The organism is Rhodococcus sp. TAF43 (assembly GCF_052113525.1).
GTDB lineage: Bacteria > Actinomycetota > Actinomycetes > Mycobacteriales > Mycobacteriaceae > Prescottella.
Map to the genome: position 1 here is coordinate 1 of NZ_JBFRDL010000017.1, position 83,090 is coordinate 83,090.

The 83,090-nt window shown below is 67.4% G+C and carries 79 protein-coding genes, 4 pseudogenes and 2 riboswitches; of the genes and pseudogenes, 39 read left to right on the forward strand and 44 right to left on the reverse strand.

Going from position 1 to position 83,090, the window contains the following annotated elements; genetic code table 11:
- The first annotated feature begins 16 nt into the window (after positions 1-16).
- Complete coding sequence (locus tag AB4Z09_RS13150; RefSeq protein ID WP_442239907.1) at positions 17-1,081, forward strand: hypothetical protein; 1,065 nt, start codon at positions 17-19, stop codon at positions 1,079-1,081.
- Between the two features lie 85 nt (positions 1,082-1,166).
- Positions 1,167-1,766, forward strand: coding sequence for an alternate-type signal peptide domain-containing protein (locus AB4Z09_RS13155; protein WP_442239908.1), 600 nt, complete (start codon positions 1,167-1,169; stop codon positions 1,764-1,766).
- 311 nt (positions 1,767-2,077) lie between these two features.
- Here AB4Z09_RS13155 and AB4Z09_RS13160 read toward each other — a convergent pair whose 3' ends face one another.
- Positions 2,078-2,674: a hypothetical protein gene (locus AB4Z09_RS13160; RefSeq protein WP_442239909.1), complete on the reverse strand. Its 597-nt coding sequence runs from the start codon at positions 2,672-2,674 to the stop codon at positions 2,078-2,080.
- Positions 2,675-2,789: 115 nt separating this feature from the next.
- On the opposite strand from AB4Z09_RS13160, the gene AB4Z09_RS13165 reads away from it, so the two are divergent.
- From AB4Z09_RS13165 to AB4Z09_RS13175, 3 genes are all read left to right on the forward strand, one after another.
- Positions 2,790-3,029, forward strand: coding sequence for a hypothetical protein (locus tag AB4Z09_RS13165; RefSeq protein WP_174908459.1), 240 nt, complete (start codon positions 2,790-2,792; stop codon positions 3,027-3,029).
- Positions 3,030-3,063: 34 nt separating this feature from the next.
- The gene (locus tag AB4Z09_RS13170; protein ID WP_114722907.1) at positions 3,064-3,468 is read left to right on the forward strand and encodes a YccF domain-containing protein; all 405 of its coding nucleotides are present in this window, start codon (positions 3,064-3,066) and stop codon (positions 3,466-3,468) included.
- Positions 3,469-3,792: 324 nt separating this feature from the next.
- Positions 3,793-3,949, forward strand: a riboswitch (cyclic di-AMP (ydaO/yuaA leader).
- Between the two features lie 7 nt (positions 3,950-3,956).
- Positions 3,957-4,574: a resuscitation-promoting factor Rpf1 domain-containing protein gene (locus AB4Z09_RS13175; protein WP_114722906.1), complete on the forward strand. Its 618-nt coding sequence runs from the start codon at positions 3,957-3,959 to the stop codon at positions 4,572-4,574.
- A 71-nt stretch (positions 4,575-4,645) separates the two neighbouring features.
- Here AB4Z09_RS13175 and AB4Z09_RS13180 read toward each other — a convergent pair whose 3' ends face one another.
- Positions 4,646-4,834 (reverse strand): hypothetical protein, encoded by a 189-nt coding sequence (locus tag AB4Z09_RS13180; protein WP_114722905.1) that lies wholly within the window; start codon positions 4,832-4,834, stop codon positions 4,646-4,648.
- Between the two features lie 60 nt (positions 4,835-4,894).
- Here AB4Z09_RS13180 and AB4Z09_RS13185 point away from each other — a divergent pair, with 60 nt between their 5' ends.
- The 6 genes from AB4Z09_RS13185 to AB4Z09_RS13210 all read left to right on the forward strand — a co-directional run bounded on the left by AB4Z09_RS13185 (position 4,895) and on the right by AB4Z09_RS13210 (position 10,300).
- Positions 4,895-7,198, forward strand: coding sequence for a helicase-associated domain-containing protein (locus AB4Z09_RS13185; protein WP_442239910.1), 2,304 nt, complete (start codon positions 4,895-4,897; stop codon positions 7,196-7,198).
- 104 nt (positions 7,199-7,302) lie between these two features.
- The gene (locus tag AB4Z09_RS13190) at positions 7,303-7,428 is read left to right on the forward strand and encodes a hypothetical protein (protein ID WP_258557998.1); all 126 of its coding nucleotides are present in this window, start codon (positions 7,303-7,305) and stop codon (positions 7,426-7,428) included.
- A gap of 12 nt (positions 7,429-7,440) precedes the next feature.
- The gene (locus AB4Z09_RS13195) at positions 7,441-7,647 is read left to right on the forward strand and encodes a hypothetical protein (protein WP_114722903.1); all 207 of its coding nucleotides are present in this window, start codon (positions 7,441-7,443) and stop codon (positions 7,645-7,647) included.
- A 13-nt stretch (positions 7,648-7,660) separates the two neighbouring features.
- The gene (locus tag AB4Z09_RS13200) at positions 7,661-7,825 is read left to right on the forward strand and encodes a hypothetical protein (protein ID WP_174908455.1); all 165 of its coding nucleotides are present in this window, start codon (positions 7,661-7,663) and stop codon (positions 7,823-7,825) included.
- 132 nt (positions 7,826-7,957) lie between these two features.
- Entirely contained in the window at positions 7,958-9,616 is a 1,659-nt protein-coding gene (locus AB4Z09_RS13205) for a DNA repair helicase XPB (protein WP_114722902.1), read from the forward strand.
- Positions 9,617-9,628: 12 nt separating this feature from the next.
- A complete protein-coding gene (locus tag AB4Z09_RS13210) occupies positions 9,629-10,300 on the forward strand; it encodes a DUF3239 domain-containing protein (RefSeq protein ID WP_114722901.1) in 672 nt (223 codons plus the stop codon).
- A 69-nt stretch (positions 10,301-10,369) separates the two neighbouring features.
- Here the strand turns inward: AB4Z09_RS13210 and AB4Z09_RS13215 are convergent, their stop codons facing one another.
- Genes AB4Z09_RS13215 through AB4Z09_RS13250 form a run of 8 tightly spaced genes read right to left on the reverse strand, consistent with a single transcriptional unit; the run spans position 10,370 to position 20,379 of the window.
- Positions 10,370-11,605, reverse strand: coding sequence for a lipase family protein (locus AB4Z09_RS13215; protein ID WP_174908453.1), 1,236 nt, complete (start codon positions 11,603-11,605; stop codon positions 10,370-10,372).
- Positions 11,606-11,625: 20 nt separating this feature from the next.
- On the reverse strand, positions 11,626-12,795 hold the full coding sequence (locus AB4Z09_RS13220; RefSeq protein WP_217487188.1) for an acyl-CoA dehydrogenase family protein: 1,170 nt from the start codon (positions 12,793-12,795) through the stop codon (positions 11,626-11,628).
- A 7-nt stretch (positions 12,796-12,802) separates the two neighbouring features.
- The gene (locus AB4Z09_RS13225; protein WP_442239937.1) at positions 12,803-13,687 is read right to left on the reverse strand and encodes an amidohydrolase family protein; all 885 of its coding nucleotides are present in this window, start codon (positions 13,685-13,687) and stop codon (positions 12,803-12,805) included.
- A 46-nt stretch (positions 13,688-13,733) separates the two neighbouring features.
- The gene (locus AB4Z09_RS13230; protein WP_442239911.1) at positions 13,734-14,690 is read right to left on the reverse strand and encodes a 3-hydroxyacyl-CoA dehydrogenase NAD-binding domain-containing protein; all 957 of its coding nucleotides are present in this window, start codon (positions 14,688-14,690) and stop codon (positions 13,734-13,736) included.
- Positions 14,687-16,660: an acetoacetate--CoA ligase gene (locus AB4Z09_RS13235; protein ID WP_442239912.1), complete on the reverse strand. Its 1,974-nt coding sequence runs from the start codon at positions 16,658-16,660 to the stop codon at positions 14,687-14,689. The genes AB4Z09_RS13230 and AB4Z09_RS13235 overlap by 4 nt, the downstream gene beginning before the upstream one ends.
- Positions 16,660-17,457, reverse strand: coding sequence for a crotonase/enoyl-CoA hydratase family protein (locus tag AB4Z09_RS13240; protein ID WP_442239913.1), 798 nt, complete (start codon positions 17,455-17,457; stop codon positions 16,660-16,662). The genes AB4Z09_RS13235 and AB4Z09_RS13240 overlap by 1 nt, the downstream gene beginning before the upstream one ends.
- A gap of 1 nt (position 17,458) precedes the next feature.
- Positions 17,459-19,015, reverse strand: a complete 1,557-nt coding sequence (locus AB4Z09_RS13245) for an acyl-CoA synthetase (protein WP_174908444.1) — start codon at positions 19,013-19,015, stop codon at positions 17,459-17,461.
- The gene (locus tag AB4Z09_RS13250) at positions 19,015-20,379 is read right to left on the reverse strand and encodes an MFS transporter (protein WP_174908442.1); all 1,365 of its coding nucleotides are present in this window, start codon (positions 20,377-20,379) and stop codon (positions 19,015-19,017) included. The genes AB4Z09_RS13245 and AB4Z09_RS13250 overlap by 1 nt, the downstream gene beginning before the upstream one ends.
- Positions 20,380-20,553: 174 nt before the next feature.
- Between AB4Z09_RS13250 and AB4Z09_RS13255 the strand changes: the two genes are divergently transcribed.
- Positions 20,554-21,390, forward strand: coding sequence for a PaaX family transcriptional regulator (locus tag AB4Z09_RS13255; protein WP_174908440.1), 837 nt, complete (start codon positions 20,554-20,556; stop codon positions 21,388-21,390).
- A 110-nt stretch (positions 21,391-21,500) separates the two neighbouring features.
- Here the strand turns inward: AB4Z09_RS13255 and AB4Z09_RS13260 are convergent, their stop codons facing one another.
- Positions 21,501-21,644 carry a hypothetical protein gene (locus tag AB4Z09_RS13260; protein ID WP_254622813.1) on the reverse strand — a complete coding sequence of 48 codons (144 nt, stop codon included), beginning with the start codon at positions 21,642-21,644 and terminating at the stop codon, positions 21,501-21,503.
- A 198-nt stretch (positions 21,645-21,842) separates the two neighbouring features.
- Positions 21,843-23,099, reverse strand: a complete 1,257-nt coding sequence (locus tag AB4Z09_RS13265; RefSeq protein ID WP_174908438.1) for an MCE family protein — start codon at positions 23,097-23,099, stop codon at positions 21,843-21,845.
- Between the two features lie 174 nt (positions 23,100-23,273).
- Between AB4Z09_RS13265 and AB4Z09_RS13270 the strand changes: the two are divergent.
- Positions 23,274-24,057: pseudogene (locus tag AB4Z09_RS13270) on the forward strand (sigma-70 family RNA polymerase sigma factor); the annotation flags it as partial.
- On the opposite strand, the gene AB4Z09_RS13275 reads toward AB4Z09_RS13270, so the two are convergent.
- The gene (locus tag AB4Z09_RS13275; protein WP_442239914.1) at positions 24,029-24,631 is read right to left on the reverse strand and encodes a carboxymuconolactone decarboxylase family protein; all 603 of its coding nucleotides are present in this window, start codon (positions 24,629-24,631) and stop codon (positions 24,029-24,031) included. The pseudogene AB4Z09_RS13270 and the gene AB4Z09_RS13275 overlap by 29 nt on opposite strands.
- 128 nt (positions 24,632-24,759) lie before the next feature.
- On the opposite strand from AB4Z09_RS13275, the gene AB4Z09_RS13280 reads away from it, so the two are divergent.
- From AB4Z09_RS13280 to AB4Z09_RS13290, 3 genes are read left to right on the forward strand one after another with little or no spacing between them, the layout of a single operon-like run.
- On the forward strand, positions 24,760-25,944 hold the full coding sequence (locus tag AB4Z09_RS13280) for a pyridoxal phosphate-dependent aminotransferase (protein WP_174908435.1): 1,185 nt from the start codon (positions 24,760-24,762) through the stop codon (positions 25,942-25,944).
- Complete coding sequence (locus AB4Z09_RS13285; protein WP_174908434.1) at positions 25,941-26,957, forward strand: AraC family transcriptional regulator; 1,017 nt, start codon at positions 25,941-25,943, stop codon at positions 26,955-26,957. The genes AB4Z09_RS13280 and AB4Z09_RS13285 overlap by 4 nt, the downstream gene beginning before the upstream one ends.
- Positions 26,958-26,985: 28 nt before the next feature.
- Entirely contained in the window at positions 26,986-27,762 is a 777-nt protein-coding gene (locus AB4Z09_RS13290) for a pentapeptide repeat-containing protein (RefSeq protein ID WP_442239915.1), read from the forward strand.
- Here the strand turns inward: AB4Z09_RS13290 and AB4Z09_RS13295 are convergent.
- The 4 genes from AB4Z09_RS13295 to AB4Z09_RS13310 form a co-directional block, all read right to left on the reverse strand.
- Complete coding sequence (locus tag AB4Z09_RS13295; protein ID WP_174908432.1) at positions 27,693-28,106, reverse strand: WhiB family transcriptional regulator; 414 nt, start codon at positions 28,104-28,106, stop codon at positions 27,693-27,695. The two genes, AB4Z09_RS13290 and AB4Z09_RS13295, sit on opposite strands and share 70 nt — an antisense overlap.
- A gap of 149 nt (positions 28,107-28,255) precedes the next feature.
- Positions 28,256-28,786 carry a GtrA family protein gene (locus tag AB4Z09_RS13300; protein ID WP_442239916.1) on the reverse strand — a complete coding sequence of 177 codons (531 nt, stop codon included), beginning with the start codon at positions 28,784-28,786 and terminating at the stop codon, positions 28,256-28,258.
- A 75-nt stretch (positions 28,787-28,861) separates the two neighbouring features.
- Entirely contained in the window at positions 28,862-29,797 is a 936-nt protein-coding gene (locus AB4Z09_RS13305; protein ID WP_442239917.1) for a LysR family transcriptional regulator, read from the reverse strand.
- A gap of 437 nt (positions 29,798-30,234) precedes the next feature.
- Positions 30,235-30,843 (reverse strand): TetR/AcrR family transcriptional regulator, encoded by a 609-nt coding sequence (locus AB4Z09_RS13310; RefSeq protein ID WP_174908428.1) that lies wholly within the window; start codon positions 30,841-30,843, stop codon positions 30,235-30,237.
- A 201-nt stretch (positions 30,844-31,044) separates the two neighbouring features.
- Here AB4Z09_RS13310 and AB4Z09_RS13315 point away from each other — a divergent pair, with 201 nt between their 5' ends.
- Entirely contained in the window at positions 31,045-32,121 is a 1,077-nt protein-coding gene (locus tag AB4Z09_RS13315) for an alpha/beta hydrolase (RefSeq protein WP_174908427.1), read from the forward strand.
- Positions 32,122-32,137: 16 nt separating this feature from the next.
- Here the strand turns inward: AB4Z09_RS13315 and AB4Z09_RS13320 are convergent, their stop codons facing one another.
- The 4 genes from AB4Z09_RS13320 to AB4Z09_RS13335 all read right to left on the reverse strand — a co-directional run bounded on the left by AB4Z09_RS13320 (position 32,138) and on the right by AB4Z09_RS13335 (position 36,951).
- The gene (locus AB4Z09_RS13320; RefSeq protein WP_114720949.1) at positions 32,138-32,563 is read right to left on the reverse strand and encodes a VOC family protein; all 426 of its coding nucleotides are present in this window, start codon (positions 32,561-32,563) and stop codon (positions 32,138-32,140) included.
- A gap of 52 nt (positions 32,564-32,615) precedes the next feature.
- Positions 32,616-33,647, reverse strand: a complete 1,032-nt coding sequence (locus tag AB4Z09_RS13325; protein WP_174914471.1) for a zinc-binding dehydrogenase — start codon at positions 33,645-33,647, stop codon at positions 32,616-32,618.
- A 136-nt stretch (positions 33,648-33,783) separates the two neighbouring features.
- Positions 33,784-35,601: a BCCT family transporter gene (locus AB4Z09_RS13330; RefSeq protein WP_442239918.1), complete on the reverse strand. Its 1,818-nt coding sequence runs from the start codon at positions 35,599-35,601 to the stop codon at positions 33,784-33,786.
- 276 nt (positions 35,602-35,877) lie between these two features.
- Complete coding sequence (locus tag AB4Z09_RS13335) at positions 35,878-36,951, reverse strand: 3-deoxy-7-phosphoheptulonate synthase (RefSeq protein WP_442239919.1); 1,074 nt, start codon at positions 36,949-36,951, stop codon at positions 35,878-35,880.
- Between the two features lie 363 nt (positions 36,952-37,314).
- Between AB4Z09_RS13335 and AB4Z09_RS13340 the strand changes: the two are divergent.
- Together AB4Z09_RS13340 and AB4Z09_RS13345 are read left to right on the forward strand one after the other, a co-directional pair.
- Positions 37,315-37,452 (forward strand): annotated as a pseudogene (locus AB4Z09_RS13340) (ATP-binding cassette domain-containing protein); the annotation flags it as partial.
- Between the two features lie 168 nt (positions 37,453-37,620).
- A complete protein-coding gene (locus AB4Z09_RS13345) occupies positions 37,621-38,031 on the forward strand; it encodes a response regulator transcription factor (RefSeq protein ID WP_442239938.1) in 411 nt (136 codons plus the stop codon).
- Here the strand turns inward: AB4Z09_RS13345 and AB4Z09_RS13350 are convergent.
- On the reverse strand, positions 38,028-38,633 hold the full coding sequence (locus AB4Z09_RS13350; protein WP_442239920.1) for a TetR/AcrR family transcriptional regulator: 606 nt from the start codon (positions 38,631-38,633) through the stop codon (positions 38,028-38,030). The two genes, AB4Z09_RS13345 and AB4Z09_RS13350, sit on opposite strands and share 4 nt — an antisense overlap.
- Before the next feature lie 201 nt (positions 38,634-38,834).
- Between AB4Z09_RS13350 and AB4Z09_RS13355 the strand changes: the two genes are divergently transcribed.
- From AB4Z09_RS13355 to AB4Z09_RS13385, 7 genes and pseudogenes are all read left to right on the forward strand, one after another.
- A complete protein-coding gene (locus tag AB4Z09_RS13355) occupies positions 38,835-40,088 on the forward strand; it encodes a cytochrome P450 (RefSeq protein ID WP_442239921.1) in 1,254 nt (417 codons plus the stop codon).
- Between the two features lie 19 nt (positions 40,089-40,107).
- Positions 40,108-40,917, forward strand: coding sequence for an SDR family oxidoreductase (locus tag AB4Z09_RS13360; protein WP_442239922.1), 810 nt, complete (start codon positions 40,108-40,110; stop codon positions 40,915-40,917).
- Positions 40,918-40,936: 19 nt separating this feature from the next.
- Positions 40,937-42,082 (forward strand): phosphotransferase family protein, encoded by a 1,146-nt coding sequence (locus AB4Z09_RS13365; protein ID WP_442239923.1) that lies wholly within the window; start codon positions 40,937-40,939, stop codon positions 42,080-42,082.
- On the forward strand, positions 42,079-43,179 hold the full coding sequence (locus tag AB4Z09_RS13370) for a hypothetical protein (protein WP_442239924.1): 1,101 nt from the start codon (positions 42,079-42,081) through the stop codon (positions 43,177-43,179). The genes AB4Z09_RS13365 and AB4Z09_RS13370 overlap by 4 nt, the downstream gene beginning before the upstream one ends.
- A 50-nt stretch (positions 43,180-43,229) precedes the next feature.
- The gene (locus tag AB4Z09_RS13375) at positions 43,230-44,840 is read left to right on the forward strand and encodes an ABC transporter substrate-binding protein (protein WP_442239925.1); all 1,611 of its coding nucleotides are present in this window, start codon (positions 43,230-43,232) and stop codon (positions 44,838-44,840) included.
- A 160-nt stretch (positions 44,841-45,000) separates the two neighbouring features.
- A riboswitch (cobalamin riboswitch) is annotated at positions 45,001-45,170 on the forward strand.
- 164 nt (positions 45,171-45,334) lie between these two features.
- Positions 45,335-47,596 (forward strand): 5-methyltetrahydropteroyltriglutamate--homocysteine S-methyltransferase, encoded by a 2,262-nt coding sequence (metE, locus tag AB4Z09_RS13380; protein ID WP_442239926.1) that lies wholly within the window; start codon positions 45,335-45,337, stop codon positions 47,594-47,596.
- A 115-nt stretch (positions 47,597-47,711) separates the two neighbouring features.
- Positions 47,712-47,957 (forward strand): annotated as a pseudogene (locus AB4Z09_RS13385) (siderophore-interacting protein); the annotation flags it as partial.
- Positions 47,958-47,966: 9 nt separating this feature from the next.
- Here AB4Z09_RS13385 and AB4Z09_RS13390 read toward each other — a convergent pair.
- Together AB4Z09_RS13390 and AB4Z09_RS13395 are read right to left on the reverse strand one after the other, a co-directional pair.
- The gene (locus tag AB4Z09_RS13390) at positions 47,967-48,848 is read right to left on the reverse strand and encodes an NAD(P)-dependent oxidoreductase (RefSeq protein ID WP_174908408.1); all 882 of its coding nucleotides are present in this window, start codon (positions 48,846-48,848) and stop codon (positions 47,967-47,969) included.
- Between the two features lie 97 nt (positions 48,849-48,945).
- Positions 48,946-49,311: an Rv2640c family ArsR-like transcriptional regulator gene (locus AB4Z09_RS13395; RefSeq protein WP_114720912.1), complete on the reverse strand. Its 366-nt coding sequence runs from the start codon at positions 49,309-49,311 to the stop codon at positions 48,946-48,948.
- A 94-nt stretch (positions 49,312-49,405) separates the two neighbouring features.
- Here AB4Z09_RS13395 and AB4Z09_RS13400 point away from each other — a divergent pair, with 94 nt between their 5' ends.
- Positions 49,406-49,873 carry an ArsI/CadI family heavy metal resistance metalloenzyme gene (locus AB4Z09_RS13400; protein WP_174908407.1) on the forward strand — a complete coding sequence of 156 codons (468 nt, stop codon included), beginning with the start codon at positions 49,406-49,408 and terminating at the stop codon, positions 49,871-49,873.
- Positions 49,874-49,916: 43 nt separating this feature from the next.
- Here the strand turns inward: AB4Z09_RS13400 and AB4Z09_RS13405 are convergent, their stop codons facing one another.
- The 4 genes from AB4Z09_RS13405 to AB4Z09_RS13420 all read right to left on the reverse strand — a co-directional run bounded on the left by AB4Z09_RS13405 (position 49,917) and on the right by AB4Z09_RS13420 (position 53,002).
- Positions 49,917-50,972 (reverse strand): NAD(P)H-dependent flavin oxidoreductase, encoded by a 1,056-nt coding sequence (locus AB4Z09_RS13405; RefSeq protein WP_217487186.1) that lies wholly within the window; start codon positions 50,970-50,972, stop codon positions 49,917-49,919.
- A 159-nt stretch (positions 50,973-51,131) separates the two neighbouring features.
- Positions 51,132-51,536: an arsenate reductase ArsC gene (locus tag AB4Z09_RS13410; RefSeq protein WP_174908406.1), complete on the reverse strand. Its 405-nt coding sequence runs from the start codon at positions 51,534-51,536 to the stop codon at positions 51,132-51,134.
- A gap of 3 nt (positions 51,537-51,539) precedes the next feature.
- Positions 51,540-52,634 (reverse strand): ACR3 family arsenite efflux transporter, encoded by a 1,095-nt coding sequence (gene arsB, locus AB4Z09_RS13415; RefSeq protein ID WP_174908405.1) that lies wholly within the window; start codon positions 52,632-52,634, stop codon positions 51,540-51,542.
- Positions 52,631-53,002: an ArsR/SmtB family transcription factor gene (locus tag AB4Z09_RS13420; RefSeq protein ID WP_114720905.1), complete on the reverse strand. Its 372-nt coding sequence runs from the start codon at positions 53,000-53,002 to the stop codon at positions 52,631-52,633. Before AB4Z09_RS13420 ends, arsB begins: the two co-directional genes overlap by 4 nt.
- 86 nt (positions 53,003-53,088) lie before the next feature.
- Here AB4Z09_RS13420 and AB4Z09_RS13425 point away from each other — a divergent pair.
- Together AB4Z09_RS13425 and AB4Z09_RS13430 are read left to right on the forward strand one after the other, a co-directional pair.
- Positions 53,089-53,190 (forward strand): annotated as a pseudogene (locus AB4Z09_RS13425) (methylisocitrate lyase); the annotation flags it as partial.
- A complete protein-coding gene (locus tag AB4Z09_RS13430) occupies positions 53,187-54,308 on the forward strand; it encodes a bifunctional 2-methylcitrate synthase/citrate synthase (RefSeq protein ID WP_442239927.1) in 1,122 nt (373 codons plus the stop codon). The pseudogene AB4Z09_RS13425 and the gene AB4Z09_RS13430, both read left to right, overlap by 4 nt.
- Before the next feature lie 52 nt (positions 54,309-54,360).
- Here the strand turns inward: AB4Z09_RS13430 and AB4Z09_RS13435 are convergent, their stop codons facing one another.
- Entirely contained in the window at positions 54,361-55,809 is a 1,449-nt protein-coding gene (locus tag AB4Z09_RS13435) for an MFS transporter (protein WP_174908403.1), read from the reverse strand.
- A 223-nt stretch (positions 55,810-56,032) separates the two neighbouring features.
- Here AB4Z09_RS13435 and AB4Z09_RS13440 point away from each other — a divergent pair, with 223 nt between their 5' ends.
- Positions 56,033-56,743: a hypothetical protein gene (locus tag AB4Z09_RS13440; protein WP_174908402.1), complete on the forward strand. Its 711-nt coding sequence runs from the start codon at positions 56,033-56,035 to the stop codon at positions 56,741-56,743.
- A 73-nt stretch (positions 56,744-56,816) separates the two neighbouring features.
- Positions 56,817-57,587, forward strand: a complete 771-nt coding sequence (locus AB4Z09_RS13445) for an IclR family transcriptional regulator (RefSeq protein WP_114720897.1) — start codon at positions 56,817-56,819, stop codon at positions 57,585-57,587.
- 43 nt (positions 57,588-57,630) lie between these two features.
- Here the strand turns inward: AB4Z09_RS13445 and AB4Z09_RS13450 are convergent, their stop codons facing one another.
- Positions 57,631-59,142, reverse strand: a complete 1,512-nt coding sequence (locus tag AB4Z09_RS13450) for a long-chain-fatty-acid--CoA ligase (RefSeq protein ID WP_174908400.1) — start codon at positions 59,140-59,142, stop codon at positions 57,631-57,633.
- A gap of 128 nt (positions 59,143-59,270) precedes the next feature.
- Between AB4Z09_RS13450 and AB4Z09_RS13455 the strand changes: the two genes are divergently transcribed.
- The gene (locus AB4Z09_RS13455; RefSeq protein ID WP_174914459.1) at positions 59,271-59,921 is read left to right on the forward strand and encodes a TetR/AcrR family transcriptional regulator; all 651 of its coding nucleotides are present in this window, start codon (positions 59,271-59,273) and stop codon (positions 59,919-59,921) included.
- The gene (locus AB4Z09_RS13460; RefSeq protein WP_174908398.1) at positions 59,918-61,426 is read left to right on the forward strand and encodes a carboxylesterase/lipase family protein; all 1,509 of its coding nucleotides are present in this window, start codon (positions 59,918-59,920) and stop codon (positions 61,424-61,426) included. The genes AB4Z09_RS13455 and AB4Z09_RS13460 overlap by 4 nt, the downstream gene beginning before the upstream one ends.
- 110 nt (positions 61,427-61,536) lie before the next feature.
- Here the strand turns inward: AB4Z09_RS13460 and AB4Z09_RS13465 are convergent, their stop codons facing one another.
- Genes AB4Z09_RS13465 through AB4Z09_RS13475 form a run of 3 tightly spaced genes read right to left on the reverse strand, consistent with a single transcriptional unit; the run spans position 61,537 to position 64,398 of the window.
- Positions 61,537-62,397 carry an alpha/beta hydrolase family protein gene (locus AB4Z09_RS13465; protein ID WP_442239928.1) on the reverse strand — a complete coding sequence of 287 codons (861 nt, stop codon included), beginning with the start codon at positions 62,395-62,397 and terminating at the stop codon, positions 61,537-61,539.
- A 32-nt stretch (positions 62,398-62,429) separates the two neighbouring features.
- Positions 62,430-63,779, reverse strand: coding sequence for a spinster family MFS transporter (locus AB4Z09_RS13470; protein ID WP_442239929.1), 1,350 nt, complete (start codon positions 63,777-63,779; stop codon positions 62,430-62,432).
- 52 nt (positions 63,780-63,831) lie between these two features.
- The gene (locus tag AB4Z09_RS13475; protein WP_254622809.1) at positions 63,832-64,398 is read right to left on the reverse strand and encodes a GDSL-type esterase/lipase family protein; all 567 of its coding nucleotides are present in this window, start codon (positions 64,396-64,398) and stop codon (positions 63,832-63,834) included.
- 141 nt (positions 64,399-64,539) lie between these two features.
- Between AB4Z09_RS13475 and AB4Z09_RS13480 the strand changes: the two genes are divergently transcribed.
- On the forward strand, positions 64,540-65,820 hold the full coding sequence (locus AB4Z09_RS13480) for a PucR family transcriptional regulator (protein WP_442239930.1): 1,281 nt from the start codon (positions 64,540-64,542) through the stop codon (positions 65,818-65,820).
- Positions 65,821-65,907: 87 nt separating this feature from the next.
- On the opposite strand, the gene AB4Z09_RS13485 is transcribed toward AB4Z09_RS13480, so the two are convergent.
- The 3 genes from AB4Z09_RS13485 to AB4Z09_RS13495 all read right to left on the reverse strand — a co-directional run bounded on the left by AB4Z09_RS13485 (position 65,908) and on the right by AB4Z09_RS13495 (position 68,287).
- Entirely contained in the window at positions 65,908-67,068 is a 1,161-nt protein-coding gene (locus AB4Z09_RS13485; RefSeq protein WP_174908393.1) for a Rieske 2Fe-2S domain-containing protein, read from the reverse strand.
- 89 nt (positions 67,069-67,157) lie between these two features.
- Positions 67,158-67,430, reverse strand: coding sequence for a hypothetical protein (locus AB4Z09_RS13490; protein ID WP_114720878.1), 273 nt, complete (start codon positions 67,428-67,430; stop codon positions 67,158-67,160).
- 101 nt (positions 67,431-67,531) lie between these two features.
- Positions 67,532-68,287, reverse strand: a complete 756-nt coding sequence (locus tag AB4Z09_RS13495; protein WP_174908391.1) for an SDR family NAD(P)-dependent oxidoreductase — start codon at positions 68,285-68,287, stop codon at positions 67,532-67,534.
- A gap of 186 nt (positions 68,288-68,473) precedes the next feature.
- Between AB4Z09_RS13495 and AB4Z09_RS13500 the strand changes: the two genes are divergently transcribed.
- Positions 68,474-69,055 carry a TetR/AcrR family transcriptional regulator gene (locus AB4Z09_RS13500; protein ID WP_114720873.1) on the forward strand — a complete coding sequence of 194 codons (582 nt, stop codon included), beginning with the start codon at positions 68,474-68,476 and terminating at the stop codon, positions 69,053-69,055.
- Between the two features lie 62 nt (positions 69,056-69,117).
- On the opposite strand, the gene AB4Z09_RS13505 is transcribed toward AB4Z09_RS13500, so the two are convergent.
- Positions 69,118-71,550, reverse strand: coding sequence for an ATP-dependent Clp protease ATP-binding subunit (locus tag AB4Z09_RS13505; protein ID WP_442239931.1), 2,433 nt, complete (start codon positions 71,548-71,550; stop codon positions 69,118-69,120).
- Between the two features lie 230 nt (positions 71,551-71,780).
- Between AB4Z09_RS13505 and AB4Z09_RS13510 the strand changes: the two genes are divergently transcribed.
- Together AB4Z09_RS13510 and AB4Z09_RS13515 are read left to right on the forward strand one after the other, a co-directional pair.
- Positions 71,781-72,365, forward strand: coding sequence for a hypothetical protein (locus tag AB4Z09_RS13510; RefSeq protein WP_442239932.1), 585 nt, complete (start codon positions 71,781-71,783; stop codon positions 72,363-72,365).
- Positions 72,366-72,399: 34 nt separating this feature from the next.
- Positions 72,400-73,836, forward strand: coding sequence for an MFS transporter (locus tag AB4Z09_RS13515; protein ID WP_442239933.1), 1,437 nt, complete (start codon positions 72,400-72,402; stop codon positions 73,834-73,836).
- Here the strand turns inward: AB4Z09_RS13515 and AB4Z09_RS13520 are convergent, their stop codons facing one another.
- The 3 genes from AB4Z09_RS13520 to AB4Z09_RS13530 are packed head-to-tail and all read right to left on the reverse strand — an operon-like array spanning position 73,837 to position 76,309.
- A complete protein-coding gene (locus tag AB4Z09_RS13520) occupies positions 73,837-74,376 on the reverse strand; it encodes a VOC family protein (protein WP_114720862.1) in 540 nt (179 codons plus the stop codon). It lies immediately after the preceding gene.
- Between the two features lie 5 nt (positions 74,377-74,381).
- Positions 74,382-75,263, reverse strand: a complete 882-nt coding sequence (locus AB4Z09_RS13525; RefSeq protein WP_174908385.1) for an oxidoreductase — start codon at positions 75,261-75,263, stop codon at positions 74,382-74,384.
- A gap of 56 nt (positions 75,264-75,319) precedes the next feature.
- Positions 75,320-76,309 carry an alpha/beta hydrolase gene (locus AB4Z09_RS13530; RefSeq protein WP_174908383.1) on the reverse strand — a complete coding sequence of 330 codons (990 nt, stop codon included), beginning with the start codon at positions 76,307-76,309 and terminating at the stop codon, positions 75,320-75,322.
- A gap of 391 nt (positions 76,310-76,700) precedes the next feature.
- Here AB4Z09_RS13530 and AB4Z09_RS13535 point away from each other — a divergent pair, with 391 nt between their 5' ends.
- Together AB4Z09_RS13535 and AB4Z09_RS13540 are read left to right on the forward strand one after the other, a co-directional pair.
- On the forward strand, positions 76,701-77,594 hold the full coding sequence (locus tag AB4Z09_RS13535) for a pseudouridine synthase (protein ID WP_442239934.1): 894 nt from the start codon (positions 76,701-76,703) through the stop codon (positions 77,592-77,594).
- A 112-nt stretch (positions 77,595-77,706) separates the two neighbouring features.
- Entirely contained in the window at positions 77,707-78,486 is a 780-nt protein-coding gene (locus tag AB4Z09_RS13540) for an SDR family NAD(P)-dependent oxidoreductase (protein ID WP_442239935.1), read from the forward strand.
- Positions 78,487-78,506: 20 nt separating this feature from the next.
- Here AB4Z09_RS13540 and AB4Z09_RS13545 read toward each other — a convergent pair whose 3' ends face one another.
- The 4 genes from AB4Z09_RS13545 to AB4Z09_RS13560 all read right to left on the reverse strand — a co-directional run bounded on the left by AB4Z09_RS13545 (position 78,507) and on the right by AB4Z09_RS13560 (position 82,833).
- Positions 78,507-79,073: a TetR/AcrR family transcriptional regulator gene (locus tag AB4Z09_RS13545; RefSeq protein WP_174908379.1), complete on the reverse strand. Its 567-nt coding sequence runs from the start codon at positions 79,071-79,073 to the stop codon at positions 78,507-78,509.
- 11 nt (positions 79,074-79,084) lie between these two features.
- Positions 79,085-80,707: an FAD-binding protein gene (locus AB4Z09_RS13550; protein ID WP_442239936.1), complete on the reverse strand. Its 1,623-nt coding sequence runs from the start codon at positions 80,705-80,707 to the stop codon at positions 79,085-79,087.
- A gap of 35 nt (positions 80,708-80,742) precedes the next feature.
- Positions 80,743-81,921: a 3-hydroxy-9,10-secoandrosta-1,3,5(10)-triene-9,17-dione monooxygenase oxygenase subunit gene (gene hsaA, locus AB4Z09_RS13555; RefSeq protein WP_174908375.1), complete on the reverse strand. Its 1,179-nt coding sequence runs from the start codon at positions 81,919-81,921 to the stop codon at positions 80,743-80,745.
- A 309-nt stretch (positions 81,922-82,230) separates the two neighbouring features.
- Entirely contained in the window at positions 82,231-82,833 is a 603-nt protein-coding gene (locus AB4Z09_RS13560) for a TetR family transcriptional regulator (protein ID WP_114720848.1), read from the reverse strand.
- Positions 82,834-83,090 lie beyond the last annotated feature (257 nt).

Here is an 83,090-nt window from a genome sequence, read left to right on the forward strand (position 1 = left end):
GTCGAAGGTCGAACCCATGTCTCCCACAAAGCGATTCTCGGTCCCCTCCGCTCGATCGATACTTGCGATCAGCGCCGCCGCCCTGTCTGTCCTCGGCATCACCCAGGCCACGATGACCGCTGCGGCGCTCACCGACAATGCCACGGCGGCAGCGTCGTTCTCGACGCCCGCCGATATGTTGGCGGCACCGAAGTGGTTGGGGTGCAGCGGTAGCGGTGGCTCCGTCACGATGAAGTGGGCGCATCTCGGACCCGGGTACACCTATGATGTCAAGCTGGTGAGCGGATGGGGCGGATCCTGGAATCCCACGATCCCGCAGAACAAGGGAGACGTAGTCTCCATCAGCGTGAGCGCATACGACAACGTCTACGAGACGGCCTCGTCCTCCCGAATCGAGGTGCGCGCGAAGCGAGACGGGCAGATTGGCTCCGGCTGGGTAGGCGAGAACATGTGGGCGTTCACCCTCTGGAACATCAAGTGCGACGGCGCTACCTCCGACGGCAACCAGGTGCAGGGACTAACCGCCGGCACCGAAGCGCTGAACGACCGGATGGCGGGACCCGTCGAGACCACCACGACGCCGTCCTCGACAACCGCCGCACCGTCGAGCACGACGTCGCCTCAGACCACCACTAGCACCACAACGACCGCTCCGACGACGTCCGACACGACGGCAAGCACCACCACCACGACAACCACGCCTCCGACAACGGCGTCGGAGACATCGGAAACCACGACAACCACTACCACTACAACCACGCCTCCGGCTACGACGACCACTGCCGCCGACACCCCCCTGGGCACGTCGGAGAAGTCGCAGTCCCGCGACTACTCGGCGCTGTTGGTGAACTCGGCCGAAACCTCGGAGACCGCGATCGTGATCGAGGACGCGAACGGTGAAGAACTGGAGCGGATTCCAGCGTCGGCATCGGCCCACTACGAGTGGGATTCATCCACAGACGCCCTGTGGATTGTGGATAACGGGAAGCTCTACAAGGCAACGGGTTCCACATGGAACAAGACCGCCGTCGACCCGTCGTCCACCGACGTGCCGGCCGACATCGCGGCCCTGATCGAATGACGCTCCTGCTGCCCGGCCTCACCGCCGGGAAGTCCAATCGGGTCGGGGCCGGCGAATCTTGCACGAGGGGAATGAAAGTAGTCCGATGAAGACACAGACCAAGGGCTTCAGGGTCGCCGTCGCGGCCGCCACACTCGGCTCCACACTGATGCTGTCCGCGTGCGACTTCGGCAGCCTCGGCAGCGGTAGCGCCGGTGGCGCAACGACCACGACGCCGTCGGCGCCCACCACCACCGCACCCCCCACCACGATCGGTGGTGGGGGCAACGGTTCGGGCTCCCTCGCTCTCACCCAGGTGACGACGCCGGGCTGGAGCGACCGGAACGGTCCCATCAACATCGCGACGTTCCGGGTGGTACCYGGCGACGTTCTGACGTACCGAGGCAGCTACCGGCTCACCGTCAACGGCACCGGCCTGCAGGCGCGGCTGACGGCCGACGACATCACCTTCACCGGCGGCGGCCAGCTCAAGGGCAAGCTCCAGCCTCAGGTCACCGCGACCATCGGGGGTACCGTGGTCCCGTCCGGCCCTGCCGGCATCGTGGTCGACACCTCACAGAACAACGCGGTTGTCGACGTGGCAGCCAAGTTCACCTTCGACCCACAGACGTCGGGCATTGTCGAGCAGTCGGATTCGGCAACCTTCGGCGACTTCAGGATTCGTCTCGAGCAGGTCCTCTCCTAACCCCCACAATCTCAGGGCCACCGTCGGTCCCCCCTCCCATCGGGCGGCCCTGATCCCCCACTTCCCGCAACTCCCCGATCCTGCACCGGAGGTCGGGTGGACGACGTGCGCGGGGAAACGGGCACGTGCGTTCCGGATCGACGCACGCCGCACAGCGCCGGCTGTTCTCCCGCAGACGGAGAACAGCCGGCGCTTCTCGGTCAGCGGTGCCGGCAACTCGCATCGGAACACGAACGGGCGGTTGTCCGACCATCGGCCGAGAGCCGAGTCAGACAACCGCCCGTTCGTTCGTCGGGGCTACCGGCACCCGGTCAGGAAGCGAAGCTGCCGCTGCCGAGGGAGCCGAGGGGACCGGTGGAGGCGGGGCCGGGCCCGGGCACGAAGCCGACCGCCCACATCGGCTTCACGTGGCCGTTCTGCGCCTGGTTACCTACGTTGGAGGGCATTCCGACGACCAGAGAGATCGCGGCGGTCTCGTTCGGACCGAGGTGGACCGAGCCGATCTGCGTTCCGGGAGCCACCACGCGGGGCTCGGTCAGTGTCACTGCGTCGCCGGCCTTGCCGTCGATGTCGACACGCGCGGTCGCGGTCATGCCCTGGGACAGGGTGTACGGGCCCACCGAGAAGCCGACGAAGCCCTCCACGCCGGCGATGTTGCGGACCTGGAAGGTGGTCGCGAGCTCCCGCCCGGGGACCAGCTCACCGAGATTCCAGTCGATCTCCCCGATGCCGCCCCAGGTGACACCGTTGTCGGACGAGTACTCGACGGTGGGGGCCGGCTCGTCGGCGCGAGCCAGCGACGGCACCGCGATCACGGCGACGGCCGCGAGGAAGAGCGCGAGCAGCACCCCACCCAGAATCTTGCCCTGCCACGCCAGCGATCCGGGCACACGAGTGGAAGCAGTCATGGCGCGGAGCCTAGGGCAGCGAATGTAATCAAACGTCCAATTCGGAGATGTTTCTCCGGCCGCCACTTCGGGAAGCGCGTGCACCTCACGCCCGCGGGTGGCCTACCGTTGTGTTGTGACGAACGATTCGAACCGCAGCGACACCGACACCCCCGGCCGGGCCGGCAAAGGACTGTTCTACGCAGCAGTCGCCAGCTTCCTGATCGGGATCGCGGCGATCGTCGCCATCTTCTTCGTCCATTCACTCTCCGAGGGCGACCCCGGCCTGGTTCTGTACTTCCTCACGCTCGCGTGCCCGCTCGGCTTCGTGCTCGCGATCGCCTACGCCCTCCGCTCCGGACGCCGGAGTCGCTGAGCCGGAGGCTCCCCAACCATTGGAAGGAATCACCATGAGGATCCTGCTGAACATCATCTGGCTGATCTTCGGTGGCCTGTGGCTGGCGCTCGGCTACTTCCTGGCCGGCGTGATCATGTGCATCCTCATCATCACGATCCCGTTCGGCATCGCGTCCTTCCGGATCGGGGTGTACGCGCTGTGGCCGTTCGGCAAGACGGTGGTCGACAAACCCACCGCAGGCGTCGGGTCGCTCATCGGCAATGTCATCTGGCTCATCCTCGCGGGCGTCTGGATCGCGATCGGCCACATCGTCACCGCCGTCGCCATGGCGATCACGATCATCGGTATCCCGCTCGCGATCGCCAATCTCAAGATGATCCCTGTCTGTCTGATGCCGCTCGGTAAGGAGATCGTGGACGTCGACCGCCGCGATCAGGCCCAGTGGTCGACGGCCTGAACGTTCCGAAAAGTGGGACAGACCGCCCGTTCAGAGTGTGATCTCACTCACATTACGCCCCGATAACGGAGCGGTGTCGAACCGTGATCAACCCTGCCCCAACGCGACTAGCTGGGGCTAAGCCGTCTCAGTCGAATCCCGCAGTCGAGCAACACAAGACGCGCCGCGTTATCAACCGGTGACGTTTGGCGCTCGATCGTCGTACCGTCGTGTCCGGCCGGAACTTCGGCCACATCCGGGCCCGCCGCGCCAAACCCCGTCCAGTGGGTCCGGAACACCCACGAACCATCCATGGACGGGGACGGGGGACCCAAAGGTCCTCCGGGGTAGAAGGTCCCGAAAGGGACAACCCCGCAGGGCATCGGGAGAGCAATCTCCCTGGGGGTGAAGCCAGACCCGCTCCATCCATGAGCGGCGAGGCCGGGCGACCTCTCAGTCCGAACCCGACAGCTGACCTCGCAGGCGCGTGCGGAGAGGAACCAACCGACATGAGCGGACGCCATCGCAAGCCGTCTACCACCGGCCGCACCGTAGCCAAGGTCGCCGTCACCGGCGCCATCATGGGCGTGGGCGGTGTCGCCTTCGCCGGCACGGCCAGCGCGGCCCCCGACTCCGACTGGGACAAGCTCGCGCAGTGCGAGGCCGGCGGCAACTGGGGCATCAACACCGGCAACGGCTACCACGGTGGCCTGCAGTTCTCGCCGAGCACCTGGACCAGCCATGGTGGCGGACAGTTCGCTGCCACCGCGAACCAGGCCACCCGTGAGCAGCAGATCGTCGTCGCTGAGCGCGTGCTCGCCAACCAGGGTTGGGGCGCCTGGCCGTCCTGCTCGTCCAAGCTCGGCCTGAGCAGCGCGCCGTCGCAGCGCAGCGCCCCAGCCACCGAGGCCCCGCGGGTCGTCACTCCCGCCCCGGTCGCCCAGGCACCGGTGCACCCCGCGCAGGGCGTCTTCGACCAGATCGACTCGCTCATCGACGCCGCCGCCGATCAGGGCATCGTCATCGGCCAGCCGATCCTCGACGCCTACGACGTCGCGAAGACGATCGACCTCAGCAAGCTGAACCTGCAGGACGTCGCCGGCGTGGCGAACCTCTCGCAGAGCTGAGCCGCTCCCCCCCGAAACACGAAGTGGGCCCCTCGCCGATGGCGAGGGGCCCACTTTTCTGTGTTTGCGCGTCAGCGGTTGATCACGGTGTGCGGGTGCACGTAGGGCAGCGAGTCCACCGGAAGCGGGAACTCCGTGTCCTCGCCGAACGGCGAGAGATTGCCTGCACGGCTGGAAGACAACTCGGTCACCGCGTGATCTCCATCCGCAGTTTCCGGCCACCCTGGATCGACATAGCGCTTCTTCGAATTGTTAGCCACGCGCCCATTTTGACAGGAGCGTTCGCCGCCGTACAGCCCAGGTCACTAATCTCATAGTCGATGACCTCCACGCATGGCACCGAGGGCGCCCCGGAAACCGCAAACCCCGTGGCAGCACCCACACTGACCGGCTGGTTGAGCGCCCGCAAGGACGCCGAACTGACCGACCTGTTGCGGCTGCGCCCGGATCTCGCCGTGCCTCCACCCGCCACGGCCGCGGTGCTGGCCGGGCGCGCCGAGCAGCGTGCGTCGGTGATGCGGGCCGCCGACACCCTGGGATCCCTCGAATTCACCGTCCTCGAGGTCCTGGCACTGGAACAGGCCGATCAGATGCCGGTCGCGCGCCGCCACGTCGACGACGCCCTCGGCGGCCGGGTGCCGGCCAAGACCGTCGGCAAGGCGCTGGACCGGCTGCGCGCCCTGGCGCTGGCGTGGGGCGACGACGACCGGCTGCGGATCGTCCGCGCCGCGGCCGACGCCATCCCGTGGCGCATCGGCCGTATCACCGCCGAGTCCGAGGCGATGACCGAGGAGGAGATCCGGGCCGCGCTCGACGGGATCGAACCGGGCGAGCGCGACMTGCTGACCACGCTGGCCCGGTCGTCGCCCATCGGCCGCACCCGCGACGCCGCGCCCGGCACCTCCCCGGACCGCCCCGTCCAACGTCTGCTCGCCCGCGGGCTGCTGCACTGGATCGACGCCGAGACGGTGGAGCTGCCCGTCCAGGTGGGTCAGGTGCTGCGCGGCGAGGCCGTCTTCGATCCCGCGTCACCCACCCCGCCCCCGCTCACCGGACGCAAGCAGAAGCTCTCCGACGTCAACGCGGCCGCGGCGGGCGAGGCCCTCGAACTGGTGCGGCACTGTGAGGACCTGGTGGCCGCGCTCGGTGACGGGCCGGCGCCCGCGCTCAAGGCCGGCGGCCTGGGTGTGCGGGAGGTGCGGCGGCTGTCCAAGTCGACCGGCATCGACGAGGCCCGCATCGGCCTGCTGCTCGAACTGCTGGCCGGTGCCGGACTGATCGCGAGCGGCAGCCCCGACCCCGCACCGCTCACCGACATCGACGACTACTGGGCCCCCACCGTCGCCGTGGACGGCTGGCTCAACTCGGGCACCGCCCGGCGCTGGGCCACCCTCGCCGGGGCATGGCTGACGCTGCCGCGCCGCCCGTGGATCATCGGTAGCCGCGACGCCACCGACAAGCCCATCTCGGCGCTGTCCGAGGAGGTGCGCGCGCCGGGCGCCGCCCTGGAACGCCGGCTGCTGCTGGAACTGCTCGCCGAGGCGGGCGGCGGGAAGTCGGTGTCCGCGTCCGAGGCCAGCCGGCTGCTCGCGTGGCGTCGTCCGCGCTGGGCGGGTCGGCTGGGGCCGCACGTCGTGGAGCGGACCCTCGGGGAGGCGCGCACGCTCGGGCTGGTGGCGCACGGCGTCCTCAGTTCGCCGGGCAAGGCGCTGCTGCACGGCGGCGACCCCGAGTCCGAGATGGACTCCGCGCTGCCCGCGCCCATCGACTACGTCCTGGTGCAGGCCGACCTCACCGTCGTCGCGCCCGGGCCGCTCATCCCGGAGCTRCTCGATCAGATCACGCTCGTCGCCGACATCGAGTCCGCGGGCGCGGCGTCGATGTACCGGGTCAGCGAGAACAGCATCCGGCGCGCGCTCGACGCCGGGCTCTCAGCGTCCGAGCTGCAGACGCTGTTCTCGACCCGCTCCAAGACGCCGGTGCCGCAGTCGCTGAGCTACCTCATCGACGACGTCGCCCGCCGCCACGGCCGGCTGCGGGCCGGGGTCGCGTCGTCGTTCATCCGCTGCGAGGACCCGGCGCTGCTCGCGGAGGTCCTGGCCTCCCCCGTGGCCGAGCAGCTGGCGCTGCGGGCCCTGGCTCCCACCGTCGTCATCTCGCAGGCCCCGCTCAAGGAGGTCCTCACCGAGCTGCGTGCGGTCGGGTTCGCCCCGGCCGGCGAGGACTCGTCCGGCGCGATCGTCGACCTGCGCCCGCGCGGGGCCCGCGTGCCGGCGGCCCGGGTGCCGCGGCTGCGCACCCCGGCCGTCCCCACCGACGAGCAGCTCGCGACGCTGGTCCGCTCGCTCCGCGCCGGTGACCGCGCCGCCGCGTCCACCGGTGCCGGACTGCGCAGCGACGGCACGCGCGCGTCCAGCGCGGCGACGATGACGCTGCTGCAGACCGCCGCGCAGGTCCGGCGCAGCGTGTCGATCGGTTACGTCGACGCGCAGGGCATCGCGTCGCAGCGCATCGTGGCACCGGTCAGCGTCGGCGGCGGTCAGCTCGACGCCCTCGACCCGGCGACCGGTGAGATGCGTCGCTTCACACTGCACCGCATCACCTCCGTCGCGCTCGTCGACTGACTTTCTCCCGCCCCGGAAAACGCCCCGAACTGCACGACTGGCATTTTCCTGGAAATGACGTATGGTCTCGATCGAGTGATTGCCACTTCGAATTAGGAGCGACAATGGCCGACAAGAAACCTGGCAAAAATCTGAAGAAACCCAGTCAGTCGATCAAGGAAAAGCGGGCGGAAAAGCGCGAGCGCGCTGTTGATGCCGGTGAGTTGATCAAAAAGCGTAAGCGCCACTGACGGACCTCGCCCATGACCCGCGAGGCACCGGCGCGTGACGCACCGGGTGTGCTGGACCACCTGCACCGGAAACTGGACCATCTGCTCGGCGACAGCACCCTGCCGCAACCCCGCGCCGATGGCTTCCGGTCCGGTATCGCGTCGGCGAAACTCTTCGTTCTCGACGAGCGCGCCCAGCATTCCGGATTTCCTTTCCCGCCGACGCACGAAAAAAAGTGAAGGACCCCTTATCGTGAAGCGGACCCTGCTCGCCCTGGACAAAATTCAGGCGCGACTGGAAAACGAGCTCGACACCACCGCCGTGCACAGCGAACGGGACGTCGGATATCGCGCCGGAATTTCCGAGGCACTCGTCCAGGTGATGGAGACCAAGAAATCCCTCACCGCCGGACGCTGATCCGATCGTGAAGGATTTCCGGCGGCCGCCGACGGAAATCCTTCACGATCCGCGGCCGCCGAGGCACCGCCGTATGGCGGGACAGCGCCGCCGTCTGGACAATGGTCTGGTTACCGTTGCTAGGAGGCGCACGTGACCGACGGCCCGCTGATCGTCCAGTCCGACAAGACACTGCTGCTCGAGGTCGATCACGAGCGCGCGAACGACGCCCGGCAGGCGATCGCCCCGTTTGCCGAACTCGAGCGCGCCCCCGAGCACGTCCACACCTACCGGATCACTCCGCTCGCGCTGTGGAATGCCCGCGCCGCCGGGCACGACGCCGAGCAGGTGGTGGACGCCCTCGTCAGCTACTCCCGCTTCGCGGTGCCGCAGCCGCTGCTGGTCGACATCGTCGACACCATGGCCCGGTACGGCCGCCTGCAACTGGTGAAGAGTCCCGTGCACGGGCTGACGCTGATCAGCCTGGACCGGGCGGTGCTCACCGAGGTGATGCGGCACAAGAAGATCGCCCCGATGCTCGGCGCCATGGTCGACGACGACACCGTGATCGTGCATCCCAGCGAGCGCGGGCACCTCAAGCAGATGCTGCTCAAGATCGGCTGGCCCGCCGAGGACCTCGCCGGGTACGTCGACGGCGAGGCCCACCCCATCGACCTCGCGTTCGAGGAGGGGCACTGGCACCTGCGCGACTACCAGGAGATGGCGGCCGACTCGTTCTGGGCCGGCGGCTCCGGCGTCGTCGTGCTCCCCTGCGGCGCCGGCAAGACCATGGTGGGCGCGGCGGCGATGGCCAAGGCCAAGGCGACGACGCTGATCCTGGTCACCAACACCGTCGCGGGCCGGCAGTGGAAGCGCGAGCTGATCGCGCGCACGTCGCTCACCGAGGAGGAGATCGGCGAGTACTCGGGCGAGAAGAAGGAGATCCGCCCGGTCACCATCGCGACCTACCAGGTGATCACCCGCAAGTCGAAGGGCGAGTACAAGCACCTCGAGCTGTTCGACTCCCGCGACTGGGGCCTGGTGATCTACGACGAGGTGCACCTGCTGCCCGCCCCGGTGTTCCGGATGACCGCCGACCTACAGTCGCGTCGACGCCTCGGCCTCACCGCGACGCTGGTCCGCGAGGACGGCCGCGAGGGCGACGTGTTCTCCCTCATCGGCCCCAAGCGGTACGACGCGCCGTGGAAGGACATCGAGGCGCAGGGGTGGATCGCGCCCGCCGACTGCATCGAGGTGCGGGTCACGCTCACCGACGCCGAACGCATGGCGTACGCGACGGCCGAGCCGGAGGAGCGCTACAAGCTGTGCTCGACGGCCCGGACCAAGCACGCCGTCGTGAAGTCGATCCTGGACCGGCACCCCGGTGCGCCGACCCTGGTGATCGGCGCCTACCTGGACCAGCTCGAGGAGCTGGGCGAGGAACTCGACGCCCCGGTCATCCAGGGTTCCACGCGAAACAAGGAACGCGAGCTCCTCTTCGACAAGTTCCGTGCCGGCGAGATCCAGACCCTCGTGGTCAGCAAGGTCGCGAACTTCTCCATCGACCTGCCGGAGGCGTCGGTGGCGGTGCAGGTGTCGGGCACGTTCGGCTCCCGGCAGGAGGAGGCGCAGCGGCTGGGCCGACTCCTGCGGCCGAAGCACGACGGCGGTCAGGCACACTTCTACTCGGTGGTCGCTCGGGACACGCTCGACGCCGAGTACGCCGCCCACCGCCAACGCTTCCTCGCCGAACAGGGCTACGCGTACCGCATCACGGACGCCGACGACCTACTCGGCCCGACCATCGGATAGGACTTCACCCCCGTGCGACGCTTCGAGTTCCCCGTCGACAAGCTTCACGCCAAGTCCGTCAACGAGACCCTCGCAGATCTCCGGCGGCTGCAGTGGTCGGCCGCGGTGATGGCGGTCGCCCTCGGCGCCGGCGCCGCCGGACTGTTCGTCCTGGGCCAGCCGTGGTCGTACATCCTCGGCGCCGTCCTCGCGGTGTGCGCGGTGACGTCGCTGTGGATGGTGGTGTGGACGCCGCGCAAGGTCGGCAGCATCGACGAGCTGTACGCCAAGGGCAACCTGGTGCCGGCCGTGGTGTCGGAGATCCACCCCCGCGGGTACACGCTGCTCTCGTTACTCGACATCGCCAAGCCCGACGCCACCGAACCGCACTACGCGCTCGCGACCCGCACCGTCCGCGCCCTGCCCGGCCGGGGCTGGACCGTGGGCAAGAAGATCCCGTCGGTGTCGGTGCTGGGCGACCGCAGCTCGCGGGGCAACGGCGACACGTGGCAGATGGTGAGTTTCATGCCGATCGCCTGGGGCACCCGCGACAGCAAGGTGCTCACGCAGGCCACCGCCCGCATCGACGATGTGGAGTGGAATCTGCTGCGCAAGAACATCTCGATGTCGGAGAAGGTGCGCGGGTCGAGCAACCAGTTCGTCCTGGTCGATCCGGCAGAGCTGCCGAACGAACTGCGCGGATAGCCCGGTCCGACCCGCCCCCGAGAGGCACGGGGCGGACCGGGCGTCAGCAACCGGGTCCGGGACCGGCGATCACGGCTGCGGGCAGTTGCTCGGTGCGGCCTTCCCGGCGAACCGGTCTGCAGCCCATGCGGGGAACTGCTTCGCCGCCTCGGGAACGACGGACTCGTGGTCGAGCCCGGGGAACTCGCGGTAGTCGGACTCGGTTCCGGTGCGGCACAGTCCCTCCTGCTCGCGTGACGTCAGTGCAACGGGGGTGGTCGTGTCGTCCGATCCCTGATAGATGACGAACGGCATGGACCCTGCGGGCCGGAAGTCGTCGACGGCGGTGAAGGCCTTCCACCAACTACCGTCCGGCGACATCGCGCCCGGCTGGTACGCGTCACGCAAAGATGCAGCGCTGCTCCAGATGTCGAAGCAGCCGTCGCTGAGCACCGGAAGCTGCTCCATCGCCGGGGCCGTGAGGAAGTCGCCGTAACGCAGATCCGGGTAGGCCGCCTTGATGCCCGGCAGGGTGGAAATGACGTAGCCCGCCAACTCCGGACTCTGCATCGAGTTGAGGGTCAGTTCACGGATGCGGACCGCCGGCGCGATCAATCCAGCTCCCACACCGTCGAATTCGGGGGCGTACGAATCCAGGATCGATTCGACGTGCATCGTCGTCTGTCCGCCCTGCGACCAGCCGTATTCGACGAACCGGTTCGAGGCGTCGATCTCGGGGAGGTTGTGCACAGCGCGCAGGACGTCGAGAGAAGCCCGGGCGTTGACCTCACCGGCCATGTAGTAGGACGGCCCCGGAAGGGCTTGTCCCGGATAGTCACTCATGGCGACCACATATCCCTGGTCGAGAAGTTCGCCGATCGCCGGAACGCGGGACTGATCCCCCTCCCCCAAGCTCCGTCTGGACGGGGCACAGTTGTCGGCCAGCCCGGTGGTCTCGTGGTTCCACAGCACCATGTCGCGGGGACCGTCGCCCTTGGACAGCGGAACGTAGATCTCCCCGGATACGTACTTCCGGACTCCGGGCTGGATTTCGGAGACGTAGACGATGTTCCAGCCCTGACTTCCCTCCGGAGCGTCGGACCGGGGCTGGACCGAGTGAACATCGCCCGGCTTCGCGTCGGCGGGCGGCTGCTCCCCGACGTCCCAGAAGGTCGTCCCGGCCGGTCCCGCGGGCGCGGACAGTGAGATCGACTCGGGCTCGGATGCGTTCGCGCCGCCACAGGCGGTGAGTGTGAAGGCCGCGACCGAGAAGGCGACGGCCGCCTTGGCGACGGCCGATGGTGCGTGCTGCGCCGTACCTGACATTGGTTGCTCCATTCTGTGTGCTATCGAGCTCGTCCGTGGAAGAGGTGGCGGGCGATGACGATCCGCTGGATCTGATTGGTTCCCTCGTAGATCTGGGTGATCTTCGCGTCGCGCATCATTCGCTCCACCGGAAAGTCCTTGACATACCCTGCGCCACCGAGGATTTGAACAGCGTCGGTGGTCACCGCCATGGCGGTGTCGGAGGCGAAGCACTTGGCCATCGCGCCCGCCGACCCGATCTCCCGGTGTCCACGATCGCAGGCGATCGCGGCAGCCCACGTGAGCAGCCGCGACGCCCGGACCTTCGTCTCCATGTCGGCCGCCATGAACTGGATGCCCTGGAACTCGGAGATCGGGGAACCGAACTGCTCACGTTCGGCCGCGTAGGACACCGCGGCGTCCAGGGCGCCCTGTGCGATACCGACTGCCTGCGCCGCCACGGCCGTCCGGGTCCGGTCCAGCGTCCCGAGGGCGATGCGCATGCCACGGCCGGGCTCACCGACCATGCGGTCGCCGGGAACGAACACGTCCTCGAACGTGACCTCCCGGGTCGGAGATCCCTTCAGGCCCATCTTCCGCTCCGGCGCCCCGAACACGATCCCCTCGTCCGCGGCCTCCACGACGAACGCAGAGATCCCCTTGGCGCCGGCGGCCGGGTCGGTCGAGGCGAACACGACGTAGACGTCGGCACGGCCCGCGTTGGTGATCCACCGCTTCGTGCCCTTCAGCAGCCAGCCGCCGTCCGTCTGCCTGGCCCGGACCTTGATGCTCGCGATGTCGCTGCCGGCCTCGGGCTCGCTCAGCGCGAAGGCCCCGAGATGCTCGCCGGACGCGATCCTCGGCAGGTACCGGGCCTTGAGTTCCTCCGAGCCCGCGAGCAGGAGCGGGATGGCGAAGAGTTCGTTGCCGCCGGCGACCTGCTGCGTAGTTGCGCACGCGCGGGCGATCTCCTCGGCGACGATCGCGGAGGCGAGGTGGTCTCCGCCCTGCCCGCCGTACGCCTCGGGGATGCCGATCGCGTGCAACCCGCTCGCGGTCACCGCCGCCAGTGACCGCTCCGGGAACTCTCCCGACTCGTCTACCGCGGCGGCGTGCGGCGCCACCTGACGATTCGCTATCTCGGCGGCCATCTCCCGGAGGTCCCGGTGCTCGTCGTCGAGGAGCCATTCGGCCTCGGCACTCGTCCTCACCGCTGCATCACCGCCCCGTGGGTCGGTCGAGTCCGAGCACCCGGATAGCGTTCTCCCTCATCACCAGGGGCATGACGTCGTCCTTGATGCCCAGTTCCGCGAAGTCGGCCATCCACCGATCCGGCGTCAGCACCGGATAGTCGGATCCGAAGAGCGCCTTGTGCTTGAGCAGCGAGTTGATGTTGCGAACGAGCTGCGGCGGGAAGTACTTCGGCGACCAACCCGACAGGTCGACGTACACGTTCGCCTTGTGGGTGGCCATGGAGATCGAGGAGTCGACCCACGGGACCGAGGGGTGGGCGAGGATCATCGTCAGCGTCGGGAAGTCGGCTGCGACGTCGTCGAGCAGCATCGGGTCCGAGTACCGCAGTTTGATGCCGCGGCCACCTGGCAGACCGGCACCGATCCCGGTCTGCCCGGTGTGGAAGAGCGTCACGAGCCCGTGCTCGGCGCACGCCTCGTAGATCGGGTAGTAGATCGGGTCGTTGGGCAGAAATCCCTGCAGGCTGGGGTGGAACTTCATGCCCCGAACGCCGTAGTCCCTCGCCAGGGTCGTGATCCGGGCGACGGCAGTGCCGACGTCGTGCGGGTCCACGGATCCGAAGGGGATCAGGACGTCGGGGTGCTCGGCGGCCTTCGCCGCGATCTCCTCACTGGAGACCGGCGGGTGCCCGCCGAGTGCGGTGCGCGCGTCGACGGTGAACACCACGGCGGCCATGTTGCGCTCGCGGTAGTACTCGGCGAGGTCGTCGACGGTGGGCGTGCGGTTGACCCCGGGCTTGAAGTACTTGGCCGAGGCGTCGAGCAGTTCCTGGTCGAGCGAGCAGTGGTGCGCACCGTCCGCTTCGACGTGGGTGTGCACGTCGATGGCGGTGATGGCGTCGAGATCGATTGCGGGAGAGTACATCGTTAATCCTCTGTGGATCGGGTGGGAACTGTCAGGGCAGGTTTCGGCCGGCGCGTTTGAGTCGCATGATGTCGACCAGCAATCGGTCGCGGTCCGCGACCAGGCCTGCCTGGTCTACCCCCGCCATCTCGTCGTCCATGCCGGCGACGAGTTTGTCGGCGAGTTCCGGGGTGAGCTGCGGCGTCCCGAGGTCGTCCATCCACTTCTGGGTGGGTGGGCCCAGGTGTTCCAGCAGATGCCGCAGGCCGCCCTTCCCACCGGAAAGGTGCTGTGCGGTAAGTGGTCCGATGATGGCCCAGCGCAGTCCCGGCCCGTTCGAGATGGCGGTGTCGATGTCGGCGACGGATACCACACCGCGGTCCACCAGCGAGTAGGCCTCGCGCCAGAGGGCGGCTTGCAACCGGTTGGTGACGTGCCCGGGGATCTCGGCGCGGACGAGGATCGGCTTCTTGCCGACCAGGCGGTAGAAGTCGAGCGCCACCTGCGCCGTCTCGGGCGGCGTGGCCCCGCCCGGTACCACCTCGACGAGCGGAATGATGTGCGCGGGGTTGAACGGGTGGCCCACCAGCACACGGCCGGGATCGACCGGACACGCGGCCTGCAGCGCGCTCGGCTCGAGACCGGACGTCGACGACGCGATGATCACGCCCGGGCGCGCCGCGGCGTCGATCTCCGCGAGCAGCGCACCCTTCGCGTCCAGTCTCTCGGGGCCGTTCTCCTGGACGAAATCGGCGTCGCGCGCAGCCTCGGCGGCGGTCGCGACGAACCGGAGCTCACCACGCTCGGACACCGCGGATCCGGTGAGTTCGGTGACGAGATCGCTGGTTTCGTCGAGATAGGACCGGAGCCGCGCCTCGGCTCCGTCGGCCGGGTCGGTGGCGACGACGTCGAGACCGGCGGCGAGGAAGCCTGCCACCCACGCCGCGCCGATGACGCCGGTCCCGATCACCGCGACGGTCCGGATCTGCGCCGCAGCCGGGGCGCTCATCCGATCGCTCCCGTGACGCTCCACGCGACGAACGCGTCGAGGGCCTCCGGTTGCGCCAGCGAACCGGGTGCCGCGACGCTGTCCGGCGAGGCCCCGAGAAGGATCCGTTTGACCGGGATCTCGAGCTTCTTCCCGGTCCGGTTGTACGGCACCACCGCGACGGGATGGATCTCGTCCGGGATGTGCCGCGGCGACAGCGCCGTCCGCAGAGTCGTCGAGACGGTCCTCCTCAGCGCGTCGTCGACCTCCACGCCGGGGTCGGTGACGACGAACAGGACCAGGCGGCCCATCCCGCCGTCGGCGTCCTCGAGGTGGACGACGAGGGAGTCGGCGATGCCGGGCAGCTCCTCGACCACGCGGTAGAACTCGGCGGTGCCGAGCCGGACACCACCACGGTTGAGAGTCGCATCGGACCGGCCGGTGATGACTGCACCGCCCTCCGGGTCGAAGCGGATCCAGTCGCCGTGCCGCCACACCCCCGGATAGGTGTCGAAGTATGCGCTTCGGTATCGGGAGCCGTCGTCGTCGCCCCAGAACTTCACCGGCATCGACGGCACCGGCAGCGTGATGACGAGTTCGCCGAGCTCACCGACCACCTCGTTGCCGTCCCCGTCGTACGCGGCCGCCGCGAAACCGAGGCTCGGCCCGGACATCTCGCCCGCGTAGACCGGGGTCATCGGCGAGGCCTGGATGATGCCGGTGCACACGTCCGTGCCGCCGCTGCCGACGTTGAGGAGCACGCCGGGGCCGAAGCGGTCGGAGATCCACTCGTAGCCCTCCCGCGGCAGCGGGCTGCCGGCGGCGCCGAACTGCCGGACGGCCGAGAGATCGAATTCGGTTGTGGGATCGAGACCTTCGCGTCGGCACGCCATGACCACGCCCGGGCTCATGCCCATCACCGTCGCACCGGTCTCAGCGGCCACCCGCCACTGGTGGCCCGAGTCCGGGTACATGGGGTTGCCGTCGATCATGACGATCGACGACCGCACCAGCAGTCCGCCGACCAGGGAGTTCCACATCATCCACGCCGTGGTGCTGAACCAGGAGAACGTGTCCCCAGGCCCGAGATCGAAGTGGAGGGCGTGGTTCTTGAGGGTCTCGAGCAGAATGCCGCCGTGGCCGTGCACGATGGCCTTGGGCTTGCCGGTGGTGCCGGACGAGAACAGCACCACGAGCGGGTGGTCGAACGGGACCGGCTCGACATCGGGCATCGACCCCGGTGCACCGGCCTCACCGCGCCCGAGGTCGTTCCAGGCCACGACGTCGTCGGTGACGACGTGCTCGCCGTAGGCGACCGAGACCACCGTGGAGACCCCCGGGAGATTCTCGCGGATGTGGGCGACCTCGTCACGACGATCGACGGTCTTGGATCCGTATGTGTAGCCGCCGACGACGAACAGCACCTTGGGGCCGATCTGACCGAACCGGTCCACGACGCTGTGGGCGCCGAACTCGGGTGCGCATGCCGCCCAGATCGCGCCGAGGCTCACCGTGGCGAGGAACGCGACGAGCGCCTCGGGGGCGTTGGGCAGGTAGCCGGCGACCCGGTCGCCGCGGCCCACCCCGAGGTCGACGAGGCCGGCCCGCACGCGGCGGACCTCGTCGCGCAGTTGACCGAAGGTCATCGTGATGTCGGCGCGGGTCTGCGACGTGGCCACCACGGCGACCGCGTCCAGGTCCACTTCGGTTCCGAGAGAGTGCTCGGTGTAGTTGAGGAGTGCGCCGGTGAACCACCGCGCGCCGGGCATCACCCGGGCCTCGAGCACCTGGCGGTACGGGCGGTGGGTGACGACGCCGAAATGGTCCCAGATCGCCGCCCAGAATCCCTCGACGTCCTCGACCGACCACCGGTAGAGGTCGTCCCAGTTCTCCACCCGCACACCGCGCTCGGCTCCGAGCCAGTCCATGAAGGCCCCGACCCGCGTGGTGTCCCGGGCGTCGGCGGGCACGGACCGCAGGATCGCCGCCATCAGTTCGCCCCTCCGTCCGCGGTGCGGACCTTTGGCCCACGGCCGGTGAGGAACTCGTTCATCCGATGCTTGGCTTCCTGGCTGGACTGCGCGACGGCGGCCATGAGCGACTCCATCATCAGCCCCTCGTCCGGGCCGACCTCGGCGATCCGTGGAAGGGCGTGCATCACCGAGTAGTTGGTGACAGGAGAGTTCGAGGCGATCTTCCCGGCGAGCTCGCAGGCCAGGTTGTCGCCACCACCGTTGTCGACGAGATAGGTTGCGAGGCCGACACGTTCGCCCTCGTCTGCGGTGAGGACCCGACCCGTGAGCATCATGTCCTGCATCCGGGCGACGCCGATCAACCGCGGAACCCGCACCGAGGCCCCGCCGCCCACGAACAGCCCGCGCTGTCCTTCCGGCAGCGCGAAGAACGCGCTTCGCTCCGCCACTCGGATGTGCGCGGCGCTGGCGAGTTCGAGTCCGCCACCGACGACCGCACCGCGCAGGACCGCGACCACGGGGATCGTGCCGCCCGCCATCTCGCCGAGCGACTTGTGCCACATACGGGAGTGATGGAGTCCGGCGACGGCGTCCCGGTCCGAGAGCTCCGAGAGGTCGAGGCCGGCGCAGAAGTGATCGCCGGACGAGGTCAGGACGATGGCACGCACACCCTCGGGGGGCGTCCGGAAGAAGTCGCCGAGGGAGAGAACGGTCTTGTCGTCGAGGGCATTTCGCTTGTGCGGTCGATCCAGGGTGAGGATGCCGATGTCGCCGCGCTGGTCGAAGACGAGGGATTCGGAGATGGCGGTGGTCATATCAATTCATCGCCTTGCTGATCGTGCAGATCTGTTGTACGGAATCGGAGTGAGCGCCGAGCGCGGTGCCGGCGCGGAGGTCTTGCTTGCGCACCTTTCCGGAGCCGGTGCGAGGTAGGGCAGGAACGAACGACACCAGTTTCGGGACCTTGTACCGGGCCAGTCGCTCGGTCGCGAAGGCCAGGAGGGCGTCCCGGTCGAGATCCGAGCCCTCCCGCCGGACGACGTGGGCATGACCCACCTCGCCCCAACGGTCGTCCGGGGCGCCGACGACCGCGGCCTCGAGAACGTCGGGGTGCTGGAACAGCACGCTTTCGACCTCGGCCGGGTAGACGTTCTCACCGCCCGAGATGTACATGTCCTTCATGCGGTCGACGACGAAGACGAACCCGTCGTCGTCCATGTACGCGATGTCGCCGGAGTGGAACCAGCCGCCGGCGGTGAAGGCCGCAGCGGTCGCCGCGTCGTTCCGCCAGTAGCCGGGCGTGACGTTGGGGCCCCGGATGATCACCTCGCCGGCGGTGCCGCGGGGGCACTCCACACCGATGTCGTCGACGATCTTGACCTCGTCGAACATCACCTGCTGTCCCGCCGAACCGGCCTTGCGGACCGCGTCCCCGGGAGCGAGGAAGGTTGCGCCGGGCGCGGTCTCGGTGAGGCCGTACCCCTGACAGAAGGTGACACCCTTCGCCCGGTAGGTGTCGATGAGATGCACCGGGATCGGCGCACCGCCCGACATGACGCTACGGATGGAGCTCAGGTCGGCTTGCGGCCAGCGCGGCGACTGCGCGAGGTCGGCGTACATCGTGGTGACGCCGAACATCCACGTGACCCTGTGACGTTCGATGAGATCGAAGGCGAGATCGACTTCCCATTTCGGGACGAGGACGCTGGTACCGCCCTTGAGGTACACCGTCAGCACCAGTTGGTCGAGCGCCGCCACGTGGAAGAGCGGAGCCGACACCAGGGTCACCTCGTCGGAGGCGACGTCGAGATCGAGGAGGAGGTTGAAGCTGTTCCACAACAGGTTCTCGTGGGTGAGGATCGCGCCCTTCGGACGACCCGTCGTGCCGGAGGTGTACAGGACGAAGGCGGGATCGTGCCCGCCGACCTCGGCGGCGCCGATCGGATCACCGGGCGTATCCACCGATTCGGTCGACCACACCACGTCCTCGACGACGACGCCGTCGACTCCTAGCGAACCCGCGGTCGCCCGCGACTCGGGGGCGACGAGGAGCACAGAGACCCCGGCATCGGTCAGCTGGTAGTCCAGCTCGGGAGCCGAGAGACGGTGGTTGAGCGGAAGGAAGACGCCCCCGAGCCGGACCACCGCGAGCATCGTTTCGACGAATGCCGGGTGGTTGGGACCCAGATAGGCGACCCGGTCCCCCTGTCCCACCCCGCACCGCGCGAGCTGTGCGGCCCGGACGAGGACGCGGTTGTGGACCTCGCGGTAGCTGAGCGCGGTGTCCCGGTAGACCAGCGCCACCGAGTCACCGCTCATCCGAGCCCGCCGCTCGGACAGTGTGGCCAGGCCCGGACGGTAGCCGCCCCGCATCACGCCACCCCCGCCGCGGATACATCGGCGGCGACGGACTGCGTGTCAGCCCCGTCGGAGGCGACGCGCGAGAGTCTTCGGTTCTTGGTCTCACCGAGCTTGATGATGCAGGCGATGCTCACCAGGGCGGTCAGTGCGATGACCGCAGACAGCCCGAGGGTGCTCGTGCCGCCGTTCGAGCGCATGATCTCGGCGAACAGTACCGGGGAGACACCCGCACCGATCCCGGCGAGCTGATAACCGAGCGAAGCTCCGGTGTATCGGTATTCGGTGCTGAACAGCTCCGTGTACAGGCCGGCGAGGGGGCCGTAGACCATCGGGTGGACGATCGCCTGGCCGACCACCATGGCGAGGACGATCAACGGAAAGCTCTTCGATCCGATCAGGGGGAAGAGCGCGAATCCCCACGCGATGATGCCGACGGAGCCGGCGATGACCATCGGCCGCCGGCCGATCTTGTCGGACAGGGCCGACCACCCGATGATGCCGAAGATCGACAGGAACGACGAAATGGTGAGCGCGTTGAGGATCTCCTGGCGCGGGACCCCGGACTGTACGCCGTAGGCGATGGAGTAGGTGGTCAAGGCGCCTTGGAAGACAAAGGCCCCCAGCCCGACTCCGACAGAGAGGAACAGCACCTTGGGCTGCGCCTTGAGCAGCCGCAGCAGCGGGATGCCGGTGTCCGGCGCGCGATCGGTGGCTGCAATGAACTCGGGCGACTCGTCGACCTTGGCACGGACCACGAGACCGAGCACGAGAAGCAGGAGGCTGAACAGGAACGGCAGACGCCAGCCCCACTCGACGAAGGCGTCGTTGCCCAGGATCGCGATGGTCGAGGTGATGACGACGGTGGAGATCAGCGTGCCAGTCGGGGCACCCGCGTTGGTGAAACTTGCCCAGAAGCCGCGTCGGGAATCTGCGTGCTCCGCCGACATCAGTACCGCGCCGCCCCACTCGCCGCCCAGCGCTATGCCCTGGACCACGCGCAGAAGCACGAGCAGGATCGGTGCGATCGCTCCGGCCGTGGCGTACGTGGGCAGGACGCCGATGAGGGCGCTGGCGATGCCCATGATCGACATTGTCAGAACGAGCATCCGCTTGCGGCCGAGTCGGTCGCCGTAGTGGCCGAAGATGACACCGCCGAAGGGCCGCGCCAGGTAGCCCGCAGCGAACGTGGCCAGGCTCGCGAGGGTGCCCGCCAGCGGGCTCATGTTGGAGAAGAAGACGTCCTTGAAGACCACCGCAGCGCAGGTGGCGTAGACGAAGAAGTCGAAGTACTCGATGACGCTGCCGAGGAAGCTGGATGCGGCGGCGCGCTTGAGCATCGCCGGATCCTTTGCAGCCTCGGGATAGCTCTGATCCATGGGAAAACCTCACTGGGAGTGCTCTGAACGGACGGCGAATCCGGGCCGAACCGTGATCCACCTCACTCATCTGACGGGCCGAATACTATGCATCTTCATTGCGTTGCGTCAATAAGATGAGTTGCAATTGACTTGGCGGGCCACCCCCAGTAGGCGACAACTAGACTCCACGGCATGCGGTATAACCTCACTGCAGAGCCCGTCGACAAGGTCGACATCACCCCCAAGTCGCTCCTTCTCGCGTTCCTTGGAATGCACCTTCTCTGGAAACCGATCGCCATCAGTGGCGCGTCCCTTGTCGAGCTGTTCGGCTGGCTGGATGTCGGCCAGTCGGCCACTCGGTCGCTGCTCGCCCGAATGACGGACCGAGGCCTGCTGGAGCGGCACAAGGTGGGTCGCAAGACCTACTACGCCCTCACCGAACACGGAACGTCAGTGTTCGAGGAAGGCTCGAAGAAGATCTGGCGCAGCATGGGTGGCGCGGACTGGGACGGCGTGTGGACGACGGTCGCGCTGTCGGTGCCCGAGGACTCGCGCCATCTTCGCCACCGGGCACGGTCGCGACTGAGCTGGGCCGGCTTCGGGAACACCGCCTCTGGACTGTGGGTGGCACCCCGCCGGCATAACGTAGCGACGATCCTCGGCCCCGAGTTCGCCGACGTGGACCTCACCGTGATGGTCGGGCGGGTCCTCCCGCCCACCACCGACGAAGCGCTCGTGACCTCGGCATTCGACCTCGACGAGATCGCTGCCCGCTATACCGGGTTCACGTCGCGGTGGCAGAACGACGAAACGTCCGGATCGAGTCGCGAACATGCCTTCGCCACCCGAATCCGGGTCCAGGCCGAGTGGCTCTCCATCACACAGACCGACCCACTGTTGCCGATGTCGCTGCTTCCAGAAAACTGGCCGGCCGGTGACGCCGAGCGACTCTTCCGGGTCCTCGACGCGACCTTGGATCGAGCCTCCATCGGCATAGAGGCGGACGGACTCGACTCGATCGCACTGTGAGCGCCACGCTCCGGCATCGAACAACCAATTGGTTGCACTGGTCTCGGCCGGGCCGCCGAATGAATTGCACTGATGGGATTCACCCCACCCCAATTCGGATGGTGACGTCGTCAGATCATCAGCGCCGCAAGGCCGACCCCGCCGACGGTAACGAGAGCCATTGTCATTGCGAGGGTCACCGAACCCATCAGCAGAACCGTCGCGACAGCCGGCACCGCGGCAACCATGAGCATCAGAACGACCCACCACAGCACGGCCGGAATCGTGTTCGACCTCCGAAGATCGAAGTCCTGCAACAAGGCTGGACGAATTTCCCCGGGTAGAGACCCGTTCGATCGGAGTTCCATACGAGGTGACCTCCTACTAGGGGGTCAGCTCAGTCTCTCGCACATCGGCGGATTTCGCAGGCCGGTTCCGCATTTCCCACTGTGTCCCGTTCACGGATCGGGTCATCAGTGCGGCGGAGCGATGCCCATGACGGTCGCGAGCACGGACGCAATCGGGTTGAGGTTCAACGCATCCGGGGCCTGCTTGGGCTTCGCGTCCCACGGCTGCGACACCGTCGGGTCGGCGAGCACCGCACGCTCGGCGTTGCGGACACCGGTGGCGCTACCCTGCGGGACGAGGCACCGGACATCGGAGGAGAACGGGAAGTCGTCGCGGGTGTCGCCGAAGTCCGGGTCGCGACGCTTCATCTCGGCGAGCGTCTCGTGGGTGCTCTCGTAGCCGAGGGTGCACGCCGGCGGGTTGTTGGTCTCGAGGACGAGGCCGAAGTGGATGGTGCCGTCGCCCGGCGCCACGGCACGCGCCGCCACCGGCAGCGCCGGCAGCAACTGCAGCGCGGTCCGCAGGTAGGCCTCGCGCCCCGGCGCGAGCGAGACGATCTGCCGGGTGTTCGACAGCACCTCGGTGAGGTCGGCGCCGCTGTCACGGACCAGCGCCCCCACCTGCTCACTGGTGGCGGCGCCGGTGCCGATCAGCCGGCGCACGTCCGGGTCGCTCGAGCGCAACTGCGCGGTGAGCGCGTCGAGGTCGGAACTGAACGAACGGATCGACGACGCCTGGTCCGCCTGGCTGTCGAGCACGGTGCGACCGTCGGACACGAGGTCGAGGGTCTGCGGCAACGCGGCGGAGGCCACGCGGGTGAAGTCGGCCAGCGAGTCGACGACGGTCCGCAGGTTGTCGCCCTGGCCGTCGAACGCCTTCCCGAGTTCGGTCGCGACGGCGTGCAGGCTGTCGGTCGGGACTGATCGCGCGAGCGAGTCGACCGATGCGATGAGGTCCTCGACCGGGATCGGGACTGCGGCGTCGTCGACGTCGATCACCGACCCGTCCCGCAGGTACGGCCCGGAGTCTCGGTCGGGCCGCAGATCCACGTACTGCTCACCGATCGCCGACCGGTTGGCGACCACCGCCGCCGCGGACGCGGGCACGTCCGGCCCGTCGTTGTCGAGGTGCAGTTCCACCCGGACCCCGTCGGCAGTGAGCGTGAGGTCGCCGACCCGGCCCACCGGCACACCCCGGTACGTCACCTCGGCGTTGGTGAAGATGCCACCCGACGACGGCAGGTCCACGTAGACGGAGTACTGCCCGAAACCCATCAGGTTGTCGAGCCGAACATAGCGTCCGCCCACGAAGATCACGCTCAGGATCGCGAGCACCACGAACGCGCTCAGCTGCCACCTGGCCAGCTTCGACACCGTGTTCAACGTCGACGGCCCTCCACCACTCGCCACTCAAAGCATGTCGGCGAGATCACCGGAACCGCCCTGCTGTTACCCGGACAACACGCTAGCGGTAGCCGTTACCGATGTTCACATTAATGTGATCGGGCTTACAAAGTGGACATTTGTCCAACACGGGGGCGGACGTAGGATCACGGCATGAGCGTCGCGCCACTCGCGGAGTCGTTCGAGTCGCACCGCAGCCACCTGCTGTCCGCGGCGTACCGCCTCACCGGCAGCGTGAGCGACGCCGAGGACGCCGTGCAGGACGCCTGGCTGCGACTGGCCGCTGCCGACACCGCGGCCATCCGCGACCTGCGGGCGTGGCTGACCACCGTCGTCGACCGGATCTGCCTGGACCGCCTCCGGTCGGCGACGGCGCGCCGCGAACGGTACGTCGGACAGTGGCCGCCCGAGCCGATCGGCACCGACCCGACGCCGTCGAACCCGCCGGATCCACTGGAATCGGTTGTACGGCAAGAAGCAAACCGTATGGCGGCGATGGTCGTGCTGGACGCCCTCTCCCCCGCCCAGCGGGTGGCGTTCGTCCTGCACGACGGCTTCGCGGTGCCGTTCGACGAGATCGCAGGCGTGCTGTCGGTGAACGTTCCGTCCGCTCGGCAGCTCGCGTCCCGCGCCCGGCGCGCGGTCGCCGCCGCACCGCCGCCGGTCCCCGACGCCGCGCACGCCGAGGTCGTCACCCGACTGCTCTCCGCGATGGCGGCCGGCGACCTCGACGCGGTCGTCGCCGCGCTGCACCCGTATCGGTCGACGACCCACCGGGGTCCTCGGCCACGGCTCCCCCGGCGAGGACGTCCACCCCGGTGTTCCGGGGCGGGTCACCGCGTTCACGGTCGGCGATGGCAGGGTGTGGGCCGCCCAAGACATCGCGAACCGCGAGAAGTTGCGCGGGATCAGGCTTTCCGTTCCCGATCCGCCGTCCCCTGATCCGTCGCCCAGGGCACCCGGCACGCATCGCCGGAGTCGAACCCCTGGTCGTGGATGCCGAGCGCCGAGTACATCCGCGACCGCATGTTCTCGAGCCCGATCTGGTAGGTCAGCTYCACGACGCCGTCGCGTCCGAACCGCCGTTCGAGCTCGGCCACCTGCTCGTCGGTCGCGGTCGTGGGAGTCTCGGTCATGGCGTCGGCGTACGCGATCGCGATCCGCTCGTCCTCGGTGTACAGGGGCGAGTCCGCATAGTCGGCGATGTGCTGCAGGCGCTCCACGTCCAGTCCCTCGAACCGCTGGAGCATCGTGCCGAAGTCGATACACCACGAGCAGCCGACGGTCCATGCCACCCGGTACACCGCGATGTCGCGGACATTGGGCGGCAGCACGGTCGAGGCCTTCTGGGCGCCCATCTCGTGAGCGGCCGACACCGCGAACAGCTTGCGATGGTTGGCGACCACCGCGAAGGGCTCGGGCACCTCGCCGTACCGGCGACCCACGTACTTGTACGCGGCCTTGATCAGGGGGCCGGCTTCCTGCGGGGACACAGGGGCAATACGAGGCATGATCTCCTCCGTGGTCTCGACCGTCGTCGGGCGCCGGTGCGCGCCCGTCCACCCCTAGGACGATGCAGCACCCGAGAACGTGACACACCGAGTTCGTTCGACGACGTCCACGCCGCTACGCTGGACAAATGCCCGCAGCGCCACGTTCCCGCACCGTCTCGCGACTGCAACCGTTCGCGTCCACCATCTTCGCCGAGATGACAGCGCTGGCCACCGAGCACGACGCGATCAACCTGGGCCAGGGCTACCCGGACACCGACGGCCCGGCGGCGATGCTCGAGACGGCGCGCCGTGCCATCGCGGACGGCCTCAACCAGTACCCGCCGGGTCCGGGCATGCCGGTGCTGCGGCAGGCCATCGTCGCCGACCGCGCCGTCCGGTACGGCATCTCGCACGACCCCAACTCCGAGGTCCTGGTCACCGTCGGCGCCACCGAGGCGATCAGTGCCGCGATCCTCGGGCTCGTCGAGCCCGGCGAGGAGGTGGTGCTGATCGAGCCGTACTACGACTCGTACGCCGCCGCCGTCGCGCTGGCCGGGGCGGTCCGCCGGGCCGTGCCGATGGTGCGGGACGGCGACAGCTTCGCCCTCGACCTCGACGCCCTGCGGGCCGCGATCACCCCGAACACCCGGATGCTGGTGGTCAATTCGCCGCACAACCCCACCGGGACGGTGCTCACCGAGGCCGAGTTGATGGCGGTCGCCGAACTGGCGTGCGAGCACGACCTGTTGGTCATCAGCGACGAGGTGTACGAACACCTGGTCTTCGACGGCCGCACGCACACCCCGATGGCGTCGCTGCCGGGGATGTACGAGCGCACCGTCACCGTATCGAGCGCCGCGAAGACGTTCAACGTCACCGGTTGGAAGACCGGCTGGGCGCTCGGGCCCGCGGAACTGATCGACGCCGTCCGCGCCGCCAAGCAGTTCATGTCGTTCGTCGCCGGCGGCCCGTTCCAGCCCGCCGTCGCGTACGCGCTCGAGCACGAGCAGGCATGGGTGCGGTCCATGCGCGACGAACTGCAGCGCAAACGCGATCTGCTCGCGACGGCGCTGCGGGACACCGGATTCGACGTCTATTCGGGCGGCGGCACGTACTTCCTGTGCGCCGACATCAGCGCGTTCGGTACCCGCGACGGCGTCGAGTTCTGCCGGACGCTGCCGCAGCGGGTGGGGGTCGCGGCGGTGCCGATCAGTGCGTTCACCGACCGCCCCGATCAGTGGAATCACCTGGTGCGCTTCGCGTTCTGCAAGCGCGAGGACGTGCTGTCGGAGGCGGTGTCGCGCCTGCGCCGGCTCGAGGTGCCGCGGTGAGTCTGGCAACGATCCCGGCAGACTTCCTCCGTCGTGCGCTGCATCTCGCCAAAACGGCCGGGGCCGACCTGGCCGGCATGCTCGAGGCTTCGGGGATCGACGTGGCCTCGCTCGAGGATCCCCGCACCCGACTGACACCGGAGCAGGTCACGGCGTTCACCCAGGCCACGTGGCAACTCACCGACGACGAACTGTTCGGTATCGGCGTGTCGCCGGTGCCGCGCGGGACGTTCCGGCTGATCTGCCTGTCGCTGATCCACCGACCCGATCTCGGTAGTGCCCTCGAACGGATGGCCGACGTGACACGGGCGCTGCCGGTGCCGCCACTCACCCTCGTCCCCGGCGACGAGTCRACCCGTCTCGAGGTACGCGTCGAGGTCCGCGACGGCGCCGTCTCCCCCGAGTTCGCCGACGAGGCCTTCCGGCTGGTCACGGACTTCGAACTGATCCTGCTGCACCGGTTCGCAGCCTGGCTGGTGGGCCGGCGCGTCAAGCTGCGGTCCGTGCTCATCCCCTACCCGCAGCCCGAGGCTCAGTTCGCGAAGCACTACGACACCATCTTCGGTGTCCCCGTCACGTTCGACGCGAGCGTGGCCTCACTCGAGTTCGACAACGCGATCCTGCGCGCGCCGCTCATCCAGGACGAGCAGAGCCTCGCCGAGTACCTGCGCGAGTCGCCGAATCTCCTTCTCTCCGCACGCGACTACGACAGCACCGCGTCCGCACAGGTCCGCCGGGTCCTGGAGATGGGTGTGCGCGGGCGGACGTGCACCGCGGAGGAGATCGCGGAAATGCTCTCCATCAGCGTGCCGCACCTGCGCCGGTTGCTGCGCCAGGAGGGCACCTCGCTCAACACCCTTCGTGAGGAAGTGCTGCGCGACGCCGCCATCGCCGCGCTGCGACGCGGCGAACCCGTCGACGAACTCTCGACCCGCCTCGGCTTCTCGGAGCCCAGCGCCTTCCGCCGCGCGTTCAAACGCTGGACCGGATCGACGCCCGGCGCCTACCGCTAGATCCCGCTCCGACTCCTATAGTGGGCGCGTGACGACGCGCAGGAGTGCAGGCGAAAGCGCTGCGGTGCTTCGCCGCCGGTGGGACCCGGATCAACTGGCCGACGTGCGGCGGCAACTGGAGTTGCAGGCCCGCATCGTCCGGGGTCCGCACCTGATCGCGTCGCCACAGGGCACCACACCGCAGGGCCTGCTGGACCTGCGTGGCCTGACGCCGGGGACCGTGGACGATCTGTCCATCAGGCACCTGTCCGTGGAGCGTCTCGATCTCAGTCACGCACGGGGACGGTTGCACGTCTTCGAGACGGAGGTCCGAGACAGTTGCTTCGACAGGATCTCGGCGGCGGACAGCCTGCTGGACCGACTATTCGAGCGATGCAGCTTCCGCTCGGCCCGCCTCTCGAAGTCGCGGATCGGGCGTCGACTTGTCGACTGCGATTTCACCGGAGCGTCGCTCCGGAAGCTCACCCTCGGCGAGAACACCGTGTTCGAGCGGTGCTCCCTCGACGCGGCCGACCTCACCGACGCCACGCTCATCGGCGGGCGCTTCGTGGACTGCACGTTCGACGGGGTCACCGTCTCGCCGCTGACCACGTTCGACCGGTGCGAGTTTCGCGGCTCCCTGCCCAGCCTGGATGCCGCGCGGCGCACCCGCTGCACCCACGACGGCGTTCCCGTGYCGGACCGATGGGAGGGACAATCCGCCGCGCAGGAACTCGAAGACGAGTACCTCGACCGCTACCGCCGATCCGTTCGGGACGGGGACGCCGACACGATGCCGCTCGATCCCGAGTCGCCACCGCAGTGAGAGACACCCGACCTTCCGACTCGACTGCATCCGACCACCGTGTTCCTGCGCGGTCGACCTCGGGACCGCTTGCGGGCGACGACAACCCCCTGTCGAAAGATCTCACCACCCCACACACCCCACGGCTCGGCGCGATCGAGCGCGTCACTCAGACAGCGGGAACGGACAGCGCATCCCCCACACAGCCCCTTGGCACGTTCGAGATCGGCCGGCGACTCGGCGAACCACAGATCGGGATCACCTGCCCTGCAGGGTAACTTCCGGTCGGCTGCCCCGCCGGTCCCCGGTCCGACGGGAAGTGAGCAGTTCCCGTGGCGTGGTCGGCCTACCTCGATGACGATCATGTGGACCGCGCCTCCTCGATTCACGGCACGGGGGTGCTCCCGTGTCCACCGGGTACTGACCCGGGCCGGCCACGGAATTCATCGCGTCGTACAGCCAGGCGATACGGAATCCCGCGGCCCCGGCACCGATGCCGCTTGCGGCGACGACGTCAGCGTCCGCCTTCCAGCACCGGTTCGTCACATTCCTGTTGCGACGTCATCGGATCCGGGAACACGAACTTGCGCATTGCCCACCAACGGAACACCGTCGCGAGGAGGGTACCCACGATGGTGGCACTGATGAAGTCGGCAAGGTTCTCCACGACGAGCGACACATGTGGTGTCTGGAGAGCGAAGACATACCGCGACACCGCCAGCGGTAGCTGGTTGATCACCAGCCCGACAGCTGCCACCACGAAGAACAGGGCCGCCTCGTGCCGACGCTCTCGACCTCCGCGGGCGGTGAATGCCCACTCTCGATTGAGGACGTATGACAGCACGGTGGCCAGCAGCACTGCCACAACATTGGCTGTTACCGGCTTGCCGTCCAGGATCGTCCACTTCAAACCGAAGAACAGCACGCACGTGACGACGAACGCGATCGATCCCACTGTCAGGAATTTCAACAGTTCCGCGTTGCGTACGAACACAGACAACAACCGACTCGGCATGCGCCCGGCGACGATCCTGGTGAGGAACATCAAGACAGGTTAACCGAGGCGCTGCTGGAATCTCCGAACATACCGTGCAAGAGTCGTTCGCCCTGACGCCCCACGCTACGACGATGCCGGCGAGAACGACGCGATCGCTCGAGCGGTGTTTTCAGCGATCGCGTCGTCGAGCAGGGCGTGGAACGCGGCGGACACGCGGGTCGGCGCCAGGTTCGAGCGGTGCGCGAGGCTGACGGTGCGAGTCAGTTGTGGTGCGGTCAGGCGCGTGATCCTCAGGCCCGGGTAGTGGAGCGCCGCCATCATGGGGGCGACGCTCACCCCGATTCCGTGGGCGACGAATCGTAGAACTGCATCCAATTCGGCACCCTCCACGACGGTGTGCGTTTGCAGTCCAGCGGTGGCGAAGGCGTGGTCGACGGTGACGCGCAGATCATAGTTGCTGTGACATGCCACGAGTTCTTCGTTGGCGAGCTCCGCGAGCGTCATCGAATGATGGGGGGTCAACGGCGGTTTGCTCGCCGAGGAGACAATCACAAGCTCCTCGCTCAGGAGGGGTGTCAGGACGAGTCCGGACCCCTTGTCGGTTCGTTCCGCGACAACCAGTGCCAGGTCGAGCTCGCCCTGATCGAGTTTGGTTACGAGGGTGCGCGATCCGGCCTCCGTGAGGTGTAGCTCGATGCCGGGGTACTTCGCATGGAACTGGCTGAGTACGTCGGCGACAAGGCTGATGCACAGACTTGGGGTCGCCCCCAGCCGGAGCCTGCCTTTGATCAATCCGTTGAGTTCCGCGATCTGCCGATATGCCTCCGCGCGGTCTTCGAGCATGCGAATAGCGACGGGCAGCAGTGCTTCGCCGGCATCGGTGAGTGTGACGGTTCCCGCCCCTCGGTCGAATAGTCGGGTGCCGACATCCTTTTCGAGTGCGGCAATCTGGCGGCTGAGGGACGGCTGAGCGATGCCGACCTCGTCGGCTGCCCGGGTGAAATGCCCACTTCTCGTGACTGCAACAAAGCAGGCCAATTGATCCAGGGTCACGCCCATAGCGTAAATGCATTAGGTCGATGGTTTGAATGCATTGGAGATATCGGATTCGGGGATCTAGCGTCGGCTGCCACAGGGGTATCGGAGGCCGTTTCGGGAAGGGACTGAGGTCGTGAATGCACACGTGGTCGTGACTCTGCCCCACCAGTCTCACGGCCTTCCGGCACCGTCCACAGCACACACCACTGGAATCGACAATCCAACCGATGCCCTGGAGGCAAGCATGCTCGCGATTGTGATCGAAGCTCTCCTCGCACTCGCCGTTCTGATGACGACTTGGTTCTGCGTCTACGTGATCTACCGCCTCGTGACCGACAAGTCCAGCTAGTCCGTACCTCACGACCGGATGGGCACGAACTCACCCGACACGGGTACAGTCGCCGCACCGACCGAATCCTGCTGCACGACAGCTTGATCACAACGTTCCCAGAACACGGCTAGGCGACCACCACGGGCCGAACCGCCAGCCCGGCGAACATCTCGGCGAACGCCTCGAGCGACGCCTCCACCTCGTCGGCCCGGCGGTCTGCCAACCATCCCAGGATGAGACCGTCGATGGCCGTCGTAACCATCCGACTGAGCACGGGAATCGGTACGGTCCATTCGATTTCCGCAGTCTCCGCGAGCCGCTCGAGGAACGTGCCGGTCGACGCGTAGTACTCGCGGTACTGCCACTCGGGGATGTCGCTGCGATTGGGTTCACGCAGTGCCCCGACCGTCAATTCGTAGAACACCAACTGTTTCTCGGGCTGTACGCTCACCATCCGCCACAACCCGTAGAGCCCCTTGTGGATCGACTCCCGGACGTCGACACCGGGTGGCAGGGTCGCGACCGCGGTCTCGACCATCCCCGCGACCACCTCACGGGTGAGTTCTCGCAGCAACTCCTCCTTCGAGGAGAAGCAGTAGTGGAACACGCTCTGCTGCACGCCGGCCTCGGCGCAGATCGCCCGGGTGCTGGCGGCTGCCAGCCCCACGTCGGCCGTCACGCGGATCGCTGCATCGATCAGGTCTCTGCGTCGTTGTTCGACCGAAACGTATGGCATTGCAACCCTTCCCGACCATCGCACAAATGTTGTCGGCAGCGTAGTGTCCGGTCCCGCCGGGGACCAGAGTTAAGCGCAATGAATGTGCCGACTCGACCGATGTCCACTTTCACCCTTGTTTCCAAGTCGGTCAGTTGACAGACTTCGCTTGCAGACCCGCACGCCGGACGTTCGGGCCCCGCCGTGAGAGGACCAACATCGATGAAGACGACACTGCTGGAGTCGCTGCTCGAATCGGCGGTCCGCACCGCGGCCACGATCGCCGGCTCGCTGCCCTCCCCGATCCAGCGGGCCCTCGCCGGCCGTCCGATCCGGGTCGACGGCCAGGAACTGAACACCGAGATCCAGTTGATGCTGCGCATGCTCGCGCTGATCCCGGACTCGGACTTCGAGGAACTGCCCCTCGAGCAGTCCCGTGCCCAGATCGACATGGAGGCAAGGCTGGTCAGCGGGCGCCCGATCCCGATGGCGTCGGTGGAGACCGTGACGATTCCCGGTCCCGCGGGACCGATCCCCGCGCGTCTGTACCGTCCGGCGGGCCTGCCCGCGGCGGCGCCGCTCCTCGTGTACTTCCACGGTGGCGGTTTCGTTCTCGGCAGCCTCGACAGCCACGACTCGCTGTGCCGGTTCCTCGCCCGGCACGCCGAGATCGCGGTACTGGCGGTGGACTACCGACTGGCGCCCGAACACGCGTTTCCCGCCGCGGCGGACGATGCGGTGGCCGCATTCCGCTTCGCGGTGCAGAACGCGTCCACGCTCGGCATCGACCCGGGCCGTGTTGCGGTGGCCGGTGACAGCGCCGGCGGCAATCTCGCCGCGGTGGTCTCCCAGATCACCCGCGCCGACGCGACCCGGCCGGCGTTCCAGATGCTGTTCTTCCCGTGGCTGGACATGACGGCCAAGCGGCCGTCGTACGGGTTGTTCAGTGACGGCTTCTTCCTCACCGAAGCCCAGATGGATTGGTACACAGGCCACTACGTTCCCGACGAACAGGACCGCACCGATCCGCGCGCATCACCGATCCTCGCCGCGGACCTCACCGGGCTGCCGCCCGCCTACGTCGCGATCTCGGGCTTCGACGTGCTGCGGGACGAGGGCCTCGAGTACGCCGAGCGACTCCGCGCAGCGGGGGTGCCGACGACCCTGCGCGTCCACCGCGGACTGGTCCACGCCTTCGTGAACCTCACCGGCTACGGTCGCGCCGGCGTCGACGCGCTGCTCGAGGCGGCCGGCGCCCTGCGGGTGGGTCTGTCGTTCGCGCCCCATGGAAGCCACTGACTGACCGCCTGACCGCTCAGCTCACGCAGAACTCGTTGCCCTCCGGGTCCGTCATCGTGATCCAGATGCTCGGCCCCTGCTGCCCGCGGTGGAGGATCGACGCCCCGGCGGCGACGAGTTCGGTCGCCACCTCCTCGCGACGATCCCCCACGCGGAGATCGAGGTGCAGCCGGTTCTTCACCGACTTGCTCTCCGGAACCAACTGGAAGAGCATTCGCGGGCGTTGCGGATGCTCGGGGTCGCGGATCGCCGCGCCCTCCCTCCAGACGAGTACGCCCTCGAACACCAGGGTGTCGGACTCCTGCGCGTGACCGGCCGCCACGAGACCTCGGATGAACTGCTCGTCGCTGGGCTCGACCTGCCAGCCCAGCGCGTTCGCCCACCACTTGGCCTGCAGGTGCGGGTCCTTCGAATCGACTGTGATCTGAATTTCGTATCCCATGCGCCGACGCTACTGCCGGGCACCGACAGAATCCGGCGCACGGGACCGATACTCAGGGCTGCACGAGAATTCGGATCGGGCTCCCCTCGTGGCCCAGCAGCTTCTCGATGCCCTTCGCGACATCCTCGAGCGGGATGATCTCGCTCACCGACCGGGACAGGTCCAGGCGTCCGCGCGACACCAGCTGGGCCAGCGTCTCGATGTCGGCGACGTTGTAGCCGAGGTGCCCCATGACGTGCTTCTTGGACAGCACCAACGCCGCGGTCGATCCCAGCGAGACGTCCTGTCCGCTCATGCCGACAACCACCAGCCGGCCGCCGACGTCCAGGCAGCTCAGGGCCTGCTCGGAGGTGACCTTGAGGCCGGCCGCATCGAACGCGACGTCGAGCATCTTGCCGCCGGTAGCCTCCCTCACCTTCTCCCGCAGGTTTTCGTCACGCGAGTCGAATGCGAAGTCGGCGCCGAGTTCGAGGGCCCGCTCACGGACCACGGGATTGATGTCGAAGGCGATGATGGGGACCGCCCCGACCAGGCGCGCGAGTTGCACGATGTGCGTGCCGATCCCGCCGACACCCCACACTCCGACGGACTCGCCGACCTTGACCTGGCCGGTCCCCACCACGGCGCCGAACGGCGTGGAGACCGCGTCGGCCAACAGTGCCGCCTGCTCGAGCGGAACGTTGTCGGGCACCCTCGTGAGCCCACCCGCCTGCGCCACCGTGTACTCGGCCCAGGCGCCGTCGTAGGCGAAGGCCATCAGCTGGATGTTCAGACAATTGGTGAAGTCGCCGCGACGACAGTTGCGGCACTTCATGTCCGGTTTGCCGGCGGACGGGATCACCCGGTCGCCCACCTGCCAGCCCTGGACGCCGGGACCCAGCGCGGCGATGGTGCCCGACGATTCGTGCCCCTGGGTCACCACCGGCAGCATCGCCGGGAAGGTACCGTCGAGCAGGCTCAGGTCGGAATGACAGATGCCGCAGAATGCGACCTTGACCAGGACCTCACCGGGACCCGGCTCGGGGATCGGAACATCCTCCACCACATTGGTTTTCGTATCCGCATGAAATCGCGCCGCGCGCATCGTCCGCTTACTTTCCGCCACAGTGCATCCTTTCCGAATCACGGATGCGTGGGCACGAGATCGGTGATGCCCGCACTCCGTGGAGTCGACAGAYCCGAACGCCGCTCACCTTACGCCGGTCGCTCCCGGTGGTGGGCTACGGCGTTTCTGCGCGTGCAGGCTGCCGCGACTGCCCCTCGGCCGAGTCCGCGAACTCCGGGGTGTCGAACACCTCGCCGCCGAGCGGGTCGGTCGCCCGCGCGGCGTCGTCGAGCGTCACCGCACCCGAGTCCGGGTCGACGCTCACCGCACCGGTCGGAACCTCGTGCACCGCGAAGACCCGGTGCCGTGCGCCGGCAGGGCCGGATCGCCCGGCCGGGGGCGCCGTCAGCCCTGCCAGCGTCGCCGAGACGCCCGACCGGCGCCCGCGCTCCTCGGCCGGTCGGTCCCCGCCGGCCGACGAGATCCGGACGTACCGCGGTGCGGCGGCCACCTCGTATCGGAACGCCTTGAGCATCGAGATGCAGGCGAGGACCAGCACCACCGAGAACGGCACCGCCGTCGCGATCGACGCCGTCTGCAACACCGTCAGCGATCCGCTGCCGCCGACCAGCAGCAGCACCGCCGCGACCACCCCCTGGAGCACCGCCCAGTAGACGCGCGTCAGCACCGGCGTGCCCGTGTCGCCGCCCGTCGACAGGATGTCGATGACGAGGGAACCCGAGTCGGCCGAGGTCACGAAGAAGAAGATCACGATCGCGATCGCCAGGAGGCAGGTCACGGTCGCCAGTGGCAGTCCGCCGAGGAGCGTGAACAGGCTCGTGTTGGTGTTGACGACGCCGTCGGCGCCGAGCATGTCACCGTCGTTGCGCTGGCGGAGAATGCCGGAGCCACCGAAGATCGTGAACCACAGCGAGCCGACGAGGGTGGGGGCGAGCAGCACGCCGAAGACGAACTCGCGGATGGTGCGGCCCCGGGAGATGCGGGCGATGAACATGCCGACGAACGGCGCCCAACTCATCCACCAACCCCAGTAGAAGATGGTCCAGGCCCCGGCCCATCCGTCCTCCGCGAACGGAGATGTCCGCAGCGCCATCTTCGGCAGGGCCTGCATGTAGCCGCCGAGGTTCTGGACCCACGACTGCATGATGAACAGCGTCGGCCCCAGCAGCAGGACGAACACGGCGAGCGCCACCGCGAGCAGCATGTTGATGTTGGAGAGCCACTTGAGGCCCTTGGACACCCCGGACACCACCGAGAACGTCGCGAGCGCGGTGACGCCGACGATCAGCGCAATGATCAGCCAGTTGTCGACCTCCACCCACCCCAGGTACTCGAGACCCGCGGTGATCTGCTGGATCCCGAATCCGAGCGAGGTCGCGACACCGAACAGGGTGCCCACGATCGCGACCACGTCGATCGCGTGCCCGATCGGACCCTCGATGCGGCGTCGACCCAGAAGCGGCTCGAGCAGCCACCGCACCGAGAGCGGACGGCCCTTTCGGTAGGTCATGTACGCCAGACCCAAGCCGACGACGACGTAGATGGCCCACGCGTGCAGGCCCCAGTGGAACAGGGTCAGTTCCATGGCCTGGTTGGCGGCGGCGTCGGACGAGCCGGCGACCCGACCGGCCTCCGGCGGTTTCACGTAATGCGAAAGCGGTTCTGCGACACCGTAGAACACCAGACCGATGCCCATACCGGCACTGAAGAGCATCGCGAACCAGGACAGGACCGAGAATTCGGGTTCCTCGTCGTCCCGCCCGAGTCGGATGTTGCCGATCCGGCTCACCCCGCAGTACAGCGCGAACACCACGAATCCGGTGGCGGCGAGGATGTACCACCATCCGACCCCGTCGGAGATCACCCGATTGAGCGATTCGAACGCACCCTCCGCGGCGCTCGAGTACACCACCGCAAACGCGATCATCGCGAAGATCACGATCGAGGCCGGCACGAACACCGGTTTCTTCATCGCACGCCAAGCATTGCGCACATTCACTTCTGCGAACTCCCTTCCGCGCTATCTGCGCGCCGGAATCGGGTGCAGACGGCAGAAGGCACTTGTCCAACGTAGGGGTCCTTCGCGGTATTCGCCCGACTCGATCGGGATACCGACCACCCCGAACCGCCGATACCTGCTGGCCTCAGCCGCACGAAGCGCCGATGGTGGCATCCGCCACCATGTGCGGAAGACACCCGCCGCACCCACCCCGGGCACGGGGTGGGTGCGTGGCGTGCGGTGTCCGGCTCAGCGGCGCGCGGCCACCGCGGCAGCGAGTCGATCCAGGGTCGCTGCGGTGGTGTCCCAGTCGATGCACGCGTCGGTGATGGACTGGCCGTAGGTGAGTTCGTCGGCCTGCCCGAGGGTCAGGTCCTGACGCCCGGCCTCGATGAAGCTCTCGAGCATGATGCCGACGATGCCCTTCTCGCCGGCCTCGATGCGCTCGGCGATGTCGGTGACCACGTCGACCTGCTTGTTGTGGTCCTTGCGGCTGTTGCCGTGGCTGGCATCGACCACGACGCGCTCGGGCAGACCCGACTTACGCAGGCGCGCAAGGGTGTCCGCGACCGTCTCGGCGTCGTAGTTCGGTCCGTCGGTGCCGCCGCGCAGGATCACGTGGCAGTCCGGGTTGCCGACCGTGTGGATCAGCGCCGCCTGGCCCTCGAGATCGGTGCCGGGGAACACGTGGCTGGCGGCCGCCGCACGGGTGCCGTCGACCGCGACCTGAACGTCGCCCTCGGTGGAGTTCTTGATGCCGACCGGCATGGACAGCGCGCTGCACAGCTGACGGTGCACCTGACTGGCCGCGGTCCGGGCACCGATCGCGCCGTAGGTCACCAGGTCCGCGATGTACTGCGGGATGATCGGGTCGAGGAACTCGCAGCCGACGGGCAGACCCAGACGGGAGATGTCGAGCAGCAGCTTGCGGCCCATCCGCAGGCCGGTGTTGATGTCGTAGGTGCCGTCGAGGTGCGGGTCGTTGAGCAGGCCCTTCCAACCCAGCGTGGTGCGCGGCTTCTCGAAGTACACGCGCATCACGATCTGCAGGTCGTCGCGCAGTTCCTCGGCCTTCGCGGCGAGACGACGCGCGTAGTCCATCGCGGCCTCGGGATCGTGCACCGAGCACGGGCCCACGACGACGACCAGGCGGTCGTCGTCGCCGTTGAGGATGTTCACGGTGTCGGCGCGACCCGAGCGCACGGTGGCCGCGGCCACCTCGTCGGGGGTGTGCTCGGCGCGCACGACGGACGGCGCGACGAGCGGGCTGATACTGACGGTGCGCTGATCGTCGAGGCGCTGATCATTGGCGATAACGGTCATGGGGTTCGGTTTCCTGTTCTCAGGCCGACCCTCGAAGACTGTGAAGAATCCCAGCGAGCCGGTCTGTCATCCGGCTCTGGGGTGGATTGTCAGCGCGTGGTTACGCCGACCGACCCACCCGGGGCCGGCCTGCTAAACCAGAAATAGGTCGCTGACACGTTTGCCAGGTTAGCGGCACTTCCGACCGGTCGCACACCGACCCCCTCGAACGAGACGACGATCACACTCCTGCGCCCCACCGAGGTGCAGGCCGGTGAGCGACCGACAAACCCTGACAAATGTCACGGGTAGCTCGTGACGGAAGCGTGAGGGCGATCGGGTCGGCGCTGCGCAGATTGGCTGCGCCTCGCCGGGATCCTCGACATCGCGTCCCGCCCGGTCCGCAAGTGCTCCGGTGGACAGCAGCAGCGGCTGCGGTTCGCGATGGCGCTGCTGCCCGACCCGTCGCTGGTCCTGCTCGACGAACCGACGGCCGGCTTGGACGTCGAGGGGCGCCGCGAGTTCTGGTCGGCGATCCGTGCCGACGCCGACGCGGGCCGCACCGTCGTATTCGCGACCCACTACCTCGAGGAGGCCGACGCCTACGCCGACCGCATCGTGCTGGTGCGACAGGGCCGGGTGGTCGCGGACGGCACCACCGCCGAGATCAAGGCGCTGACGGCCGGCCGCATCCTGCGCGCGACGCTACCCGGCGCGAACACCGAACTGCTGCAGTCCATCCCGCACGCCGACGCCGTCGAACACCACCCGGATGTCGCATTGCTCGACGTGGAAATGCCGGGACTGGACGGCATCTCGGCCACCGCGGCGCTACGGGAGGCRATGCCGTCGACCCGCGTGCGTGTCGTCGACCCGGCGCTGGCCGCGGACAGCCTTGTCAGCGGCGAGTCACCGCTCACCGAACGCGAGACCGAGGTGCTGCGGGCAGCGCGGGACGGAGCGCCGGTGGCATCGATCGCAGCGGCGCTGTTCCTGTCCGCGGGGACCGTCCGTAACCACCTGTCCTCGGCGATCGGCAAGACGGGCGCGGGCACCCGCACCGAGGCCGCGCGCATCGCCGACGCGAACGGCTGGCTCTAACCCGGGAAGAGCGGACCGTCGGGCAGCTCGGCCAGGCACGCCATCGTGCCCATCTCGACGAGGTTGACGACGAAAGTGTCGTGGTCGAGCGGAAACTCGCGTTCGGCGTCGTACGCCCGAGCCCGCGCGGCCATACCGGAGACCATGAAGTTGATCGTCAGGCGATAGCGTTCCTCCCGCACGGCGTCGCTCATACCGACCATCGATCGGCGGACGAGGTCCTTCGCGATCTCGCTGGCCGGTATGTACTGCGCGTCGGCCAGACCGCCGCGCCGCTCGTACACCTCGGCCACGATCTGCATGAAGTCCCGCCCCCGATCGTCGAGGAGCTTCGCAGCGAACGGGACCGTCAGCGCGCCGATCGAGTCGCGAAGGGCGGACTTCGAAGGCTCCCGGCCCACGCAGTACCGCTCGACCATCTCTTCGATGCGCTCCTTGATGTCCCCCATGTGACGCACCACGATCGCTTCGAGCAGGCCCTCCCGGGAGCCGAAGTAGTAGTGGACCGCGGAGTCGTTGCGAACCTCGGCCAAATCGTTGAGGTCCCGGATGCGGGCCCGATCGATACCTTCACGCGCGAACAGGTACTCCCCGGCTCGCATCAATCGCTCTTTCGCGGGAATGTCCGCCACCATGCTTGACAGCCTAACAAACTCCGTTAGTGTGTTCCGCATCACTCTTAACAGGCTCCGTTAACTGGATCTTTCTTCCGGGTTCGACGCTCTCACCAGCGTAGATCCCGCGTCACACGCTTGTTCTCAAACTCCACGGCACCTTCTCCGACGACCCTGAAGGATCAGCAAATGGATCTTCGAGCACCAATAGATCTTCCCGAAGGAATCGACTTCACCCATCCGTCGACATTCGATGACGGGATACCGCACGACCTCTTCGCCGAACTTCGCCGGTCGGCGCCGGTGTGGTGGAATCCCCAGCGCCGCGGTGCCGCCGGCTACCAGGACGACGGATTCTGGGTGGTGTCCACCCACGACCTCGTCCAGGAGGTGTCCCGCTCCGACGGGGTGTTCTCCTCATGGGAGAACACCGCATTGGTGCGCAACGAGGACGACTGCCCCCGCGCCCAGGTCGAGGCCGGCCGGTTGACCCTGTTGAACAAGGACGGGCCGGAACACGCGACACTTCGCCGCATCATCACTCGCGGGTTCACACCGCGCGCCATCAACGGCCTCCGCGACGCCCTGCGCGTCAGGGCCGAGGACATCGCCCGTACGGCAGCGACTCTCGGCCACGGCAACTTCGTCGAGCAGGCCGCGTGTGAACTACCGCTTCAGGCGATCGCCGATCTCCTCGGTATTCCGCAAGAGGACCGCCGCAAGATCTTCGACTGGTCCAACACGATGACGAGCCGCGACGATCCCGACGTCGTGGACGACCCCCTCGTCGCGGTGCGGGAGGTCATGGAATACGCCCACGCCATGGCCACCGATCGGCGCGCGCGGCCCGCCGACGACATCGTCACCAAACTGGTCCAGGCGCAGATCTCGGACGGCTCCCTCACACCGGAGGAGTTCGCGCACTTCGTGATCCTGCTCATCGTGGCCGGCAGCGAGACCACGCGGAACTCGATCACCCAGGGGGTGATGGCGTTCGTCGACAACCCCGAGCAGTGGGAACTGTACAAACGCGAGCGACCCGCGACGGCAGTCGACGAGATCATCCGCTGGGCGAGCCCGGTGCTGTCGTTCCAGCGGACGGCGACCTGCGATACCGAACTCGGTGGTCAGCACATCCGCAAGGGCGACCGCGTCGTGATGCTGTACGCATCCGCGAACTACGACGAGCAGGTCTTCGACGATCCCCGGCGATTCGACATCACGCGTTCCCCGAACCCGCACCTGTCCTTCGGCGGCACCGGTGTGCACTACTGCGTCGGAGCCAACCTCGCCCGCCTGGAGGTCGATCTCATGTTCAACGCGATCGCCGACCACCTTCCCGACATCAGCGTTCTCGGCCCTCCGGTGCGAATGCACTCGGGGTGGCTCAACAGCATCAAGGCACTGCCCGTCGACTACGGCTCCTGCCCGGTCGCCCACTGAATCGGCAAGGAGACCCAACGTGCACAGTCTCAACGGCAAGACCGTCGTCGTCACCGGCCACGCGTCGGGCATCGGGGCGGCGACGGCCGCCGCACTGACCGAACTCGGCGCTGTCGTGATCGGTGTCGACCGCGCCGCCGCCGATGCCGGGCCGCTCGTGGCCCGCACCGTCGTCGGCGACCTCTCCACCTCCGACGGCGTGCGCGCTGTCGCCGACGCCATCGACGGGCCGATCGATGTCCTGGTCAACAACGCCGGCGTCGCGGCGACCCAGCCGTGGCGGACGGTGCTGTCCGTCAACGCGCTCGCACCTCGTGACCTGACCCGCCTGTTGCTCCCCAAATTCGGTCCGCGACCCGTCGTGGTCACCACCGCATCGCAGGCCGGCTTCCAGTGGCAGCGGAACTTCGGACGTGCCAACTCATTCCTCGCGATCGACGACTGGGACGAGGCCCTGGACTCGCTCGCCGATCTGCCCGGCATCGACCAACTCTGCTACTCGTTGTCCAAGGAAGCGGCCATCGTGAACTCGGGCAACCTGGCGGTGGACTACAAGACCCTCGGCCTGCGCTCCAACACCGTCTCCCCCGGCACGGTGGGAACGCCACTGCTGCCGGAGTTCACCGCGACGATGGGCGAGGCGGTCATCAACGGCGCGGCGGCCTGGGCCGGCAGGCACGCGGCCCCGGAGGAGATCGCCGACGCCATCGTCTATCTCGCGTCCGACGAGGCCTCCTGGATCAGTGGTGTCGACCTCCCGGTCGACGGCGGCTACGGGTCCCTCGTGTTCCGAACCCTCGTCGCACCCGCCACGAGCGCCGCGCAGTGACCCGGACAGAAGGGAAGCGATGACCACCCATCCGGCTCCGCCACGCGGAGTGAACACGACCGTCACCACCACTGCTACCGACGTCACCGGCCTGCAGCGCAGCCTCGAAGGCTGGATCCGGGACCGGCTCGCGGCCCCGACCGCGCGGATCTCCGACCTGAGGAAGCCATCCGAGTCCGGGATGTCCAGCATCTCCGTGCTGTTCACCGTCGAGTGGGACCTGGACGGATCGCGTCAGCGCGCCGATCTCGTCGCGCGACTGGCGCCGGAGCCCACGGCACTTCCGGTGTTTCCCGGCTACGACCTCGAGCGTCAGGCCGCGGTGATGCGGACCGTCGCGGACCACAGCACGGTGCCCGTGCCACGGGTCAGATGGATCGAATCGTCGCCCGCCGTCCTGGGGCGGCCGTTCGTGGTGATGGATCGCGTCGACGGCGTGGTCCCGGTCGACAACCCGCCGTACGTCTTCGGCGGTTGGCTGCACGAGGCCACGACGGCGCAGTTGGACGTCGTGCAGCACGGCTCGGTCGACGTACTGGCCGGCATTCATTCCATTCCCGATCCCCGTTCCCTGCTGCCGGAACTCGGTGTCGGTACAGCAGACGACGCGCTGCGTCGGCACGTCGACGGCGAACGCGCGTACTACGAATGGACGCGGCAGGACGACGGACTGCGTATCCCGCTGTTGGAGAGAGGTTTCGACTGGCTTGAGGAGAACTGGCCCAGCAGTCCGTCCGAGCCGGTGCTGTGCTGGGGCGACTCCCGGATCGGGAACATCATGTACCGCGACTTCGCACCCGCGGCTGTCCTCGACTGGGAACTGGCCACGCTGGCCCCACGCGAACTGGACGTCGGCTGGTTCGTCTTCTTCCACCGGATGTACCAGGACATGGCCGAGCAGTTCGGCCGGCCGGGGCTACCCGGCTTCCTGCAACGCGCGGACGTGGTTGCCCACTACGAGAATACGACCGGAGTCGAGCTACGCGACCTCGACTTCTACCTCGGGTACGCGGCGATCCGCCACGGCATCATCATGTCCCGGATCAAACGGCGGTCCATCCACTTCGGCGACAGCCCTGCGCCCGACGACCCCGACGAATACGTCCTGCACCATCGAATGCTCCGACGGTTGATCGACAACGAATACTCTTGGGAGACAATGTGAACCCCGATCCGCTCGACGAATACCCCATCCATCAGTCGCCGCTGTCCATGGCGCGGGTCGCCAGCAGCGACCGGAACTTCTACGACCGCTTCTACTTCAACGGTCACGACCGCACCGGAGACATCTTCCTCGTGTCCGGCTTCGGCGTGTACCCCAATCTGGGTGTCCGCGACGCGTTCGTCACCGTCCGCCGCGGTGACACCCAGAGGTCGGTCCGGTTCTCCGACGCGCTGGACGCCCGCTCGATCGAAGCCGAGGTCGGCGGGTACCGCCTCGAGGTCGTCAAACCCCTGCAGACCGTCCGCCTGATCTGTGACCACGCGGATCTGTCGGCCGACCTCGTCTGGGAGGGCGCCTTCCCAGCGGTGCTCGAGGAGCATCACGAGCTCATGGCGGGCAACCGGCCGTCGCTCGACGCCAGCCGCTTCGCTCAGGTCGGAAGCTGGGCCGGCACCATCAGCGTGGACGGCACGGACCTCACCGTGGATCCCTCGGTGTGGACGGGCACCCGCGACCGCTCCTGGGGCATCCGGCCGGTGGGCGAACGCGAACCGCTCGGCCGAATGGCCGACGAGCCGGTCGGTGGATTCTGGTGGGCGTACGTTCCGTTGCGATTCGACGACTACGCGCTGATGATCATCGCGCAGGAGGGACCGGACGGACACCGGACGCTCAACCACGCCACCAGAATCTTCCCCGACGGTCGAATCGAGCAGTTGGGCTGGCCGCGATTCGACATCACCTATCGCAGCGGAACCCGCACCCCCGAATCGATTCGCATTCATCTCACCACGCCGACCGGCGATCCCCTCGTGGTCGACATCGACCCGCTCGGATTCGTCGTCCTGCAGATCGGCTCCGGGTACGGCAGTGATCCCGAGTGGAATCACGGGCAGTGGAAGGGCCGCGGCTGGAGCTCCTCCTCGCTGTACGACCTGACCGATCCCGCACTCGCGCCCCGGATCCCGCACGGCACCGTCGAACACATCGCCCGCGCCACCTGCAACGGCGACGTGGGTTGGGGCATGTTCGAGCACGGTGTCGCCGGCCGCCACGATCCGTCCGGATTTCTCACCGCCCAGACCATGGCGCCGTAGCACGCTCACGGTCCCCGGTCCTCTCAGCTTCGAAACGGAAGAAGGTTCGAATGAAACGATCGTCTCTCGCCCGCGCCGGAACGATGTTCACGGCACTCGCCACCGCCACCGTGCTACTGGCCGGGTGTGCCGGCGAGTCGGGTTCGTCGACCGACGCCTCCGACGTGAGGACCGGGATCGTGGGAGAGCAACCGGACGGCGGCGATCCGCAGTCCGGCGGCATGGTCTCGTACGCCACGTACAACGGTGTGAGCAGTCTCGATCCGGCCGACCGTCAGGACGGCGGCGCCACCGGTGGCAGCGAGATGGCGGCGATCTACGACCTGTTGATGCGCTACGACTCCGAAAGCAAGGAGTATCAGCCACAACTCGCGCAGTCGCTGACCGCGAATGCCGACAACACGGTGTGGACGTTGAAGCTGCGGCCCGACGCGAAGTTCAGTGACGGCACCCCGGTGAATGGCGCGGCGGTGCAGTGGAGCATCAACCACTACCTGGAGAAGAGGGGCACGCACAGCCAGGTGTGGAAGGCGAGTGTCTCCGACGTCGCCTCGCCCGATCCGGCGACGGTGGTGTTCACGCTCAAGCAGGCGTGGAACGAGTTCCCGATCATGTTCACCACCGGGCCCGGCATGATCGTTTCGCCGGCCTCGACGGCGACCGGCACCTTCACTCCGGTCGGTGCCGGCCCGTTCCAAGTCGAGAAGTTCGCCTCCCAGGACGAACTGGTCCTGACCGCGAACCCGACCTACTGGAACGGCAAGCCGCACCTGGACAAGCTGCGCTTCCCCGCCATCGTCAATGAGCAGGCCAAGGTCGACGCCCTGCATACCGGTGGCATCCAGGCGGCCTACCTGCGAGCGGCCGACGTCGTGCACGGCGCCCTCGAAGCGGGCGACCCCGGATACGTCTACACCGCCAACATGGGTGGCATCGGTCTGATCAATCAGCGCGAGGGTCGAGCAGGCTCGGACGAGCGGGTTCGCAAGGCGATCGTGGCCTCGTTCAACCCCGAGTCCTACAACGAACGCTACGAGGGCGGCTTCGGGTTGCCCAGCAGCGACATGTTCCAGTCGGGGTCCAAGTGGCACGGCGACGTGGCCGGCCCCGCCTACGACCCGGAAGCGGCGAAGAAGTACCTCGCGGAGGCCAAGGCCGACGGTTACGACGGCAAGCTCACCTACGTCGGGCTCAACGATCCGGCGGCCCAGCGCGGCGCCCTGGCCTTCCAGTCGATGCTGCAGGCGGTCGGATTCACCGTCGAGATCGTCTGGGCGACCAACATCAACGATCTCGTGAAGAAGACATTCGTGCAGTACGACTACGACGTCTCGTACTCGGGGTTCAACGTTCTCGACGAGTCGCCGTTCGTGCGTCTGTACGGCAATCTCTTCAGCGAATCACCCTCGAATGCCCTCGGGTACAAGAACCCGCAGATGGACGCGCTGCTCAGCAAGCTGCAGACCGCCCCGACGGACGAGGCCCGGCTCGGGGTCGTCCAGGAGATCCAGACCCTCGTGAACGACACTGCACCGATGGTCGTCACCGGCGCCGGCAAGTACTTCATCCCGTGGAGCAAGAACGTCCACGGGATCACGCCCAGCGCCGACGGCATCCTGCTCTTCGGAGACGCCTGGCTCACCGAGGATTCGGAGTCGTAGGGCGGCGCGACAAGCGAACATTCCGTCCCCGATCGGGCGGGCCTGTCACCGGGCCCGCCCGATCGGTGTGTTTCGAGGGCTTATGCTGGGCGGTGCAGCTGGTTCGCCAGGCGCGGTCGTGAGGAGCCCCGAAGACCACCGCCCGGCGTCGAAGCATCCGCGGTCACGAGACCACGGGGGTGAGAGGGAACCCGGTGAGAATCCGGGACTGTCCCGCAGCGGTGAGTGGGAACGACCGCCGTCACATGCACTGGACCGAGAAGGTCTGGGAAGCGACGGCCAGTAGGTTTCGGCGCTGTCCGAAGTGTCCACGAGTCCGAAGACCTGCCGACTGTGTCGGGCACGCCGTGCCCGACGGTCCACCGCCTCGAGGAAAAGGCGAGTAGATCAGCTCGGTACTTCGTGCTGCCCCGTTGGCGGACGCACACCAGGGGCTCGGTCTGTTCTCGTCTGCCGGTGGTGGCCATCCACGCTGTGAGCAACTGGAGAACACCGTGACATTCGCTTTCACCGCAACCGTGCTGGGCTCCCCGCGCATCGGGCCCCGGCGCGAACTGAAGAAGGCCGTCGAGTCCTACTGGGCCGGGAACCTCGACGCCGCCGCACTCGAGACCGTGGCGAAGGATCTGCGCCGGCAGACCTGGACCGAACTGGTCGACGCCGGCATCGACTCCGTGCCGGTCAACGTCTTCTCGTACTACGACCAGATGCTGGACACCGCCGTCATGCTCGGCGCGCTGCCGGATCGGGTCGCCGGGATCGACAACGCACTGGACCGCTACTTCGCCGCCGCCCGCGGCAACGCGACCGTGACGCCGCTCGAGATGACGAAGTGGTTCGACACCAACTACCACTACCTGGTCCCCGAGATCACCCTGGACACCGTCTTCACGCTCGACCCGTCGAAGGTGCTCGGCGAGGTGAACGAGGCGCTGGCGCTGGGTGTTCCGGTCCGACCCGTCGTGATCGGACCGGTCACGTTCCTGCTGCTGTCCAAGTTCGAGGGCGGAGCTCCGCTGGATCGCCTCGACGAGATCGTGGCGCTGTACACCGATCTGCTGGCGCGTCTCGAGGACGCGGGCCTCGAGTGGGTGCAGATCGACGAGCCGGCCCTGGTCGCGGACCGCACCGACGCCGAGATCGCCGCGGCCGGCGCGGTGTACAACCGCCTGTCGGCGCTCGATCGCCGTCCGGCGATCCTGCTGGCGTCGTACTTCGGCGACCTGGGTCCGGCGCTGCCGGTACTCGCCGAGACCGGTGTCGAGGGGCTGGCCGTGGACCTGGTCGCGGGCTCGCTCGATTCCGTGATCGCGACCCCGGGCCTCGAGCGCAAGCACGTCGTCGCCGGCGTGGTCGACGGCCGCAACATCTGGCGCAATGATCTCGACGGTTCGCTCGACGCCCTCGAGGCCCTGCGCGAGCGCGCCGGTTCGGTGGCCGTCTCCACGTCGTGCTCGCTGCTCCACGTCCCGTACACCCTCGACGGCGAGGACGGCCTGGATCGCGCGCTGCGGTCGTGGCTGACGTTCGGTGCCGAGAAGATCAAGGAGGTCGCCACACTGGCTACCGGCGTGCAGTCGGGCCGCGACGCCATCACCGCCGAGCTGACCGACGCCCGCGCAGCGGCGGCCACCCGCGCCGCCGACCCGCGTCTGCACGACGACGCGATCCGCGACCGGCTCGCCACACTGACCGACGCGGACCGTCGCCGCAGCCCGGCCGCCGAGCGTCGTGCGGCCCAGTCCGCGGTGCTGCCGCTACCCCCGCTGCCCACCACCACGATCGGCTCGTACCCGCAGACCACCGCCATCCGGGTCGCCCGCGCGGCGCTGCGCAAGGGCGAGATCGACGACGCCGAGTACGTGCGGCGGATGCAGTCCGAGATCGCCGATGTGGTTGCGTTCCAGGAGAAGCTGGGCCTGGACGTGCTCGTGCACGGCGAGCCCGAGCGCAACGACATGGTGCAGTACTTCGCCGAACAGCTCGACGGCTTCTCCGCGACCGTGAACGGGTGGGTGCAGTCGTACGGCAGCCGCTGCGTGCGTCCGCCGATCCTGTTCGGCGACGTCCGCCGTCCGCGGCCGATGACCGTCGACTGGACGTCGTACGCACAGTCCCTCACCGCAAAGCCGGTCAAGGGCATGCTCACCGGCCCSGTGACGATCCTGGCGTGGTCGTTCGTGCGCGACGACCAGCCGCTTGCGAGATCGGCCGATCAGATCGCGCTCGCGATTCGGGACGAGACGGTCGACCTCGAGAAGTCGGGTGCACAGGTCATCCAGGTCGACGAGCCGGCGCTGCGCGAACTGCTGCCGCTGCGCGCGGTGGACCAGCCCGCCTACCTGGACTGGGCGGTCGGGGCGTTCCGGCTGGCGACGTCGGGCATCGAGGACTCGACGTCCGTGCACACCCACCTGTGCTACTCCGAGTTCGGCGAGGTGATCGGGGCGATCGCCGGCCTGGATGCCGACGTCACCTCGATCGAGGCCGCTCGCTCGCACATGGAGGTGCTCGACGACCTCAACGCGGTCGGCTTCGACCTCGGTGTCGGGCCAGGGGTCTACGACATCCACTCGCCGCGCGTCCCGTCGGTCGACGAGATCGCCGGATCGCTACGGGCCGCGCTCAAGGCGGTGCCCTCCGAGCGCCTGTGGGTCAATCCGGACTGCGGCCTCAAGACCCGCGGACCCGTCGAGGTGGAGGCGTCGCTGCGCAACCTCGTCGAGGCGGCGCACGTGGTGCGCGCCGCGATCTAGGTAGCTCCGGGCGCACCCCCGATCCGACGGGGGTGCGCCCGGACACCCAGTTACGGCAGGCTCGCCTTCGGCGGCACAGACCTCCACCGCTTCAGCTCGGTCTCCCCCCGAGCAGCAGGTCAAGTTGTTCTTCTCCCGCACCGACAGCGAGCCCGAGGTGCCGCCGCGACCCTCGGACGGCGACATCATGACCTGGCACCGCGCGTATCTCGCGATGCCCGACGACATCCGTCCGTGGATGCGCGCCTACACGATTCGCGCGCATCGCCCGGACGTGCAGGAAGTCGACATCGACTTCGTGCTCCACGGCGACGAGGGGCCGGCGTCGGCATGGGCGGGGCAGGCCGCGGCCGTCGGCTGAGCGACCGCCTCAGTCGTTCGTCAAACCGGCCCGGCGCCGGGTGGACTCGGTGATCGCGGACCAGTCCTGGTCGGCCTGCCCGTGCGCGAGCGCGTCGAGGAACACATTCTCGAGCGCGCTGCCGAACAGCAGGCCGATCCGGGCATCGCGCGCCTCCGACAGCGCCAGTCGAACATCCTTGAGGCCCAGCGTGAGCCGGAAACCGGCGGGCTCGTAGTTGCGCTGCGCGATCATCTTCCCGTAACCGCCGTAGACGCCGCCCGGGAAGAGGCTGTCGTTCATGACCTCCATCAACAGCTCGGGCGAACCGCCCACCTTCTCCGCCACCGTCGTCGCCTCGGCCATCGCCTGGATCGCGTTGGCGATCAGATAGTTTCCGAGGATCTTGACGACGTTGGCCTGCTTCGGATCGTCACCGATCCGCCACGTCCGACGCCCGATCACCGCGAGCAGCGGGGCCACCTCGTCCACCGCGGTGGGATCACCGGCGGCGAGCACCGTGAGCTCTCCCGCCTCGGCGACCTCCGCCCGGCCGAACACCGGCGCGGCGACGTAGCGGATCCCCCTCTCCCCCAACGCCGATACCGCCTCCGTCGACATCCCCGGGCTCACGGTCGCCAGATTGACGTGCACCGAACCGGGCTGCGCGGCCTGCAGCGACGGCACCGACAGCACCGCGTCCGCGAACGCCCGGTCGTCGGCGAGTGAGCTGAACACCACCGGCTGGTGCAGCGCATCCGACACCGCCGACACTTCGGTGGCTCCGTAGTCGACCACACCCGCAGCCCTACCGGGAGTGCGATTCCACACCTTCACGGCATGTCCGGCGCGGGCGAGATTGCGCGCCATCGGTTGCCCCATCGTGCCCATGCCCAGAAATCCGACGTCCACGGCAGACTCCTCGCGATCGAGAAACGCGGTAACACGGCTCGGTCCACTGTAACGCGCGCTGCAGCGCCGGGGCTCCCCGATCGCGCGCACCCCGCGGTCAGGGCCGAACGCAGCAGTTCGGGTCCAGCACCACTCGCAGCGCGTCGAGCGCCTCGGCCTGTGCACGGTAGAAGACATTCATGCCGCGGCGGGTGCGCTCGACCATCCCGGCCTTCTTGAGCTGGCCGAGGTGATGACTGACGGTCGACTCCGCGAGGCCGACACCGGTGGCCAGGTCGCACGTACACACCTCGCCGCCGTCCGCGGTGAGCAGGATCGACATGAGCTTGATCCGGACCGGGTCGGCGAGAGCCTTCAGCCGCAGTGCGAGTTGCAGCGCCGCCTCGTCGCCCATCGGGCCCGCCGAGACGGGAGCGCAGCAGATCGGGGCACTGACATCGACCATCGGCAGCGTCTTGGGCATGACAACGATCGTAACCACTTACTTGACTTATGTCGAAAAGGTGGGCACTCTCGAAGTCGGTAATTCGATATATGTCGCATAAGTGGAGGCTGTCATGTCACGCGCCCAGCTCGCTCTCAACGTCGACGACCTGCAGGAGGCGATCACGTTCTACTCCAAGCTGTTCGGCACCGAGCCCGCGAAGGTCAAGCCCGGCTACGCGAACTTCGCGATCGTCGAACCCCCACTCAAGCTGGTACTGCTCGAAAATCCGGGCAAGGGCGGCACCCTCAACCACCTGGGCGTCGAGGTCGAGTCCAGCACCAAGGTTCACGAGGAGATCGCCCGACTGACCGGCGAGGGCCTGTTCACCGACGAGGAGATCGGCACCACCTGCTGTTTCGCCACGCAGGACAAGGTGTGGGTCACCGGTCCGGCGGGCGAGAAGTGGGAGGTCTACACGGTCCTCGCCGACTCGGACACCTTCGGCTCGAGCCCGCAGCATCCGTCCAACACCGACAGCGGGGTGTGCTGCGGCACCTCTGCCGACGAGGCGCCGGCTGGCGAATCCCCCTGTTGCTGAACACGTATCGGACCGGATCGCATCACCGCCGGTTTCCCTGGACCTAGCGGACCTTCTCGAGTTCGTCGAGGCATCGCTCGGCTCGGCTCACGATCTCGTCGATCAACTCGGCCACACTCGGAAGATCGTCGATCATTCCGACCACCTGACCGGAGGCGAGGACGCCCGCGCGAGCGTTGCCCTCGACGAGCCCTGCCCGCAACAGCATCGGACTGTTCGCCGACATCATCAGCTGGGACAGGGTGCGATCACCGGATCGCACCATGGTGAGGCCTTCGGCGATCATCGATCGCCACGAGATGCCGGTCAGCTTCCGGAACCTGACGGTGTTGACGGCCGCGTGCGCCAACGCGCGGGCGCCCCGGGTGCGTTCCAGTGCATCGACGAGTTCGGTGCGCAACACCCGGTGCGGGATCCCGTCGACCTTCGTCGTGACGACGGTGTCATTCAGCCCACGGGCCAGATACTCCCGTTTCACGGACTCCGGGACGGTGCTCTCCTTCGTCAGCAGGAATCGCGTCCCCATCGCGATACCCGAAGCACCGCAGGCCAACGCGGACGCGAGACCGCGGCCGTCGAAGAAGCCTCCCGAAGCAATCACCGGTATGTCCACGGCGTCCAGCACCGAGGGCAACAGAAGGCTGGTGGCGACACCACCTGTGTGGCCACCACCCTCGCCGCCCTGCACGATCACCGCATCTGCACCCCAACGCGCCACCTTCTCGGCGTGGCGCGCGGCGCCGACGGACGGAATCACCACCACGCCGGCCTCTTTGAACCGAGCGATCATCTCCTCGCGCGGGGCCAACGCGAACGACGCGACCCGCACGCCCTCGCGGATGATCAGGTCGACCCGCTTCTGTGCATCCTCGGCGTCGGCGCGCAGATTGACACCGAACGGAGCATCGGTGCGCTCCTTGACATCCCGGATCGCCGTGGCCAGTTCGTCGTAGGTCATCGTCGCCGACGCGAGAATGCCGAGCCCGCCGGCCCGAGCGGTCGCGGTGACCAGTCGGGATCCGGACACCCACCCCATGCCGGTCTGCACGACCGGATGCTCGACGCCGACCAGTTCGGTGATCCTCGTCTTCAGTGTCACGACCGCACCCCCTCAGCCACCCGAACGCGCACGTCCGACCCGATCACGACTGCACGGACAAGCGTGAGCATCCCATCCCCCTCGATCTCCCAAAGCAAGCACTTGCTTGGTAAGGTAGCAGAGGTTTGGTCGTGCACCGGGATCAATGGACGACTTGGGCTATCCCGGAAGCAGTTCGGCGATCAGCGCCTCGACCCGGGCCCGAATCTCGTCGCGGATCGGGCGCACCGCGTCCACGCCCTGCCCGGCCGGGTCGTCGAGCATCCAGTCGCGGTAGCTGACACCGGGGAACACCGGGCAGGTGTCGCCGCACCCCATCGTGATCACGACGTCGGAGGACTCGACGGCGTCGGGCGTGAGAATCTTCGGGCTCTGCCGCGAGATGTCGATGCCGACCTCGGCCATCGCCTGGACGGCAGCGGGATTGACCGACTCGGCTGGAGCCGAGCCCGCCGACCGCACCTCGATCCTGTCCCCCGCCAGGTAGACGAGGAACGCTGCGGCCATCTGTGATCTTCCGGCGTTGTGGACGCAGACGAACAACACACTCGGGGTCGTGGACACGAATCAGGACTCCTTCCGGGCTGCTGCGGGCACGTGCCCCGCGAAACGTGTGCGGAGCGCGAGGGACACGTAGACGAGGCCGACCAGCACGGGCACCTCGATCAGAGGCCCCACGACACCGGCCAGCGCCTGACCGGACGACGCCCCGTACGTCGCGATGGCCACGGCGATGGCGAGCTCGAAGTTGTTGCCGGCAGCGGTGAACGCGAGCGTGGTGGTGCGCTCGTAGCCCAGACCCATCGCGGCACCGAGGGCGTAGCCGCCGCCCCACATGATCGCGAAGTACGCCAGCAGTGGCAGCGCGATCCGCACGACGTCCAGGGGCCGGGAGGTGATCTGGTCGCCCTGCAGCGCGAAGAGGATCACGATGGTGAACAGCAGACCGTAGAGGGCCCACGGGCCGATCTTCGGCAGGAACGTCGACTCGTACCACTCGCGCCCCTTCGTCTTCTCCCCGAAGTGACGGGTGAGGAATCCGGCGAGCAGCGGGATGCCCAGGAAGATCAGCACCGATTTCGCGATCTGCCACGGCGAGGTGTCGATCGTGGTCTGCTCGAGTCCCAGCCAGCCGGGCAGGACCGACAGGTAGAACCAGCCCAGGACGGCGAACATGAGCACCTGGAACACCGAGTTGATCGCGACCAGGACGGCGGCGGCCTCCCGGTCGCCGCAGGCGAGGTCGTTCCAGATGATGACCATCGCGATGCACCGGGCGAGTCCGACGATGATCAGGCCCGTCCGGTACTCGGGCAGGTCGGGCAGCAGCAGCCAGGCGAGGGCGAACATCAGCGCCGGCCCCAGCACCCAGTTGAGCAGCAGGGAACCGATCAGCATCTTGCGGTCGCCGGTCACGGTGTCGAGGCGGTCGTAGCGCACCTTCGCGAGCACCGGGTACATCATGATCAGCAGGCCGAGCGCGATCGGCAGCGAGATCCCGTCGAGTTCGACGGCGCCGAGCGCGTCGCCGAGCCCCGGGATCATCCGGCCCAGCAGCAGGCCGACGACCATCGCGACGCCGATCCACACCGGCAGGAAACGATCCAGGGTCGAGAGCCTGCCGACCACGGCGGGCTGCGGGACGCTGGTCGCCCCGCTCACGCCGTGACCTCCGCACAGGCCCGCGACGGCCCACCCTGCGCCACGAGTACCTCCGACAGCTGCCGCAACGCAGCGGGAATCACCCAGTAGTACACCCAGGTTCCGCGGCGTTCGCAATCGAGCAGCCCCGCCTCGCGCAGCACCTTGAGATGGTGCGAGATGGTCGGCTGCGACAGGTCGAACGTATCGGAGATGTCGCACACGCATGCCTCGCCGCCGGCGTGACTGGCCACCAGGCTCAGCAACCGCAGCCGCACCGGGTCACCGAGCGCCTTGAACATACGGGCCAGGTCACCGGCCCGGTCCTCGGTCAGTGGCGTGCGCGCGAGCGGCGAACAGCATGCGTCGCCCGGATCTTGATTCGACATCCTTCAATATTGACAGATATCGAATCAGACATTCAACCGGTCAGCGCCTGAAGTGGGGGTGGTCACGACGCCGGCGGGTACGGCAGCAGATGCAGACCCGCTCCCGGCTGTACGAACTGCTCGAGTACGAGCGCTACAACGAGTTCGATTCCGGAGTCTTCAACTTCATGCTCGGAGGGAACCAATGACGAATGCAGTCCCGACGATCTGCGAAGGCCTGGCCGGCGTCGTCGTCGACACCACCGCGATCTCCAAGGTCGTACCCGAGACCAACTCGCTGACCTACCGCGGTTACGCGGTCCAGGATCTCGCCGCGAACTGCAGCTTCGAGCAGGTCGCGTACCTCCTGTGGAACGGCGAACTGCCCTCGGACGCCCAGCTCGAGCTGTTCTGCCAGCGTGAGCGGGCGGCCCGCCGCGCCGACCGGTCGCTGCTCTCGCTCGTGGCGAAGATGCCGGACAACTGCCATCCGATGGATGTGGTCCGCACGGCGATCAGCTTCCTCGGCGCGGAAGACCCGCAGGAGTGGGACAACTCGCCGAAGGCCAACCGCGAGAAGGCGCTTCGCATGATGGCGGTGCTGCCGACGATCGTCGCGGCCGATCACCGTCGCCGGCACGGCCTGGATCCGATCGCCCCGCACAGCCACCTCGGGTTCGCCGAGAACTTCCTGGGCATGTGCTTCGGTGAGATCCCGGAGCCGGAGATCGTGAAGGCGTTCGAGGTCTCGCTGATCCTGTACGCGGAGCACAGCTTCAACGCGTCGACCTTCGCCGCCCGCGTGGTCACCTCGACGCTGTCGGACATCTACAGCGCCGTCACCGCCGCGATCGGCACCCTTAAGGGCCCGCTGCACGGCGGTGCCAACGAGGCGGTCATGCACGACATGATCGAGATCGGTGAGCCCGAGCGCGCCGAGGCCTGGATGAGGGACAAGCTGGCCCGCAAGGAAAAGGTCATGGGCTTCGGGCACCGCGTCTACAAGAACGGCGACTCGCGCGTCCCGACGATGCGTCAGGCATTCTTCGATGTCGCCGCGAAGACCGATGGCGAGAAGTGGGTCCAGATGTACGAGATCCTCGAGCGCACCATGAACGAGGCCACCGGACTCGAGCCCAATCTCGACTTCCCCACCCGGCCCGCCTACTACCTGATGGGCTTCGACATCGAGGTCTTCACCCCCGTCTTCGTGATGAGCCGCATCACCGGATGGACCGCGCACATCATCGAGCAGGGCGAGTCCAACGCCCTGATCCGACCGCTCAGCGAATACACCGGCGTGCCACAGCGCTCGGTGGTGGCCTGACCGTCGCAGCACGAGAATCGGCTCGGTGCCTGGGCCGTCCAAGCGTGTGGGACTACAGGTCCTGGCCGCGCCGTCCGACGGTGATGCCGAAGGCCAAAATTGCACCGAGCAGGGCCGCGCCGGCGGCGACCATGAAGCCGACGAAGAAGCCGTCCGAGCTGTACACCGGGCCGGCGGGACCGACGGTGATCACATGCTGGGCCAGCAGGGCGAAGCCCACCGACGACAGCATTCCGCCGAACATCGACTGGGACAGTCCGGTGAAGTTGGCACCGATCGCGCGCTGGTCGGCCGGCAGGGCCATCATCACCAGATTCGGGATGGCGGCGTAGATCATCGAGCCGAAGCCGATCAGGCCGTAGCCGAACACGACCTGCCAGGCCTGGTCCGGGGTGGTGGCGAGCAGGGCCGCGCCCAGGGCGATGAGGACCGATCCGCCGATGAGGTGCTGACGGAAGCCGATTCGCTTCGAGGTGGCGCCGACGAACACGCCGCCGAGGACGATCAGGATGCCACCGGGCAGCATCCACAGCGCCATGTCGGTGACCGACAGACCGAATCCGTAGTCCGCCGCCTCCTTGGGCGTCTGCAGCAGCATCGGGATCAGCGTCGCTGTGAGCGTCGTTGCGCCGTAGGCGATACCACCCGCGAGCAGCGTGATGCCGACCTTGCGGCTGGCCAGAACATCGATGCTGATGAGCGGCTCGGGGCAGCGACGCTCCCAGACCACCCATGCGACCGCGAAGATGACGGTGACGGCAAGCGTGCCGAGCGTCTTGCCGCTCAGCCAGCCCCAGCCGGCACCCAGCGACAGCGCCAGCATGACGGTGAACAGGGCGACCGTCAGCAGGAACGCGCCGAGCCAGTCGACCGAAACCTTTGCACGCAGCGGAGTTTCCGGGACGAAGAACAGAGTCAGGAGGCCGCCGACGGCGCACAGAGCGAAGGAGAACCAGAAGACCGAGGACACGTCGGTGCGATCGAGCATGAAGCCCGAGATCAGCGGGGCGACGACGGTGACGACACCGACGCCGGTGTTCGCGATGCTGATGGACATCGCCTGCAGGCGGGCCGGGAAGATGTCACGGATCAGCGAGTAGCCGAGCGCGGTGAAGGCGAAGCCGACACCGGACAGGAAGCGGCCGACCAGCAGGATCGGGAAGGTCGGCGCGATGGCCGAGATGAGCGCACCGAGGCTCGCGATCGCCGCGGTCACCACGAGAATGCGCTTCTTGCCGTAGACGTCGGCCAGCTTGCCCAGGATCGGGGACGCGATAGCGGCGGCGAGAACGAGTGCAGTCATGACCCAGACGACCTGCGTCGTCGAGTACTTCACGGCAATCTTCGGCAGTGCGGGGGTGAAGAGGGCGAAGGCCAGTGCCGCCTGCTCGGTAAGCAGGACGAGGATCAGCAGAACGCGGATCCAGTACCCGGTCGAGCCGCCGGGATCACCGGCGTCCCGCACGGGGGCTTCGTCGCCCTTTGAGACGGTGACTGACATTTCCTACCTACATTCCAGTCGTGTGCCCAACAGTGACCGCAAGCACGTTAGGAGGTGAGACGCGACTCACCTCCATCGTTTCCCGGTGAGCGGAAAAGTGTTCCGAATCGAAAGACTCACCTCAGGGATGTCCGCCCGAACACTCGGACATCCGAACGGGCCGGCGGCCGTCACGCGAGGGAAATCGCCTGCTGCAAACGGTAATTCACCACCTGGACTGGGCGTGAGCTTCGGCCCGACGTGGGGCTGGACGGCCACCTGCACACTCGGCCTGCTCGTCGGCGGCGTGGCACCGCTGGTCGTGTGGGTCCTGACCAGCCTGCGCGGCCGTGAGCCGCTGATCGACCTCCGGTTCTTCCGCGAGGGTCCGATGCTGAAGATCTGCTCCGCGGCCGGCATGGGCTACGGCTCCGGCATCGACGCCAAGCAGTTCGCAATCCTGCAGGCCCCCATCGGCGTCGGCAGCGTCATCGGCGGCCTGGCCGTCGGACGCATGATCCGCACCGTGAACCCGGCGATAACCAAGTTCGTCGGCGTCTCGCTGATGCTGGCCGCATCGATCCTCACCGCGTTCTGGCACACCGACAAGGCGCCCCTGCTGGTGTGGGTCCTGATCTTCGGCCTCGGCATGGGCGCGTTCACCGCGTCGATCCCGAATCTGGTGATCGCGTCGGTGCCCGCATCGGTGCAGGCATCGATGTCGTCGATGGTCCAGGTGTCCCAGTCGCTCATCTCCTCGGTGTTCCCGGTCGTCGCCTTCGCGGTGCTCAACTCGCACGTCGCGACCGTCGTGGACGGCTACGCCTTCTGCACCGACACCCCTCCCCCCGACGCCGGGGCCGCCCACCGCGGCCCCGGCGTCGTCGTCTGCGTACACACAGCGCGCGATGCAACGAATTCCGCGAGGGCGCTGGAGCGCCGCGCCTCACGCTGATACAGTTCGCATCACTTGATTGAACGCTTGCTCAATATACTCGGAACGCGTACCCATGGAGGTTCAGAACGTCATGACGACGGCAGATGCAAGCTCCCCGATCGCAGTCATCGACCGCGTCGCGTTCCTACTGGACGCGTTCAGGGAAGCGGAACGACTGACGCTCTCGGAGCTGTCGCGTCGCACCGGGTTCCCCAGGTCCTCGACACATCGCATGCTCCTCCAGCTCGTTCGGATCGGGTGGATCCGTCGCCACGGGCATGCATACGAACTCGGCATGAAGATGCTCGAACTCGGCTCGCTGGCACAGCACCACGACCGCGTACACCAGGCAGCACTGCCCGTGCTGCACGAACTGCACAACGCCACCGGCCTCGTCGTCCACCTCGCGGTACTCGACGGATCCGACGCGCTCTACCTCGAGAAGATCGGCGGGCGATTCACGCTCTCGGTCCCCTCCCGCGTCGGCGGACGCCAGCCCGCGTACCGCACCGCGATCGGCAAGGCACTGCTCGCGAACTCGCGCGTGGATGCCGAAACCATTCTTCCCGAGTCGATTTCGGGGCCCACACAGAACTCGATCAGCGATCCGGCGCGCCTGCGGATCGAACTCGCCCGCATCCGGGAGCAGAGCATCGCGCACGATCGCGACGAGACGACCATCGGAGTCTCCTGTGTCGCAGCAGCTATCGGAGACGGTAAGAACGCGGTCGGTGCGATCTCGGTGTGCGGACCGACCAAGGGCATGAACAGCTCGGCACTCGTCGCACCGGTGCGGATGGCCGCGCTCGCGACATGGCGGCACATGACCAGCAGCCGCACGCTGCGACCCATCCCCGCCTGACCGACCACCCTCAGTTGTCATTCGCCCGCCGGCGAGGGTGATTTCACGCCGAGACAGCAGCGACGACGCTGTCGGGAATGACGATCGCGCGTTTGAGAATCTTCCCGGTGGCGCCCTTGGACAGTTCATCGACCAGCCAGATGTGGCGCGGATACTTGTAGGGGGCGACGCGCTCGCGGACGAAGGTCCGCAGTTCCTCGGGCGTAGTTCGCGAGCCGGGCCGAAGTACGACGGCAGCACCGACCTCTTCGCCCAGGGCGTGTGCGGGAATGCCCATGACGGCAGCCATTTCGACGTCGGGGTGTTCGTAGAGGACTTCTTCGATTTCGCGTGGATAGATGTTGAATCCGCCGCGGATGATCAGGTCCTTCTTCCGGTCCATGATCCAGTAATAGCCGTCGGAGTCGACCCGGCCGAGGTCGCCTGTCCGGAACCAGCCGTCCGAGAGCACTGCTGCGGTGGCGGCGGGCTGACGCCAGTAGCCCTTCATCACGTTGTGGCCGTGCACCGCGATTTCTCCGACCTCCCCAACGCCCAGTTCACGCCCGTCGTCGCCGAGCACACACATGCTGATGCCGGCGATCGGCGTACCGATACTGCCTGCTTTGCGCAGCGCATCCGGATGGCTGAAGCACGCCACCGGCGAGGTCTCCGACAGCCCCCAGCCTTCGAGGATCACCGTGTCGAACTGCTCCTCGAAGGCGTGCAGTGTCTCCACCGGCAGCGCCGCGCCGCCGGACACGCAGACCCGTAGCGCGCTCAGGTCGTAGTCGCCACGATCGGGATGCGCGAGCAGCGCGGCGTACATGGTCGGCACGGCGGCGAAGACGGTGACGCGGTCCCGGGTCAGGACCTGCAGTGCATCGGTGGCGTCGAAACGGGGCAGAAGAGTGAGGCATGCGCCGTGAGCGATGGCCGAGGTCAGGGTTACGGTCTGCCCGAACGCGTGGAACAACGGCAAGCCTCCGAACACGACATCGTCCTCGGTCAGCTGCAGCAGGCTGGTGCTCGTGACCTGCTGATTGCGCATGAGGTTGCGATGGGAGAGCTCAGCGCCTTTCGGCTTGCCGGTGGTGCCCGAGGTGTAGAGGATGACCGCGGTGTCCGACGGATCTCGGAGCGCAACGGCGCCCTGATGCTCCTGCACCGGCGACCGGTTCACGAATGAATCCGGATGCACCGTCAGGCATTCGACGTCAGCGAGCGCCGCACCGGGGATCGATTCGGCGGCGTCGTGCCAGGCGAGCAACAACGCTGCGGTGCTGTCGGCGAGTTGGTGGGCGACTTCGCGGGGTTTGAGCAGCGGATTCATCGGTACCACAATCGCGCCGGATCGCAGGATCGCGTAATAGGCGATCGCGAACATCGGAACATTCGGCACCATCATCGCGACGCGCTCGCCCGACCGAACCCCGCGCTCGCGCAGTTCGAGCGCCAGTGCGGCGCTGGCTGTCTCCAATTCGGCGTAGGTGAGTTGCTGCTCGCCGCAGATCACCGCGATCCGGTCTGGATGCCGTCGGGCCGAGTCCGTCAGCGTGGTTGCCAGATTCGTCACTTAATCTCCCTGCCGATCGATCGGTTGTCGCTGAGAATCGCCTAACTATCGATCTATCTCGCGTACGATGTCAACCGATCGATCGGTAGGCAACCGGTCGGAGCAGAACGAAGGAGTCCGAGGTGGATATGTCAGTGTGGAAACCGCGGCGGGTGGCATCAGTGCCCGTGGAACTACCCGAGGGCGTCGCGTCTGCCGGAACGCGGGGGACGATACTTCGAGCCGCGCTGGCACTCTTCGCCGAATCCGGATACAGCGCGGTATCCATCCGCAAGATCGCCAACCAGGTCGGGATCACCTCGGCGAGCCTGTACGCGCACTACCGATCCAAGGAACAGATCCTGGCGGAGTTGGTGCTGATCGGGCACCGCGCGCTGCACGCACGGCTGACGAACGCACTCGCTGCCGCCGAGCCCACAGCGGTGGCCCAGCTGTCGGCGCTGGTACGCGCGCATGTGCTGCTGCACACCGATTTCCCCCTGCTGGCCGTGGTGACGAACTCAGAGCTACACGCGCTACCTGAAGAAGTGGCCGCGCCCGCTTTGGAATTGCGGTCATCGTGCAGCCGACTGCTGGTCGATGCGCTCGAAATCGGCGTCGCCGAAGGCGTCTTCCGAATCGAGAACCTCCAACTGGGTGCGATAGCCATCGGCGGGATGGCCATGCAGGTAGCTCAGTGGTTCGGGCCGGACGAGCCGTTCACCCCGGACGAGGTGGCCGACAATTATGTGCGTTACGCCCTGCGCATCGCCGGAGCGGACGAAGGAGCAGTGCGATGACACGCGCCGCGCAGAGTGCTGTCGTCACCACCACCGACGGAGCGGTACGCGGCCGGACGGATCCGACCACGGGTGTGGTCTCCTTCAAGGGAATTCCCTACGCAGCTGCACCGGTCGGTGCACGCCGGTTCGCTCCACCCCAGCTATGTCCCAGGTGGGACGGAGTGCGAGACGCGAGCGAGTACGGACCCACCGCACCGGCCTCCCCCTATGCACCTCCCTATGATGCGCTGATTTCCGAAGTGTTCATCCCGGGCGAGGACTACCTGAACCTCAATGTGTGGACACCGGATCCGAACGGCACGGCCCCGGTGATGGTATGGATCCACGGTGGTGCGTTCACCAACGGCTCCGGTTCGACCACCGCCTACGACGGCACCGCATTCGCCCGCGACGGTGTCGTGCTGGTGACCATCAACTACCGGCTCGGCGTCGACGGGTTCGGACAGCTACGCGGGCAGGTCACGAATCTCGGCCTGCGCGACCAGATCGCGGCGTTGCGCTGGGTTCGCGACAATATCGCAGCGTTCGGCGGCGACCCCACGGCTGTGACGGTATTCGGCGAATCCGCCGGCGCCATGAGCATCGGAGCGCTACTCGCCTCCCCACCAGCCGAAGGCTTGTTCCAGCGCGCAATCCTGCAGAGTGGCGCGGCCCACCACACGATACGGCCCGAGACCGCCGAGCGGATCTCGGAAGAACTGGCTTCCCTGCTGGGGATTTCGCCAACCCAGGAAGCCCTCGCCGCTGTGCCCGCGGACCGGGTGCTGGCCGCCCAGCAACAGTTGCGGGCCGCGGTGTCAGCCGACCCGAATCCGCAACGGTGGGGTGAGGTGACGCGAAACCTCATGCCGTTCGAGCCCGTGGTGGACGGCGAAGTGCTCCCGGTAACGCCGCCCGAAGCGATAGCGGACGGCGCGGGCGGCGACGTCGACGTGCTGATCGGATGCAACACCGAGGAGTTCCGCTACTTCCTGGTTCCGGTCGGCGCGATCGACGCGGTCACAGCCGAGCTGACGCATGGCGCGGTTGCCGCGTACGGGCTCGACCCCGATGTCGCACTGCCGGTTTACCGAGAAGCCGATCCGAATGCAGGTCCCGGAGACCTACTCGCGGCCGTCGGCACCGACTGGTTCTACCGGATACCCGCCATCCGGCTGGCAGAGGCACATGCCGACAACGGCCGGGGACGCACCTACGCCTACGAATTCGCTTGGCAACCACCGACCTTCGATGGCCGACTGGGCGCTTGCCATACCGCCGAGATCCCGTTCGTATTCGACAACCTCGGCCTCGAGGGGTTCGAGAACGTGGTGGGAGCACGCCCGCCGCAGGATTTGGCCGACACCATGCACGCCGCGTGGATCGCATTCGCGACACACGGTGATCCCGGCTGGGCGCCTTACACCGTTCGTGACCGAGCAACTATGCGCTTCGATACCGTCTCCGCCGTGCAGACGGATCCGCATGCACAGCGACGGCAATTGTGGAGCGGCATCCGGTGACCACGGCTGCCTGATCGAAGCGGATGTCACCCCGCCGAAGGCCATGCCTTCGACGGGGTGACATCCGCCATGCGCAGCGCACACAGTGCCTCCAGCGCGGGACTCGACCGTCAGCCCGGGATCTGCCGGGCCAGATCGTTGCGGTCGAAGTCCGAGAACTGCTGGGTGTCAGTGCAGTACCCGCAGCTCGCGCCGAAGAACTCGGTGCGGGCGTTCGGATCGTCGAGTAGCCAGTACCGCAGCCACGCCGTGCTCGGTCCGCGCATATCGCCGCCGGTGATCGATGTGCCGAAGTGCGTAGCGTCGCGCAGTTCCAGATACTCGGCGGGCACGTGGTCGGCGTCCTCGTACATCGCCCGCACCACTGCCGGCCAGACGATTGCGTCGGCCTCACCTGCGAGATAGAGAACGGGCTCGTCGATGAGGTCGACATCGTTGAGCGGGCCCGGCTGGATCGCGACGGCGGTGTCGACGCGGTCGTCGATCGCGGCATTGATCGCTGCCGAACCGCCCTGTGAATGCCCTACCGCACCAATGTGTTCCAGGTCGACCTTGCCGAAGAAGACACTCGATGGGTTGGCTGCCTTGCCTGCGATGAGGTCAATTCCCGACCGCATGGTGACGGCGAAGTTGCTCGCCGGGGTATTGGCGGCGACCACGATGAATCCGTGGCTGGCGTAGTGGCGCAACAACGAGGCGTACGCACCGGGGAGCACGCCGGTCCCGTTCCCCCAAATCACCACGGGGTGCTTCTCGCCGCGTGCGCCGAGCTCACCCGGGTAGTACAGAGTATGTACCAGCCCGATCGAGACGTTCGGCGTGTACGGCCCTGCACCCGCCCAGTCGTGCCCGACGCTCGGGATGCCGGGCGTCTCGGCGGCCGCCGTTCCGGCCGGGCCCGTGAGCCCGAGTGTCGCGCACAGCGCAACCGTCGCTGCAGCATTCGCGAACAGATTGAGGGATTTTCGCATGAAGGTCTACCTTTCGAATTTGATCGGCACGGTCAGTCGGCGAGACTGGACCGCATACGAATTGAGTCCACATCCACCCGACGGCTAGCGAGGTAGATGAAACCCGCGGTCAGTGCGAGCATCAACGGCACCAGGTAGAGCGCGGAGTTGAGACCCTGGCCTGCGAACTGCGCGACGCCCTGCACGCCGGCGCTGTGTGCCGCACGTTCGGCGAACCAGTCGGAGATGCCGCCGACCACAACCGGTCCGGCAAATCCTCCGAGTAGGTACATCGCGGCGAAGAACAACGCGGTTGYGGTGGCACGTAGCTGCGGAACGACAACGTCGTGAATCGCGGGATACACGCTGATGTAGAAGCCGTAGGCGAGCAGCCAGCCGAGCGAGAACAGCAGGGCGAACAGGAATACGCTGCCGCCCTTCTGCATCAGCGCCAACGCGGTGAGCGGCGCCGCGACGGCGCTGGCGACGACGCCGATCATCAGCCGGGACCGCGGCGAGGTGGCCGAGGCCCGGTCGGCGTAGCGAGCCCCGAGCAGCAGGCCGAACAACCCGGTGAGCCCGACGATGACGCCGGTGACGACGGCCGCGGACGTCAGTTTCAGTTCGTACTGTCGCATCAGGAGCGGGACTGTGAAGGAGTTGACCGCATAGGCCGCAAAGTTGAAGGTCAGGCCGGCGAGGATCAGCCAGCGCAGGGTCGGGATCGACAGCAGGAGGCGGATCGGACGCCGAATCGCGCCTGATTCGGTGATCGAGACCTGCTCAGCACCACCGCGTTCGGGATCGCGCATCCGAAGCATCACGAGCGCGAGGATGACGCCCGGGACCGCGGCGACGAAGAACGGTGCCCGCCACGAGTCGAAGGCCTCGGCGATCCTGCCGACCGTGAAGTAGGCGAGCATCAGCCCCATCGGGAGTCCCAGCATGAAGATACCGACGGCACGAGAACGCCTATCGGCCTGATAGAGGTCGCCGATCATCGAGTTCGCGGCTGGGGTGAAGGCGGCCTCTCCGACACCGACGCCGAGTCGGACGAGGACAAAGAGCATGTAGTTGCCAGCGGCCCCGGTGGCTGCGGTCAGACCACTCCACACAAGCAGTCCGACACCGATGATCCCCGGGCGGTTTCCGCGGTCGGCAAGGCGCCCGAGTGGCAGTCCCGCGATCGCGTACACAACGGTGAAGGCTGACGTGATCAGGCCCAACTGCAAGTCACTGAGGGCGAATTCGTGCTTGATCGGCTCGGCGACGACCGAAGGGATCGACCGGTCGAAGAAGTTGAGGAGGTTGGCGAGGAACAGGGCGACCAGCGCCCCGCTGAGTATTGTGGTGCGGCCGGTGTCCGGGGCAGGGGCGCCCGTCACGGTTCGAGGCAGCGACATGGGAGTCCTCAGTGTCGAAGGGGAAGGGTGGCGTGTAGGCCGAAAGGGCGGATCAGCGGATCTGTTCGGCGACGTAGGCGCCGATCGCCTGCATACCCAGTGCGGTCGGGTGCAGTGGTACAGCGGATTCAGCGGGCACGACGCCGGCATAGTGCGCCCGGCTCACGTCGGCGCAGATGTCGTGCCCGGAGGGCACCGTTCGGATATCGACGAATGCCATTGCACGGGAACGTGCCTGGGCCGCCATGGCATCGTCGACGGAATCGATGACGTTCTGCAGGTAGTCAGCGTCGCGCGGCCACATCGGTTGCCGGTCTGGGCATCCACCCGGGTGCGTGTAGGTGCCGTAGCCGACGACGACGATCTCGGCGTTCGGCGCGTGTGCCCGGATCTCGTCGAGCGCCGTTCCCCACTGCGGGGCGACCTGGTCGACGAGCGGGCGCTGCTGGTCGACACCACCGGCGGTGAACGCGTCTGCACACGAGGTGCCGTACCGCTCCGGAAGCGGATTGAGGCAGCGGGGTGCAGTGGTGACCAGATTGATGTCGTTGGCGCCGATGGTGACGGTGACGAGGTCGGTGTCCGCGCTCAGCGCTTCTAGCTGGATCAAGGAACGCACGGCGGACACCTCCTTCGGTCGGCGGGCAGGCTCACTGTGGTCGGACTTGTCGATTTCGGAGTGATGCGTATTACATATTCACCGGAAAGCGACAGGTCGTCGTTGTTTGAGCAAACCGACTATCGGAGGAGTGTTGTGCCTGTGGACAAACCCATCGCCATCGGTGGCCGACCGATAGCCGATCAGCTCGCCCAGCGCACCCACACAATCGTGGCGGCGACGGTCGAGTTGGTATGGAGGCAGGTGCCGTTCTATCGGTCACTGCCCGAAGAAGCAGTACGCAGCGACGTCACGGTGATCATCCGGTGCAACTTCGAGGTGCTCATCGCGAGCCTGCGGTCGTTGCAGACGACGGACGACGAGGGATTGATGCGGATCCGCGCGTCGGCGCAGCGGCGGGCAGAGGAACTGGTTCCGCTCGCGGAGGTGCTGCACGCGTATCACCTCGCTGTCGATCACTGGTGGAAAGTGATCGGTGACCTCGCCGGCCCCGAGGACACCACTGACCTGTCGCGGGCCGGAACGCTGCTGCACAGGCACCTGCTGGCAGCGACAACCGCGGTGCTGGCAGGATACGGCTCCGATCCAGCGGTTCACGGCGAGGAGGACTCAGCGCGGCGAGACTTGTTCCTGGAGTTGACGTCCGGCCCGAATACCACGGGGACAGCGGAACGGTTCGGTATCGACCTTCCCCGCTTGTACTGGGTGCTGTCGCTCCACGTCGAACCCCATCCGGACGAGCGGTCGGCCGGTATCGACGCGGTGGTGGCAGAACGTCGTAAGGTTCGGCGATTACAGCGCGAGTTGGACAACGTCGGCCGCGACAACGCGTTGAGCATGCTCACGAGCAGTGGCGGCGGTGTCCTGATCCCGATTCTCGAGCCCACCCCTGGGGTGGACGACTGGCAGGACAGCGCACAGTACGCGCAACTGAGTCGGAACCTGCGGGACATGGAGCGGACGATCGGTGCCGCGGTCCTGACGGCAGTGTCGGTGGCAGCGCCACAGAAGGTGCCACAGGCATACGAGCAGGCTCGAGAGATCCTCGACGTCGCCCGCCGATGCGGGCGCGGCAACGGCACCGTGCGACTCCGGGACGTCGCGCTCGAATATCAGCTCACCCGGCCGAGCGCAGCGACGCCGCTGCTGGCAGACCTTCTGTCACCGTTGCAGTCCAACCCGGTCGTGCTCGAAACGCTGGAGTCCTACCTCGACACCGGCTGCGACCGCTCCGCCGCGGCCGCTGCGTTGCACGTACACCCGAACACGGTGGCCTACAGGCTGCGAAAAGTCGCTACCCTCACCGGCTTGGACGTCGGGACAGCACCCGACCTGGTGCGTCTCGTTGCGGCGGTGGCGGCGAGACGGGCGACGGATGCGACTCAGACGGCTCGGGTTTCGAGAACCGCACCCTCGCTGTAGATCTTCACCGCTCCCCCACCGAACCTGAAAACTCCTGCGCCCCTACCGAACAATTCGGCAGGGGCACAGGCGTTGCAGTCGGCAGACCTAGACGTCCGCGACCAGCTCGACGGGCTTGACGCCCTTCGCGACGTTGTCCGCGACCACGTCACGCCAGTTCTCCTGTGCGCGGGTGGTGTCGACCTCGAACTCGAACCGCTTGGTCATGTCCTCGGTGACGTCCTCGACGTCGACGTAGAACTGCTGGTACCAGCGACGCAGCTGGTAGACCGGGCCGTCTTCCTCGGTCAGCAGCGGGTTCTCGATCCGGCTCTTGTGGTTCCAGATCGCGATGTCCTGCTTGAACTGGTGCTCGACGCCCTCGGTGAACTGCTCCGCCATCGCCTTGGCGTCCTCGTCCGACAGACCCTCGGTCCGCTTGACGACGGTGCCCCACTGCAGCAGGAACGAGTTGTTCGTGATCGGGTAGTGGCAGTTCGCCAGCTTGGTCTCGACCTTGATGTCGCCGGCAACCGTGTAGACGGTGTCCAGCATGAAGGACGGACCGAAGTACGAAGCGTCCGAGATCGTCTCGGCCTCGGCCATACCCAGCTGGACGCCGGTCTGGATGTCGTCACGACCACCCGAGCGCATCACCTGGGTCGCGACGTGACCCTCGAAGATGTTCTTGAAGTAGGTCGGGATCTGGAAGTGCACGTAGAAGAAGTGCGCCATGTCCACCACGTTGTCGACGATCTCGCGGCAGTGCGAGCCCTCGACGTAGTAGGTGTTCCAGCTCCAGTCGCTCCAGCCGCCCTCGTCGAAGCCCTCGATCTGCGGGATCGTGACGTCGGCCGGCGGCGGGTTGCCCTGCGGGTCGCTGTACACGAAGAACAGGCCGTTGCGCTCGAGCTTGACCCACGCCTTGGTCTTGGCGACCGGGGGAACGCGGCGAGCGTAGGGGATCTCCGTGCACTTGCCCTTGCCGTTCCAACGCCAGTCGTGGAACGGGCAGGCGATGTTGTCGCCCTTGATCTCACCCATCGCGAGGTTGCCACCCATGTGACGGCAGAACGCGTCGAGAACCTGGAGCTCGCCCTTGCTGTCCTCGAACACGACCAGGTCGGTGCCGAAGATCTTGACCTGGTGCGGCTTCCCGTCGCGGAAATCCTTGGCACGGCCGATGCAGTGCCAGCCACGCGCGAAACGATCGGGGTTCTTGCCCGCCTCGATCTCCCGAACCTCGACGTCGTCGGCGATCTCGGTCATCTTGCCTCCTCAAATGATGTGTTCGCGTGCTCGCCCTTGTGCAAGCCGCATGAAAACCCCCGGAACCACAGAGAATCTGGTTCCGATGACTAGGTGTACGAGCGGACTTCCTGCGTCGATCCCGCGACCGGCACGGTGCGGTAGGACTCCGCGATGGTGCCGTTCTCGACCGCCTCGTCGATGGTGTTACGCAGCGAGTAGCACGTGCGGACGTACATGCTGTGCACGCCCTTCTCGGCCTGTGCGCGGAATTCGGCGCAGTTGCTCTCCGCGTCGTCGACCCACTGGGTACTGGTGTGAGTCGGGCTGAACTTCTCGACGAGTACCCGGTTACCGCACGATCCACATTCGATCGGTTGCATTGTGCGACCTTTCCGTTGGAACTGTATTCAGCGAGCGTACGAGTAGGCAGTGCGCTCTTCCTGGTCCATTTCCGTTGAGCGGTAAAGAATTCGACCGATCATCACCTCAGGAAAGCCTGTCCTCCGTCCACCGGCAGCGAATGGCCGGTGATGTACCGCGCGGAGGCGCTGCACAGGAACACCACGGCCGGCCCGATATCGGTTTCGGCGTCGCCCAGACGCCCCAGCGGCACGCTCCGGAGGTACTCGCCGTACGCCTCCGGATTGAGATCGGCCCACTCGTCCATCAGGGGCGTCGACGCCAGCGGCAGGATGGCGTTGACGCGGATGCCGTCGGCGCCCCACTCGCAGGCCGCCGTCCGGGTGAGTACCCGGACGGCCTCCTTCGCCGCGGCGTACGCGCCTGTCCCGGTGGGATCCCACTTCAGCCCGGCCGCCGACCCCAGGTTGACGATCGACCCACGGCCCTTCAGGTGCGGGTGGCACGCCCGCATCATCCGCAGGGTCGCCAGCGGTCCCGAGTTCATGCTGCCGCGGTAGTCGTCTTCGCTGACCTCGAGCAGCGTACCGTGCGCCGGCGTCTGGGCATTGTTCACCAGAATCGACAGGCTTCCGTACCGCGCCACCACGTCGGCGACCACGGCGTCGATCTGTTCGGGGTCGGTGACGTCGCACCGGAGGGCGACCGCGTCGCCTCCCCTGCGGACGATCTCGTCGGCGGTGTCGGCCACCTTGGACAGGGTCCGGCCGACGACCGCGACGCGCGCGCCGTCGACCGCGAGGGCGAGCGCGATTCCCCGCCCGATCCCCTGTCCGGCGCCCGTCACCAGCGCGACGTCACCCTCGAGTACACCCATCAATCACTCCTGCTGCTGCTCACTCGGTCACAAGTCGCCGATCATTGTGATCCAAGACACCGAATTGAGCAAACGCTCAATCAATGTAGGATTGCCTTGCCGGGTCGGGCGCGGGCTGTGCGGGCACAGGTAGCATGAGGCGCCTCGACCGACACAGAATCGACCCAGGTACAGGGGGAAGTCCGAATGGATCCGCAGGAACGTCGGCGTCAGATACTCGAACGTTCCGGTGAGATCTTCGCAACGAAGGGCATCTCCGCGACGACGGTCCGCGAGATCGCCGACGCGTGCGGCGTCTACTCCGGCACGCTCTACCACTACTTCCCGTCCAAGGACGCGATCGTCACCGAGATCATCCGGGTGTACGTCGACGAGCTGTACGAGAAGTGCTCCGAGGTGATCGGCCAGGGCCTTCCGCCGATCGAGCGGCTCGAGGCCCTCGTCCTGGTCGCGATCGACTCCGCCGAGAACCACCGTCACGCGACCGCGATCTGGCAGGTCGAGACGGACTACATGCGCGATCAGATGCTCGAGGCCAGCCTCGACGACAAGGGCGATTTCGCGGCGACGTTATGGCTGCAGTGCATCGAGGAGGCGCAGGCGTCGGGCGATCTCCGCAGCGACGTCGAGTCCGCCACCTTCTACCAGCTGATGCGCGACGCGGTGTGGCTCACCAGCCGGTGGTTCCGGAAGTCCCCGACGAAGTCGAACGCACAGTTCGCACACGAGATCACGTCGATCTTCATCGACGGACTGCGGGTCCGTTAGACACACGAAGGGGCGGTACAGGCGAATCGAATTCGCCTGTACCGCCCCTTCTTCTACCGCGATCAGCTCACGACGAGGTCCAGCTCGTCGTCCGCGACGGTCACGGTGATCCGACCACCCGCGTCGAGCACGTCGTCCAGCAGCAGATCGGCGATGCGATCGTCGACCTCCCGGGCGATGGTCCGGCGCAGCGGCCGCGCACCGAACTCGGGCTGGTGCCCGTGCTCGGCAATCCAGTCCACCGCATCGGGCGTGAACTCGATGTCGATGTCCTTGGCCCGCAGCCGATCACGGCTCTCGCTCAGCAGCAGATCGGTGATCCGGTGCAACGGCTGTGCCTCGAGCTTCCGGAAGATCACGATCTCGTCGATCCGGTTGAGGAACTCCGGCCGGAAGGACTCCCGAAGGCGCCCCATCACCCTGTCGCGCAACGGCTTCTCGGCCGCGGCGGCGTCACCGGTGGTGAAGCCGAGCGCCCCGCCCTTGCTCGAGATGATGCCCGAGCCGAGGTTGCTCGTCATGATCAGGACGGTGTTCTTGAAGTCCACCGTCCGACCCTGACCGTCGGTCAGCCGGCCGTCGTCGAGCACCTGCAGCAGGACGTTGAACACGTCCGGGTGCGCCTTCTCGATCTCGTCGAGCAGGATCACCGAGTACGGGTGCCGGCGCACCTGTTCGGTGAGCTGACCGGCCTCGCCGTAGCCGACGTACCCCGGAGGGGCGCCGACCAGTCGGCTCGCGGTGTGCCGCTCGCCGAACTCGCTCATGTCGAGCCGCAGCATCTTGCTCTCGTCACCGAACAGCGACTGCGCCAACGCCTTCGCGAGCTCGGTCTTGCCGACGCCGGTGGGCCCCAGGAACAGGAAGCTGCCGACGGGCCGACGCGGATCGCCCATGCCGGTCCGGCTGCGGCGCACCGCGCGTGCGATGGCCTTGACCGCGTCCTCCTGGCCGACGACCCGCTGGTGCAGCTCGTCCTCCAGCCGGCGCAGACGCTCCTTCTCCTTCTGCGTCATCTGGCTGGCCGGGATACCGGTGGCCCGGGCGACCACCTCGGCGATGTCCTCGGCCGTCACGGCCGGAACCTCCGTCGCGACGGGTTCGCCGTCACGAGCCTCCGCCAGCCGCTTCTCCACACCCGCGATCTCGTCCCGCAGCTGCGACGCACGCTCGTACTGCTCGGCCTGCACCGCGCTGTCCTTGTCCTGTTCGAGCCGAGCGATCCGCTGCTGCAGCGCCTTCGCATCCGGATTGGATGCGCCGAGCTGCAGGCGCTTTCGCGCGCCCGCCTGGTCGAGGAGGTCGATCGCCTTGTCCGGCAGGAACCGGTCGGCGATGTATCGCGACGACAACTCGACCGCGGCGGTGATGGCCTCGTCGGTGTAGCGGACACGGTGATGCTCCTCGTACCGCTCCCGCAGACCCGTCAGGATCGCCTCGGCGTCCTCGGGACTCGGCTCGTTCACCGTCACCGGCTGGAAGCGTCGTTCGAGGGCCGAGTCCTTCTCGATGTGCTTGCGGTACTCGTCSAGCGTGGTGGCGCCGACGATGTGCAGGTCACCCCGGGCCAGCTTGGGCTTGAGGATGTTCCCGGCGTCCATCGCACCCTCACCGCCGGCACCCGCACCCACGATGGTGTGGATCTCGTCGATGAAGACGATGACCTGGCCGTTCTGCGCGACGATCTCGTCGACGGCCTTGGTCAGCCGCTCCTCGAAGTCGCCGCGGTAGCGGGTACCGGAGAGCATGCCCGCCAGGTCCAGCTGGACGATCCTCTTGTCCGCCAACACCTCCGGGACGTCGCCGTCCACGATGCGCTGCGCCAGCCCCTCGACGACGGCGGTCTTGCCGACGCCGGCCTCGCCGACCAGCACCGGGTTGTTCTTGGTCCGGCGCGCGAGGATCTCGATGGTCTGCTCGATCTCGTCAGCACGTCCGATCACCGGGTCGACGCCGCCGGAGCGAGCGCGCTCGGTGAGATCGGTGCCGTACTTGTCCAGGGTTGGCGTGGCCGAATCCTGCTGGGGTTCGGCAGGACCCGCGTTCACAGCGGACTGCATCGACTCGGGTGTCACGCCGGCCGACGCCAGGACACGTCCGGTCGCGGAGTCCCCGTTGGAGACCAGCGACAGGAAGATGTGCTCGGGATCGATGTAGGTCGAGCCGAGTGCGCGTGCGATCTGGTGAGCGTCGAGCAGTGCCCGACGTCCCGCGGCAGTCACCGCGGGAGGGGTCGAGATCGCCTCACGGCCGCGCGGCAGGTGGGCCTCCGCAGCCTTCGAGATCGCCTCCGGGTCCCCGCCCACACGCTTCACCATGTCGCGCACCGGGTCCTTGACCGCGGCCACGTGCAGGATATGCAGTGCGTCGAGGCCCGCATCACCGCGTCCGGCCGCGTACTGCGCGGCCTCCGCCATGAGCACCTGAGCTTCGTTGCTCATGAGCCGGGTGATGTCGATGCGCCCGGGCCCCTCGGGCCCGAAGAATGCCGGCATTCGCAGCCTCCTCCAAAGTTGAGTCTTATCGACTCATAGAACATGCCTCGATCGGATTCAATTCCCGACCGTCCAGAATCTTTGGCACGAGAGCGTCCGACCACCCGCGCACACCGCACCCACCGAACCCGCCAGCCCTCTGACCTCGATGCTTCTCCACAACGACGACCGACGACCCGACGGCTGTGAGAGCCGACACACTTTCGGCTGCGCGCAAGTATCGTCAACCCATGGACAGGGGTCTCGCCACGGTGCCGCAGCTTCTGGGCTGCCCGCGCGGAAGGTTCTTCGCCGCCAACGTCGGCTACCTGTGCAGCGACGAGGAGCAGGTTTCTCTGCACTTTCGGCCGCGGACACACGACGCCGTGCTGGCCGTCCTCGACAAGGTCGACGTCCGGGCAGTGGCCGCACTGCCGGAAGCCGAACTGCTCGATGCCCTCGCCGTGGACTTCGCGCGCTACTGGCAGCCACCGGACGAGGAGGATCTACTGTTCGCCCACCCCGACGTCGCCGCGGCGCTGCGCCCGATCGCCCAGGCGCGCGCCCGGATCCGGCCCGTGCGCGTCCACGGCACGCCCCGGGTGTACGAGATCGGGGGTCCGGCGGACTGGGCACACCTGGTCGACACGTATCCGTTTTCCGGTACCGGCGTCGCGATCCCGCTCGTCGCGAACTCGGGCGCAACCGTGCTCGCCGGCTGGGACCCGGATGCCACCTTCTGGCTGCGCGACGGCGTCATCACCATCGACGACGAGCCGACCGAATGGCGCCGAACCTCGGACAGGCCGTGGGCGCCCGAGCCGAACTCGCCTTGACCTCGAGCGCACTCGAGCTTCTACCTTCGGGTCCATGAACACCCGAACCGAGGCCTCCGGTACCTGGGGTCAGCTGCTGAGCGGACGACATCTCGGTGTCGCCGCCGTGTTGGCCGGAGGCGAGGCGTTGTACGCGATCAACGTCTACCTGACGAGCAGCCTGCTGCCCACCGCGATCGACGACATCGGCGGCCTCCGCTACTACGCCTGGACGTCGACCGTCTTCCTCATCGCCTCGGTGTTCTCCTCGATGATCGTCAGCCGGACGCTCGCCGCCCGCGGACCCCGCGGCGCCTACCTGATCGGCCTCGCGCTCTTCGCGTTCGGAACCGCGGTGTGCGCGCTGAGCCCGACGATGGAACTACTACTGGCCGGACGTGCCGTGCAGGGTTTCGGCGGCGGTCTGCTCGCCGGTCTCGGCTACGCGGTGATCAACTCCGCGTTGCCCCGGCACCTCTGGACCCGCGCCACCGCACTGGTTTCCACCATGTGGGGTGTCGGCACTCTGGTGGGTCCCGCCGTCGGCGGGGTGTTCGCCCAGTTCGGCGCGTGGCGCTGGGCCTTCGGTGCGCTGATCGCGTGCACCGTCGCGGTGACCGTCCTCGTACCGATGGTCCTTCCACGGCGCACGGGCGATCGCGACCGCGTCGTCGCGCCCGTGCCGGTCGTCCCGCTGGCGCTGCTCACCGCGGCAACCTTGCTGGTGAGCGTCGCCGGCCTGTTGGCCGACGCCGCGATCGCCGGTGTCGCCGTCGCCGGTGCGGTGGCGCTGGTCGTGTGGTTCGTCGCGGCGGACCGGCGCAGCCCGCACGGGGTGCTGCCACCGTCGACGTTCACCCGGTCGCCCCTGAAGTGGGTCTACCTGACCATCGCAGTCCTCGCGATGGCGTCGACGGTCGAGACATTCGTCCCGCTGTTCGGGCAGCAACTCGCGGGGTTGGCCCCCGTTGTGGCCGGATTCCTCGGTGCCGCACTGGCACTCGGCTGGACGGTGGGCGAGATTCCGAGCGCGTCGGCCGCCGCGCCTGACGTGGTCCGCCGGATCGTGCGGTCCGGACCGATCCTCGTCGCGGCCGGGCTCGCGATCATGGCGGTGGTCCTGGCCGAGCAGGCCGGCAGCGGACGCGTCGCGCTCTGGGCGGCCGGGCTGATCATCGCCGGCGCGGGCATCGGCATCGCGTGGCCGCACCTTGCGGTCGGTGCCATGAGCGCCGTGGCCGAACCCGCTGAGGGTGCCCGTGCCTCCGCCGCGATCAACACCATGCAGTTGATCGCCAATGCATTCGGCACCGCGCTGGCCGGTGTGCTGGTAAATCTCGGCGGACAGTCCGAGCTGCGCTCGGCGCAGCTGCTGCTGTTCAGCTTCGCAGCGCTGGCACTCGTCGGCGGCGGGACCGCGTGGCGGGCCGCGCCGCGGGACGCCCGGCCGAACCGGGCGGCCCGTCGCGCCGTCGAGGCAACCGCCGGCTGATCAGCGGCGAGCGCGCGCCGCGTGCACCCGCTCCCACAGATGCCGATCGGTGCGCGGGCCGCCGTGCGTGTCGGCACCGTAGCGGGCGATCTCGGCGGCGATGTCGAGCGGACGGGTCGGCGGCTGAGCAGGAACCAACTCGTCGATCGCGAGTTCGTCCGGCACCAACCAGCACACCTCGAACTCGATGCCGTCCGGATCCTGCGCATACAGTGCCTTCGTCGAACAGTGGTTGCTGGCGCCCGTCAGCGCGCCCGCTGCGATCAATCGGTCCCGCATCTCCGCCAGGTTTGCGAGCGTGTCGACCTCCCACGCCAGGTGGTAGAGACCGACGTTGCCCGGCGTGACGCCGCTGCTCGGGTTCGGGCTCTGGAACAGGCCCAGGTCGTGATCGTTCGCCGAGTCCGGCGCCTGCAGGAAGGCCGCACCCGGGAACGCACCCGGAAGTGCCTTGAACCCCAGCACATCCTGGTAGAACGCCAGGCTGCGCTGCAGGTCCGACACGAACAGCACGGCATGGTTGAGTCGCTCGATCGCCAACGCGGTCAGCCTCCGAAGTTGTAGTTGACGCCGGTCAGTTGCTCCGACAGCGTCCACAATTGTCGTGCAACGCTCCGGTCGTGCGACTTCCGGTTCGAGGAAACCACTTTGGGATAGCCCCGCGTCTCGAACATCGACGACGGGCCGAGGTAGCTGCCGCCGATCGCGTCGGGCACCGTCGCGGCGTACAGCATCGGCAGCGCGCCCATCTCCGCGGACTGCGCGATGAACGGGTCGGCCAGGGCCATGACCCGGCTCGAGATCGACTCGGTGTGCGACTGCAGATTGGTGGACGCGTACCCCGGATGCGACGCGAGCGACTTGACGGTGGACCCCGATGCCGCCAGCCGCCGCTGCAACTCGTACGCGAACAACAGATTCGCGAGCTTCGACTGCCCGTACGCCGGCCAGCGCCGGTACGACCTGCGCTCCCAATTGAGGTCGTCGAGGTCGATGGTGCCGATCTTGTGCATCGCGCTCGACATCGTCACGACCCGGTCGCGCACCTTGTCGAGCAACAGCCCGGTCAACACGAAATGGCCGAGATGGTTGGTACCGATCTGCATCTCGAACCCGTCGACGGTGCGACGCAGCGGAACCGCCATGACCCCGGCGTTGTTCACCAGAACGTCGAGGCCGTCGACCGAGTCCGCGAACTCGCGTACCGACGCCAGGTCCGCGAGGTCGAGCCTGCGAACCTCGGCGTTCTCCCCCAGTTCCGCCGCGACRGCGCTCCCCTTGTCGACGTCACGACACGCGAGCACGACGTGCGCACCGGCCTTCGCGAGCGCCTTGGCGGCCTCGGCACCCAGGCCGCTGTTCGCGCCGGTCACGACGAACGTCCGGCCCCGCTGATCGACGATGTCCCGCGTGGTCCATGTGGTCATGGCCACAGACTACGGAAATCACGATCAGCGGAGGCGGACCTACGCGTGTTGTTCTCTCACCACGCGTTCAGTGCATTCAGGATCTGCGGCCGGGCCTGCCACAGTTCGGCCGACCAGTACGGCCAGGCATGAATGCCCGTGGCGTTGAACTTGAAAGTCGCCGGGATTCCGAGGGTGTGGAGTCGAACCTGGAATGCCCGCGAGGTGATCATCGAGATGAATTCGAGGCCCATGCCCATCGTGGTATTCCAGTACCCGACCGGGTCGGACGGATGGTCGTACATACCCGGGATTCCGCTGCCCGCCGAGACGTAGAGCGACAATCCCTGCAATTGCGGCGCAGATACGAACGGGTCGTTACGGAGCCACGCCGGATCCCAGGGGAAGCCCCACATCGAATCGGCGTTGTAGCGGCCGGCGTCGTACAGCGCCAGCCTGATGGCCTCCCGACCTCCGGGGGCCGTCGTGTGGAGGTAGCCCGACAACGAACCGGCGAATTTGAATTGATCGCGATGATAGGCGGCGAGCGTCATCGCGGCCGTTCCGCCCATCGATAGTCCCAGAATCCCGGTATTGGTCCGGTCCACGCCGAAATTGGCGAGATAATCCGGCAATTCACGAGTCAGGAATGTCTCCCACTTGTAGGTGACCTTCTGGTTGTTGAAATTACTGGGGTTGTACCAGTCCGAATAGAAACTCGCCTCGCCGCCGACCGGCATGACAACGGTGACGTTGTCGAGCGCGAACTGTTCCATCGCGTTGGTCTCGAAGGTCCAGGCATTGCGATCGTCCCGGGCCCGCATGCCGTCCAGGAGGTACAACGACGCGCCGCCACCCCGCGCAGCCCACTGGACCTGAACCTTGATGTCCCCCATCGAGGAAGGAACCCACAACTCCTGGTAGCCGCCCCGCTGCACCTGACGGCTCGGCTCGGCGGCCGCAACCGGCGCCGCCCCCGCCGCCACCCCGGCGAACGCGAGCAGCACGGCGAGCACCAGCGCTACGGGGTTCTTCCAGATTCTCTGTCGATCTCCGGCGAAATACATCAATGCTTCTTCCTACACGAGCCGCCGATCTCGACGAACAAACTGAATCCGATCACCGTGTTGATCTTAGATACGCGTCGCGGCGTTAACACCCGCAGGGTGTGGCGAAGCTCTCGAATTCATATTCGTGAGAGTTCTCTGAGAATCAAGATGGATTTCACGGAATCGGCCGTTTTCGTGCTACCCATTGCCGGGCCGCCGGCGGCGCGTGCGGCGCGGATCCGCGACCGCAGCGCACCGGCGTGACGACAGCGCCACCACACACCCCTCGAGAGCGGTGGACACCGTAACTTACTGAAGGGTAAGTTAAGGAGGTGTGCACGTCAACGACCTGCGCACAACTCGCGTCGGCGTCGACGTCTGCCCCCGCGCCGGCGGGTACCGTCGGAATGTGCCCGCCGCCCCCCTGCCCGTCCGCGACGGCCTCAACCCCACCCGCCTCCGGTTGCCGAACGCCCAGACCTGGCCCACCGCCCTCGCCTACCTGCTGGACCGCTTCCCCGACGACGCGGCGCGACTGCTCGAGAAGGTCGACGCGGGCGAGATCGTCGACCAGCACGGCTCCCCGATCACCCGCGACACCGGGTACCGCCCGCACGGGTTCGTCTACCTCTACCGCGACCCCCCGGTCGAGAAGCGGGTGCCGTTCGAGATCGAGATCCTGCACCGTGACGAGAACCTCCTCGTCGTCGACAAGCCACACTTCCTCGCGAGCACCCCTCGCGGGGCCTACGTCGTCGAATCAGCACTGGTCCGCCTGCGCCGCGACCTCAACCTCCCCGAACTCACTCCCGCCCACCGCCTGGACCGGATCACGGCGGGGGTCCTGGTGTTCACCATCCGACGGGAGGCGCGACGGGCCTACCAGTCGCTGTTCGACGAACGTCGCGTGACGAAGGAGTACGAGGCGCTGGCGCGCCACGATCCGACCGTGCAGCTGCCCGTCACCGTCCGCAGCCGAATCATCAAGGAGCGCGGGGTGCTACAGGCCCGCGAGATTCCCGGCCCGCCGAACGCCGAGAGCCGAATCGAACTCATCGGAACGCGCGACGGCATCGGCCGCTATCGACTCCTGCCGCACACGGGCAAGACCCACCAGCTGCGACTGCACATGAGCTCCCTGGGCCTCCCGATCCTCGGCGACAACTTCTACCCGGAGTTCTACGACGTCGCGGGCGACGACTACTCGACGCCCCTGCAGCTCCTCGCGCGCAGCATCGAGTTCGACGACCCGTTCTCGGGTGCGCGACGCCGCTTCGAGAGCCGTCGCGCGCTCGAGGCCTGAACGCGGCACTCTCCCACTCCGCGGGCGAACCCGGGCCCGCCATACCAAGCAAGTGCTAGGTTGCCTGGAGATTCACGAGAACGCCATTCACCACGACACCCAGGAGCACGCCGTGACCACCTCATCGCCGAGTTCGACGCCCACCACCGCCCTCGTCACCGGCGGTACCGGCGGCATCGGCGCAGCCATCGTCCGTCGACTCGCCGCGCAGGGCCACAACGTGGTGCTCACCTACCGGTCCAATGCCGAGGCCGCCGCGAAGCTCGTCACCGAGATCGAGGAACTCGGGGTGCGCGGCGCCGCGCCCCCCCGCGTCGACCTGTGCGACGTCGACCAGTTGGGCGACCTGGCCCGCAACACCACCGCCGACTTCGGCGACCTCTCGATCCTGGTCCACGCGGCCGGACCGCACGTTCCGATGGTCCACCTGTCCCGCGTCGAACCATCCACGTACGCACAGCATCTCAACGACGAGGCGACCGCGTTCTTCGCCGTCGTGCAGGCCTGCCTACCGGCCTTGCGGGAGGCGTCGGGCTCCGTGGTCGCGGTGACCACCGCCGCCACCGACCGCTACCCGGTGCGGGACGGCCTGTCCGCCGGCACCAAGGGCGCGGTCGAGGCACTCGTGCGCGGATTCGCGGCCGAGGAGGGCCGCTACGGTGTCCGTTTCAACGCCGTCGGCCCGGGCATGCTCACCGACGGAATGGCCGAGCGCCTGATCAGCTCGCAGAGCCTCGACCAGCGGGCCCTCGATGTCACGATGAGCCGCATTCCGTTGCAGAAGTTCGGGACTGCCGTCGACATCGCGGAGGCCGTCTGCTTCCTCGCGAGCGACAAGGCCGGATTCGTCACCGGCCAGAAGCTCAACGTCGACGGCGGTTACACCGTCTGAGCCCGGGACCGGCCCTTGGATCACGGCAGGATCATCCGGGCCGAGCCCTCGAGCCGGTCCGCGATATGCCCGTACGAGTCGTACCCCATGCCGGCCCGCAGCAGCGCGCCCGCGTAGAGCATCTCGAGCGCCTCGAGCAGCTCCTCGTCGGGCTCGGGGCCGAGGGCGTCGAGTAGTCGCTTCCGGATCTCGAGTCCGATCCGCGCCCGCAGATGCACCACGTCCGGGTCGCGGCCGAGCAGCGCAGTCGTGACCGCGGCCGCCAGTTCGGGCTCGTCCGACACCAGGAGGGCGACGCTGCGCAGCACCTCGACGACCCGCGTCGTGCGGTCGTCCGAGGGCGCATGGTCGCTCGACATGGCGGACAGCCGGCGCCAGAAAACCTCCGCGACCAGGTGTTCCTTCGACGAGAAGTAGGTGTACGCCGTGGCCGGCGCGACACCCGCCTGCGCCGCCACCAAACGAACGGTCAATCCGGCGAAACCGTTCTCCCGTAGCACCTCCACCGCGCACCGGGTGAGCCGCGAGACCGTCTCCGCCTGCTTGGACGTCAGACGGCGGCGGGTCGATTCGTAATTGCCAGACACATGTCCGGAGGCTACGCGACGGTGGAATTCCGCGCGACGACGGCCCCTGCTCGACGGCCCGAGTACACGCAGTCCGCGATCGACAGACCGCTGACGTACGACTGTGAACAGATCCCCACCGCGTTGCGGCCGGCCGCGTACAGTCCCGGGATCGGGCGGCCGTCCTCGCCGGTCACCGCGCCGGTCACCTCGTCCACGACGAGACCGCCCAACGTGAGCACCGGACACGGGAAACCTGCCTGCACGCGGATCGAGCAGTCGAACGCGTAGAAGGGGCCGTCGACCAGCGGCGTGACATGCGCGGAGTCCTTGCCCATCGCGTCGGGTCGACCGTCGCGACGGTCCGCGTTGTACCGCTCGAGTGTGCGCGCGAGCCCCGCGGGATCGATCCCGGAACGACGGGCCAACTCCTCGGCGGTGGCACCCTTCTTGTGTCCGGTGCTGAAGAGATACGTGGTCTGCAACCGCTGGAACCACAGCGTCTGCTCGGGCACCTGCCGTTTGGCGTCGGCCAGGACGCGGGAGTCGACGACCAGGTACGCGGCCACATCCGTCTGCTCGGCGATGTGCTCGCCGATCTTCGCGCCGTAGTACAGCTCGTTGCAGATACGCTCGCCTTCCTTGTTGACGAGGATGCCCTCGGTCATCGCGATCGGCGGATTGAAGAACCGCCACGCCGACACCCGCTCCATGCGGTCGGTCGCGCCGCCCACCGACTGCCCCAGTCGGATGCCACTGCCGTCGTCACCGATCGTGCCCAGCGCGGTGCCGCCCAGATACCGCGGCGCGTGCTCCTTCAACATCTCTCGATTGAAGGCGAACCCGCCGGCGGCGAGGATGACGCCCTTGCGGGCCCGGTACCGGCGCACCACCGAGTGCTCGCGCTCGATCCGGCGGATCGGACCGTCCATGAGCCGGCCGATCGGCCGGTAGTACAGGTTCATCTTGCGGTTCCACGAGCCGAGCAGCCGGTGCAGAGCGCGGCGCGCGGTGGCCCCCGGATCCACCTCCCGGCACTCGATTCCGATCACGGTGCCGGCGTCGTCGGTGATGAGCGACGTGACCGTGGTCTGTCGGCGTACGTCGATCCGCCGCTTGCGCGCGGCCTTCTCCATCGCGGAGAAGAAGACCTTGCCCGACGTCCCCCGCCCCTTGGTGCGGTGTCCGCGCGGCGCCGGCTCGGCGACATCCTTGTACGGCGGCGCGAGTTCGTTGCCCGAGTAGTACAGGTAGTAATCGTTCGTCGGGTACGACGTCTTCCGCGGCGCCATGCTGCCCTCGAACGGCACCCCGAGCCGCTCGAGCCACTGCAGGTTCTCGACACTGCGCTCGCAGAAATCGTCGAGCAGTTCGTCCGAGACCACACCCGACGTCTCGAGCTTCAGGTAGTCGAACATCGTGGCCGGAGTGTCGTGATCGAATCCGGCCTCCTTCTGGTGCGCCGTCCCGCCGCCCGCGTAGTAGATGCCGCCGCTGATGGCCGTGGCACCGCCGCCGTCGAACCGCTCGACCACCAGTACCTGTGCGCCCCGGTCGGACGCCTCGATCGCCGCGCTCGCGCCGGCCGCACCGAAGCCGACCACGACCACGTCCGCCTCACCGTCCCAGCGATCGGACCCAGTGTGCACCTGCATGTTCCGCCTCCTCCTCGATCCGCTCGCGCGGCGCGTCACACCCACGCGTCGCGAATGTCGTGCCCCAGTTCGCTGCGCCCGAAGAGCGCCAGAGCCTGATGCGGGTCGTTGATCACGTGCGCCCGGCCCGCGTGCGCGTCGCGCCAGAACCGCTGCATGGGGGTCCCCCGCCGCAGCGCGGCACCACCGGCATGATCGAACAACCGATCGATCGCCGCGACCGCCATTCCGGTGGCGCTCACCTGATCACGACGAACCTTGGCCCGCAGGGACAACGGCAGTCGATCACCGTTCTCCGCGAGCAGGGACAGCCGGGAAATGTTGCTGTCCAACTGCATCCAGGCGAGCTCGATGTCGCGGGCGGACTCGGCGAGGGCCGTGTGCACGTGGTTCCCGTCGGCGTTGAGTCGCCCGCCGATCAGCATCTGCACCCGTTCCGCGGTCAACGCGGTGAACGCGGAGTACGTACCGTCGGCCATCCCCACGATCGGCGCCGAGATGGCAGTGGAGAAGACGACGGAGAACGGAAGACGGTACAGCGGAGCAGGATTCACACCCTGACCAGGACCGACGCACTGCACGGTCGAGGCGAAGCTCAGGGTGCGGTACTCGGGAACGAAGGCATCTTCGATGACGATGTCGTTGCTGCCGGTGCCCCGGAGTCCGACGGTGTCCCAGACGTCGTCGATCGTGTAGTCACGAGCCGGCACGAGAAACGTGCGGAAGTCGATCGGGTCCCCGGCGTCGTCGACGACCAGACCACCCACCAGAACCCAGTCAGCGTGCACCGACCCGGACGAATAACTCCACCGCCCGGAGAAGAAGTACCCACCGTCGGAAGCGATGGCGCGGCCCATCGGCGCGTACGCCGAGGACATCAGCGTGTCCGGGTTCTCGCCCCACACGTCGTCCTGTGCGCGGGGATCGAACAGCGCCAGGTGCCACGGGTGTACACCCACGACTGATGCGACCCATCCCGTGGAACCGCACGCACTCGCGAGCGCCCGCACCGCCGCGTAGTAGTCGCGCGGATCGGCCTCGTGGCCGCCGAATCGACTCGGCTGCAGCAACCGGAAGTGCCCGGCATCGGTGAGTGCGCGGATCACGCCGACGGAGACCTCCCGAGCGTCCTCGACATCCTGGGCCCGTTCGCGCAACTCCGGCAGGAGCGCCTCGATGTCGCGCAGTACATCCGCGACTTGCCGGTCACCCATCGAGCCCCAATCCCCGCCGAGGTCATCCCGGCCACGTCCGAACCGACCGATACCTCGGACGATCACCTCCACTGGCCCAGAGATTAGAACAGGGTACAGATTTTGTCGATCATCGGAGCGGGCAACCGCTCGGCGAGCGCCCGTCGCGAATCACCGACCAGCCACTCGACACATCACCCAAACTGGTCAAATAGCCATTTCAGCGCGCGGAACCGTCTCCCCGGGTCGCGGCTCGGGCGCGTCCCGGAAAAGCGGTGGAATCTGTTCTAGATTCTCGCCCGAGGAGAGGGCGTTCGCCCGGTCTGCCGCTCAGCCGTAGTCGGCGAGTACCAACCCGGCGACGTCCTCGACATTGCGCATGGCCTGCGCGTAACTGATGCGCCCGGCGATCCAGAGCGCCATGGCCGACAGCATGGCCCCGTCGATGGCAAGGATCGCCGTGCGCGCCACGTCTTCCGGGACCCCGTCCATCAACTCGAGCATCGCGGCATGGTTGTCCGCGGCCCGACGCCGCATGGACTCGCGCACGTAGGGGTCGGACGACGTCGTCAGTTCCAGGTCGAGTCGCGCAAAGTTGGGCCCGCGCTGAAATGCCCGCATCTGCCGTCGATACAACGACACCACGCGATCACGGACGCTGCGGGGATCCCTCGTGTCGGACTCGCGGGCACGTCGACGCTCGGCGGCCAGCTTGCGCGACAGCCGATCGTTCCAGGCGACCATCGACGCGGCCATCAGGTGCGCCTTGGTCGGGAAGTACCTGTACAGGGTGCCCAGCGCCACCCGCGACCGCTCGGACACCTCCCGCATCTGGATGCGGTCCGGTTCCACCTCCTGCAGCAACTCGATCACCGCGTCCGTTAGCGCCGCTCGCCGCGCCCGCTGGCTCGACGTCATCTCCGCGGTCGCCATCGGAGCCTCGCACTCAGGTCGCACCCGGCCACGGTAGCCGACACACAACCCGCGCGACGCCTGCGCCCCAGCCTCTAGATTTGAAACAATGTTCTCGTTTACTCTGAAACACTGTTCACCATCGAGGGTTTCGACAACCAATTCGTACCAAGGAGTAACCGGCGACCGGACACTCGCGGCCGCCCCCAGCTTGGCGCCGCAGCGGCGGGGTGGGTATAACTCAGGTATTGCTCGGTATTACTCGGTATTACTCGGTA

What these genes read in the sequence shown, in the direction of transcription:
- AB4Z09_RS13300 (WP_442239916.1), bottom strand. Translation starts at nt 28,786, where the DNA reads ATGTTCCTCACCAGGATCGTCGCCGGGCGCATGCCGAGTCGGTTGTTG.
- AB4Z09_RS13230 (WP_442239911.1), bottom strand. Translation starts at nt 14,690, where the DNA reads ATGAGCGCCCCGGCTGCGGCGCAGATCCGGACCGTCGCGGTGATCGGG.
- AB4Z09_RS13325 (WP_174914471.1), bottom strand. Translation starts at nt 33,647, where the DNA reads ATGCGCGCGGCGCGATTTCATGCGGATACGAAAACCAATGTGGTGGAG.
- AB4Z09_RS13495 (WP_174908391.1), bottom strand. Translation starts at nt 68,287, where the DNA reads ATGGGTGTACTCGAGGGTGACGTCGCGCTGGTGACGGGCGCCGGACAG.
- AB4Z09_RS13215 (WP_174908453.1), bottom strand. Translation starts at nt 11,605, where the DNA reads ATGTCAGGTACGGCGCAGCACGCACCATCGGCCGTCGCCAAGGCGGCC.
- AB4Z09_RS13500 (WP_114720873.1), top strand. Translation starts at nt 68,474, where the DNA reads ATGGATCCGCAGGAACGTCGGCGTCAGATACTCGAACGTTCCGGTGAG.
- AB4Z09_RS13485 (WP_174908393.1), bottom strand. Translation starts at nt 67,068, where the DNA reads ATGACCGAGATCGCCGACGACGTCGAGGTTCGGGAGATCGAGGCGGGC.
- AB4Z09_RS13530 (WP_174908383.1), bottom strand. Translation starts at nt 76,309, where the DNA reads ATGTATTTCGCCGGAGATCGACAGAGAATCTGGAAGAACCCCGTAGCG.
- AB4Z09_RS13305 (WP_442239917.1), bottom strand. Translation starts at nt 29,797, where the DNA reads ATGGGCGTGACCCTGGATCAATTGGCCTGCTTTGTTGCAGTCACGAGA.
- AB4Z09_RS13490 (WP_114720878.1), bottom strand. Translation starts at nt 67,430, where the DNA reads ATGCAACCGATCGAATGTGGATCGTGCGGTAACCGGGTACTCGTCGAG.
- AB4Z09_RS13330 (WP_442239918.1), bottom strand. Translation starts at nt 35,601, where the DNA reads ATGAAGAAACCGGTGTTCGTGCCGGCCTCGATCGTGATCTTCGCGATG.
- AB4Z09_RS13255 (WP_174908440.1), top strand. Translation starts at nt 20,554, where the DNA reads ATGCGGTATAACCTCACTGCAGAGCCCGTCGACAAGGTCGACATCACC.
- AB4Z09_RS13355 (WP_442239921.1), top strand. Translation starts at nt 38,835, where the DNA reads ATGGATCTTCGAGCACCAATAGATCTTCCCGAAGGAATCGACTTCACC.
- AB4Z09_RS13335 (WP_442239919.1), bottom strand. Translation starts at nt 36,951, where the DNA reads ATGACCGTTATCGCCAATGATCAGCGCCTCGACGATCAGCGCACCGTC.
- AB4Z09_RS13235 (WP_442239912.1), bottom strand. Translation starts at nt 16,660, where the DNA reads ATGGCGGCGATCCTGCGGTCCGTGCCCGCCGACGCCCGGGACACCACG.
- AB4Z09_RS13280 (WP_174908435.1), top strand. Translation starts at nt 24,760, where the DNA reads ATGCCCGCAGCGCCACGTTCCCGCACCGTCTCGCGACTGCAACCGTTC.
- AB4Z09_RS13315 (WP_174908427.1), top strand. Translation starts at nt 31,045, where the DNA reads ATGAAGACGACACTGCTGGAGTCGCTGCTCGAATCGGCGGTCCGCACC.
- AB4Z09_RS13465 (WP_442239928.1), bottom strand. Translation starts at nt 62,397, where the DNA reads ATGCGAAAATCCCTCAATCTGTTCGCGAATGCTGCAGCGACGGTTGCG.
- AB4Z09_RS13240 (WP_442239913.1), bottom strand. Translation starts at nt 17,457, where the DNA reads ATGACCACCGCCATCTCCGAATCCCTCGTCTTCGACCAGCGCGGCGAC.
- AB4Z09_RS13175 (WP_114722906.1), top strand. Translation starts at nt 3,957, where the DNA reads ATGAGCGGACGCCATCGCAAGCCGTCTACCACCGGCCGCACCGTAGCC.
- AB4Z09_RS13460 (WP_174908398.1), top strand. Translation starts at nt 59,918, where the DNA reads ATGACACGCGCCGCGCAGAGTGCTGTCGTCACCACCACCGACGGAGCG.
- AB4Z09_RS13295 (WP_174908432.1), bottom strand. Translation starts at nt 28,106, where the DNA reads ATGATCGTCATCGAGGTAGGCCGACCACGCCACGGGAACTGCTCACTT.
- AB4Z09_RS13550 (WP_442239936.1), bottom strand. Translation starts at nt 80,707, where the DNA reads ATGCAGGTGCACACTGGGTCCGATCGCTGGGACGGTGAGGCGGACGTG.
- AB4Z09_RS13170 (WP_114722907.1), top strand. Translation starts at nt 3,064, where the DNA reads ATGAGGATCCTGCTGAACATCATCTGGCTGATCTTCGGTGGCCTGTGG.
- AB4Z09_RS13420 (WP_114720905.1), bottom strand. Translation starts at nt 53,002, where the DNA reads ATGTCGAATCAAGATCCGGGCGACGCATGCTGTTCGCCGCTCGCGCGC.
- AB4Z09_RS13435 (WP_174908403.1), bottom strand. Translation starts at nt 55,809, where the DNA reads ATGTCAGTCACCGTCTCAAAGGGCGACGAAGCCCCCGTGCGGGACGCC.
- hsaA (WP_174908375.1), bottom strand. Translation starts at nt 81,921, where the DNA reads ATGGGTGACCGGCAAGTCGCGGATGTACTGCGCGACATCGAGGCGCTC.
- AB4Z09_RS13455 (WP_174914459.1), top strand. Translation starts at nt 59,271, where the DNA reads ATGTCAGTGTGGAAACCGCGGCGGGTGGCATCAGTGCCCGTGGAACTA.
- AB4Z09_RS13365 (WP_442239923.1), top strand. Translation starts at nt 40,937, where the DNA reads ATGACCACCCATCCGGCTCCGCCACGCGGAGTGAACACGACCGTCACC.
- AB4Z09_RS13150 (WP_442239907.1), top strand. Translation starts at nt 17, where the DNA reads ATGTCTCCCACAAAGCGATTCTCGGTCCCCTCCGCTCGATCGATACTT.
- AB4Z09_RS13510 (WP_442239932.1), top strand. Translation starts at nt 71,781, where the DNA reads ATGGACAGGGGTCTCGCCACGGTGCCGCAGCTTCTGGGCTGCCCGCGC.
- AB4Z09_RS13445 (WP_114720897.1), top strand. Translation starts at nt 56,817, where the DNA reads ATGACGACGGCAGATGCAAGCTCCCCGATCGCAGTCATCGACCGCGTC.
- AB4Z09_RS13195 (WP_114722903.1), top strand. Translation starts at nt 7,441, where the DNA reads ATGACCCGCGAGGCACCGGCGCGTGACGCACCGGGTGTGCTGGACCAC.
- AB4Z09_RS13515 (WP_442239933.1), top strand. Translation starts at nt 72,400, where the DNA reads ATGAACACCCGAACCGAGGCCTCCGGTACCTGGGGTCAGCTGCTGAGC.
- AB4Z09_RS13310 (WP_174908428.1), bottom strand. Translation starts at nt 30,843, where the DNA reads ATGCCATACGTTTCGGTCGAACAACGACGCAGAGACCTGATCGATGCA.
- AB4Z09_RS13250 (WP_174908442.1), bottom strand. Translation starts at nt 20,379, where the DNA reads ATGGATCAGAGCTATCCCGAGGCTGCAAAGGATCCGGCGATGCTCAAG.
- AB4Z09_RS13190 (WP_258557998.1), top strand. Translation starts at nt 7,303, where the DNA reads ATGGCCGACAAGAAACCTGGCAAAAATCTGAAGAAACCCAGTCAGTCG.
- AB4Z09_RS13350 (WP_442239920.1), bottom strand. Translation starts at nt 38,633, where the DNA reads ATGCGAGCCGGGGAGTACCTGTTCGCGCGTGAAGGTATCGATCGGGCC.
- AB4Z09_RS13395 (WP_114720912.1), bottom strand. Translation starts at nt 49,311, where the DNA reads ATGCCCAAGACGCTGCCGATGGTCGATGTCAGTGCCCCGATCTGCTGC.
- AB4Z09_RS13160 (WP_442239909.1), bottom strand. Translation starts at nt 2,674, where the DNA reads ATGACTGCTTCCACTCGTGTGCCCGGATCGCTGGCGTGGCAGGGCAAG.
- AB4Z09_RS13430 (WP_442239927.1), top strand. Translation starts at nt 53,187, where the DNA reads ATGACGAATGCAGTCCCGACGATCTGCGAAGGCCTGGCCGGCGTCGTC.
- AB4Z09_RS13400 (WP_174908407.1), top strand. Translation starts at nt 49,406, where the DNA reads ATGTCACGCGCCCAGCTCGCTCTCAACGTCGACGACCTGCAGGAGGCG.
- AB4Z09_RS13245 (WP_174908444.1), bottom strand. Translation starts at nt 19,015, where the DNA reads ATGCGGGGCGGCTACCGTCCGGGCCTGGCCACACTGTCCGAGCGGCGG.
- AB4Z09_RS13560 (WP_114720848.1), bottom strand. Translation starts at nt 82,833, where the DNA reads ATGGCGACCGCGGAGATGACGTCGAGCCAGCGGGCGCGGCGAGCGGCG.
- AB4Z09_RS13320 (WP_114720949.1), bottom strand. Translation starts at nt 32,563, where the DNA reads ATGGGATACGAAATTCAGATCACAGTCGATTCGAAGGACCCGCACCTG.
- AB4Z09_RS13375 (WP_442239925.1), top strand. Translation starts at nt 43,230, where the DNA reads ATGAAACGATCGTCTCTCGCCCGCGCCGGAACGATGTTCACGGCACTC.